The organism is Desulfomonilaceae bacterium, from assembly GCA_041662605.1.
Taxonomy (GTDB): Bacteria; Desulfobacterota; Desulfomonilia; order Desulfomonilales; family Desulfomonilaceae; genus CAJBEZ01.
On the sequence record JBAZSD010000009.1, the window covers coordinates 1 to 115,343 of the forward strand.

At 46.2% G+C, this 115,343-nt stretch carries 115 protein-coding genes and 3 tRNA genes (1 of these 118 running past the window's edge); 51 read left to right on the forward strand and 67 right to left on the reverse strand.

The window, feature by feature from the left end:
* The first annotated feature begins 111 nt into the window (after nucleotides 1-111).
* Entirely contained in the window at nucleotides 112-339 is a 228-nt protein-coding gene (locus tag WC647_08935) for an amino acid--tRNA ligase-related protein (GenBank protein ID MFA6222428.1), read from the forward strand.
* Nucleotides 340-452: 113 nt separating this feature from the next.
* Here WC647_08935 and infC read toward each other — a convergent pair whose 3' ends face one another.
* The 4 genes from infC to WC647_08955 form a co-directional block, all read right to left on the reverse strand.
* Nucleotides 453-989: a translation initiation factor IF-3 gene (gene infC, locus WC647_08940; GenBank protein MFA6222429.1), complete on the reverse strand. Its 537-nt coding sequence runs from the start codon at nucleotides 987-989 to the stop codon at nucleotides 453-455.
* Between the two features lie 54 nt (nucleotides 990-1,043).
* Nucleotides 1,044-2,957, reverse strand: a complete 1,914-nt coding sequence (thrS, locus tag WC647_08945; protein ID MFA6222430.1) for a threonine--tRNA ligase — start codon at nucleotides 2,955-2,957, stop codon at nucleotides 1,044-1,046.
* Between the two features lie 92 nt (nucleotides 2,958-3,049).
* Nucleotides 3,050-3,124 (reverse strand) — tRNA-Val (locus WC647_08950).
* Between the two features lie 72 nt (nucleotides 3,125-3,196).
* Nucleotides 3,197-3,862, reverse strand: a complete 666-nt coding sequence (locus WC647_08955) for a TlpA disulfide reductase family protein (GenBank protein MFA6222431.1) — start codon at nucleotides 3,860-3,862, stop codon at nucleotides 3,197-3,199.
* A gap of 134 nt (nucleotides 3,863-3,996) precedes the next feature.
* Here WC647_08955 and WC647_08960 point away from each other — a divergent pair, with 134 nt between their 5' ends.
* The 7 genes from WC647_08960 to WC647_08990 all read left to right on the forward strand — a co-directional run bounded on the left by WC647_08960 (nucleotide 3,997) and on the right by WC647_08990 (nucleotide 8,123).
* Complete coding sequence (locus WC647_08960) at nucleotides 3,997-4,488, forward strand: hypothetical protein (protein ID MFA6222432.1); 492 nt, start codon at nucleotides 3,997-3,999, stop codon at nucleotides 4,486-4,488.
* Nucleotides 4,470-5,354: an RNase adapter RapZ gene (gene rapZ / locus WC647_08965; protein ID MFA6222433.1), complete on the forward strand. Its 885-nt coding sequence runs from the start codon at nucleotides 4,470-4,472 to the stop codon at nucleotides 5,352-5,354. Before WC647_08960 ends, rapZ begins: the two co-directional genes overlap by 19 nt.
* A gap of 20 nt (nucleotides 5,355-5,374) precedes the next feature.
* The gene (locus WC647_08970) at nucleotides 5,375-5,794 is read left to right on the forward strand and encodes a PTS fructose transporter subunit IIA (GenBank protein MFA6222434.1); all 420 of its coding nucleotides are present in this window, start codon (nucleotides 5,375-5,377) and stop codon (nucleotides 5,792-5,794) included.
* 51 nt (nucleotides 5,795-5,845) lie between these two features.
* Entirely contained in the window at nucleotides 5,846-6,358 is a 513-nt protein-coding gene (locus WC647_08975) for a PTS sugar transporter subunit IIB (protein ID MFA6222435.1), read from the forward strand.
* A 128-nt stretch (nucleotides 6,359-6,486) separates the two neighbouring features.
* Entirely contained in the window at nucleotides 6,487-7,176 is a 690-nt protein-coding gene (locus tag WC647_08980) for a PTS sugar transporter subunit IIC (protein ID MFA6222436.1), read from the forward strand.
* A gap of 49 nt (nucleotides 7,177-7,225) precedes the next feature.
* Complete coding sequence (rimI, locus tag WC647_08985; GenBank protein ID MFA6222437.1) at nucleotides 7,226-7,717, forward strand: ribosomal protein S18-alanine N-acetyltransferase; 492 nt, start codon at nucleotides 7,226-7,228, stop codon at nucleotides 7,715-7,717.
* 151 nt (nucleotides 7,718-7,868) lie between these two features.
* Nucleotides 7,869-8,123: a hypothetical protein gene (locus WC647_08990; GenBank protein MFA6222438.1), complete on the forward strand. Its 255-nt coding sequence runs from the start codon at nucleotides 7,869-7,871 to the stop codon at nucleotides 8,121-8,123.
* Nucleotides 8,124-8,132: 9 nt separating this feature from the next.
* On the opposite strand, the gene menA is transcribed toward WC647_08990, so the two are convergent.
* From menA to WC647_09020, 6 genes are read right to left on the reverse strand one after another with little or no spacing between them, the layout of a single operon-like run.
* The gene (gene menA, locus WC647_08995) at nucleotides 8,133-9,017 is read right to left on the reverse strand and encodes a 1,4-dihydroxy-2-naphthoate octaprenyltransferase (protein ID MFA6222439.1); all 885 of its coding nucleotides are present in this window, start codon (nucleotides 9,015-9,017) and stop codon (nucleotides 8,133-8,135) included.
* Nucleotides 9,014-9,742, reverse strand: coding sequence for a bifunctional demethylmenaquinone methyltransferase/2-methoxy-6-polyprenyl-1,4-benzoquinol methylase UbiE (gene ubiE / locus WC647_09000; GenBank protein MFA6222440.1), 729 nt, complete (start codon nucleotides 9,740-9,742; stop codon nucleotides 9,014-9,016). The genes menA and ubiE overlap by 4 nt, the downstream gene beginning before the upstream one ends.
* Nucleotides 9,739-10,479 (reverse strand): ABC transporter permease, encoded by a 741-nt coding sequence (locus WC647_09005; protein MFA6222441.1) that lies wholly within the window; start codon nucleotides 10,477-10,479, stop codon nucleotides 9,739-9,741. Before WC647_09005 ends, ubiE begins: the two co-directional genes overlap by 4 nt.
* On the reverse strand, nucleotides 10,476-11,234 hold the full coding sequence (locus WC647_09010; GenBank protein ID MFA6222442.1) for an ABC transporter ATP-binding protein: 759 nt from the start codon (nucleotides 11,232-11,234) through the stop codon (nucleotides 10,476-10,478). Before WC647_09010 ends, WC647_09005 begins: the two co-directional genes overlap by 4 nt.
* A complete protein-coding gene (locus WC647_09015) occupies nucleotides 11,218-12,171 on the reverse strand; it encodes a MetQ/NlpA family ABC transporter substrate-binding protein (GenBank protein MFA6222443.1) in 954 nt (317 codons plus the stop codon). Before WC647_09015 ends, WC647_09010 begins: the two co-directional genes overlap by 17 nt.
* Before the next feature lie 6 nt (nucleotides 12,172-12,177).
* Nucleotides 12,178-12,852, reverse strand: coding sequence for a TetR/AcrR family transcriptional regulator (locus tag WC647_09020; protein MFA6222444.1), 675 nt, complete (start codon nucleotides 12,850-12,852; stop codon nucleotides 12,178-12,180).
* A gap of 212 nt (nucleotides 12,853-13,064) precedes the next feature.
* Here WC647_09020 and glgP point away from each other — a divergent pair, with 212 nt between their 5' ends.
* Nucleotides 13,065-15,626, forward strand: a complete 2,562-nt coding sequence (gene glgP / locus WC647_09025) for an alpha-glucan family phosphorylase (GenBank protein MFA6222445.1) — start codon at nucleotides 13,065-13,067, stop codon at nucleotides 15,624-15,626.
* Nucleotides 15,627-15,710: 84 nt separating this feature from the next.
* Nucleotides 15,711-16,865: a CaiB/BaiF CoA-transferase family protein gene (locus WC647_09030; protein MFA6222446.1), complete on the forward strand. Its 1,155-nt coding sequence runs from the start codon at nucleotides 15,711-15,713 to the stop codon at nucleotides 16,863-16,865.
* A gap of 115 nt (nucleotides 16,866-16,980) precedes the next feature.
* Here WC647_09030 and WC647_09035 read toward each other — a convergent pair whose 3' ends face one another.
* The 10 genes from WC647_09035 to WC647_09080 all read right to left on the reverse strand — a co-directional run bounded on the left by WC647_09035 (nucleotide 16,981) and on the right by WC647_09080 (nucleotide 27,767).
* On the reverse strand, nucleotides 16,981-17,373 hold the full coding sequence (locus WC647_09035) for a universal stress protein (protein ID MFA6222447.1): 393 nt from the start codon (nucleotides 17,371-17,373) through the stop codon (nucleotides 16,981-16,983).
* A 26-nt stretch (nucleotides 17,374-17,399) separates the two neighbouring features.
* A complete protein-coding gene (locus WC647_09040; GenBank protein MFA6222448.1) occupies nucleotides 17,400-18,119 on the reverse strand; it encodes an ABC transporter ATP-binding protein in 720 nt (239 codons plus the stop codon).
* Entirely contained in the window at nucleotides 18,082-18,858 is a 777-nt protein-coding gene (locus WC647_09045) for an ABC transporter ATP-binding protein (GenBank protein ID MFA6222449.1), read from the reverse strand. Before WC647_09045 ends, WC647_09040 begins: the two co-directional genes overlap by 38 nt.
* A gap of 94 nt (nucleotides 18,859-18,952) precedes the next feature.
* Nucleotides 18,953-19,906: a branched-chain amino acid ABC transporter permease gene (locus WC647_09050; GenBank protein MFA6222450.1), complete on the reverse strand. Its 954-nt coding sequence runs from the start codon at nucleotides 19,904-19,906 to the stop codon at nucleotides 18,953-18,955.
* A gap of 3 nt (nucleotides 19,907-19,909) precedes the next feature.
* Nucleotides 19,910-20,776: a branched-chain amino acid ABC transporter permease gene (locus WC647_09055; GenBank protein ID MFA6222451.1), complete on the reverse strand. Its 867-nt coding sequence runs from the start codon at nucleotides 20,774-20,776 to the stop codon at nucleotides 19,910-19,912.
* A 96-nt stretch (nucleotides 20,777-20,872) separates the two neighbouring features.
* Nucleotides 20,873-22,162 carry an ABC transporter substrate-binding protein gene (locus WC647_09060; protein MFA6222452.1) on the reverse strand — a complete coding sequence of 430 codons (1,290 nt, stop codon included), beginning with the start codon at nucleotides 22,160-22,162 and terminating at the stop codon, nucleotides 20,873-20,875.
* Nucleotides 22,163-22,271: 109 nt separating this feature from the next.
* Entirely contained in the window at nucleotides 22,272-23,036 is a 765-nt protein-coding gene (locus WC647_09065; GenBank protein MFA6222453.1) for a glucose 1-dehydrogenase, read from the reverse strand.
* 57 nt (nucleotides 23,037-23,093) lie between these two features.
* A complete protein-coding gene (locus tag WC647_09070) occupies nucleotides 23,094-24,644 on the reverse strand; it encodes a 4-hydroxyphenylacetate 3-hydroxylase family protein (protein MFA6222454.1) in 1,551 nt (516 codons plus the stop codon).
* Between the two features lie 15 nt (nucleotides 24,645-24,659).
* Nucleotides 24,660-26,342, reverse strand: coding sequence for an AMP-binding protein (locus WC647_09075; GenBank protein MFA6222455.1), 1,683 nt, complete (start codon nucleotides 26,340-26,342; stop codon nucleotides 24,660-24,662).
* A gap of 48 nt (nucleotides 26,343-26,390) precedes the next feature.
* Nucleotides 26,391-27,767, reverse strand: a complete 1,377-nt coding sequence (locus tag WC647_09080) for an SDR family oxidoreductase (protein MFA6222456.1) — start codon at nucleotides 27,765-27,767, stop codon at nucleotides 26,391-26,393.
* Between the two features lie 250 nt (nucleotides 27,768-28,017).
* On the opposite strand from WC647_09080, the gene WC647_09085 reads away from it, so the two are divergent.
* Nucleotides 28,018-29,472 carry a 4-hydroxyphenylacetate 3-hydroxylase N-terminal domain-containing protein gene (locus tag WC647_09085; protein MFA6222457.1) on the forward strand — a complete coding sequence of 485 codons (1,455 nt, stop codon included), beginning with the start codon at nucleotides 28,018-28,020 and terminating at the stop codon, nucleotides 29,470-29,472.
* A gap of 100 nt (nucleotides 29,473-29,572) precedes the next feature.
* Here WC647_09085 and WC647_09090 read toward each other — a convergent pair whose 3' ends face one another.
* Complete coding sequence (locus tag WC647_09090) at nucleotides 29,573-31,663, reverse strand: DUF2314 domain-containing protein (GenBank protein MFA6222458.1); 2,091 nt, start codon at nucleotides 31,661-31,663, stop codon at nucleotides 29,573-29,575.
* A 167-nt stretch (nucleotides 31,664-31,830) separates the two neighbouring features.
* Between WC647_09090 and asnB the strand changes: the two genes are divergently transcribed.
* The 5 genes from asnB to WC647_09115 all read left to right on the forward strand — a co-directional run bounded on the left by asnB (nucleotide 31,831) and on the right by WC647_09115 (nucleotide 36,733).
* A complete protein-coding gene (gene asnB, locus WC647_09095) occupies nucleotides 31,831-33,684 on the forward strand; it encodes an asparagine synthase (glutamine-hydrolyzing) (protein ID MFA6222459.1) in 1,854 nt (617 codons plus the stop codon).
* 132 nt (nucleotides 33,685-33,816) lie between these two features.
* Nucleotides 33,817-34,176 (forward strand): hypothetical protein, encoded by a 360-nt coding sequence (locus WC647_09100; GenBank protein ID MFA6222460.1) that lies wholly within the window; start codon nucleotides 33,817-33,819, stop codon nucleotides 34,174-34,176.
* 70 nt (nucleotides 34,177-34,246) lie between these two features.
* Complete coding sequence (locus WC647_09105) at nucleotides 34,247-35,221, forward strand: ABC transporter ATP-binding protein (protein MFA6222461.1); 975 nt, start codon at nucleotides 34,247-34,249, stop codon at nucleotides 35,219-35,221.
* A gap of 40 nt (nucleotides 35,222-35,261) precedes the next feature.
* A complete protein-coding gene (locus WC647_09110; GenBank protein ID MFA6222462.1) occupies nucleotides 35,262-35,828 on the forward strand; it encodes an FKBP-type peptidyl-prolyl cis-trans isomerase in 567 nt (188 codons plus the stop codon).
* 11 nt (nucleotides 35,829-35,839) lie between these two features.
* Nucleotides 35,840-36,733 carry a TIGR01777 family oxidoreductase gene (locus tag WC647_09115; protein MFA6222463.1) on the forward strand — a complete coding sequence of 298 codons (894 nt, stop codon included), beginning with the start codon at nucleotides 35,840-35,842 and terminating at the stop codon, nucleotides 36,731-36,733.
* 26 nt (nucleotides 36,734-36,759) lie between these two features.
* On the opposite strand, the gene WC647_09120 is transcribed toward WC647_09115, so the two are convergent.
* Nucleotides 36,760-38,337, reverse strand: a complete 1,578-nt coding sequence (locus WC647_09120) for an ATP-binding protein (GenBank protein ID MFA6222464.1) — start codon at nucleotides 38,335-38,337, stop codon at nucleotides 36,760-36,762.
* A 118-nt stretch (nucleotides 38,338-38,455) separates the two neighbouring features.
* Nucleotides 38,456-39,259, reverse strand: a complete 804-nt coding sequence (locus WC647_09125) for a tetratricopeptide repeat protein (GenBank protein ID MFA6222465.1) — start codon at nucleotides 39,257-39,259, stop codon at nucleotides 38,456-38,458.
* 177 nt (nucleotides 39,260-39,436) lie between these two features.
* On the opposite strand from WC647_09125, the gene WC647_09130 reads away from it, so the two are divergent.
* Entirely contained in the window at nucleotides 39,437-40,372 is a 936-nt protein-coding gene (locus WC647_09130) for a hypothetical protein (protein ID MFA6222466.1), read from the forward strand.
* A 25-nt stretch (nucleotides 40,373-40,397) separates the two neighbouring features.
* Here the strand turns inward: WC647_09130 and WC647_09135 are convergent, their stop codons facing one another.
* Nucleotides 40,398-40,862 (reverse strand): hypothetical protein, encoded by a 465-nt coding sequence (locus tag WC647_09135; protein MFA6222467.1) that lies wholly within the window; start codon nucleotides 40,860-40,862, stop codon nucleotides 40,398-40,400.
* Between the two features lie 232 nt (nucleotides 40,863-41,094).
* Between WC647_09135 and WC647_09140 the strand changes: the two genes are divergently transcribed.
* From WC647_09140 to queA, 5 genes are all read left to right on the forward strand, one after another.
* Nucleotides 41,095-43,764, forward strand: coding sequence for a valine--tRNA ligase (locus WC647_09140; GenBank protein ID MFA6222468.1), 2,670 nt, complete (start codon nucleotides 41,095-41,097; stop codon nucleotides 43,762-43,764).
* A gap of 54 nt (nucleotides 43,765-43,818) precedes the next feature.
* A complete protein-coding gene (locus tag WC647_09145; GenBank protein MFA6222469.1) occupies nucleotides 43,819-44,550 on the forward strand; it encodes a biotin--[acetyl-CoA-carboxylase] ligase in 732 nt (243 codons plus the stop codon).
* A gap of 64 nt (nucleotides 44,551-44,614) precedes the next feature.
* Complete coding sequence (locus tag WC647_09150; GenBank protein ID MFA6222470.1) at nucleotides 44,615-45,403, forward strand: DUF1189 family protein; 789 nt, start codon at nucleotides 44,615-44,617, stop codon at nucleotides 45,401-45,403.
* A 30-nt stretch (nucleotides 45,404-45,433) separates the two neighbouring features.
* A complete protein-coding gene (locus tag WC647_09155) occupies nucleotides 45,434-45,631 on the forward strand; it encodes a DUF2065 domain-containing protein (GenBank protein ID MFA6222471.1) in 198 nt (65 codons plus the stop codon).
* Nucleotides 45,632-45,660: 29 nt separating this feature from the next.
* Nucleotides 45,661-46,791 (forward strand): tRNA preQ1(34) S-adenosylmethionine ribosyltransferase-isomerase QueA, encoded by a 1,131-nt coding sequence (gene queA / locus WC647_09160; protein ID MFA6222472.1) that lies wholly within the window; start codon nucleotides 45,661-45,663, stop codon nucleotides 46,789-46,791.
* A 410-nt stretch (nucleotides 46,792-47,201) separates the two neighbouring features.
* Here queA and WC647_09165 read toward each other — a convergent pair whose 3' ends face one another.
* Both WC647_09165 and WC647_09170 read right to left on the reverse strand, forming a co-directional pair.
* Entirely contained in the window at nucleotides 47,202-47,624 is a 423-nt protein-coding gene (locus WC647_09165; GenBank protein ID MFA6222473.1) for a VOC family protein, read from the reverse strand.
* A gap of 67 nt (nucleotides 47,625-47,691) precedes the next feature.
* Nucleotides 47,692-48,363 (reverse strand): acetate--CoA ligase family protein, encoded by a 672-nt coding sequence (locus WC647_09170; GenBank protein MFA6222474.1) that lies wholly within the window; start codon nucleotides 48,361-48,363, stop codon nucleotides 47,692-47,694.
* A 443-nt stretch (nucleotides 48,364-48,806) separates the two neighbouring features.
* Between WC647_09170 and WC647_09175 the strand changes: the two genes are divergently transcribed.
* The 4 genes from WC647_09175 to WC647_09190 all read left to right on the forward strand — a co-directional run bounded on the left by WC647_09175 (nucleotide 48,807) and on the right by WC647_09190 (nucleotide 52,430).
* Nucleotides 48,807-49,547 (forward strand): hypothetical protein, encoded by a 741-nt coding sequence (locus WC647_09175; protein ID MFA6222475.1) that lies wholly within the window; start codon nucleotides 48,807-48,809, stop codon nucleotides 49,545-49,547.
* Nucleotides 49,548-50,193: 646 nt separating this feature from the next.
* Nucleotides 50,194-51,069, forward strand: a complete 876-nt coding sequence (gene prmC, locus WC647_09180; GenBank protein ID MFA6222476.1) for a peptide chain release factor N(5)-glutamine methyltransferase — start codon at nucleotides 50,194-50,196, stop codon at nucleotides 51,067-51,069.
* A complete protein-coding gene (locus tag WC647_09185; GenBank protein MFA6222477.1) occupies nucleotides 51,070-51,690 on the forward strand; it encodes a hypothetical protein in 621 nt (206 codons plus the stop codon).
* 95 nt (nucleotides 51,691-51,785) lie between these two features.
* A complete protein-coding gene (locus tag WC647_09190; protein MFA6222478.1) occupies nucleotides 51,786-52,430 on the forward strand; it encodes a tetratricopeptide repeat protein in 645 nt (214 codons plus the stop codon).
* 211 nt (nucleotides 52,431-52,641) lie between these two features.
* Here WC647_09190 and WC647_09195 read toward each other — a convergent pair whose 3' ends face one another.
* From WC647_09195 to WC647_09275, 17 genes are all read right to left on the reverse strand, one after another.
* Nucleotides 52,642-54,384 (reverse strand): DUF6178 family protein, encoded by a 1,743-nt coding sequence (locus tag WC647_09195; protein ID MFA6222479.1) that lies wholly within the window; start codon nucleotides 54,382-54,384, stop codon nucleotides 52,642-52,644.
* A gap of 9 nt (nucleotides 54,385-54,393) precedes the next feature.
* Nucleotides 54,394-54,954: an elongation factor P gene (gene efp, locus WC647_09200; GenBank protein ID MFA6222480.1), complete on the reverse strand. Its 561-nt coding sequence runs from the start codon at nucleotides 54,952-54,954 to the stop codon at nucleotides 54,394-54,396.
* Between the two features lie 182 nt (nucleotides 54,955-55,136).
* Nucleotides 55,137-56,228 (reverse strand): Xaa-Pro peptidase family protein, encoded by a 1,092-nt coding sequence (locus WC647_09205; GenBank protein MFA6222481.1) that lies wholly within the window; start codon nucleotides 56,226-56,228, stop codon nucleotides 55,137-55,139.
* Nucleotides 56,229-56,367: 139 nt separating this feature from the next.
* Nucleotides 56,368-56,781, reverse strand: a complete 414-nt coding sequence (gene atpC, locus WC647_09210) for an ATP synthase F1 subunit epsilon (protein MFA6222482.1) — start codon at nucleotides 56,779-56,781, stop codon at nucleotides 56,368-56,370.
* Between the two features lie 13 nt (nucleotides 56,782-56,794).
* Nucleotides 56,795-58,240 carry a F0F1 ATP synthase subunit beta gene (gene atpD / locus WC647_09215; GenBank protein MFA6222483.1) on the reverse strand — a complete coding sequence of 482 codons (1,446 nt, stop codon included), beginning with the start codon at nucleotides 58,238-58,240 and terminating at the stop codon, nucleotides 56,795-56,797.
* A 65-nt stretch (nucleotides 58,241-58,305) separates the two neighbouring features.
* Nucleotides 58,306-59,163, reverse strand: a complete 858-nt coding sequence (atpG, locus tag WC647_09220; protein ID MFA6222484.1) for an ATP synthase F1 subunit gamma — start codon at nucleotides 59,161-59,163, stop codon at nucleotides 58,306-58,308.
* Between the two features lie 62 nt (nucleotides 59,164-59,225).
* The gene (gene atpA, locus WC647_09225; protein ID MFA6222485.1) at nucleotides 59,226-60,752 is read right to left on the reverse strand and encodes a F0F1 ATP synthase subunit alpha; all 1,527 of its coding nucleotides are present in this window, start codon (nucleotides 60,750-60,752) and stop codon (nucleotides 59,226-59,228) included.
* 5 nt (nucleotides 60,753-60,757) lie between these two features.
* Nucleotides 60,758-61,297 (reverse strand): ATP synthase F1 subunit delta, encoded by a 540-nt coding sequence (gene atpH / locus WC647_09230; protein ID MFA6222486.1) that lies wholly within the window; start codon nucleotides 61,295-61,297, stop codon nucleotides 60,758-60,760.
* Nucleotides 61,294-61,878, reverse strand: coding sequence for an ATP synthase F0 subunit B (locus tag WC647_09235; GenBank protein MFA6222487.1), 585 nt, complete (start codon nucleotides 61,876-61,878; stop codon nucleotides 61,294-61,296). The genes atpH and WC647_09235 overlap by 4 nt, the downstream gene beginning before the upstream one ends.
* On the reverse strand, nucleotides 61,878-62,303 hold the full coding sequence (locus WC647_09240; GenBank protein MFA6222488.1) for a hypothetical protein: 426 nt from the start codon (nucleotides 62,301-62,303) through the stop codon (nucleotides 61,878-61,880). The genes WC647_09235 and WC647_09240 overlap by 1 nt, the downstream gene beginning before the upstream one ends.
* A 198-nt stretch (nucleotides 62,304-62,501) precedes the next feature.
* A complete protein-coding gene (locus WC647_09245; protein MFA6222489.1) occupies nucleotides 62,502-63,011 on the reverse strand; it encodes a polymer-forming cytoskeletal protein in 510 nt (169 codons plus the stop codon).
* 181 nt (nucleotides 63,012-63,192) lie between these two features.
* On the reverse strand, nucleotides 63,193-64,335 hold the full coding sequence (gene rodA, locus WC647_09250) for a rod shape-determining protein RodA (protein ID MFA6222490.1): 1,143 nt from the start codon (nucleotides 64,333-64,335) through the stop codon (nucleotides 63,193-63,195).
* A 51-nt stretch (nucleotides 64,336-64,386) separates the two neighbouring features.
* Nucleotides 64,387-65,976 carry a penicillin-binding protein 2 gene (mrdA, locus tag WC647_09255; GenBank protein MFA6222491.1) on the reverse strand — a complete coding sequence of 530 codons (1,590 nt, stop codon included), beginning with the start codon at nucleotides 65,974-65,976 and terminating at the stop codon, nucleotides 64,387-64,389.
* Nucleotides 65,897-66,262, reverse strand: a complete 366-nt coding sequence (locus tag WC647_09260; protein MFA6222492.1) for a hypothetical protein — start codon at nucleotides 66,260-66,262, stop codon at nucleotides 65,897-65,899. The genes mrdA and WC647_09260 overlap by 80 nt, the downstream gene beginning before the upstream one ends.
* Nucleotides 66,226-66,726 (reverse strand): hypothetical protein, encoded by a 501-nt coding sequence (locus WC647_09265; GenBank protein MFA6222493.1) that lies wholly within the window; start codon nucleotides 66,724-66,726, stop codon nucleotides 66,226-66,228. The genes WC647_09260 and WC647_09265 overlap by 37 nt, the downstream gene beginning before the upstream one ends.
* The gene (mreC, locus tag WC647_09270) at nucleotides 66,723-67,568 is read right to left on the reverse strand and encodes a rod shape-determining protein MreC (GenBank protein ID MFA6222494.1); all 846 of its coding nucleotides are present in this window, start codon (nucleotides 67,566-67,568) and stop codon (nucleotides 66,723-66,725) included. The genes WC647_09265 and mreC overlap by 4 nt, the downstream gene beginning before the upstream one ends.
* A 155-nt stretch (nucleotides 67,569-67,723) precedes the next feature.
* On the reverse strand, nucleotides 67,724-68,761 hold the full coding sequence (locus tag WC647_09275) for a rod shape-determining protein (protein MFA6222495.1): 1,038 nt from the start codon (nucleotides 68,759-68,761) through the stop codon (nucleotides 67,724-67,726).
* A 227-nt stretch (nucleotides 68,762-68,988) separates the two neighbouring features.
* Between WC647_09275 and WC647_09280 the strand changes: the two genes are divergently transcribed.
* The 9 genes from WC647_09280 (at nucleotide 68,989) to WC647_09320 (ending at nucleotide 77,982) form a co-directional block, all read left to right on the forward strand.
* On the forward strand, nucleotides 68,989-70,893 hold the full coding sequence (locus WC647_09280) for a SurA N-terminal domain-containing protein (protein MFA6222496.1): 1,905 nt from the start codon (nucleotides 68,989-68,991) through the stop codon (nucleotides 70,891-70,893).
* A gap of 95 nt (nucleotides 70,894-70,988) precedes the next feature.
* Nucleotides 70,989-71,064, forward strand: a tRNA-Gly gene (locus tag WC647_09285).
* A gap of 88 nt (nucleotides 71,065-71,152) precedes the next feature.
* Nucleotides 71,153-71,668 (forward strand): ribosome maturation factor RimP, encoded by a 516-nt coding sequence (rimP, locus tag WC647_09290; protein ID MFA6222497.1) that lies wholly within the window; start codon nucleotides 71,153-71,155, stop codon nucleotides 71,666-71,668.
* Nucleotides 71,669-71,670: 2 nt separating this feature from the next.
* Nucleotides 71,671-73,002 carry a transcription termination factor NusA gene (gene nusA, locus WC647_09295; GenBank protein ID MFA6222498.1) on the forward strand — a complete coding sequence of 444 codons (1,332 nt, stop codon included), beginning with the start codon at nucleotides 71,671-71,673 and terminating at the stop codon, nucleotides 73,000-73,002.
* 54 nt (nucleotides 73,003-73,056) lie between these two features.
* Entirely contained in the window at nucleotides 73,057-73,356 is a 300-nt protein-coding gene (locus WC647_09300; GenBank protein ID MFA6222499.1) for a YlxR family protein, read from the forward strand.
* The gene (infB, locus tag WC647_09305) at nucleotides 73,346-76,246 is read left to right on the forward strand and encodes a translation initiation factor IF-2 (protein ID MFA6222500.1); all 2,901 of its coding nucleotides are present in this window, start codon (nucleotides 73,346-73,348) and stop codon (nucleotides 76,244-76,246) included. Before WC647_09300 ends, infB begins: the two co-directional genes overlap by 11 nt.
* Before the next feature lie 56 nt (nucleotides 76,247-76,302).
* A complete protein-coding gene (locus WC647_09310; GenBank protein MFA6222501.1) occupies nucleotides 76,303-76,602 on the forward strand; it encodes a DUF503 domain-containing protein in 300 nt (99 codons plus the stop codon).
* Between the two features lie 56 nt (nucleotides 76,603-76,658).
* Entirely contained in the window at nucleotides 76,659-77,018 is a 360-nt protein-coding gene (gene rbfA, locus WC647_09315; protein ID MFA6222502.1) for a 30S ribosome-binding factor RbfA, read from the forward strand.
* Nucleotides 77,005-77,982 carry a bifunctional oligoribonuclease/PAP phosphatase NrnA gene (locus WC647_09320; protein MFA6222503.1) on the forward strand — a complete coding sequence of 326 codons (978 nt, stop codon included), beginning with the start codon at nucleotides 77,005-77,007 and terminating at the stop codon, nucleotides 77,980-77,982. Before rbfA ends, WC647_09320 begins: the two co-directional genes overlap by 14 nt.
* Nucleotides 77,983-78,003: 21 nt before the next feature.
* On the opposite strand, the gene lon is transcribed toward WC647_09320, so the two are convergent.
* Nucleotides 78,004-80,421: an endopeptidase La gene (lon, locus tag WC647_09325; protein MFA6222504.1), complete on the reverse strand. Its 2,418-nt coding sequence runs from the start codon at nucleotides 80,419-80,421 to the stop codon at nucleotides 78,004-78,006.
* 298 nt (nucleotides 80,422-80,719) lie between these two features.
* Nucleotides 80,720-81,367, reverse strand: a complete 648-nt coding sequence (locus tag WC647_09330; protein MFA6222505.1) for an HAD family phosphatase — start codon at nucleotides 81,365-81,367, stop codon at nucleotides 80,720-80,722.
* Between the two features lie 258 nt (nucleotides 81,368-81,625).
* Between WC647_09330 and WC647_09335 the strand changes: the two genes are divergently transcribed.
* The gene (locus WC647_09335) at nucleotides 81,626-82,627 is read left to right on the forward strand and encodes a tetratricopeptide repeat protein (GenBank protein MFA6222506.1); all 1,002 of its coding nucleotides are present in this window, start codon (nucleotides 81,626-81,628) and stop codon (nucleotides 82,625-82,627) included.
* A gap of 98 nt (nucleotides 82,628-82,725) precedes the next feature.
* Here the strand turns inward: WC647_09335 and WC647_09340 are convergent, their stop codons facing one another.
* From WC647_09340 to WC647_09350, 3 genes are all read right to left on the reverse strand, one after another.
* Nucleotides 82,726-82,992: a hypothetical protein gene (locus WC647_09340; protein MFA6222507.1), complete on the reverse strand. Its 267-nt coding sequence runs from the start codon at nucleotides 82,990-82,992 to the stop codon at nucleotides 82,726-82,728.
* Between the two features lie 218 nt (nucleotides 82,993-83,210).
* Nucleotides 83,211-84,194, reverse strand: a complete 984-nt coding sequence (locus WC647_09345; GenBank protein MFA6222508.1) for a TonB family protein — start codon at nucleotides 84,192-84,194, stop codon at nucleotides 83,211-83,213.
* Between the two features lie 241 nt (nucleotides 84,195-84,435).
* A complete protein-coding gene (locus WC647_09350; protein ID MFA6222509.1) occupies nucleotides 84,436-85,296 on the reverse strand; it encodes a DUF1848 domain-containing protein in 861 nt (286 codons plus the stop codon).
* A 184-nt stretch (nucleotides 85,297-85,480) separates the two neighbouring features.
* Here WC647_09350 and recA point away from each other — a divergent pair, with 184 nt between their 5' ends.
* The 6 genes from recA (at nucleotide 85,481) to WC647_09380 (ending at nucleotide 93,833) form a co-directional block, all read left to right on the forward strand.
* Nucleotides 85,481-86,584 carry a recombinase RecA gene (gene recA / locus WC647_09355; GenBank protein MFA6222510.1) on the forward strand — a complete coding sequence of 368 codons (1,104 nt, stop codon included), beginning with the start codon at nucleotides 85,481-85,483 and terminating at the stop codon, nucleotides 86,582-86,584.
* 111 nt (nucleotides 86,585-86,695) lie between these two features.
* On the forward strand, nucleotides 86,696-87,082 hold the full coding sequence (locus tag WC647_09360; protein ID MFA6222511.1) for a response regulator: 387 nt from the start codon (nucleotides 86,696-86,698) through the stop codon (nucleotides 87,080-87,082).
* A gap of 342 nt (nucleotides 87,083-87,424) precedes the next feature.
* Nucleotides 87,425-88,654, forward strand: a complete 1,230-nt coding sequence (locus WC647_09365) for a sulfite exporter TauE/SafE family protein (GenBank protein MFA6222512.1) — start codon at nucleotides 87,425-87,427, stop codon at nucleotides 88,652-88,654.
* 3 nt (nucleotides 88,655-88,657) lie between these two features.
* Nucleotides 88,658-89,368, forward strand: coding sequence for a hypothetical protein (locus WC647_09370; GenBank protein MFA6222513.1), 711 nt, complete (start codon nucleotides 88,658-88,660; stop codon nucleotides 89,366-89,368).
* A 193-nt stretch (nucleotides 89,369-89,561) separates the two neighbouring features.
* Nucleotides 89,562-92,174: a PEP/pyruvate-binding domain-containing protein gene (locus WC647_09375; protein MFA6222514.1), complete on the forward strand. Its 2,613-nt coding sequence runs from the start codon at nucleotides 89,562-89,564 to the stop codon at nucleotides 92,172-92,174.
* Nucleotides 92,175-92,303: 129 nt separating this feature from the next.
* Nucleotides 92,304-93,833, forward strand: coding sequence for a YifB family Mg chelatase-like AAA ATPase (locus tag WC647_09380; GenBank protein ID MFA6222515.1), 1,530 nt, complete (start codon nucleotides 92,304-92,306; stop codon nucleotides 93,831-93,833).
* A gap of 132 nt (nucleotides 93,834-93,965) precedes the next feature.
* Here WC647_09380 and WC647_09385 read toward each other — a convergent pair whose 3' ends face one another.
* The 4 genes from WC647_09385 to meaB form a co-directional block, all read right to left on the reverse strand.
* Complete coding sequence (locus WC647_09385) at nucleotides 93,966-95,495, reverse strand: 5'-nucleotidase C-terminal domain-containing protein (protein ID MFA6222516.1); 1,530 nt, start codon at nucleotides 95,493-95,495, stop codon at nucleotides 93,966-93,968.
* 99 nt (nucleotides 95,496-95,594) lie between these two features.
* A tRNA-Pro gene (locus WC647_09390) sits at nucleotides 95,595-95,672 on the reverse strand.
* Between the two features lie 95 nt (nucleotides 95,673-95,767).
* Nucleotides 95,768-96,385, reverse strand: coding sequence for an XTP/dITP diphosphatase (locus WC647_09395; GenBank protein ID MFA6222517.1), 618 nt, complete (start codon nucleotides 96,383-96,385; stop codon nucleotides 95,768-95,770).
* A 44-nt stretch (nucleotides 96,386-96,429) separates the two neighbouring features.
* The gene (gene meaB, locus WC647_09400) at nucleotides 96,430-97,434 is read right to left on the reverse strand and encodes a methylmalonyl Co-A mutase-associated GTPase MeaB (protein ID MFA6222518.1); all 1,005 of its coding nucleotides are present in this window, start codon (nucleotides 97,432-97,434) and stop codon (nucleotides 96,430-96,432) included.
* 294 nt (nucleotides 97,435-97,728) lie between these two features.
* Here meaB and WC647_09405 point away from each other — a divergent pair, with 294 nt between their 5' ends.
* Nucleotides 97,729-98,694, forward strand: a complete 966-nt coding sequence (locus WC647_09405; GenBank protein MFA6222519.1) for a hypothetical protein — start codon at nucleotides 97,729-97,731, stop codon at nucleotides 98,692-98,694.
* A gap of 124 nt (nucleotides 98,695-98,818) precedes the next feature.
* Nucleotides 98,819-99,331, forward strand: a complete 513-nt coding sequence (locus WC647_09410) for a ferritin family protein (protein MFA6222520.1) — start codon at nucleotides 98,819-98,821, stop codon at nucleotides 99,329-99,331.
* A 121-nt stretch (nucleotides 99,332-99,452) separates the two neighbouring features.
* On the opposite strand, the gene WC647_09415 is transcribed toward WC647_09410, so the two are convergent.
* From WC647_09415 to WC647_09430, 4 genes are all read right to left on the reverse strand, one after another.
* On the reverse strand, nucleotides 99,453-99,680 hold the full coding sequence (locus WC647_09415) for a hypothetical protein (protein MFA6222521.1): 228 nt from the start codon (nucleotides 99,678-99,680) through the stop codon (nucleotides 99,453-99,455).
* 82 nt (nucleotides 99,681-99,762) lie between these two features.
* The gene (gene ybeY, locus WC647_09420; protein MFA6222522.1) at nucleotides 99,763-100,134 is read right to left on the reverse strand and encodes an rRNA maturation RNase YbeY; all 372 of its coding nucleotides are present in this window, start codon (nucleotides 100,132-100,134) and stop codon (nucleotides 99,763-99,765) included.
* A complete protein-coding gene (locus WC647_09425) occupies nucleotides 100,121-102,616 on the reverse strand; it encodes an HDIG domain-containing metalloprotein (GenBank protein MFA6222523.1) in 2,496 nt (831 codons plus the stop codon). Before WC647_09425 ends, ybeY begins: the two co-directional genes overlap by 14 nt.
* Nucleotides 102,617-102,622: 6 nt before the next feature.
* A complete protein-coding gene (locus tag WC647_09430) occupies nucleotides 102,623-103,621 on the reverse strand; it encodes a PhoH family protein (GenBank protein MFA6222524.1) in 999 nt (332 codons plus the stop codon).
* 115 nt (nucleotides 103,622-103,736) lie between these two features.
* Here WC647_09430 and mazG point away from each other — a divergent pair, with 115 nt between their 5' ends.
* The gene (gene mazG / locus WC647_09435; protein MFA6222525.1) at nucleotides 103,737-104,555 is read left to right on the forward strand and encodes a nucleoside triphosphate pyrophosphohydrolase; all 819 of its coding nucleotides are present in this window, start codon (nucleotides 103,737-103,739) and stop codon (nucleotides 104,553-104,555) included.
* 39 nt (nucleotides 104,556-104,594) lie between these two features.
* On the opposite strand, the gene WC647_09440 is transcribed toward mazG, so the two are convergent.
* The 6 genes from WC647_09440 to WC647_09465 form a co-directional block, all read right to left on the reverse strand.
* Nucleotides 104,595-105,029 (reverse strand): hypothetical protein, encoded by a 435-nt coding sequence (locus WC647_09440; protein ID MFA6222526.1) that lies wholly within the window; start codon nucleotides 105,027-105,029, stop codon nucleotides 104,595-104,597.
* Nucleotides 105,030-105,065: 36 nt separating this feature from the next.
* Nucleotides 105,066-105,284: a zinc ribbon domain-containing protein gene (locus WC647_09445; GenBank protein MFA6222527.1), complete on the reverse strand. Its 219-nt coding sequence runs from the start codon at nucleotides 105,282-105,284 to the stop codon at nucleotides 105,066-105,068.
* A 119-nt stretch (nucleotides 105,285-105,403) separates the two neighbouring features.
* Nucleotides 105,404-105,721: a hypothetical protein gene (locus WC647_09450; protein MFA6222528.1), complete on the reverse strand. Its 318-nt coding sequence runs from the start codon at nucleotides 105,719-105,721 to the stop codon at nucleotides 105,404-105,406.
* A gap of 218 nt (nucleotides 105,722-105,939) precedes the next feature.
* On the reverse strand, nucleotides 105,940-106,353 hold the full coding sequence (locus WC647_09455; protein ID MFA6222529.1) for a hypothetical protein: 414 nt from the start codon (nucleotides 106,351-106,353) through the stop codon (nucleotides 105,940-105,942).
* Between the two features lie 249 nt (nucleotides 106,354-106,602).
* On the reverse strand, nucleotides 106,603-107,364 hold the full coding sequence (locus WC647_09460) for a CoA-transferase (protein ID MFA6222530.1): 762 nt from the start codon (nucleotides 107,362-107,364) through the stop codon (nucleotides 106,603-106,605).
* A gap of 12 nt (nucleotides 107,365-107,376) precedes the next feature.
* Nucleotides 107,377-108,351, reverse strand: coding sequence for a CoA-transferase (locus WC647_09465; GenBank protein MFA6222531.1), 975 nt, complete (start codon nucleotides 108,349-108,351; stop codon nucleotides 107,377-107,379).
* A gap of 408 nt (nucleotides 108,352-108,759) precedes the next feature.
* Between WC647_09465 and WC647_09470 the strand changes: the two genes are divergently transcribed.
* The 4 genes from WC647_09470 to WC647_09485 all read left to right on the forward strand — a co-directional run bounded on the left by WC647_09470 (nucleotide 108,760) and on the right by WC647_09485 (nucleotide 111,642).
* The gene (locus WC647_09470) at nucleotides 108,760-109,479 is read left to right on the forward strand and encodes an N-acyl homoserine lactonase family protein (GenBank protein ID MFA6222532.1); all 720 of its coding nucleotides are present in this window, start codon (nucleotides 108,760-108,762) and stop codon (nucleotides 109,477-109,479) included.
* A gap of 829 nt (nucleotides 109,480-110,308) precedes the next feature.
* Nucleotides 110,309-110,839 carry a hypothetical protein gene (locus WC647_09475; GenBank protein ID MFA6222533.1) on the forward strand — a complete coding sequence of 177 codons (531 nt, stop codon included), beginning with the start codon at nucleotides 110,309-110,311 and terminating at the stop codon, nucleotides 110,837-110,839.
* Nucleotides 110,840-110,968: 129 nt separating this feature from the next.
* Entirely contained in the window at nucleotides 110,969-111,250 is a 282-nt protein-coding gene (locus WC647_09480) for a type II toxin-antitoxin system HigB family toxin (protein ID MFA6222534.1), read from the forward strand.
* A gap of 2 nt (nucleotides 111,251-111,252) precedes the next feature.
* Complete coding sequence (locus WC647_09485) at nucleotides 111,253-111,642, forward strand: helix-turn-helix domain-containing protein (protein ID MFA6222535.1); 390 nt, start codon at nucleotides 111,253-111,255, stop codon at nucleotides 111,640-111,642.
* 93 nt (nucleotides 111,643-111,735) lie between these two features.
* On the opposite strand, the gene WC647_09490 is transcribed toward WC647_09485, so the two are convergent.
* The 5 genes from WC647_09490 to WC647_09510 all read right to left on the reverse strand — a co-directional run bounded on the left by WC647_09490 (nucleotide 111,736) and on the right by WC647_09510 (nucleotide 114,361).
* On the reverse strand, nucleotides 111,736-112,167 hold the full coding sequence (locus WC647_09490; protein ID MFA6222536.1) for a type II toxin-antitoxin system death-on-curing family toxin: 432 nt from the start codon (nucleotides 112,165-112,167) through the stop codon (nucleotides 111,736-111,738).
* Nucleotides 112,143-112,340, reverse strand: a complete 198-nt coding sequence (locus tag WC647_09495) for a hypothetical protein (protein MFA6222537.1) — start codon at nucleotides 112,338-112,340, stop codon at nucleotides 112,143-112,145. Before WC647_09495 ends, WC647_09490 begins: the two co-directional genes overlap by 25 nt.
* Nucleotides 112,341-112,520: 180 nt before the next feature.
* On the reverse strand, nucleotides 112,521-113,360 hold the full coding sequence (locus tag WC647_09500; protein MFA6222538.1) for a type IV toxin-antitoxin system AbiEi family antitoxin domain-containing protein: 840 nt from the start codon (nucleotides 113,358-113,360) through the stop codon (nucleotides 112,521-112,523).
* A 345-nt stretch (nucleotides 113,361-113,705) separates the two neighbouring features.
* A complete protein-coding gene (nadS, locus tag WC647_09505) occupies nucleotides 113,706-114,020 on the reverse strand; it encodes a NadS family protein (GenBank protein ID MFA6222539.1) in 315 nt (104 codons plus the stop codon).
* Nucleotides 114,017-114,361 carry a hypothetical protein gene (locus WC647_09510; protein MFA6222540.1) on the reverse strand — a complete coding sequence of 115 codons (345 nt, stop codon included), beginning with the start codon at nucleotides 114,359-114,361 and terminating at the stop codon, nucleotides 114,017-114,019. Before WC647_09510 ends, nadS begins: the two co-directional genes overlap by 4 nt.
* Before the next feature lie 128 nt (nucleotides 114,362-114,489).
* Between WC647_09510 and WC647_09515 the strand changes: the two genes are divergently transcribed.
* Nucleotides 114,490-114,732: a hypothetical protein gene (locus WC647_09515; GenBank protein MFA6222541.1), complete on the forward strand. Its 243-nt coding sequence runs from the start codon at nucleotides 114,490-114,492 to the stop codon at nucleotides 114,730-114,732.
* Nucleotides 114,733-114,780: 48 nt separating this feature from the next.
* Nucleotides 114,781-115,343, forward strand: partial view of a restriction endonuclease gene (locus tag WC647_09520; protein MFA6222542.1) — the 5' portion only. It continues 349 nt past the right edge of the window; 563 of the gene's 912 nt are visible here — the first part of the coding sequence; the start codon lies at nucleotides 114,781-114,783; the stop codon falls past the right edge of the window.

Here is a 115,343-nt window from a genome sequence, read left to right on the forward strand (position 1 = left end):
AACAGATTGGATTGAGCCTGTCAAGTCAAACAACACTATGGGGCACTACATATCAAAAACCCAATCCACCCCCAAATATTTCAACCACTTATGGGAAAGTTAATCGAAAAAGTGTCAAAGTCAGGAGAAGATTCTCTTGAGGCTCTTGAAAGACGAATTGAACGTCATGGATTGGACAAACAACCACTTGAATGGTATCTGGACCTCAGGAGATATGGGTCAGTACCCCACGCCGGCTTTGGAATGGGTATCGAGCGGGCTCTAGCATGGATATCAGGAATCCACCATGTCAGAGAGACAATTGCCTTTCCTCGGCTTCTGGATAGATTGTACCCCTGATCTTTAGGGCTACCGCCTCAAAAAAGGATGGCGAACATCCTGAGACATACGACATCCTTACGCGTCTCAGCGAGCGAACGATTTTTATTCCACAAAGAGAATGACTTACGGTATCACTTGGGAGCCAGGACCATGGTCATGTTGCGGCCTTCTAATTTCGGATGCTGTTCAATTTCAACAAATTCAATTATCATTTCTTTGAGCTTGTTCATGAGCGCGTTGGCCAATTCAGGATGCGTGATCTCCCTGCCGCGAAACATTATGGTCACTTTGACCTTACACGACTCGGATATAAACCGTCTGATCTGTTTGACTTTGTGATCGAGATCATGCTCCTCGGTCTTAGGTCGTAGCTTGACCTCTTTTAGAACCACTGTCGCCTGTTTCTTCTTGCGCTCGTGTTCTTTCTTGGTCTCTTCGAACCTAAATTTCCCATAGTCCATGATCTTACACACTGGGGGGTCAACATTCGGCGCGACCTCGACGAGGTCAAGCCCGACTTCTTCCGCCCTGCGTAGCGCTTCGGCCACATCCAGGATGCCCAGTTGTTCCCCTTCCGCTGATATCGCTCGCACCTGTGCGGAGCGAATCTTTTGGTTCACCCTGACCTTGGGTTCCGCTACGACGGAGCCTCTTGGTCTTCCTTTCATGCGCAATGCCCCCTTGCAATTAAAAGAGACGTAATTACCTTACTCATTCTGGATTCAGAAAGAGCGCGATTTAATTTCATTTTTCAAGAGATCAATGAAGTTTGATAGGGTTAATGATTCTGTTGAATCCTGTCCTCGTTTTCTCACGGAAATAACCTGATTTTCTAACTCCTTATCACCAAGAATAATCATGTAAGGAATTTTCAGATTACGGGCTTCCCTGACTTTAAAACCGATCTTCTCGTTTCTGAGATCAAGTTCCAGACGGATTTCCTCTTCTCTAAGTTTCTCGGCGACCTCTTGAGCATAACCGTCTGTCCGATCCGTTATGGTCAATATGATGATCTGCACCGGAGCCAACCAGAGGGGAAAAGCTCCGGAATAATGTTCGATCAATACACCCAAAAAGCGCTCAATGGCTCCGAGCACCACCCTATGTATCATTACCGGTCTCTTGCGTGATCCGTCTGAATCCACATAAGTGAGCCCAAATCTTTCGGGCAAAGTAAAATCGCATTGAATGGTGGCGCACTGCCACGATCTGGACAAAGCGTCCCTCAGCTTGATGTCGATCTTTGGACCATAGAAGGCGCCATCTCCTTCATTGACTTCGTAGGGGAGATCCAAGGTCTGCAGGGCCTTTTCCAATGCGTTTGTGGCGCGTTCCCAGTCTTCATCGGAACCAATGGATTTTTCAGGACGAGTGCTCAATTCCATTGTGTATTCGAAACCGAATATGCTCATCACATCTTTGACAAAGTTGATGATCCCGAGAATCTCATCATTTAGCTGGTCGGGAGCGCACAGAATATGGGCGTCATCTTGCGTAAACTGCCTGACTCTGAGCAAACCATGCAGGACGCCGCTTTTTTCGTGGCGATGAACTGTTCCCAATTCAAAATATCGAATAGGAAGGTCCCGATATGACCTGATTCTAGATTTGTAAATGATCATGTGAGCAAGACAGTTCATCGGTTTGATGCCATAGTCGACGTCATCAACTGTCGTAAAATACATGTTTTCCCGATAATGGTCGAAATGTCCTGACTTCTCCCACAACTCCCTTTTAAGGATCTGTGGTCCTACGACCATTTGGTAGCCACGCTTGAGATGCTCTTTTCGTTCAAAGTCCTCAATGAGATATCTCAACATCGCGCCCTTGGGATGCCAGATAATCATACCTGGCCCCGCTTCCTCAGATATGGAAAACAGGTCCAGCTCTTTACCGAGTTTCCTGTGGTCCCTGCGCTTGGCTTCCTCAATAAGCTGCAGGTACCTTTTCAGTTCATCCTTTGAAGGAAATGAGGCGCCATATATTCGCTGGAGCATAGGGTTCCGTTCATCCCCTCTCCAATAAGCGCCTGCGACCTTGGTAAGCTTGAAGGCCTTTACGGCGCCTGAACTGGGAATATGAGGACCTCTGCATAGATCGGTAAAGTTCCCCTGAGAATAAAGACTGACCTCTTCAGCGTCAATCGAGTATATGATTTCAACCTTGTAGGTTTCGCCAAGCTCGCGGAAATACTGGATCGCTTCTTCCCTGGGAAGGACGACACGCTTAAATGGAAGCTTGCTCTTGATAATTTCTTTCATCCTGGTTTCTATCTTTTCCAAATCTTCAGGCGTAAAAGGACGGGGGGAATCGAAGTCATAATAGAAACCATCTTCGATAGCGGGACCAATGGTCACCTTAACTTCCGGGAACAACTCCTTGACAGCCTGCGCCATTATATGCGCGGTGGAGTGCCTCAGGATTTCAAGACCCTTGGGAGAATTTACTGAAATAAAATCAATCCGACCTGATTCCGTTATGGGAGTGTAAAGATCGATCTGCCTGCGGTTTAACTCCGCTGCGATAATCTCATGACTGTTCTTCAAAGAAAGATCTTTTAGGATCTCACTGGGGGTGATTCCAGGCGGATATGACTTCGCAGTTTCTTGTACGAGGATTTCTATGGAGAGATTCATGCTTGGGAATGCTCTAGCGCTATAATGGTCCATTCCCGAGGATTTGATAACATCTACCGAGCTTGCCTCCTGTTGATCCGGCTAAATCTTGTTGGTAGGCGCGTGGGGATTTGAACCCCAGACCCTCACCGCGTCAAGGTGATGCTCTCCCCCTGAGCTACGCGCCTAGATGTAACATTAACGATTAACAATCGTGACACAGCTTGTCAAGACAAAAGTCGTCCGACCACAAACGCGTCTTATCGCATCGAATATTTGCCTTCAGTTCCCTGACTCGTCTGTGAAACACACGTGCGACCTTCTACTATCAATTTCTGAAGCATCGCCTGCGCCGAAGAGTCGTCCCATCTGGCCGGTCCGACACTGTATCCTACAGCGGAACCCCTACAGTCAACAATGTAGGTCGTCGGGAAACCTGGAACCTCCAAAATCGCTTCCTGCTTAGGATTTACGAGAAATGAGGTTCTCTTGCCCGCCATATCAACCACACGAAGATTGAAACCTCGCCCTCCATCATAAACAATAGAAAACGGCGCTCGAGTGGTCGCAGCGTATTTCTGAATAGCCGCAGGCGGGTCAACTAGATTTATGCCCAATATTTCAAGGCCGGATCCGTTGTAAACTCTTTTCAGATTATCCAATTGAGGTTCTTCCATCTTGCACGCGGGACATGTAATAGACCAGAAATGCAGCAGAACCACTTTACCCTTGTAATCATTGAGGGACACGGTTTGACCCGTGGCGGTCCTAAACACCAGATCCGATACCTTGTGGGGTTTTGGATACATATAAATGTTTGCCTGGGTAAGTGGATCGGCGGCGTTTGACAACGCTATTGGGGCTGACAAGGCTATTAGTGATAATGACAGTATTATTAGGATTGAGCGTCGAAGCGAGTTAGTCATTGGGCCTCCCGTTTCTTAATTAACATTTGAATATTCAATTTATAATATAGGGTCTGCCGTGTCAATCTTTTTTTAGATTGCGCCTATTAATCTTCTCCTGTTTCTTCATACATCATATCATGATATATTTCACTATGCTCGAAAGAACCGTGATCCGTGGAACATTGGTAAACGTATTTAGCTTGGGAGTACTTATCCAGGGGATTTCCGGAAGTGGAAAATCCATGGCGGCATTAAGTCTTATGAGACACGGACATCGATTTGTCGCTGACGACCTGGTGCTGATCACCAAACAAGGAACAGAAGGGTTAATGGGACAGCCTGTCGAAAATAAATCCAGAATTGAGGTCCGTGGTTTGGGCATTTTTGACTCCTGCGACCTCTTCAAGGATTCTGTCCTGAAAATGGGGCCTGTTGACATGGTGGCGGAGTTAACTTCTTTTATAGATGATCGTGACATAGGCCGTACTGAGCCCTTCATTAGCAAAGTTACCATACTGGGATGCGAATTGGACAAAGTCCTCGCTCCAGTTCCGGAGGGAATGGATCCTGGCTTTCTGGTTGAACTTATTGTTCGGGCGCATTCTCATCGAATTGTGGAGAAAAGTTGGGAAGACGTAAAATAGTCATTGTGACAGGGCTTTCAGGTTCCGGAAAATCTACGGTGGCCCGCACCCTTGAGGATCTCGGATATTTTTGTGTGGATAATTTGCCGGTCGATCTGGCTCCAAAATTGATAGAGCTAATGGACGCGGGAGGAACGGAACTCGAAAAAGTAGCTCTTATCATAGACCTTCGTCAGCGTAAGTTCTTTCCAAGGTATTCCTCTATACTGGATTCCTTGCAACTCAAGGACACATCTCTGGAAATTTTGTTCCTGGACGCCAGAGATGAGGTTCTGCTCCGACGTTACAGCGAGACGAGGCGGCAGCACCCGCTGGCTCCAGACGGGTCCGTAATTGAGGGTATAAACAGGGAACGGGCCGAGTTGAAAGAAATTAGGGATCGGGCCGACAGAGTTATAAATACTTCGGATGTGACTGTCCACCAATTGAGAGATGAGATTAGGAAGATTTACGCTGAAGAGCGCACTGGCGAATTGCAAATAGAAGTAAACGCCTTCAGTTTTGGCAAAGGTATCCCCCTGGAGTCTGATCTTGTCTTCGATGTCCGGTTTCTACCCAACCCCTTTTTTGTCGAGCAACTTAAGGAAAAGGATGGAAGGAACGAAGAAGTCAAGGCTTGGATCTTAGGCAAACCACTAACCACTGCGTTCCTGGAAAAGATTTACGATTTGTTGAATTTTCTTTTACCCCTTTACATAAAAGAGGGAAAACAGTACCTTACCATTTCAGTTGGCTGTACCGGCGGGCGTCACAGATCCGTAGTAATAGCGACGCTTCTTGCCCAAAAGCTTGTAGAGCTTGGGTATCGCAATGTTCACCTCAAGTTCCGCGAGCTTGGGATGGAAATGCATGCCGGTATTGATTGACCTGAAGGAAGATCGAAAAGATGATCGGAATTCTGATATTGACTCATGGAGAACTCGGGGTTAAGTTCCTGGACACTGCCCGTCTGATAGGACTAACATCTGATGAGGCGGTTATCGCTTTATCCATAGATCCTAACAGTCCGTCGGATTCGCTTCGGGACTTGGTGTCTAAAGCCATCAGTAAAGTCAATTCCGGGTCGGGAGTTCTTATTATGACGGATCTTTTCGGAGGAACCCCTACAAACGTTTCATTGTCTTTTTTAGAAGAAGGTCGCGTGGAAGTGGTAACAGGATTGAATCTGCCAATGCTGATCAAGTCTGTAAACTCCAGGGATGATTTCGATTTGATCGGTCTGGCTCAACTTGCAGCGGACGCTGGCAAGGAAAACATCTACAGGGCTTCCGAGGTTCTCCGAAACCGAAGATCTCGTGGGGCCTGATCTTGCGGGATACTGGGTTTAAAGAAGGATCACGGGTCTGGTTAACGTGTCATGTCAATAGTCCTTTTAAGAGTCGATGACAGGTTTGTTCACGGTCAGATTTTACAAGGCTGGCTACCGTCGACTCGCGCACAGGAACTTTTCATTGCTAATGACGCCCTCGCCCAGGACGATGTCCAGAAAATGATAATGGAATGCGCTATCCCCTACACTGTGAAAATAGTTATCGACACGGTGGATAAGGTGGCGGACCTGTTGTTGGACGACGATTCCAGCGGAATGAGGCGTATGGTTCTGGTGGATACCCCTATGGACGCGTTAAGGCTTATCAAGGCTGGGGTAAGATTTGATCACCTCAATTTGGGAAACATGTCAGCCAACGGAAAGAAATTAGCGCTTACCAGGTCAGTAGCTTTGGGGGAAGATTCAATGTCGGCCCTGAGAGAGATACTTGAAAAAGGGATTGATGTAACAGTTCAGAGTGTTCCTTTTGAAAAACCTCTGAATTTCTGCGACCTGTGTGATTTCTCTAATCTGTGCGTTTCGTCCGTAGATACTGTTTGACACTCTTCTATTGCGGTGACCATTTGTATTGATTTTTCAAGAACTTCTGCTTTTCAGTAATTTTTTGACGTGGACCACGTTTGACGCTACAAAATAGTATTCTGGAATTATAGGGCCTTGAAATCCATATGATCAAAGAGGCTTTTTGCGCCGGAACACTTGGAGCGCTCCTTTGGCTCGACCGATATCAGATCGGTCAAATTATGATTTCCAGACCAATCGTGGTCGGTCCAATCATAGGAGGCGCGCTGGGCGATATCCCCTTGGGACTAGCTGTCGGGGTTTTATTTGAAGTTCTGTGGCTTCGCCGTCCTCCAATAGGGGGTTTCATAGCGCCTGACGTTACTTTCTCGTGCGCAATAGCTTCAGCCGTAGCAGTTATCGTCAAGAACCAATTCTACTTTGACACGGCGGCCTTGGCGCTTCTCAGTTTCATGCTTTTCATGCCCATGTCTTTTGTGGGGAGCAAACTTGATCTGCTACTGCGGATGGGTTTAGGTAAACTTGCTCCTCCGACTGAACAGGCAATACTCAAACGAGATAATCTAACAATAGCCCTTTTTTTTGCGGCCTCGGCAATTCTTGGCTTCACAATCTGCCTGACTGCTCAAGTGCCTATCATAATCCTGGGAACAGTTGTGCTCAAGCGCATAGTCGAAGTCTGTCCGGAAAGCTTAATTGCAGCGCTGAAATTCGCTTACTTCGCAGTACCTGCAATTGGAGCATTAGACATGCTTGCCGGGAATTTTGAAAGAGTCTCTTTTGCGCTTTTCCTGATTGGATTCATCTCCACACTGCTCTTTTATTCGTCTCTTTGACTTTTTAGTTCAATCTTCCAACGCAAAACTTATGAGTGTGGCACGAGCGATGAAATCTGAATCCACCAGAAATATCGATTGGAGTGTCGTTCTGGAAGTCTCCGGAATGTCCAGAACCGACATCAAGGATGCGGTTGAAATTGAAAGGACCACCATCTACAGCCCTTGGTCTGAGGATATGTTTCGTTTGGAAATTGATAGACAAAACGATGGATTAACGGTTTTCCGACTCGAGGGAAAATTAGTAGGATACTATTGTTTCTGGAAAATCCTTGATGAAGCTCATTTACTTAATTTGAGCGTGCACCAAGAATTTCGTGGAAAAGGCCTCGGGACATTCCTGATGGATCATCTTCAACAGGTGTGCAAAAGCATGAACATATCCATAATATTGCTTGAAGTGGCCGAGACCAACTATTCCGCGATGAAGCTTTACAGAAAATCAGGATTTGTAAGAGTCGGGAGGAGAAAAAGGTTTTACCGGGATACTGGAGATGACGCCATTCTTATGGAGAAGAGACTAAAGCAAATCTATACCTAATATTATTTACAATTATACTACTCAACCTACCATTATATATTATTTTTTATTAATCACATTAATTAATGTTGATATTTCAAATAATAGGCTGTATAAGCTCCGCTTTAAGAGGTTTGAGCGTATCAACCTATTGTCAGAGCGGGTGATTTATATGAGGATTATTTCTTGGATTGTCTTGGGGGTCGTATTATCTATGTTTCTCTTGTCTTCCTGTTCTTCGACCTTAAGTTCAGTCTCTGCAGTAAAGGCCGGTTACGAAAATGAAAAAGGTGGATGGATTTCAAGAAATATACCGAGCCTCGAGAAGCTGTCAAACATGATCCCGCCACCTACCGAGGCCCGTATGAAATGGGACGAGACGCAAAAAAAGCAAAAGGAAGGCAATAGGACAGAAGATGGATATTGACCTTGGGGATCAGAACGAGCCCAGGATAACAATCATTCCATTAATGAGATAAAACGAACGCACCGCAGACCCCTGGTCGTGAAGTTCTTTCCAGTCTTCCGTTGAACGTATCATCTTGTCTATCTTGATGCCCTGCAGGACCGTCAACACCGATGCGATTGCTATTGGGCCCAATATGCCGAACTTTACAAGCGCGACAATAGACATCACAGACGCAAACGTGAAGGCCCTAACCCCCCATATAGCGGCAGGCTTGCCAAGCCTTACGGCCAATGTCATCTTGCCGACAGCCCTATCTTCGGGAATATCTGAGAGAGATTGATAATATAGAATCATCGCGACCATGATCCCGACAGGAATCGATACCCAGAGCGCCTTTGCGGTAAAATGGCCGGCAAGGGCCGCATTTGTCCCTACAACCATTATGGGTCCCATGTTTATCCCGACAAATAGTTCACCCAAACCGTAATACCCGTATCTAATAGGTGGAGCCGTATAGAACAAGCTCGAAGCAAAGGCTACAATGATCAGAATTGCGAGTTCCCAGACCTTGGAAAGCCACAGGATCCACACTCCGCAAAAGAAAGAGATCACATATAGGCATATTATGGCGGTTTTTATTTGTTGGGGATTTATCTTTCCTTCCTGGATTACACGACTACCGCCTATGGAAGCTCCGTCATCAACTCCTTCGAAAAAATCGAAGTAATCATTCGAAAGATTTGTGGCGAGATGCACCATGAATGACGCCAAAAGGACAAGCAACCATCTCCCGAAATTCCATTCACCCATACTATAGGAAACTGAAGCCCCTAGTCCCAGCGGTATTAAGGTCGCTACAAAAAATGGCGCGCGGCTAGCCTGAACCCACGCTTTGAAAGAACCTCCGTTCATTCGACTGTACCTTCGTGTAAATATGTTAATCCAAATGTCAGGGGAAATTTATTGATTGACGTAAAACCAGCGGATTCAAATAGATCGCTCAACTCGTCGGGAGTCAGGAAATCCTGAATAGAGTCCGGTAAGTATCTGTACGCGGCCCTGTTTCCAGATATTATTCCACCAAGGATTGGTATCATGTTGTTGAGATACCACTTAAAAAAATTTTTCAGGCGTAGATTTTTGGGGAACGTCATTTCAAGGGCTATGACCTTCCCACCCTTTTTCACAACGCGTCCCATCTCCTTCAAGGCTGACAATCGATCCGGGATGTTGCGAAGTCCGAAAGCTATAGTCGCGCTGTCGAACTCATTTGAGTTAAATGGCAACCTTGTCGCGTCTGCGGCTGAGTAGTCTATTTTTTGGTCAAGCCTTTTGGCTTTTGTCTTTTTTTGCGCCAGCCTCATCATTTTTTCTACAAAGTCCACTCCGACCACCTCAATGTCGAGACTGCTTTCTGCGATTGCGATCGCAAGGTCCCCTGTGCCCGTGGCCACATCCAGTATTTTCCGCGCGTTGTCGGGGATCCTTTCCACCGCGAATTTTCTCCAGGCTACGTCTCTGCGTCCGGACATGATCCTGTTGAGCAGGTCATAGTGGGGTGTAATCGTGTTAAATATGCTCTTGACGGCTGATATTCGTTCATCCGGTGTCCACCTTTTGAGTGGCTTAGATTTCATAGTCGGCTCCATCGACAGTAAACTTTTTCAAGGATATCAAAGGTCTCGTACAAGATGACCCCCATCAATGCCAGGACAACTATCCCAACATAGATTTGGGGAATGTCCGCCCTTCCCCAGGCGTCAAGAATGTAGAAACCCATCCCATACCGAGTACCCAGTGATTCGACAAAAAATAGAACGGCAACAACTGTTCCGGTCGCTATTCTCAATGCGGTAAACACTGCCGGCAGGGTTGCGGGCCATATCACGTGCGCAAAAAGATCAAAGCGATTCCCACCCAGGCTTCGCAGAGCATGCTTGGCGGACCGACTCACGTTTTTTGCCGCGTCCCTGGTTGTAATAAGAAGTTGAAAAAACAGAATTAGAGAAAGCATCATTATCTTGCTCAAGTCCCCCAGACCGAATATAAGCAGAGCGAGAGGCAAGAACACAATTTTGGGAACGGGATAAGTTAAATAAATTAAAGGCTTGGCTATCCTGTCGGCCTTGCTGTTCGAACCCAGGTACAGCCCCAGTGGAACTCCGACAAAGAATGATATAACGAGAGCCGCTATAATCCTGAACGTAGACGCTCCAATATGTCCCCAAAACCTGGTGGCGCCAGCCTCATAAAACAGGGTCCTGAACGTTACCCAAGGGGATGACATAGCGTTTTCTCCACCAATCCAGGCTCCCAACTGCCAAAGGCCAAGTAATACCAGCACACCCCAAAGGTAATCCCTTGGACGACTCAAGCCACGCCCTCCAGTTTACGCCTCACATTGTCACACACGTGGTAAAACTGCTCGGACCCGTGATAGTCCTTGTCGCATGCTCCTGGATTGACGATGATGTTGCTGATAGCGCCAGGGGAATCCCTCATGACTATGATCCTTTTCCCCAACCGGGCGGCTTCTTCGATGTTGTGTGTTACCAGGATCATGCTGAAACCTCTCCTACGCCACGCTTGAGCCAAAAGTCCCTGGAGGCGCTCCCGATTCAGTGTATCCAGCGCAGCGAATGGTTCATCCAGGAGCAGCAAGGCAGGGTTCAAAATGAATGCCCTGGCTAATGCGACTCGCTGTTTTTGACCACCTGAGAGTCGTTGAGGGTAGTCATCTATCTTTGAACTAATGTCCAATTCGTTGAGGAGTTCGTGCAGGCGACGCTCATTGACAGGCTCTTTGCGGATTTTCAAACCAAGTTCAATGTTTTGTCGGACAGTTTTCCATGGAAACAAACCATAATCCTGAAGCACCAAAGCGGCCTCCCTCGGGGGACCATCCAACTTCCTCCCTTTGAAAAAGACTGAACCGCCTGTAGGTTTTTCCAACCCGGCCAGAACTAATAGCAGCGTCGATTTTCCACACCCTGAAGGTCCAACGATAGCTACAGTCTCCGAGGTTCCAAGAGTGAAACTGATTTCGGAAAGCGCTTCTGTAGGACCTATGTCCGTATCGTACGTCTTGCTTACCCGGTCTAGAAAAGCAAGTTCAGGGTAGAAATTCACCGTTCACTACCTGTTCGTATTTTATTCCAGTATGAATGACTCCCTTTTGATTAAGCCAAGCGCCGATATTCTCAAGGCAATCCCGATCCGGCGGGGCCAACTTGGGAAACTTTGGGACAGGGTATTTCATTTTGAGGGCTTCAGGTAGCCTGACTTTTTCCACCATTATATCCCTTACAGAGTCTGGATTACTGTTTATAAGTGTGTTGGCGTCACTGATCACCTTCAGAAAGACCTTGACCAATTCGGGATTCTTCTTGATAAATTCCTGTGAAAAAACCAATACGGTCTGACTCTCTCCCAGGCCGGAATCATCCGCTAAAAGTTTAGCGCCCTTTGATATCGCGACCGACACAAGAGGTTCAGGCAAAACCGCCGCATCGAGACGTCCCGTAAGAAGCGCCTGGAACCGTAAGCCAATATTCTTAAATTCGATAGTGTTAATATTGTCTTTTGTTATCCCTGCTTGCATCTGCAATTTGTCGTTGACCAAGTCAATCACCGAATTTGAAGAGATAGCTACCGAAGCGCCGGCCAAGCCCTTCAATTCATTGATGGCGCTCCCTGGTTTGACCATTATCCCGAACATCCTCCGGTCGTATCTGGTGTCATAGTTCTTGGCGACCACAACGATGTCGCGACCATTGGCCTTTAGAACAAGGGGAGTAACCAGATCAGCAAAACAGCCGTCCAGGCTTCCTGAGGCTAATGCGACGTCCTTTTCACCCGCCGTATTAAATAGTATCAAGTCAACGTTCAAGCCGTTTTTTGAGAAAAGCCCTTTGGATTCGGCGACAAAAAACGGCAGAGCCTGGAGCGCGGGTAAGACTCCAAACCTTATTAGAGGTTTCTCCTGGGCTGCGATGTTGGTCGAGGAAACAGCAATCAAAACAAATGTGATCAAGGAACGTAATACTATCCGAAACTTGGATCCCATTTATCGTTACTCCTTTGCATGATCCTGGTTCGAGACTCCATTTTTGACAAAATCCACTACGCTGTTTATCCACAGGTCCCGCCGTGCGGCATCCGCCTTATAGAGTCCGGAAGACTGACCAATGAAGTCGGAATAATATGCGCGCATCAACGTTTCGAGTAGGCTGTTCATGATGAATGAGAGCTTTTCAAGACGAATATCGGACCTTAGTTCACCCTTTTTCTGGGCCTCGTACAATAACTCTCCCAAGAAACGTTCAGCGCGTTCTCTCAGCTCAAGAACCTGCTCCGTTCCAGAGGGCGCTTCTCCCGATTGTAAGAGATGAAAATAGATTCTTGCCATTTGAGGGTGCTTATCTATGAAAAGAAATCCGGATCGGATAAGCGTCTCCAATCGATCAAAAAATGATTTACCTTCCGTTTCATCGCGGACGTTTTTCAAATAATCCTTTACCAGCAAAGACGATGCGCTGACAGTGGCTGTGAACAAGAGAGGCTTGGATGCAAAGTATTGGAAAAGGCTTCCTTTGCTGATACCGGCGATTTTCACAATTTTGTTTACTGACGCCTTCCGATATCCATTTTCAGCAAACTCGGATATGGCAGAATCTATTATCTTCTCTCTTTTCTGCGGTTGCAGTTTCTGAAAAATTTCAGTTCCGATTTCCAGGAGATATTTCATAAGTATCGTATCGATTAAACGGAAAGTTGAAATTAAGCGCTCGGAATGACCGCATGGTCATTCTAGCGTCTCGAACCTATTCCTGCAACTATTTTGAATCTTCCCCATTGAGCTTGACACATTCAAAGCCTTCTTGATAAAAACTTCAAAATACTATCATTCCGAAATTCTCTTCCGATCCAGTTTTTACCCGATTTGCATGAGGTGAGATGATGAAACTCCGCCACCTGATCGTTAAACCCGATCTGCCGGACGAGTTACAACCCCTTAGAATTATTGCCATGAACACGTGGTTCACATGGAACCCTGAAGCCAACCGACTTTTTCAGTCTCTCGATCCGGACCTGTGGGAAAAACACGGTCACAATCCAATAATGCTATTGTCACAACTCAAGGAAACCAGGATACGCGAGATTCTCGCGGACAACGTTTTAATAGACAGGGTGAGGGACTTAGAACGGTCATTTGATAACTATGTGAGTAATATAGAAAATTATTCTTTCAACCTTGAGCGCCCGATTGACTATCGTATCGCCTATTTCAGCATGGAATACGGGATTGCGGAATGTTTGCCGATTTATTCAGGAGGATTGGGCATTTTAGCCGGAGATCACCTCAAGAGCGCATCAAACTTGTGTTTCCCACTAATAGGGTTGGGACTTTTGTATCAAAAGGGCTATTTCAGGCAATACCTAAACATCGATGGCTGGCAGCAGGAGTCCTATCTTGATAATGACTTCTACAACATGCCTCTGGCGCCCGTAAGTGATGGGGCAGGCGGGCAACTCTCTTTCGATCTGGAAGTGGATGGATCTATAGTAAAGATTCTTATATGGAAGGTTCAGGTGGGCAGGATTCCGTTATATCTCCTGGATTCCTCCCATTCGTCGAATTCCGAAGCGGCAAGGCGCATAACCGCTGAATTGTACGGCGGAGACCTCGAAATGCGCATGAAACAGGAAATAGTCTTGGGCATAGGAGGAGCCCGTGCGCTTCACATACTGGGTCTCTGGCCATTCGTTTATCATTTGAATGAGGGCCACGCTGCTTTCGCTGCGCTAGAACGCATAAGACAATCGATGGTTACTTACAAGACATCATTTGAAATCGCAATGGAGGCTGTCACCGCGTCTACCGTATTCACCACGCATACTCCCGTGCCAGCGGGGATAGATCTTTTCCCCCAGGAGCTAATCCACAAATACTTCCGAAAATACATGGACTCACTGGGCATGACCGTCAAGGACCTCCTTGATCTCGGATGCGCCAATCCGGAAGACAGAACTTCTCCGTTTTCCATGGCTGTTTTGGCTCTTCGACTTTCACGAGGCGTGAACGCGGTCAGCAAACTTCATGGAGATGTCTCGAAGAAAATGTGGCGATCACTTTGGCCACATATAGAAGAAGACGATGTGCCCATAGGCTATGTAACCAATGGTGTCCACATACCATCGTATCTTTCCAAAGAAATGTCGGATCTGTTTGACAGGTATCTGGGTGAGGGATGGATTGAAGAACCCGACAATACCAAAATATGGTCGAGGGTATACAACATACCACATGAACAGCTTTGGACAGTGCACGAGACTCGCAGGGAGAGGCTCGTAAATTTCTGTCGCCGTAGGTTCATGAAACAGATGACTTCCGGTGGAGGTTCTACGTTGGACAAGAAAAGGGCCCGGGAATATTTGAATCCAGAGGCTCTTACCATCGGTTTTGCCAGGAGATTCGCTCCATACAAAAGAGCCGGCTTGATTTTATCGGACCCTGACCGACTTCTGAAAATCATGTCTGACAAGAGACGGCCTGTGCAGTTTATTTTTGCCGGCAAAGCGCATCCAAAGGATATGCTCGGTAAGGAGATAATCAAGAAAGTAGTTCATCAGTCTAGATCCGAAGGTTTCTGCAGAAACCTGGTTTTTGTCGAAGACTATGACATAAATGTCGCTCGCTATCTTGTCCAGGGCTGTGATTTGTGGCTGAACACTCCGAAAAGACCTAAGGAAGCGTGTGGAACTTCGGGTATGAAGGCTGCGGCCAATGGAGTCTTGAACTTCAGCATCCTGGATGGATGGTGGCCCGAAGCTTACGATGGAACAAACGGTTGGATCATCGGGACGGACGAAGAATCCCCCGATTCTGAAGATCAGGACAGAATAGACGCAGAACAGATATACGACCTGTTGGAATATGAAATTGTTCCGCTGTTTTTTGACCGTGGTCCGGATGGGTTGCCTCATGCGTGGATTGAGAAAATGAAAAACAGCATGGCAAAGATTTGTGGGTATTTTAATTCTCACCGCATGATTGAACAATATATGGAAGAGTATTACCTCCAGGCAGGGCTGGCTCACCAAATTCTCGGAGAAAATCGTCTAACTCGAGGAGCTGAGTTGAGTGAATGGAAAAAACGGGTTCGATCTTTGTGGAAGGATGTAAGAGTCCTCGATGTCTCAGCGCCCACCGGGGATAGAGTTTCCCTAGGGCAAACCCTAGAAGTTACAGCCTCTATTCAGCTTGGAAAGCTGCGAGATGAAGAGGTGATTGTAGACTTATGTCACGGAACCGTCGGTAAGGATGACAATTCTGAACGTTTGACACACCGCAATATCACGGCAATGTCGAGTGAAGCACAGCTTTCCGACGGGGTTTGGCGTTTCAAAGGAACTATTCATTGTGAAGAAACCGGGGTTTTCGCTTACTACCTTAGGGTTCTGCCTTTTCATCCATACCTCTTTAGCCCTCTATCAATGAACCTGGTATCCTGGGGATAGTGTTCGAAAATATAAATTGGAAATCGCTTTTTTGTTTGCTCGTACAAGAGCCGAAAAAGTAAGGTGATTTTGGAGTTCTAACTAGTGGGCGCTCTCGACGGAACTAAGGTAATTGATGTCAGCAGGCTCTTGCCTGGGGCTTTTTGTTCAACAATGCTGGCAGATCACGGCGCTGATGTCACCGTAGTTGAAGCGCCTCGCTTCAGAGAAAACCAGGTGATCGGGGTTGTTCCGATGGTTCGCAGGAACAAGCGTCATATTGCGCTCGACCTTTCCGGAGAGTCAGGCAAAAATATTTTCTACGAACTAGTGGCGCAAGCTGATGTATTGATCGAGGGATTCAGGCCCGGTATAGCGACAAAGCTGGGTTTAGATTACGAGTCCATTTGTAGGGTAAACCCTCGGGTAATTTATTGCTCGATTACAGGGTACGGTCAGGATGGGCCCTTACGACAAAAGGCCGGTCACGATATGAATTACATGGCATTAGCCGGCATACTGGACCTACTGAGAGACAATCATGGAGAACCCACCCAGCCCAATTTCCAAATGGCTAATCTTTCCGGGAGCCTCTACGCGGTCGTAGGCATACTTCTCGCTTTGTTTTCTCGAACCGTCACAGGTAAAGGCCAGTACATTGACGTTTCAATTACCGATGGATTGATCTCTCTGCTGGCGATTCCTCTTTCTTCTGTTTTTTCAGGATCTTTAATTCCTGGCCGCCCTGACAACAAGTCTCAAGAGACTTACGCTTGTTATCGTCTGTATAGGACAAAGGATAACCGACATATTTTTGTTGGCCCTTTGGAAGCCCATCTTTGGAAGATTTTGTGCGAGAAACTTGGAAAACCGGAATATACCGAGAAACAGTTTGACAGTTCATCCATCCCGGAGGTCAGTCGCGGGCTGCAAGAGATCTTCTCCAGGCGAGACCTTAAAGACTGGATTGAATTCCTGGGTGGGCCTGACTATTGTGTTTCTCCTTTGAACCGTGTCGAGGACCTTCCTTTCGAGCCCCAATTAATTGAGCGCCAAATGATCCAAAGAAATGATCAGGGTGTGCCAGTTCCGGGAGTAGCGCCCCGACTTTCGGAAACCCCTGGGTCAATACGAAAAGATTCTTATACCTTTGGGGGTGAGACAATAGAGATACTTACAGAACTTGGCTATTCGAAAGATTCCATCCTGAAATTGAAAAAGGAAGGCGTTATATGGGCGGCTGACTCAGCAACACTTTAGAGCCGGCAAGGCTAACATCCAAGATTTTAATCGGGGGATTGGCGCTCGGCGGTCCTCACCATATCAAGAACATTAACGATAATCACACAATTGCAATTGATGTTAAGAATCAGAGTTATTTCACAGTGACTACGGGGCAGTCTGCATTGAGAATTACGTGCCTGGCATTGGAACCAAAAACGATCTTGCCTACCGGTGAGGTTTTCTTGATCCCTACTATGATCTCATCGACGTCATGTTCCTGGGCGAATTGAACGAGGTCTTCCCCGGGAGTGACTCCGCGAACAAGAAGATGTGTCTCTACTGGAATCCCGCTCGCTGAAAAAAACTGCTTCGTATATTCGAGCCATTCCTTCGCTTGATCAATCTCACCGGCGGTCGTCTGCGATCCCTTTTTCAAGGAGTAAACCACGTAAACATAAGCGTTAAACGCCTGAGCATGCTTTTTGGCTAAGTTTAAGGCCTCCTTAGCTTGATTGGAGCCGTCATAACCTACAAGAATTTTCATGAGCCCACCTCCCTTAGGATCAAGGTTTAGAGAATAAGATAACGCTTTACAACATCTTCGTTGGACCAGATAGCCTCCATACTTGCTCCATGCACTATGGTCCCTTTCTCAAGAACGTAACCTCGATCACAGACCTCAATACAAAATCGCAAATTCTGATCCGCCAAAAGGATCGTAACACCATGTCGTTTTATGTCTTGTATAGTTTCGAGGAGTTTTCGAACAATCATGGGCGCAAGACCTTCCGATGGTTCATCGAGTAGAATCAGCGTTGGGTTCATCATGAGTGACCGGCCTAAGCTAAGTACCTTTTTTTCTCCGCCTGAAAAACTCGAGCCCTTTTGCTTCCGACGATCCGCTAACAAAGGGAATAGGGCCTCAACTCGTTCTTTGGTCCAGTATCCTGACCGTTTGGAGACTCTTCCAGCGATTTCCAGGTTTTCTTCGCATGTGAGGTCCGGAAAGATTCGTAAATCGTCTGGGATGTAGCTAACGCCGCGTTTTGCGATGACGTTCGGAGGTAATTTGGAGATTTCTTCGCCCTCGAAACGAATTGAACCGTTCGTAGGGGGGTTCAGGCCCATGATGGAACGCAGGGTCGTGGTCTTTCCCATTCCGTTTCGTCCCAGCAGGGCTACTGTCTCACCTTGTTTCACTTCAAAAGATACGTTTTGAAGCACATGCGCCGTACCGTAGTGGACATCTATTTCATCTACCTGCAACACCATGCGCAACCTCTTCCCCAAGATATACCTCCCTAACTTGAGGATTCATCTTGATTTGTTCGGGTGAACCATCCCCAATGATTTGCCCTCGATGCAAGGCCATAACTCTATCCGATAAAGAAAAAACTATATCCATGTCATGCTCAACGATGGCAAAGGTAACTTCACCCGTTTTCGAAAGTTGCCGGATCCTTTCGAGGATCCTTGACCTCTCCACCGGATTCATCCCTGCCGTAGGCTCATCAAGGAAGAGAAGACGTGGTTTCGCTGCAAGAGCAATCGCAACTTCAAGAAGGCGTTGGTCCCCGTGTGAAAGCGACCTAGCTGCCATGTAAGCCTGGTCTGAAAGACCGACTTGATCCAGGACGCTTTCCACCTCTTTTCGAACTTCTTTGAGGCTTGTTACTGGCCTCATCATACCCCTCGCCTTTCCCTTGAGCGCAAGGACCGGAATGGCGAGGTTTTCGAACAGAGTGAGATTACCGAACACGTTAACAACTTGAAACGAACGACACAGTCCTTGCCTTACCCGTCGATGAATCGGCTCACTTGTGACTTCACGGCCTTGAAACCAGATCTCTCCAGAATCCGGGGCCTGCAGTCCGGTTAACAAGTTGATCAACGTCGATTTACCTGCGCCGTTGGGACCTATGATAGAAGTAATAAATCCGCTGTAAAGGCAGAAATTGAGGTCCTTGGCGGTGACAACCGCCCCAAAAGCCTTGTTCAGCCTTCGAACATCTAACAAAATCTCACCCATGATTTCTTTTCCCTATCAGCGCAGTCAACACGAATTTGGTATAATCCTTCCGCAGTAGACCGCTGGTTCAGCCAACCGATCATCGGTCCTCGTTTTACACTCTAAAATGTCGTTTGAGGATGTCTGCTGTCGATCCAACGATGCCTCCTCGGAATCCGATGATAATTGCCAGCAATAGTACTCCGAACCATAGCATCCAGTTGTAAGTGAACCGTTGGAGAATCTCACGAAGCGCGACAAAAACGACACTACCTACCAGAGGGCCTGAAAAAGTGTGCAGACCTCCGATAAGACTTACCAGTACCGGCTCGGCTGAATGACTCCAATGAGCGGAGAACGGGGCAACATTGCTCTCGAGTAGCACTGAGAGCGTTCCGGCCAGTCCCGCAAACGCGCCGGATACGGTAAACACTCCAAGCCGGTAGCCCTTAACCGATAGGCCGGCGAATTCGGCTCTAATGTGGTTCTCTCGAATTCCGGCAAGTATCAGCCCGAACGGCGACATGTAAATACGATGGATAAGAAAAACGCTAATAACAAAGAAAAAGAGCACGAAAAAGTAAAATTGATAGCCCTTCCTGATGGGGATGTTCACAATGCCAAGAGAAATGGCTGTACGTGGAATTCCGTAAAGGCCATCGTCTCCACCTGTAATACTTCTGAGGTTCCATATAAGGGCAAAGACCATCATCCCGAAGGCCAGAGTTAGCATGGCAAAGTATATTTCAGTATGCCGAACACAAAAAAAACCGATGCAAAGAGACAAAACTGCCGCTACGGCTACACCGACAAGAATTCCCAAAAGTGGATTAGAGGTGAGGTGGATTGATGTTATAGCCAGCCCATAAGAACCAGTCGCAAAGAAAGCGGCGTGTCCGAATGACAACAGTCCGGTTCGCCCCAGCAGCAGATTGTATCCAAGGGCAAAAATCGCGAGTATCATTATCCTCGTCACCACATATAGGACAAATGGGCCGCTAAAAAAACCAATTATGACCAAAACAACCAAACAAGCCAATGATAGTAAGTGTTTCCAGTATTGATTCATAGGTCAGCCTTCTGCAAAGAAACCTTGAGGTCGCCATAGTAAAACAGCGGCCATGAGTCCGAAGGTGAGAAACATATCGAGCATTGGCATAAATCTTGTCCCGAAAGAACTGAGAAGGCCGACCAATAGAGACCCCAAAAAAGCACCTTTTAAGCTCCCTAATCCGCCAATGACTACAACAATGAAGGCTGAGATAATGATAGCCTCACCCATACCAGTCGTCAGGAGTCCGACGTAAGGGACCGCCAATGCTCCACCCACGGCTGAAAGCCAAGCCCCGAAAACAAACACGCCAGTGTAAAGTTGAGGCACGTTGACGCCTATAGATAGGGCCATTTCACGATCTGACGCCGCGGCCCGGACTATCCGTCCCCACCAGGTCTTTTCCAGCAGGCCATAAAGGCCAAGCGCAACTAGAGGGCCAACGACAATGATGAAAAGGCTGTATACCGGAAAATCGCGGCCCACTATAGAAATTGACTCGGCAAGGCCGGGAACTGCCGGTGAGCCTATGGATCCAGCCCCCCAGATCATTTTAACCAGGTCGTCAAAAATTAGGACCATCGCAAATGTAAGCAGGAGCTGGTAGGGCAGTTCCAGGTGATAAACACTACGTAGAAGAAACCGCTCCATGAAATATCCCACAGCGCCTACAACCAGTGGCCCAAGCAGAAGTCCAAGCCAGAAATTCCCACCCATGGCATGCAGTACAGCGAAACATAAATAGGCCCCCAACATATAGAAACTGCCGTGCGCAAAGTTCAATACTCGAAGGACACCAAAAACCAGAGTTAAACCACAGGCTACCAGCCATATAAACATACCGGTTGAAATTCCGGCAAGGCAAACGTGGACGAGCGATTGCAACATGAGCGCCTACTCCCTGACTTGAACTTCACAACAAATGTGTCTAAAGAAAGCAAAGCGGAGTGACATGCGTATCACTCCGCCTCCTGAGATTTAATTTCAGTCTTTAAATGGAGGATGCGTCCCCGGTCCCTCGAATGGCGGACGATTGAAAAATTCTTTCGCCGGAATGACTATCTCCTTGCCCATGATCTTAAACGGATATTTCGGATCAGCTTTTGTTAGACCCCACGGAACCTCGTACATAGCCTGATGATCTTCCTTCCGGAAGACGCGATTGCCGGCGGGAGAATCAAGTTCCATACCTTCCAGGGCCTGAATGACTTTGGCTGTATCCTTTGATCCAGCCGCCTCGACCGCCTTCTTGAACGCAAACATCGTGGAATAAGCGGTTTCTGAAACATAAGCGGGATAGTGATTCCATCGTTTGTGGAAACGGGCGACAAACTCCTTGTTCCGTTCAGTAGTCGGATAAAGGAAAAAATACCTGCCGGAAATCCAGATGTTATCAGGCATCTCGGGACCCAGTCCTTCCAGGACATCCATCGCCGCACCCACTGGAAGCATGACATGCTTGATTTTGTCGAATAAACCGGCCTGCTTGGCCTGCTTTATGAGAGTAATCAGCTCACCTGCCCAGACTACAGAGTATAGCCCCTCCGGTTTGGCGTCCAAAATTGTGTTTATGTGCGGTCTAAAGTCTGTGGTACCGAATGGCGCCCACGATTCGGCGGTAAACTTGACCCCTGGTTTCAGCTTTCCAAGAGTGTCTTTGAACATGTTCCATGTCGTGTATCCATATTCATACTTGGGGTTTATTGTAGCCCATGTCGTGACCGGCAAATCTTTCGCCACGAATGCCGCCGCATTCCCGTCTTGATATGTCGGCGTGCAGATGCGGAAGACTTGCTTGATACCTTTTTTGAAGACTTCATCTTCTGTCAGTTTTTCGGTCGCAGCGTGAGTGACCATTAGCACCCGATCAAGCTCAGCGACTACAGGGGCCATTGCCAATGCCTGACCTGATGAATCAACTCCGGCGAGAAAATCGGCCCCCCAACTATCAACAAAATATCGCGCGCCCTGGATACATGCAGGAGCTGCTAATGTGGAGTCGCGAATCTCAAGCTCCACCTTATTTCCTGCGATGCCGCCAGCGGCGTTAATTTCCTCCACACCCATCAATGCGCCCATTTTGTGAAATTCGCCGTATCCGGCAAGCGTCCCGGAGAGGACTGTCAAATAACCAACCTTGATTGGACCCTTGATTTTCGGCGTGGTCGCCCACAAACCCACAGGTTTCACAATCCCGGTCCCCAGAGCCGATGCGGCTGCGGTTACCAAGCCCGCCTTCAGAAAATTCCTACGCGATGTTCCCTGCTCATCCATATCCTCACTCCTTTCTTTTCGGCCAAATTCAGGCCGTATGAAATTCAGCCTTCCGGCCATTAGCTAAGGACCCTTTGCGAAGACACATTCTCGACGTCAAGACACTGTCTTACCAGATTGTCCAGCCTCCATCGATAAAGATGGTTTGACCGGTTATGAAATCCGAGGCTCGAGAGGCGAGGAAAATAGCGATTCCAGCAAGTTCGTCCGGCTGTCCCCAACGCCCCATTGGGGTCCGTTCTACAATAAATCCATATCGTTCAGGATCATTTCTCAATTGCGCTACTAAGGGAGTTTCAAAATAGGTGGGACCAATAGCGTTCACGTGAACACCCTGTTTTGCCCATTCCAGAGCCATTACTTTTGTCATCTGCACTACGCCTCCCTTGCTGGATGCGTAAGCCAATTGTGAGGGAAGGCCAACTGCGCCCAAAATAGAGGCCATATTGATTACTTTGCCGTATGATCGGGAAAGCATGTCCGGGACCACTGCTTGGGCCATCAGGAAATAGCCTTTCAGGTTGGTATCCATCACGAGGTCCCACTCTTCAGAACTCAATTCGAGGACCGGCTTTCGTACGTTTACGCCCGCGTTGTTTACTAGTATGTCTATCTTCCCAAACACTCCTAACGTGGATTTCACGGTATCGTTCACGCCCTGTTTATCCAGAATATCAACGCAGAATATTTCGGCTCTTCGACCCAGGGACTCAATAGACGTCTTGACCGTCATCAGATCATCCCGGTTGCGCGCATAAAGGGCCACATTAGCGCCGGCCCCCGCCAGAGCGATTGCAATCGCCTTTCCAAGGCCCTTCGACGCTCCTGTGACAACAGCCACTCTATTCGTTAGATCAAACAAATCTCTAAACATACGAATTCATCCTTATGGTATTGCCGGTTGCCCATCTACAAAAAATAGAAGAGAAAACTATTGAGTAACGCGACGGCAAATTTGCACGTTTTGCCCTCGCAGTTTTTCGGCCATCTCGTCCATATAATCCTTCTCGGGTTTTCCTACTATGTTTTCAAAAGTTTCGTCGCGCCGTATGCCAAGAATCGTCTCGGCCAGAGAGTCTTTGTCCTCTAAGCCTCCACGACGGGCTATAATTATTTTCTGAGCGGCCGGCGAACCGGCCCCGTGCATGGCTTCCGGCAGTCCTGCCCCCACGGACATGCTTTCAACGAGCCTTAGCATCTTCAGTATGTTACGTACGTCCACCCCTTCTTTACCGGCAAAGTAACCGGTAATTACCTCACCTAATTCCTGATTGTTCAAATCATCTTCTGACGGAAGAGTGATTATTTTTCCTCCCGCAATGTCTTGAGCGATCCGCATCCACTCGTAGACCATTTTGGTAATATTCAGTTTAGTAACGCTTGCCAGCAATGGATTGATGTTATAGGCCCCAGAGGGGGTTTTTCGCCCCTCATACGAACATGCTAGCGAACATGACCAGCAAGTCTCCGCCATAGCCATCATATCGGTAAGTTTATCGACAATATGTGACGATTTGGCTACACCGTGGGCATCCGCCAACCAGTGGGAAGCGCCGGCTACAACGTCCGCCAACCCAACCTTGCATCCGCCGTAGTTGGCGCGATGATGGCCAGCGAATATTTCTACTAATTGACCTGCGAATTGGTATTCGCCCGCCATAAAAACTCTTCCCCAAGGCACAAATACATCTTTGAAAATTATGAGGGCTTCTCCACCCACATTGGCGTACTTGGGGTTCCCCGAGTCCAGGCTACCATCAAGTCGACGAGTGTCGTTGGTCTGGCGGGCAAAAACTAACTTGATTCCTTTTGTATTAACCGGCGTCGCGAAAGCAACCGCAAAATCCTTATCTTCCTCACCCATCGCTCTAGTGGGCATAACAATGATCTCATGCGAATTAACGACACCGGTGATATGGAGTTTGGCGCCGTTAACTATTATTCCCTCATTATTTCTTTCAGTTATGTGCAGGTAAAGATCGGGATTTTTTTGTTGATGTGGCCTGAGACTTCTGTCACCACGAGCGTCGGTCATGGCGCCTGCGGACATCAGATCATGTTCCTGAACATATCCTAGAAATTCTTTGAACCGTTGGTGGTAAGAAGTCTCAAGTTTGGCGTCCATTGCATATGTGATAGCATACAGCGCATTAAGACCATCCAGACCTACACAGCGCTGGAAACACGTCCCAGTCTTCTGACCCAGCAACCGCATCATTCGAACTTTTTTGACCAGATCATCGATACTATGGTGAATGTGAGTGAATCGATTGATCTTCTTGCCGGTAAGATGAGAGGTCGCCGTCATGATCTCAGCGTGTTGAGGATCATGAGCAAGTTCATATGTCATGGCTGCAGTATTTATGTGAGGAGCGAACATAGGCTCGTCGACCACATTGGTGATCCTTTCGGCCATGAAATAGACCTCGGGTCTCAATTCCCGCAAAGATTCTATGTAATCTCTCCCAGTCATCATTGTCATATCAGTATTCTCCTTTTAGGCTTTCTTATCTTCACGGAGATCTTTTCTCAAGAACTTACCTGTCAGGGTTTTTGGGATCGCAGTGACAAACTCAACCTGTCTCGGGTACTTGTACGCCGCCATCCGACTCTTGCAGAACGATATGATTTCATCAGCGGTTACTGTTCCTTCCGATCCCTCTTTCAATGCCACAAAGGCTTTAACAGTTTCTCCCCGATATGAATCAGAAACGCCGATTACAGCGGCTTCCCGCACGGCGTGATGCTGATAGAGAACGTCCTCCACGTCTCTAGGCCAAACTTTATACCCCGAAGCGATGATCAGGTCCTTTTTGCGATCCACGACATAAAACCATCCCTGTTCGTCCATCTTGCCGACATCCCCGGTAAAAAGCCACCCGTCTTCGATGGCGTACGCTGTTTCCTCGGGTTTGTTCCAGTATCCGGGAATAATCATTGGCCCACGATTCGCTATTTCCCCTACTTCGCCCGGCGCCATTTCACGAGATCGATCTTCAAGGTCCACAATCTTTGAAACACTGTTGGGAACAGGAAGCCCGACCGAAAGAGCCCCACTCTCTGGATCCACGGGCGCCTTCTCTCCTAACGGGACGATGTGAGATGGAGAATTTGTTTCCGTCATCCCATATACATTGTGAAGGCGAAGACCCGTCAAGCTCTCAAACTGATCAACCAGGGCTTTGGAAACCGGCGCCCCACCGCTGTAAGCTTTTACAAAACTTTCAAGACGTCTTTTTTTTATGTCCGGATGATTCATCATAGCGATGTACACGGTGATCGAAGCAACCGTCATGGTCACCTTCCATCGCTCTATCAACCTAAGGGCCTCACCTGGATCAAAGCGGTAGAAGAGCGTCAGCGGGATCCCGGCTAAAGCTGCGATGGCCGAGTGAGCCACTTCACCAGTGACGTGGAAAAGTGGGGCGACTCCAAGGACTACATCGTCGGAGCCTATGCGCATAACGGCCCGGTAGACTCTAGCGTTAAACGCTATGTTTCCATGAGTGTTCATGGCCCCTTTGGGTTGGCCCGTAGTCCCGGATGTATATGTAAGGTACGCGACAGTATCGGGAGTAACTTCACAATAATCGAGGGCCTTCCCTGCATAATTCTTTAAAATATCGAGAAATTTAAGGCACCCCATAACTTCAGGTCGTTTTACGTTTTTGAGCGTCTCCACAGGAGACGAATCAGGAGGCAGCAAATCAAGGGCCGAAGTCGTGATCACCAGTTTGACCTTTGTCTGTTTTAAAAAGGAAAGGTCCAGAGCGTTTGCAATTTCGTCATGGGTAAGGAACAGTTTAGCGCCGGAATCCTGACAAAAATAAGAAAGTTCCTGTTCCTTGTACATAGGATTCAGCGGGACCACTATAAGGCCTAGTTTCCATGCGGCATAGGTTGCGATTAGGAATTGAGGGATGTTCTGAAGATGTACAATGATTCGATCGCCAGTCTCAAGACCAAAGTCCAGGAACGCCGCGGCCAAAACCTCCGAGAGCGCATTGATCTCACCGTATGAGATCACATGGTCAAAGTAATAAACCGCTGGAGCGTCTGGTCGGGAACACGCGGTTTTAATGAAATCATCTATGGCTGTCGCAGACGTTATTTCAAAATCATGAGAAATCCAATCAGGATAAGAACTCAACCAAGGCCGTTTTTCGTAAATAGATCCCATAGTTCCCTCTGACTACAATAAAAGACATACCCTTTGATCTTTGGTGGTCTAATCGGCGCCTCCGTTGCATTTCAGCACCTGCCCTGTAATATATTTAGATGAATCTCCCACCAGAAATAACAACGCATTGGTCACGTCCGACAATTCTCCCATACGCGCCGCTGGGATCTCTTTAATTAACTGAGCCGCAAGATCTTTCTGAATCCGAGAGGGACGAATGGTCCTTATGAACCCCGGCGCAATGCAGTTCACATTTACCTGGGACCCAGCCACATCTTTGGCGCAGACCAAGGTCAACGCAATGGCCGAAGCCTTCGCTGTTTCGTAGCTCAAGGCGTCGGCATACCTGTCCCAAGCCCAGGGCGCCAAATAAATGACACGCCCCGAGGAACGTTTCCGCATACTCTCGAGAACCGAAGTAATCAAATTCCGGGCGCAGGTTACATTTTCCTGGAGTCGACCGGCGGCGACAAGATTGTCCCGCGACGCCTCAGATATTTTGAGGCTGCCTATTCCTATGTCGTGAATATAAATGTCGGGTGTCCCAATTTCGTTTTCAATTTTCTTGTACAGTTCCGGAGACATCGGTCCATTTTCAGAGTTGAAATAGCATTTGAGCTTGTTGGACCCACCAAGGTTGATAATCGCATATTCCCGGCCCCTGCTTACAGTGTCCATGTGGGCCGTCACCGTAACCCCATGCGATAGCATAAAGGAAATCAGGGCGGTACTAAGAGGCGTCCCGCCATTTACGACAAGCGCCGACTTGCCTTCCAAAGAGTTACCGCTTGATTCACACTGCGCAGGTGAGGAACCTGGCTCAACTAATCCTTGAAAGAGTAATTCGAGGATGGCCTTCTCCACATCGAGAGCGCTAGCATAGCCACGGAGATCCCACCGCTTCAGGACCCATGCGTCAACCATAGATTTGATAAGGTTGGCGACTACCCGAACGTTACATGGCCGAAGTATCCCTCTTTCCACACATTCTTCGAGTATTGACTCGATAACTTCGAGATGGGCCCGTTCCTTCCTCAAGAGACTTTGCAAAAGGGGTTTCGTAAGAATGTGGCCCTCTTGGTAGATTAACATGATGGCGTCCGCCAGTTTATCCATGGTGCTGAATTCGGCCCGGATCATCCGACGCAGTTTCTCAAGCGGGGCCGAAACATGTTCGAGGGACTTTGTCATGGCCTCCATGGCCGAGCTGGCGGCCAACTCGTGAATCAGGAAGAATATGTCCTCCTTGGACCCGACATAATCGTAGATGCTGGCTTGGCTTAAGCCAGTTTGTTCTGCGAGATTTCTGAGTGTGGTTTTGTGGAATCCCTTTTGGGCGAAGAGGTTAATTGCCGCAAGAACGATTTGTTCGCGACGTTTCTGAACGAGATTTGGGTTTTTGACGGTGGTGTGAATCGTACTCACGTTCGGGCCCCAAGAAGAATTATTGCCGATCGTTCACTCACCTTCCGAGCGCCCGCTTACATTAATGTAGATATCGACAGATTGTCAACTCCTAAAAATAAAAAACGCGACAACAAAATCAAAACCGGGCGATTTTATCTCTTTGGATTAGACCATCGCTGACGTATATAAATGCTTTTGTTGTTTCGGAAATTCGATACACGGGGGAAGCATTAATCAACAATCTGATCGAGAGAATGCGAGGAAGGAAATGGCGCTAAAAACTGGAGATCAGTACCTTAGGTCTCTGAAGTCGCTCAAAATTGAAGCTCACATAATGGGCAAAAAGACCAAAAAGCCAGAGAAGCACGGACTTATAGGCCCTTCTCGGCAGGCGGTGGCTTTTACCTATGACTCCGCTCACAGACCCGAGAGCCGAGAAATGTTTACGGCGGTTTCACACTTATGCAACGGTGAGGTTAACCGATTCACTCATCTGCATCAGAGCGTCGAAGACCTGGTCAACAAAATAAAAATGCAACGTTACTGCGGGGCAATGACCGGCTGCTGCTTTCAGCGCTGTGTAGGCCTTGATGCGGCTAATGCCATCTACAGCACGACATTCGATTGTGACCGCAAACATGACACCCACTTTCATGATCGTTTCCGTGATTATTGGGGTTGGATCCAGAGGGAAGACCTTGTAGTAGACGGAGCTATGACCGACCCGAAAGGTGATCGAAGTCGTCGGCCCAAGGACCAGATAGACCCTGATCTTTTCCTGCGGGTGAAAGACCGAAAAGCCGGTGGGGTAGTCATCAGCGGAGCCAAGCTCCACCAGACAGGCATGCTTAATTCCCATGAGATCCTGATCATGCCCACTATGAGCATGCGCCTGGGCGAAGAGCCTTGGGCAATATGCTGCGCCGTTCCAATAGACGCCAATGGCGTGCGCTATATTTATGGCAGACAAGCCAGTGACACTCGAAAACTGGAACAGGACAAGCTTGACGTTGGCAACCCCATTTTCGGCGGTCAAGAGGTCATGACGGTTTTCGAGGATGTATTCGTTCCAGAAGAACGTATATTCCTGGATGGCCAGATTGACTTCACAGGCACGTTGGTGGAGCGTTTCGCATCTTACCACCGCCAGAGTTATGGAGGGTGTAAAGTTGGCGTTGGAGACGTTCTGATCGGGGCCACCGAACTGATCGCTCGCATGAATGGGGTAGAGAAAGCCGGTCATGTGAGGGAAAAAATTGTGGAAATGATCCACCTGAATGAAACTCTTTACTGCTGCGGGCTGGCCTGCTCAAGCCAGGGGCGCCCTACTCCCGCCGGTAACTATCAAGTAGATCTACTGCTGGCAAATGTGTGCAAGCTCAACGTCACCCGCTTTCCATATGAGATTGCTCGACTGGCTACCGACATTGCCGGAGGTTTGCTGGGAACTATGCCTTCAGCCGCGGATCTAAACGATCCCGAGGTTGGCCCCTACATCGAGAAGTATCTGGCGGCCAATCCGGATTACCGGGTGCTCGATCGTATGAAAGTTCTTAGGCTGATTGAGAACCTTACTATTGGGGCGGGCGCTGTAGGTTATCTTGTGGAGTCCATGCATGGCGCCGGGCCACCGGCTGCTCAGAGAATCATGATAGGTAGGCAGGCTGGGCTTGATGAAAAGGCGGAGCAAGTAATGAGGCTCCTCAAAATATCGGGGAAATAGCCTTTGCCGAAAAAATTCCAGTAATAAGGCCTCCATGGATCGAGGTCTTTTATTTAATGCCAGAAAACATTCTCAGAGACGAATGATTTTCCACCTAAAATTAGTTGTCGTGTACAACTTGCTCGGTAAAGCCTCCGTCAACAATGTTATTGTCGTTGGCTATAACCCAATCGAATATCTCGGCTTCGTTTATTCGGACTTTAGCGCCTTTTTGGAGATCTTTACGTAAGACTGGGGCATTCTCGAGGAAACCGACCAAGGATTTGCCGCGCCACGCGTTCAGAGATACCCACATCCATTCATATTGACCGCCATGAGCCGGAAATCCCACTTTTACGGCATGTACCCGGTCTTGCGTAAGATTGGATTCCTGAAAGCTTTTTCTAAAAATGTCCAAGGCTCCGCGCGCCTTGCGGTGAGCATCCAATATCCTTTTCCTTAAAATTATCAAGTCTGGGCTTATTACGTCGGTTTTGGCCGCAGGCGCCTCGGATTTCAAAGCCATCTTCTCGACTGGGACTCGGGCAGGACCGGAGGCTCGATTGAAAACTATCAATGCGTCACTGAGGCTGGTCCCGCTTGTTGAAGAGTCATAGCCCGTATAAGGCGATATTAGGAAACTGCCTGCAGGGAAATGTCCTTCAGCGTCCGGTCTGCGGTATTCGAAACCACACGAGACCGAGGAATCTGCCAAGCGCAGCGGCTGAGAGATAACTGAAGATTTACTTCTAAGGTCCACTATGGTTTCGCACGCGCGCATTATAAGTTTGGCCGCTGCGACTCCAAAATCCTTTGGAACTCCCTCCAGCTCAATGTCAGGCAATCCGAATTTTCTCATGCCGTGGCTGTGAGCCCATAAAGCCCCATCTTCATCCAGTAAATCTATCAGGACGTTGGATTGAACCACTTGCGATCTTTCATCATATAGACTTCTCTCCCAAGCCCTCTGCCCCCATAGAACATGCGAGACTGCGTCCTGTATTACTCCTCCGGAGACGTTTCTAACCGCTTCTACAAATCTTGTAAGAAATATCACATTTTCGAGGGCGGCATCCGCAGAATCAGAGAATCTTATCCTTATTATCATCTGTGAATGTCTGAAGGTTTTGAAATCAGAGGCCTCCAGTTCGCGAGAGTTAAATTCCAATAGCTCCACGGGGTATTCGAACAAATCCCCCGCTTCTTCCCGGAGTATATAATCAATGGTGAGCTTCTGTTTGGCGATGAGATTCTCGAGATTCTGAAGTTCCCGGGATCTGTTTTGTCTGTTGGCTGGCTGCTGCAAGAAACTTCTCTTTAAGTCTTCCCAACTGGGGATCGTTGATGTTGGAGTATATACCCAATATTCACAATGGTTTGTCCACAATGAGGATTCGAGCGTAGCTGCTCCGCCTGCATCACCTCCAGTAATTGGTTTTTCTTCGCCAGTCCGTCGAAGACTGCCGAACAATTGTGCTCCAGGCGAGGACACCAGCGACCTGGCTCTACTGCTTATGGCTTTTAGGCTCTCTTTCCCAGATATTGAAAAAAGCTTGTTGAATGGAACTTTCCCACTAAATATTGCTCCTATTCCGATAGGCGATCCGGCATGTAACTCTTTTTTGGCCTTACGTATCTCCAGATTTCTGTTATCCATGCAGGGGCGTGACTCCAAAAGCCGGCCGGCCTCCTCTTGCCTTCCTATCCTAATCAGCGCCAATCCGAGCCTGCCTATATCGTCATCTTCGGCCTCTGAAGCCTGTACCAAGCTCATGCCGATTTCCACCGCTTCCTGATATTTGGAAAGTGACAAATATATCTTGAGAAGAGATTGACAAACCTCCTTGTCTGTAGAATCCAAATCATGGACTTGAATTAAGAACTCTTCCGCCTTTTTCGCTTCTCCAACAGACGCGTATCCCAAACCGAGCGCTCTTACAGTGTTTTCTAGGGGCCCGTACTTTCTGAAGAGCGACTCCAGCGCATTCACGACCTCTTTTGTGATATCACCCCCGTTGAGAATGCGACTTGAGAAAGCGAGCATCTTGTGTCGAACGTCTTCGGGGATGGAATCCACCTGAGCAGGTTTCCACGTTTTTGGAATTCTGGCGTGGCAATGTGGACAATTCAGAAAGTCTTCGGATATGTTTAAGAATCTTTCATCTGAGAGACTTTGAAGGTAACCGCAGTCGGCGCAACGGACTTGGACCATGTTATAACTCCTAGAATGATAAGAGCTTAACGGGCATGGCCTGTTTAGGACCAAAGTAAAAGCTTAACGAAAACTTTCATAATTATATTCAAATGTCAAATATTATATACTAATTAGTATTATTAATGGTATTGCAATACTGACATACAGAGCTATGAGGCCAACAAATGTGTGGAATCGCAGGGATAGTAGATTTCAACAATCAACCATCTGAGACAACTCTTAACAGAATGACTGAGGCTTTGAGGCATAGAGGCCCTGACGCTGAAGGAACGTGCCGGTTCGAAAAATGTGCGCTCGGCCATCGAAGGCTATCAATTATTGACCTTACAGAGGCGGCCAATCAGCCCATGTTCTCTGACGACGGGCTCCAGGCTATCGTTTTTAATGGAGAAATCTACAATTTCAGGGAGTTGCGGGAATTTCTGGAATCCAAAGGGCACAGATTCAGGACTCAATCAGACACAGAAGTCCTGCTAAGGCTTTATATCGAAAAAAAGGACGAGCTATTGCCCTATTTGAATGGGATGTTCAGTTTTGCGATCTGGGATGACAAAGAACAGCGTCTTTTTTTGGCCCGGGACAGAATGGGTAAAAAACCACTGTACTATTCGATTCACGGCAAGAGGTTGTCTTTCTCATCAGAACTCAGATCATTGGTTCAGGATTCCACAATACCGAAATCAATATATCACCAGGCTTTGTCGGAATATTTTCTTTATGATTTCATCCCCGCGCCGCACACAATTTTTTCGGGCGTCAACAAGTTAGAGGCCGGCCGTATGGCTATTTTTGACGAAACCGGGATGAGAATCTCCAAATACTGGGTTCCACCGATTCCGGAATCTGGATTGGACTACAACTCTTGCAGAAATTCACTGCTAAATGTTCTTCTCGACTCTACAAACAAGAGAATGGTGGCCGACGTGCCTCTAGGGGCTTTTCTGAGCGGGGGAATTGATTCCACTCTGATTGCTTCACTGATGACAAAGACCGGAGCATCAGAGGTCAGGACCTTCAGCATATCGTTTCCGGGAACCACTCATGATGAGGCGAAATGGTCCCGCATCGCTGCTGGATATATTGGTTCTCAACATACAGAACACCGGGTCGACTTTGACATAGAAAATGTTTTCACCAAGTTGGTCACACACTTTGGCGAACCGTTCGGAGATTCCTCGGCCATACCAACGTGGAGACTTTGTCAGGAAACCAGAAAAGATGTTACGGTAGCTCTCTCCGGAGACGGAGGAGACGAACTCTTCGGTGGATATGAGCGTTATATCGCTAGAAGGCTACAAAATATATATGATTGTTTGCCTAGGACCTTGCGAGAAAAATTTATTGAACCTCTGGTAATGAGAACCAAGGCATCCACCGATTACTACGGGTTTAGCGCTACAAAAAAAATAAAACTCTTTATTGACGCGTCAAATAGGATCAGAAGAAATCCGTCCGCCTTGACTCCTCAAACTTTTTCCATTGATGATGTAAGGGCGTTGACAGGTTTGACTTATGATCCCGGGCTCGATCCTGCAATCGCCAATGCTGACCAGTGGCCCGCTCTCGACCCCGTTAGTAGAATGATGTTCACGGATATACAAACATATCTCGCAGATGACATTCTTACCAAAGTTGACCGCATGAGTATGGCTCACGCTTTGGAAGTCAGAAGCCCCTTGTTGGACCATAGAATTGTAGAATTTGCATGTAGGCTCCCTTTACGTTTTAAGATCAGAGGAACAACTACCAAACGAATACTAAGAGATGTGGCTCAAGGTGTGGTTCCCGACGAAATAATTGGACGTTCCAAACAGGGGTTCCAAACACCGATTGGTGAGTGGTTCAAGACATCGTTGAAAAAGTGGTGTGAACATAGATTGTTCGATTATGATCACGGTTTTATGGAAAAACGCCTCGTTGAGAAAATCTGGAAAGACCATCAGGAAGCACGATCAGACAATGCTTCCAGGATATGGCTAATCTTATTTTTTAATGAGTGGGTTGAACAGTTCGGCTGATAACGTGCAATCAGCCCTAAATGGAGACCTATTAGTTGAACTGTTTGTTCCTGCAGCAGCCAGGCGCGGATTGACTTCGCTCGGCCTAAAGATTATACCGATGCAAACTTGCGTTTAACCGAGGAGATGAACGTGAAAACCACGGAAAATGAGCAAAACCAACAAAAAGGGCGATCAAACATTTCGTACTCTATCATGTCTCTGATCTTTCCTGGGATGGGTCAAATTGTGCGAGGACGAGTTCTGGCTGGTCTGCTCTTCCTGTTGAATGTGATTTTGTACCTCGCCCCGCTTGCCTTGGCGCCTCAGAATACAGAATATGACATCAAGACACCCGCTCTCTTGATAGCAATCATAGTTTGGGCAGGTTCGGCTTTGGATGCGTTCCTTTATCGTAGTTCATTCCTAATTATGGCTCTTCTCGTTTCTCTCTTGAGTTTTGGGGCGGGGTTCTTCGGATCTTTCCTTATACTACCCAGCTTGGATATTTAACAGGTTTGAGTATTGAAGACTTAGCTGCTAGAATTCTGAACATTTTTCGGTATCCAAAAAGTAAGTTACAATGGCCGGTTTGCTGCTCGAAATAAAAAAGCTGAAAGTCATTTTTAACTCTGACCGGGGAACGGCATTGGCTGTCAATGATGTCAGCCTGAACCTGGAGAGGGGAGAAACTCTCGGATTGGTGGGAGAATCAGGATGTGGAAAGAGTGTCACTGCACTGTCAATAATGCGTTTGATTCCAACTCCACCCGGTTTAATCGCCAGCGGTGAAATTATTTTCCAGGGTTCTGATTTGCTGAAGTTTTCTCCCGCGAAGATGCGCGCCACTCGAGGGAAAGACATTTCAATGATTTTCCAAGAACCCATGACGAGCCTTAACCCGGTTTTCAAAATTGGTGATCAGGTTTCCGAGGTGTACCGCACGCATCTGAAAATGACCAAGAAAGAAGCTCTCGAAGCGGCTCTGGAAATGCTCAGGACAGTTGGCATTCCTGAACCCAGTGAACGTATTAGGGATTATCCTCATCAGATGAGCGGCGGGATGCGTCAGAGAGTGATGATCGCCATGGCGTTAGCATGCGATCCTAAACTCATGATTGCCGACGAGCCTACAACAGCGCTTGACGTAACGATTCAGGCTCAAATACTTGACCTCATGAATGACATCAAACATAAAAAAGATACCGGAATTATTTTAATTACCCACGATTTGGGAGTTGTGGCGGAAATGGCGGACAAAGTAGCGGTGATGTACGCCGGTCAAATTGTCGAGGAAGCGAATGTGAAGGCGCTGTTCTCAAATCCACTCCACCCCTATACCATCGGTTTACTTAAATCGGTTCCTCGTATAGATCAGGGCGCCAAAACAAAACGGCTGAGACTTTACATGATTCCAGGAATGGTTCCGGATCTGGTCAATCTTCCCAAGGGTTGCGTTTTTCGTGACAGATGTCCGGAAGCAGATGCCATATGTGTGAACCCGCCAGCGCTGGAACTTAAAAAATCTGGCTCTATTGCCCGGTGCTGGATGCGATAACTACGTTTTCCTTATCATAAAGAGCAAAAAGGAGTTTTTTATGGATTGTTCTGTTGACAACCAGCCCTATGAAATAGCCGCTTCGGGAGCCTACGTAAAAATCAGATATAAAGTGAAAATAGTTGGCGGGCCTGTGCTCAAAGGCTCGGACCAAATGGAAACAATGGATTTTGTAACCGGTTACAAGCATGTCATCCCTGGTTTAGAAAAAAGACTGATAGGCGCAACGCAAGGCCAGAAAATGGTTTTCGATGTTCCGGCGGAAGAAGCCTTTGGAAAGAGGGACGATAGCCTGGTCTTTGTCAAGGATAAGAAGGAATTCCATTTTCCACCAGGTTACGAGCCGTATCCCGGGATGGAGATCTCCGTCATATTTAACGACGATGAAGGACCCGATAGTGTGCGAATCAAGGACGTCAGGGAAGATGGGATTGTGATCGATTTTAATCACAATCTGGCCGGATTCGATTTGAGCTATGAACTCGAAATCATTGAAGCCCGCCCGTCCCGTTCCAGTGACGTCTGCGCCGAATGGGATCGAAAACCTGAAGATGACTCCCCGTGTAGCTGCGCTCCTCACGAGATAGTACTAGGGAAGGATGCATAGAGACTAGCCCAATGAAAGTTTTTCTAACTGGCGGAAACGGATTTGTTGGGACCAATTTGGCTCGGTTTTTAACCGATAACGGGCATGAAGTAAGCCTACTGGTCCGGAACCCGTCAAAGGTCAAGGATCTTCCTGGACGCGTCTCCGTTGTGATCGGAGAATCCACAAAACAGGGAACATGGCAAGAGAATCTTGAAAAATATGATCTCTTCATTAACCTTGCGGGAGCTAACATTTTTCGGCGGTGGGACGACGTTTACAAGAAACTCCTGAGAGAAAGCCGAATAAAAACTACGAGAAATCTAGTGGAAGCTCTCCCTTCTTCAGGAGTGTTTCTAAGCGCATCGGCCGTTGGATATTATGGATTCACCGGAGACGAAGAATTGGATGAAACATCTCCTCCGGGGAAGGATTTCTTGGCTCAACTCGCTGTTGACTGGGAAAATGAAGCCCTTAACGCGTCGCAAAGAGGGATTCGAGTCGTCTTGACGCGTTTTGGAGTTGTCCTGGGAAATGACGGGGGCGCACTCGATCAGATGGTTAGACCGTTTAAATTTTTTGTGGGTGGACCAATCGGCAATGGTCGCCAATGGATGTCCTGGATACATCTTCAGGATTTGTGTCGGGCCGCATTGTTCGTCGCTGAAAATCCGGCGGTGGAAGGGCCTGTTAATTTTTGTTCACCTGAACCGGTGACCAATAAGAATCTAGCTGAGGAAATCGGCAAAATCCTCCACCGACCTTCCTTCATTCCAGCTCCAGGACTCGTTATCAGGCTAGCGCTTGGAGAGTTTGGATCCGTCATACTTAAAGGCCAGAGGATTCTTCCTAGAAAACTTATTAACCACGGATTCCAGTTCAGCTTTTCAAGCGTGAGATCCGCCTTGACTGATTTGCTGAAATAAGACTCAGTCATTAAGTCAGACAAGAATTAAGCTGGAGCCTGAAAAAGACAAAAGTCATTCCTGCTCTTAGACATTTCCTTTAGAGGTAGCCAGATTGTAAAAGTAGTCCCGTCTTCATCAGATTTCACAGATATTGACCCGCCGTGGTCCTCAACAATTTTTTTACTTACTGTCAGCCCCAATCCCGTTCCATGCTCTTTTGTGGTGAAAAACGGATTGAACACGTTTTGGATTATTTCAGGGGGAATAACAGGTCCGTTGTTGCGTATCTTCATTTCAAAAAATGTTTCGGAGGCTAAAGCTCCTATCTTCATAGCCCGGTCACTCGGAATGGACACGCCCGTTTCCAGATCTATGACTCCACCGACAGGTGAAGCGTCAACCGCATTTGAAAGCAAATTCAAAGCCAGTTGCTGAAAGCGGCCCGGATCAAGTGGTATCTCGCCAATCTCTGAACCAAGGTTAACATTTAGCAAAATGTTTTTTTGGATCACACGGGCTTCAGTAATAGCTATTATATATTTGATGAGGTCATTCGGGTTAATTTTCTGAACCGTGATATTGCCACGTTTTGTAAATTCAATCAGGCGGTCGAGTATTTTCTCTAGCCTTTGTATCTCCGATATTATGATACTCACATACTGTTTTTGACGATCGAGATCTATTGCGTCAAGTCCGTCGAGAGCTTTTGAAAGCCTCCTAGCGAATCCCCCTATAATTGCCAGCGGTTGCCGCAACTCATGAGCCACTTCGGCAGTGTGGTCTTCTATTGCCTTGCATTTTCCGGATTCAACGATGTGCTCATAAAGCTCATCTATTATTTTGATCTTTTCAACCAGCGCAGCTCGGGAAGCCCGTAAATCCTCTTCCAGCTTCCTACGAACGGTTCTATCTCGCATGACTCCCTCAAAACCGAGAGTCTCTTCAACCTCATCAAACGAAACCTTGATCCTTATCCTCGCAAATTTGCGTGCGCCATTTGCGTCGATCACGGCGACTTCCTCGTCCCAGATTGATTCTGGTTCCAGTTCAGAAAGATTCTCAAGCCTTGATCTATCCTCAGGAGCTATATAATCCTTCAGAGGGGTTTCCAGAACATGGTGCACCCTGAAACCAAGAAATTTCTCTACCTGTGTATTCACAAATGTGAAGTGCCCCTGAGCGTCCAAAGAAAAGATCACGTCTGGAGATTGTTCCACAAGGTTTCGGTACAATCTTTCGGAATCCTTTTTCCAAACTAGGTCTTTTTTCCTTTGGGTCATATCTACTGACAATTGACCGGCCCCAACAATGGCGCCTTTGTGATCTTTGATGGGAATAGCTGTGCTATCCAGCCAAATTGGCATGTCGTCCTTGTCGTATCGAAACAGTTCAGCTACAGATCTGGTGGCTCCTTTGAGGACTTTGTCCACGGGGCAGCCCGGACAAATATCAGTTGCGTTGGATATAATTTCGTAGCATTTCTTACCAGTTGGATTTCCGAAAACTTCTTTTAGCAAATCATTGGCATAAGTTACCTCTAAATCTTTATTAACTTCGAAGTACATCTGCCCAGCGCTAGTGAGTAACTGTCCGAATCTTTCCTTTTCCGAACTATTTAACACTCCCGCCTCCGAGCGAAGGATCCGATGCTTTGAACCGCTGGGTTTAATTATCTCCACTCACATCATAATTGTCCATAGTTATGTTTTTTCCCGACTGGAAGTCTTTCTCCGGCGCCAACTACATAGAAGGTGATCCATGACGGGCAAGAATATCATTTACACGTTTGTCTCCCTTCAATGTATAAAAGAGATTCTTTTCATCCTTCATGTCATGAAGAAGCTTTGCTCGAAATCTTGGAAGGTCGAGTTTCAGGGCTTCTTCGATATTTGCATACACTTTTTTCTCATCATTCAATCCCGTGTAGATTTCAGCGAGTAGATAGTTGTTGAGCCCACGATCTTCTCCTTTGTCCAAGTCCGAAGGACAGAAGCCCTTAGTATTCAAAGTTGAAAGGACTTTCTTGGCTCGATCGTAGTCCCCAAGAACAACGAACGTTCTGGCGATCAAAATCATGTACATCGGATTCTTATCAAATTCTGAGGCGGCTTCTTTGTAAAATCCTAGTGCGGCCTGGTACTTGCCGTCGCTATAATACAGGTTCCCGATATTAGCCAGAATTTTGGCGCGTTCTTCCGCAGCGGAAGCAAGATTGAGCGCCTTTTCAAAATTCAGCATGGCCTTAGAGAAATCACCCGTATTCTTGTAGCTGATCGCAAGTGCGTTGAACGCCGAGAAATCGGCAGGTTGATCTTGCGTATATTTTTTTAGAAGATCTATGGCTTGGACAAAATTTCTCTCACGCGCTAGTTGAATTCCTTTATCCTTAAAATTTTCACGGGAATCTTCCGACTTTTCATCAAAGGTCTTGTCCAGATCAAACACAGTGCTCTGGCGGATTATTTTCTTTGAACAACCGGCGACAAAAATAGAAGCGCAAACAAATATACAGAGCGTGCTCAAAATAAATAGAAGTCTCGACATGCGCCCTTTAATCCATTATCGCCGTTGAAATAAGACCGTTAATAAAAATTGATTTGAGACGGAATTCGGACGCTACGATACTCGATCTCAAGGAGCGTTTCAATATTCGATATCAGTTTGTATGCCAGATCTATCATGTGCTATTTTAGGTGGCCATGTTTCTTCCGGGGGCCATAAATGCAAAGACAATTGAATATTTTCCTGATCGTGGACTATTTGGTCTATCTTTTAGTCAAGGTAGTAGAAATCTGCATAAATATCGTTCCTGAATCCTGGGCAAGGGCCTTCGGCAGATTTATCGGGCGAGTCGGTCGGCTTGTTCTAAGTGATCGAAGAGACGCAGTAATTGAAAATCTTACCATCGCTTTTGGCAAAGAAAAGTCAGAGGAATGGATAAATAAAACCGCTACGAAAAGCTTTGAACACGTAGGGCTTCTCTTGGTGGAATTTTTTCTAATTCGGCGGTGGACTCAAGAACAGATGGCTGAAAAGATCATTATTGAAGGCAAACTTGCATACGATCTGGCGACGATGCCGGGAAATCATGGAATTTGCCTCCTCACATCACATTTCGGATGTTTTGAAGTCAGCGCCGCTACAACCAAGTTTCTGGGTTATCGAACAAACCTATTCGCAACAGGTCTAAAAAATCCGTTCCTTTCTCGTTACTTATTTAGCCGAGCGGGAAGCGACGCTGAGATAAGGACTTTCCCACATAAAGGAGTGGTCCAGACATTGATAACGCTTTTGCAGGAAGGCGCTCTGGTAGCCTGCCTGGGTGATCAGAGAGGTGATGTTGAACGAGGTGTTTTCGTCAATTTTTTTGGAACTCCCGCCCCTGCCAACGAGGTGTTCGCCAAACTGGTGATAGAGGGAAAGGCGCGTGTGTTACCAATATGCACCTATCGTTTAGACAATGGGAAGTACCTTTCAACGTTTGGACCCGACATAGAATTTGAAACTACCGGCGATCAAAAAGCTGATCTCATAGCTCTGAGCCAGAAATTTCACGATTTGTTCGAAACGTGGCTCCGAACAAAACCTGAACAGGGGTTCTGGTTACAACGAAAGTGGCGACGAAAGCCATCTTCCAGGCGAAGAAAAAATAAATAGACGTGAGATCGATTTCATCTTCCCATCACAAAGCCTTCAGGGGGGCTTTAATTCTCTTTTTGGGTTTGCCCGACTTGTCGTCAGCCTTCTTGGCTTTCTTTGAATTGGTTTTTGCTGCGCTAACGACAGGTTTTTTCTTTTTCTTCTCAATCTTCCGTATCTTCTCCTTGACTAGAGGAAGGGGTTCATCTTTAAGAACCTTACTTTCTTTAGAAGATGATACTTCGGCTGTCTGACTGGTCGGAGGTTGCCCAAATTGACTTATTACTGCCTTAGCCTCGAGGGTAAGTTTGTCAATCGCCCACGAAATCTGTGGTATCAATAGGGCTTCAGTCAATTTGTTCCAAGTGTCGGGGATTACCCCACGCTGAATTAACGGTGAGCAATCACACTTTTCCTTCCCCGGAATGTAAACTCCAACCGCAGAACTGTTTGAAGAAAATGCGAACAATGCGGCTACCAACAGTAGCGACACAAAAATATATCGCATCTCAATTCTCCTGAATACATGGATTTGATCATATTTTATCAGAAATAGTACAAAAAAATCAACAACTTCTTTATGGAGGCGGCTTGTGATTCGTTCTGGCCTGGCTTTAAGGGCTGTTGATGGATCGAAAGAACTCGCTCTCACGTGACCAATAATTGCGTGCGATGTCGGTTCATGATATTCTGTATTGTTATTACATTTAGCGACTATTAAGCTGTCAGAGGAGTTATGTATGACTCAGGATTTGCTGCCAAAGACATATAGCCCTGCCGAGATTGAATCAAAGTGGTACGATTTTTGGCTCGAAAACGGATATTTTAAGGCAGGCGACGATAAAACCGGTCTTGAATATTCAATTGTTATCCCACCTCCGAATGTCACAGGTTCACTACATATGGGGCATGCCCTTAACAATACTCTCCAGGACATACTTATTCGTTACCATCGAATGAACGGATACAACACGCTCTGGATGCCAGGTATGGACCACGCTGGTATAGCGACTCAGAACGTTGTCGAAAGACGTATTGGAGCGGAAGGCCTGACTCGGGATGATCTTGGAAGAGATAGATTTATCGAAAAAGTTTGGGAATGGAAGGAACAGTCCGGCGGTGTAATAATTAATCAGTTGAAGCGTCTTGGATGTTCATGCGACTGGGATAGACAACGATTCACAATGGATGAAGGCCTCTCTAACGCAGTCCGGGAGGTTTTCGTAAAGTTGTATGATGAAGGCTTAATCTATAAAGGGGATTATATAGTAAATTGGTGCCCGAGGTGTCATACCGCCCTGTCTGATCTTGAAGTAGAGCATGAAGAGACTCCGGGATCTCTCTGGCATATTCGGTACCCAATTGAGAATTCCGATGAGTGTTTGATTGTCGCAACGACCAGACCCGAAACAATGCTTGGAGATACAGCAGTGGCGGTTAACCCGACAGATCCGAGATATTCGAGATATGTCGGGAAATTCGCTATCCTGCCCCTTGTAGGACGAAGGCTCCGGATAATTGCCGATCCGATAGTCGCGATGGATTTCGGAACTGGCGCGCTTAAAGTAACCCCTTCACACGATCTCACGGACTTTGAGCTTTCCATAAGACATGATCTGGAACGAGTTACAATAATGGACTCTGACGCAAGAATAAATGAGAGGGGAATTCATTTTCAAGGTCTGGATCGTTATGAGTGTCGGACCCGGATAGTTCAAGAGCTTCAGGAAAAGGGGTTTCTTGAAGAAGTTACTCCGTACAATGTGGGATTAGGAAAATGCTACAGATGCAAGGATGTAGTGGAGCCCCTTATATCAAAACAGTGGTTCGTTCGTGTCGCTCCATTGGCAAAAGAAGCTCTTGAGGCTGTGCAGCTTGGTCGAACTCGCATAATTCCGGAACATTGGGCCAAAACCTACTACGACTGGATGAACAACATCCGCGATTGGTGCATATCCAGACAGATATGGTGGGGACACCGAATTCCTGCATGGACGTGCGCCGAGTGCGGCCAGATAATTGTTGCTGGAAAAACCCCTCCAGAATGCCCAGCATGCGGGAGCGGCAAGCTGGACCAGGAGACAGATGTTCTGGATACCTGGTTTTCATCTGCGCTCTGGCCATTTTCAACCATGGGGTGGCCTGAACAAAAGCCACTCTTGAAGACTTTTTACCCTACCTCCTGTCTGGTCACAGGTTTTGACATCCTTTTCTTTTGGGTAGCCAGAATGATGATGATGGGTCTAAAATTTATGGGTGAAGTGCCTTTCAGAGATGTCTATATTCATGCCCTCGTTCGAGATGAACATGGGAAAAAGATGAGTAAATCATTGGGCAATGTCATCGACCCCCTTATGGTAATGGACAAATATGGGACGGACGCTTTTCGTTTCACTCTGGCAGCTTTGGCTGCTCAAGGACGCGACATCCGATTATCCGAAAACCGGATTGAGGGGTACAGGAATTTCATGAACAAGTTATGGAATTCTGCCAGATTTACCCTTCCCTACTCTTCAACGGACGTTTCTGAAACTGATCTAAACGATTTCTCGGGCTTCACATTGCCCGAGAAATGGTTGCTTTCGCGACTGAACAGAACCGTCGGCGTAGTCCGTGAGGCGCTGGAAACTTACTCTTTTAACGACGCCGCCCATGCCTTGTATGAGTTTTCCTGGCATGAATTCTGCGATTGGGGATTGGAAGTATCAAAGATTCCTCTCGCTGACTCTGACCCAGTGGTGTCGTCGAGAGCGGTCAGAGTTCTGACCCATACATTGGACTCATTGCTGCGACTTCTGCACCCGTTCATTCCTTTCATCACTGAAGAGATAGCGTCAAAACTGGGTTCAAGTTCCGAGCCGATCATAAAAGGACCTTACCCCGCGGTCGACTGCCAATGGATAGATGAAAGAGCCGAAAATGATATGCAGTTTCTGATGGCTCTAATTTACGCCGTGCGTAATCTTAGAGCCGAGATGAACGTCTCATCAGGTAAAACTCTTCCTGTAATCATAGCTTGCGCGAGCGTGGAACAGATCGATCTTGTCAGGGTTAACACCGCTATGGTGATGAGTCTGGCGCGCATATTGAGTCTGGATCTGAGAGAATTGACCTCGGATTTTACGGCTCCCAAAAATAGCGCTACAGCCGTCGTAAGTGGAGCGAGAGTCTACATCCCTCTGCATGGAATAGTTGACCTGGACGCTGAAATATCCCGGTTGAACAAGGAAATTAGCAAAAACACCGTTGAGCATGAAGCTGTGGACAAGAAACTGAGCAACCCTGATTTTATTTCCAAAGCAAAACCGGAAGCAATTGAAAAGCAGAGAAAACGTCAGGCTGAATTATTTACCAAACTAAGCGGACTCAGAGACGCCTTAGCAAAAACACTTGCTATGAAAGAGGCATGAGAGTCTCCTCTTTGAGTCGGCTGTTCCAATTTCTGGTCCGTGGGAAGAAAGTTTATGTTCAGGCCTGAGCTAATTGTACTTGAGGAAACAACTTCTACCCAAGAGGTAGCCGTAAGGATGGCGCTTGATGGAGGAGTTTCCGGCGCCACGGTAATGGCCTTGAATCAGACAAAGGGGCGAGGCAGGTCCGGCTCGCAATGGATATCACCTCCGGGTAAGAACCTTGCCTTTTCTGTGATAGTGCGACCAAATATTGAAATTCTTAAAGCTCCACTGATAGGCATGCTATCGGCCATCTGCGCAGCGGAAACGGTTGACGATTTCTGCAGACCATTTAGAGCCCAACTTAAATGGCCGAATGACGTTTTGGTTGAAGGGAAAAAAATCGCCGGTATAATCTCTGAGGCTCGATTCCTCGGAAAAATAGTAGATTTCATAGTTGTAGGAGTCGGGTTGAATGTCAATTCAAGAGCTGAAGATTTTCCGGACCAATTAAGAGAATCTCTGACGTCTTTTTTTAGCTTGACAGGCAAGATAGTCGACCTCAGGACAATTGCGACTACTTTTCTGCAAAGAATGAGCGAACTCTTGAACCGAGTTGAAAACGTAGGCCCAGATTTTATTCCTCTTCAGTGGGAGCGGAGATGGGTTCATAAAGGTATGAAGCTAGTCAGGGACGGGATCACTGGTACGGCCACCGCCTTGGATTCCGACGGATCGCTGCTTCTGAAGTTATCGGATGGTAAGATTTTGAAGATATCTTCGGGTACTACTTCATGCGCATGATCATTTTATTTAAGCTGAATTCTAAAACAGTGGCTTCTGACTTAATTCGTGGAAAGGCTCTCGGATGAAACTTAATTCCGGAATCGACTCATCTGATGATGGTTCGTTATCCCAGTCGCTTTCTTCAGCCACCCTTAGAATAGTGATCCTGACGTTATTGGTATGCATAGCGTCAAGCTCCATCGTCTTCACTTTAACCTCTGGCTTGCAATTCTTGACTTTTTTGGAAAAAGTGGCCTCGAAATTCGACCTGTACTGTCCGGAAATCTCTATTGTAGATGGTGAGGCTACTATCAAGGAAAAGCAACCGTATTTCGTGGAAACGCCTCAAGATCTCAACCTTACAGCCATTATCGACACTAGGAAAAATCCTGACCCTAACCCCCTGTCTCACTTGAAAAAAGACAATACCGGCATGTTGTTGTTGCGCCATTCTCTGGTCATCAAGAACCGTGAGGAGATTTCTACAATCAAATTGAATAATTTTCCCGATATGATACTCAATTCTCAGACAATATCGTCAGAAATTGGAGAATATCGTTCGAGCATCATACTGTCCATCTTTTTAGGATCCCTAATATATTTTGGAATCGGGAAAATAGTTCAAACACTCATTTCCGCCCTATCAATACAGTTGGTGACTCGTTATCTTGCGATCCCGTTCAGTTTTGGTAAAGGATTCAAATTAGCTAGTTTTGTTTTGGTCCCATGTACTTTATTGGATATTATACTAATATCTTTAAACCTTTTAGGTGACTCCCAACTTTACATATATTTGGGATGTTATGCCGCAGTTCTGTTTGTGTTGGTTAAAGACCTTACTGCCTCATCAATCCAGCAAAAAGTCTCCTAAACAACACAGGTGTCCTACGAAAGGCGTTTCATGGATTTTTTCTTAAGTGTCATCGGAATGGTCATGATCATAGAGGGGATTCCCTACTTCGCTTCCCCTGACAGGATGAAGACCGTTATGAAGATAGTGCAAGCGCAGCCGGATAATACCCTTAGGATTTTTGGAGCAATATTGATGGCCCTGGGGCTCATGTTCGTTTTTGTCGCGAGAAATAGCTCCTCTTTTTAGGAGCATTTCCGGACAAACTGGATCTAATTATGAGCTGCGCTACTATTTCCATCCCAACGGACGAGGGCATCAATCCATTCGAAGATGTGCCTCTAGAATTTCGCCTCTCCACATATTCATACGACTTGCCTCCAGAGGCTGTGGCCCAAGAACCCGTATCCAAAAGGGATCACTCTAGATTACTCTACATAGACAGAAAAACAGGAACCCTGGAACATCGCAACTTTTTTGAGTTAAGCCAATTGCTAAATGGTTCTGATGCCCTGGTAATAAATGAAACTAAGGTGATTCCGGCCTCCCTGGAGGCAAGAAAGAGGACCGGAGGCATAGTGCGGCTTCTGGTTCTGGACCCGGCGGAGCCGCAGGAACCGTACGATCCTACGGACTTAGCGTATCGTAATTGCATGTTCAAGACCAGTGGACATCTTCGCAACGGAACCATAATAGAGATTTCTGACGGAATAGAATTAATGGTGGAAAATATTGTATCCCCCGGAAGAGCGTGGATCAAATTTCCTGTCAAGGAAACAGGCTTTTTGGCATTTCTGGACAGGTTTGGAGTTCCCCCTCTTCCTCCATACATTAGACAAAAAGAGACTCCCCTGGTAAACAACAGGGAGCGTTATCAGACCATCTATTCACAAAACCCTGGCTCAATCGCGGCCCCTACAGCCGGTCTGCACTTTACTGAAGACATTTTTGCTAAACTTGCTTCCAAGGGTATAAAAATACTTAAAATCACGCTGCATGTCGGCCCCGGAACCTTCGTTCCGATTAAGACACCGGACATTCGGCTCCATAAAATGGAACCCGAAAACTACATAATTACTGACTCGACAGCGAAGGCGCTTCAGGAATGCATTGAAGAGGGGAGAAGGATAATCGCTGTTGGATCGACGTGCGTTAGGGCCCTGGAAGCCTCTTATGAACCTACTATCGGTTTTTGTAGTGGAACACATACCACTAGGCTATTTATAACCCCAGGGTACAAATTTAAGGTTGTGGGGGGCATGATCACCAACTTTCATCTCCCGCAATCTACTCTTTTCGCATTGGTCTGCGCATTCGCGGGCATCGAAGTGATGATCAAGTCTTACAGAATTGCAATTTCCAACAATTACAGATTCTATAGTTACGGGGATGCATGCCTAATTATTTGATATAGTTAGGCTTTGTTGTCCCCAAAAAAGGCGGGACCCCCTACGGGGCATCGGGTAGGACGCTTGGCGAGAGGCTACGGAAGGTATATTTGGTAGGACTGATGCAGGTGCGCAACTTCTAGTAAGATATGAATTATTTGTCAAGCACTTTTTATAAAAAATAGTCATCTTACTGTTAAAACAGAGAATAAGATCTCAACATATAAAGTCCATGACATCTTATGTTAGTATAATTGTTTGTGAATCTCTTTCGTGAATTTAAATCTGTTGACATATTCAACGGATACAATACGTTAAAATGATATTAGGCTTTAATATAACCTAATATCATATCAATATAATTTGAGTATGATATTAGAAATAAACTTATTAATCAGGAATTAATCTAAATTTGAGAAGTACTTTTTCAATTATGGAAGATTAAAAGTCCCGTCAATTATTTCGACTAGCACTCCGTGCGCTTGGGCTGGTGGCTGAAGAAACGCGTACCTGTAATTACTACCCATAAAGTTCCTTGGCTCAATGTCGATGATTTTTTGATCTTTACTCCTCAGTTCTTTCAGGGAAGCCTCTACATCGTCAACCCTATAAGAAATAAGGAAAAAACCCTCTCCACGTTTTTTCAGAAACCTCGCAACCTCGCATTCCTGATTCAGGGGCTCCAGTAATTCCACTGCCACCGGTCCCACGTAATAACGGATTACTTTGATTGATTCTTCTTCTGAAACATATTCAGCCGCGGGGCTCAACCCAAAAACGCCTTCGTAAGTCTGTCGAGCCTTCTCAAGGCTATGGACAGCAAAGCAAATGTGATCAATTTCTTTAAGAGTCATTTATCCTCCGATTGAGCATATAAAGACAATTATATAACATAATTGGATACTTCTAGTTATTTTATCTCTAATTGAGCGCTATAAGGGCGTCCACCGCAACTAGAGAGCCTTCATCGATTATGAGTGGATTTACGTCTACCTCCTGGACTCTATCATTTTCCATACCTAACCTGCCTAGATTTACTAGAATACTGCCCAACCGTTCCGTATCTACCGGAGGCATTCCGCGGAAGGCCCCAAGTAGCTTCCGTGCCCTAATCTCGTTCATCATCTCCAAGGCGTCTTTGTTCTCCAATGGCGCTACACGAAAAGAGACGTCTTCAAGGGCTTCAGCAAAAATTCCTCCCAAGCCAAACATCACACATGGTCCAAATTGAGGATCACGCGTCATGCCAACCATCAACTCTCTCTGTCCCCTGGCCATTTTCTGAACTAAAACGGCTCCCCCACCTAATTTAGCTAATTCAAGCGTCATAAATCTAAATGCGTCCAGGGCTTCTTGTTTAGTCTGCAGATTTAATTTTAACAGGTTCAAATCCGTCTTGTGGGTAATGTTAGGCGCGCACGCCTTGATTGCCAATGGAAACCCCAAAGCGTTGATTGCGGATTCCAGTTCTGATTCACTTCCAGCTAATAATTCCTGGACAATAGGTATTCCGTAATATGAGAGAACGAGCTTCGACTCGTATTCCGAAAGGGTTCTCCGTCCTTCAGATAAAGCTGATTCTATCAAATCCATTTGCTACTCCTTTTCTGGTATCACTATATTTTGATTTAGAAATCTATTCAACCCTATTGAGAGTGAAAAAAGTTCTTGATTCCTTCGTATTAAACGTTTAGAGGTAATTTTGAGGAACAGCGAAAAGGGGAGTGGATCAATCAAAATCCCTTGTAATTCCATAAATCGGCGTTTAGAATCAGTTTCGTTCTTGAACCCTTGAAAGACAATTAGCCTTGTAATAGATGAAATTGACTGGGAGGCGTTTTCATAGTTCATGAAAAACGTGTCTGATTGTCGCAACTGTTTATTTGGCTGCTCTCTGCTGGATATGCAGCCAAGCGCTATCAGAATTGTTTTTGCGCTGCCTAGACAAATTGCTGAGCTGTTGGGGTTAGAAACCAATAAATCTGGGCGCTAGTTTAGCGAAAACCAAAAAGCCGACTCGGCATGAGGAGAGAAAGATGCCTAAGAAACCTCCCAGAAGGGATCCTATAATCGTATACAAAAGAGAGGAAAAAGGACTCAAGCCTTTCTTGCAGGGAGCTAGAGGCCTTAGGTTTGGACCAGCTCCTCAAAAACCTAGAAAAATAAAAGAACCCAAAGTTGTAATTCCAGAGAAAGTACGCCAACACCAGGCAAATCTTGACGAAATCAACTCATTTCCTTCTCCTGACAAAGAAATTGCCAAGGCATGCTATTATATGTGTTTTCTGGTTCACGAAACGAAAACTACTTCAGATCTTTTTCCATTGAAGCACAATGTCTTGGAAAAGATTTTCAAGAGTGGACACGGCTGTTTGACTGTGAACTATATTCGCCGTGGAGACAGAGAAATATACACACTTTCTCCGGAAGCCAAAAAGAGATGGGAAAATGAGACCAATTCGAACAAGCATCACATCAGGATGTATCTCACCCCAAAATGTAAAATAGATTATGAAGAAGGTTATTTCGACCTATATCATTTTCAAATAGTAATGGAGCCTTTTAGATTTTCTTTCTACCTGCCCATTCATCAAGCCCCATGGATGGATAAGAGACGAATTTCAAAGAGAAAATTTCACTATCCTCAAACAGTCGAGTATGGATTGGCCCGAGGAAAAGTAATTACTACTTCGCGAAAGGCCACGATGGTTCCGCTTGAGGAAATAAGGACGGAATTCCAGAAACTCATAGACCTGGAGATTGCTAAAAAGAAATGATACTAGCGTTTCAGGCCAGTATTTAGAAAACCCCTTTGTCACTAGACAATAATCGTTTGTAATATTTTGGACGTACCACCTCCGAAAAGAAGAAAACGGCATTCGCGATAGAATCTTTTAGGTTCGTATTCCATCAAGTGGCTATACGCGCCAAAGATTCTAGTCGCCTTGTCGGTAGCCTTGAACGCCCCTTCAAAGGCGAGATATTTCGCCATAGACGCTTTTGCTTAACGGCATTCTCTCCGCGAATCTATCATTCCCGCAGCCTTATACATCATCAAATGAGTCGCCCAAATGTCAGTGGCCAGTTTGCTATCTTTTGTTAAATCAGTTGAAAAGATGTAATTCTTTCCTTGAATTGGGTTCGTCCGGCAGAATATTTATTGAAATCTCAAATGTGGCCCTGATGTTTGACGCCTTAGGAAGGAGGGGAGACCTCGATGCGCGCATCGAAGTCTCTCGGGAGGGGTAGAATGCGGCTAATATTAGCGACAATTCTTTTTTTGAAGGGTTCCATTTTTTGCGCGCCAATCTTACGTTTGAACGTGTGATTTGAATGCCGAGTTTGTTATAAAGTGAATGTAAACCAATTGCGATTTCCTCATCCGACTTATAAGAGAATGTTACAGAAAGAGCTGCAGGTCTCATGACGGAACCCTCCGACAGTAAAACGGTATGGACTATCCGCGACGTCTTGACGTGGACTACGAACTACCTCAAACGAAAGGGTTGCGAAACCCCTCGGCTGGATGCTGAATTGCTTCTAGCGCACAATCTGGGAATCGAGCGGATCAGATTATACTTAGATTTTGACCGTCCTTTGAGCGACGGGGAACGCCTTGGCTTCCGGGATCTTGTACGGCGCCGAGCGCTCCGGGAACCCGTAGCGTTGATAATCGGGAAAAAGGAATTCTGGTCTCTAGACATCGTAGTCACCCCAGGTGTTCTCATTCCCCGTCCCGAAACTGAAATACTGGTACAAGTAGTCCTAGAGGACTGCCAGGGCCTTTTGAACCTTGCCATCCTTGAGGTAGGTTGCGGTTCCGGAGCGCCACTGATTGCTGTATCAAGCGTAAGGCCTGACATTCAATTATTCGCTTGCGACATTTCTATAAATTCCCTGAATTGTGCTTCCGCTAATGCGTCAAATCATGGCTTCGCGGCCCAAATTTTTTTCTTTGCGTCGGATCTGCTCGAGTCCGTTCGTGCCGAGCACATGTTTGACGTAATTTATTCTAATCCGCCTTACATACCCTCAAACAATATAGATTCACTGGCTCCAGAAATTCGTGATTTCGAGTTCAGAAAAGCTCTTGATGGTGGTTTAGACGGTCTTGACCTTATTAGAAGATTGATTCCAACTTCTCGAGATAGACTTAAGCCTGGCGGTAGATTAATTCTTGAAATTGGGGAGGAGCAATTCGACTCGGTGAAGAAGTTGCTGGAGACAAACGGGTTTTCTATGGTTCGAGTCTTCAAGGATTTGAGTGGAAAAAATCGAGTCGTAAAGGCGGTAACCTAATTGAGATTTGTGATTGTAGGATTTGGGAAGTTTGGAAGAATAGCATTTGATAGGCTGAAGAACCAGGCGCCGTCCGCTACGTTCATTATAGTGGACCCTAACATTTCGATCGGTGATTTCCCCTCGGATAAACAAACCCGGTGCATCCAACAAAGCGGGCCTGAATTTCTTTTAGAGCAAGATCAATTGCTCGAAACGGATGTCGTCATTCCTGTAGCTCCGTTCAATGTGGCGGCCGCTTTCATAGTCGCGTCCAACTTGGGGATTAGAAGTGTAGAAATCCCAAATGGGCTCTGCGATCAATTTCAGAATCCCTTGTTGGTTGACAAGTCTAATCTTTGCGTCAGTCATGCGGATTTTCTTTGTCCTGATGACTGCGAGGAAGGAGAAACTTGCTCGGTTACGGGCAGGATTCGGGAACCCATGTTTCAATTGATTGAACGATTATTAGTGCCTGATTTCAGAGTTCTGACCCTAAGAAGTTTTCAACTGGCGCCCGGTGTTGGCGGTTACACCCTTCTTGGTTTACGGTCGACGCTGGATGCGATTAGGCCTGGAAAGAACTTTTTGATAGCGACTTCTTGCAGATGTCACGGTATTATTACCGCCATCCACGCCTGAACCGGAGATGATCACAAGCCATCCTTGACTAATCAGCCGCCTGCGTTTAGTTTTATCCTAACATTTAGAACCACAGCTTTTATTAAGGTGATAAAATGACTTCAGATTGCACAAATAATATTTCTGAAAATAAGGAATTCGTCCTAGACTCCGTGGAAGATCTCGAAAACAAACTGTCCGAAAATCCTGACTCCGCCAACCTGCGATACAACCTGGCTTTGGCCCTGGTTCGTTCAAAACAGTGGGATAGGGCGGAATCAGAGTTCAGAGCTGCTTTAAAGCTAAAACCAGGAATGCTTGAAGCTAGGGTCAATATCGCAGGGATGTTGCTCCAAAAAGGTAATTATGACGGTTGTATCGAAGAAAGCCTTAAGGCGCTGGAATTCCGGCCTGATCTTGTAGAAGCCTGTGTAAATATCGGAATTGCTTTCAGTCAGAAAGGTATGCTCGACCAAGCGGAGAAAAGTTTTGAAAAAGCTCTAGCTATTGATCCGAACTCGGTAATCTCCCATCTCAATCTGGGTAATATCTACCTCGTTTCCGGAGACCTGGAAAAAGCAATTGAGCATAATCTTCGCGCTGTTCAATTGAAACCTGAATTTGGCATGGCTCACAACAACCTGGCGGTAGCCTATTTCCAAAGCAATCAAATCGAAGAGGCCAAGCGTCATGCCCAGGAAGCTCAGAAGCGAGGCTATCCGGTAAATCCGGAATTTCTGAAAAAGCTTGAACAACAGTAACAAATCCAGGTTTTTTCGAACGCCTAATGTCGCTCCTCGCTCATGGGCAAAAAGATAAATGTAATCCGATCATTTCGCGAAGGACTGTGGCTGCCTTCGCGAATTTCCCTTTGGACAAGAGCGACCATTGGATCTTCAATCGGCGCACACTGCCATTTCTTTGGTCTTGAGGCCTTGGTATACTTAATTTCGACCGGTGTTACCAAACGCTTTAGAATTCCGCCAATTTCTTCGGGTGAGTAAAATATCTTAGCGCAGCTCTTCTTTTCGTTAGCGGCAGGCTATTATAGAAACTGGTTAATTCACCAACCCCAAATCGAAGGACAAATTCATTATTCTCATTTTTGCTCACTGTTGGAGGTGTTCCACCAGCTATAGACTTAAGAAATGGTCCAATTTCTTCGGTCGCTAGAGTTTTCACCTCTCTTTTTACAAACTGAGGGTCGATATTCCAGGCTTCAACGAACAGATCTGGAAAGAAATCAGCCCTTATACAGGAATTAAACAAAATTTGCCGCATTTTGTGACTTCCATCGCGAAACTCTACCAGAGCGTGTCCTTTGTCCAGGTGTGGAGGGCCTGCGACCCTCATCAAGCGGATTGAATCAGTCTCGTGCAATGACGCCAATATTTCAAGGTCTTCCAGCTCAAGCGAAAGATTTCCAATGCATTCTTTAATCTTGGGAAACATTAGGTCAATCGTCGTTCCATCCATAGATTCCAACAAGTCAATCAGTTCCGGCCCCGTGAATTCTTTCAGTGAAACATGCATCCCCAATTCTTTCTGGTGGGATCGCAAGTCTTGAAAAAGCCTGATAACTTGATTTGGAGACAGCGTTTCCCATGGCAACCGCTCTATCACGATTGAAACATCAGCCCCTGGAGATTTAGAGAGCATATCCATGAGTGACTCGAATTCAAACTCATCAAGGGATCCAGAAGTGGAGAAAAGATGATCCAGTTCGTCCATTTTGTCTGACAGTATAGTAATGCGGGCCCATCTCTTGAAAAAGACCTGTGTAGATAAAGAATTGACTGAGTTCCAATCATTGATAATTGTATTCACAAGCTTTTGAATAGTATTGATAATTTCTTTTGCCAAAAAAGACGCGTCTTCCTCTTTCATTCCATGACCAAGCTCATGAATCACATCAATGACAGTAGGCTCGAGTTCTACGGGAAACGGATCTTCAGTGGAATTCCAATCTATCGATTCGAGAAACTCTCTAATATCGTTACTGCTTATAACTACCGGGCTGTCTGTTTCAAGATGAGCTGATATCACAAGGGTGTTTATAAGAGCCTCCCGGATTGAATCAACCTCTGATAGGTTCTCGGCTCTAACAATACTTGAACGGTTTAGCATACTGAAAGGAAGAGCGTCTTTAAGTTCGAGAATAAATTTGTATCTTCTTAATTCAGATTCATAATACTCGAGCACCGAAAGTGATGTGAACAGATCATCTTCAAGCGTCATGGTCTTGATGACATAAAGTTCTCCCTCAGTGAAGACGCTCATTTTTGAGAGTAACTGGCAGGCTATTTCGCTTAGACACTCATATTCTTTCCGGTTCACAAGGATTTGTACTCGATCGTGAAGAAGAAGCTTCTTCCATTCGGTTCTTAGGCTCTCTGTTCTAGTGTACGCGAGCCTAAATAAATCGACGGGAGAGCGTTCTCTAAGATGATACACTCCTTCATCCGCATCACCTTCGCTCTTGATTTCAAGCCCAACACCAACAAGTTTGAGCACCGTCTGCTGCACCTTCGCCAATTGTTCAACAGAACGGAAATCAATCTCCTTTTGCAATACATACTTGTTGGCCATAGCAACAGACATGCGGACGATTTCATCAGCGCGATCCCGACTTAGTTCCCCTCTCTGGATTCCAAGTTGAACAACTTTCGCTAAAAATGATTGATCATCGTGGGTTACAAGACCGTAATTTTCCATGTGGTTCCTTTAGCGAACGCGTTCCATGTATTTGCCGGTACGAGTGTCTATTTTCAAGACATCACCCTCATTTACAAAAAGTGGAACCTGAACCGTCATGCCAGTTTCCAGAACTGCAGGCTTAGTCGCCCCAGCAGCGGTGTCACCCTTAAGTCCCGGTTCAGCCGAGGTTACGGTCAGTTCGACAAAAATCGGCACTTCAACACCAATAGGCTTACCGTTGTGAAAAAGGACCGTAACACCGACGTTCTCCTGCAGGTAGTTGCGCACATCACCAAGGTGCTCCTCTGTTAGGAATGATTGCTCATATGTCTCGCTGTCCATAAAATGGAATTCCCCGTCACTTTCGTACAGGAACTGCATCTGCCTTTCTTCCAAGTCCGGTTTGTCGATTTTTTCACCTGATCTAAACGTCCTATCGACAACATTTCCTGAAATCAGGCTCTTCAGAGTTGTTCGAACGAAAGCGCCACCTTTTCCCGGTTTTACATGGAGAAAATCCACCATGGTAAACGGCTCACCATTAATCTCAATCTTGAGTCCTTTTCTAAAATCTGAGGTCGAGTACATTGTAGTTTGGAAATAATCCTTTCTTTCTTATGAATTACAGTTTAGATCTCAATTACCTTAAATACTTAATTTAACCACTTTTGGGCAAAGGAAAAGTTTATTATCCGCAACCCCTTGAACCTTTGCAAAAACTTCCCCCTGGTCCCGCGTAATTAGCAATTGCTAAAAACCCGTTCGCTGTTTCAATCTACGTGAATGAGTGTTTTGGGGGCTTTTGAAAGAACCTCCGGACCAGACGATGACATGTGAACCAGGCTTTCAAGACGAACTCCCCCTAATCCTTGGATGTATACACCCGGTTCGATAGTAAAAACCATGCCCTCTTCCAGAACAACATTTGACTTCGGGGAAAGGAATGGCGCTTCATGAACCTCGAGGCCAATCCCATGACCAAGACTGTGCAGGAAATATTTTCCCCACCCTGCGTCCGAAATAGTTTGTCGCGCGACTAGGTCCACCTGATTAGCTCTCATCCCGGGGCTCAGGCAATCAATTGCTTTATCATGCGCGTCGGACACAACCTGGTATATTTTAAGTTGCTCCGGATCTGGAGAGCCTACGATGCAGGTCACGGTTTCATCGCTGCAATAACCGGACACCATACATCCATAATCTATTATTACGAGTTCGTTAGGCTCCACCTTTTTGCCCGTCGGCCTACCATGGGGCAATGCGCTTCTGGGTCCTGAAGCCACAATGGTACTGAATGATTCGCCGGATGCCCCTAGTTCGGTAAAATTTAGTTCCAAACGCCCAGCCAATTCTATCTCGCTTTTACCTGAAACACGTGAGTCCAGAAGCTTCAAGCATGCTGCCGAAGCGATCCCGGCCGCCTTACGAATTGCTTCAACCTCAGTGGGGTCCTTGATTATTCTGAGGCTTTCCAGACCTTGCCGCCCAAGGGACACTATCTCAACTTCCGTAATTTTTTTCTGTAAGAAATTCATGAAATCATAGCTGACTCTGGAGCCTTCTATTCCGAGCCTCTTTATCCCAAGACTCCTGATGACCTTTCCTATTGAAGCAATTTTGTCACGACTAACATGAATCCTGAAATTTTCACACTCATCCCGGGACTGAACTTTATATCGTCCATCTGTGAACAATCGTAACTGGTCAGAGGTAATCAGTATTGTAGCGTCCGAACCTGAGAATCCGGAAAGGTATCTCAAATTCACCGAGCGAGTGATCTCTGAGGTATTCAATAATGCAGCGTCAAGGTCATTCTTGCTCAGCTTCTCTCGAATTAAAGCTATGGGATCTCGTGATATCATGGGAAGCAGTCCAACAAAATCGACGAAAATTGCGGAATACGCGGTTGAATGATGGAAATACAATTAAAAAAGCCCTGACATATAGCTAACCCTCTTTGAACATGCCAAGGCTTTTACTTCTAATTTATAAGCTTAACCGTCAATTTCCTCCGGCGAGAGCAATCTTTGCCTTAGCTACTTTTATTCTGTTCAGAGTCCTCTCATATTCCGCAGAATTTTCCAGAGCGTCAATTTCCAAGAGTCGCCTCTCCAACACTAAAAGCTCTTCGGAAGCTGCTGTTTTGTCTATGGACTCGGCCAGATGGGCTTCTTCAACCAATAGGGTAACGGAATCTTTAAGCACTTCACAGAACCCTGCTCCGACAACATATTTCACGAACCGGTCGGATTCCAGATAAGAAAGGACACCTGGCTTGATGAACGTCAACATAGGCGTATGTCCGTTAAGGACACCGAATTCGCCCATCATTCCAGGCGCTATGACTTCCTCCACCATTTTGTCGAGGACGATGCCTCGTGGAGTAACCAATTCAACCTTAAACTTTTCAGCCATGAACTTCTCCTGATCAGGCTGTGGCGGTCGCCAGTTTCTCAGCCTTGGCTCTAACCTCGCTCAAATCACCTACCATGTAGAATGCCTGCTCGGGCAGATCGTCGCACTTTCCTTCGATGATTTCCTTGAATCCGGCCACTGTGTCAGCGATCTTGACATACTTACCTGGGGTGCCTGTAAACTCCTGAGCAACAAAGAAAGGCTGCGACAGGAATCTTTGAATCTTCCTGGCTCGGGCTACGACGCGCTTGTCCTCTTCCGACAGTTCGTCCATACCGAGGATTGCAATAATATCCTGAAGGTCCTTATACCGTTGAAGGACTAACTGAATCTTCCTTGTGACATCGTAATGCTCTTCACCAAGTACTCTGGGGTCCAAAATTCTTGAAGTGGAATCCAGAGGGTCAACAGCCGGGTAAATTCCCAACTCAGCGACCTGACGTGAAAGAACCACTGTTCCGTCCAAGTGAGCAAAAGTAGTTGCCGGCGCCGGGTCGGTCAAATCGTCGGCAGGCACGTAGATACATTCAACCGCCGTAATCGAACCGTTTCTGGTAGAACAAATTCGTTCCTGCAACTCGCCCATGTCGGTTCCGAGAGTCGGCTGATAACCGACGGCGGAGGGCATTCGTCCAAGAAGCGCAGAAACCTCCGACCCAGCCTGAGTGAATCGAAAGATGTTATCAATGAAAAGCATAACATCAATTCCCTGCTCATCACGGAAATATTCGGCGACGGTCAGAGCGGTCAACGCCACTCGTGCTCGAGCGCCCGGTGGCTCATTCATCTGACCGTAAATCAACGCTGCGCGATCAAGGACTCTTTCTCCTTCAGGTTTCTTTTGACCGGGAAGCACTCCCCCCATTTCAAGGTAAAGGTCATTTCCTTCACGAGATCTTTCCCCGACTCCTGCAAACACCGATGTTCCACCAAACTGCTTGGCGATGTTGTTAATAATCTCCATCATAAAGACGGTCTTCCCGACGCCTGCGCCGCCGAAGAATCCGATCTTCCCGCCTCTCATGAACGGAGCAATAAGGTCAACGACCTTGATTCCAGTTTCCTGAATTGAAATCTGTGTAACCTGTTCATCAAATGAAGGGGCGGGACGGTGAATAGGTCTCATGGCCTCTGCGCTTACGGGACCACCCTCATCGACCGGCCGACCAACCACATTTATAATTCTTCCCAGGACCGCTTTGCCCACTGGAACTTGAATCGGAGCCCCTGTGTCCGTGACCGCCATTCCTCGCACAAGACCATCCGTCGTGTCCATAGCAATGGTTCGCACAGTATTGTCGCCTAGATGTTGAGCTACCTCAACAACTAGGTTATCCGGCTCGTTGTTAATCGCAGGATTCGAAATCAGTAAGGCGTTATAAATCGCCGGGAGCTGATTCTCCGGAAATTCGACATCGACGACGGGGCCGATTACTTGAACGATTTTCCCTACACTCATTTTAGGATTTCCTCCTGAAACCGTCTTGCTTATCTTTATCGAAACTTGGCTTTGGAGAGGTCGAACTAACCTTTGAGCGCCTCGGCCCCACCGACGATCTCCATTAATTCTGTTGTAATCGATTCCTGACGTTTTCGGTTAAGCTTCAACGTCAGCTTGTTAATCATCTCGCCTGCGTTGGTAGTCGCAGCCTCCATCGCGGACATCCGTGCTCCGTGCTCACTGGCGACAGAATCCAGAAGCCCCGTGAAGACTTGCACTTGAACATATCTAGGTAGAAGCTCTTGAAGCAACTCCTCCTCTGATGGCTCGTAAAGGTAACCTCGTCTGGGCTTCCAGCCTTCCTCGTCAGGGGCGATAGGTAGAAGCTTACGAAGCGTCAACACTTGTGTAACCGCCGAACGAAAACTATTGTATAGTACGTAGACTTCCTGATATTCGCCGGCCAAAAATTTCTCCGTGACAATGGAAACAATTCGTCCTGCCAAATCATAGCTTATGCTATTCATCACGTTGTTAAATTTCTCGACTATTGTCACCTGACGCCTACGGAAGTAGTCATTTCCTTTACGTCCTACTGTTAACAAATCAACTTGAATGCTTTTGGCCTTCATTTCTTTTTCAAAGGCCTCAGCACGACGCTGCAAATTGGTATTAAATGCTCCGCATAACCCGCGGTCAGCGGTCACTAATATCAGAAGAGCCTTCTGAGCCGGACGAGACTCAAGCATTGGATGAGCTTGGGTCCTCGCGGCCAAAGACATCATCACTTCGCGCATTTTCTCTGAGAAGGGCCTACCCGATTTGATCGCCTCTTCCGCCCTACGTAGCTTGGCCGCGGCCACCATTTTCATGGCTTTTGTGATCTTCTGAGTGTTCTTGACGCTGGCTATGCGTTTACGAATATCTCGTAGACTTGCCATTTCAACCTCATTCCTTGCGGACTATTTCCGGATTTCAAACCACATCGCGCTTCTTCTTAACTCTATACGAGTGAAACAACTGGAGGAATGAAAACCGCCTTAAACTCGTCCAATATCTTCTTCATCTTGGACTCCAGTTCAGCGGATATGATCTTTTTCTCCCTGATCTCAGTCAGAACATCCGGATAGCTACTTTCAAGATGACTCACGTACTGTCGTTCATATTCGGCCAGCACTCTCACGTCGTATTCATCCACATATCCATTTGTCGCTGCGAATATTACGGCAATCTGTATCTCTGCGGCCATCGGTTCATACTGAGGTTGTTTAAGGATTTCGACCAGTCGTGTTCCTCTGGCTAACTGCGCCTGAGTAACCTTATCAAGATCGGACCCAAACTGAGCGAACGCTTCAAGTTCCCTGAATTGGGCCAAATCAAGACGTAGCGTCCCAGCAACCTGTTTCATTGCCTTGATCTGAGCGTTACCACCAACTCGTGATACACTCAAGCCAACGTTAATAGCAGGTCTAACACCGGAGTAGAAAAGGTCAGTGGACAAAAAGATCTGGCCGTCAGTGATTGAGATAACGTTAGTAGGAATATAAGCTGAAACGTCGCCAGCCTGAGTTTCAATAATAGGTAGCGCCGTCAGACTGCCTCCGCCATCAACTTGGTTAAGTTTTGCGGCTCTCTCCAGCAATCGTGAATGCAGGTAAAAAACGTCACCGGGATAGGCCTCACGTCCAGGGGGCCTTCTAAGCAGTAGAGACAACTGACGATAGGCGACGGCCTGTTTAGAAAGGTCATCGTATATTATAAGCGAGTGTTGTCCATGGTCTCGATAGTATTCACCCATGGTTACACCGGAATAAGGCGCTATGTATTGCATAGGCGCCGGGTCCGATGCGGTGGCGGAAACAACCGTGGTGTACTCCATTGCGCCAAAACGTTCAAGGGTAGCCACGACTTGGGCCACAGTGGATCTCTTCTGTCCGATGGCGACATAGATACACTTGACCTCGCTGTCCTTCTGATTGATGATGGTATCGATAGCAATGGCGGTCTTGCCGGTCTGGCGATCGCCGATTATGAGTTCACGTTGACCACGTCCGATTGGAATCATTGCGTCGATCGCTTTGATTCCGGTCTGAAGCGGTTCCTTGACGGGTTCCCTCTTGATTATACCAGGGGCGACGATTTCAACCATTCGGAATTCACTTGTGTCGACTGGCCCCTTGCCGTCGATCGGTTGACCAAGGGAATCGACCACTCTTCCAAGCATAGCGGGCCCCACCGGAACCTGCACGATGCGGTTGGTTCTCTTAACCGTGTCGCCTTCTTTGATGTGAACATCTTCACCAAGAATGGCTGCTCCAACGTTGTCCGCTTCGAGGTTTAGGACCATTCCCATGATCCCATGCGGGAACTCGAGAAGCTCGCCGGCCATTGCGTTCTCTAGTCCGTGCAAACGAGCGATACCGTCACCAACACTTATAACTGTTCCGGTCTCGCTTACCTCAACCTTCTTGTCATAATCCTGGATCTGCTGTTTAATAATTTGACTGATTTCTTCGGCTCTGATTTGCATTGTCCCTATCCCTTCAGGCTTTCCTTGAGCTGGTTTAATTGAGTTCTAATTGTGCCATCAAAAACCATGTCTCCGACCCTGGCAACAAGGCCCCCGATTAGGAAGGGGTCCACCTTGGTAGTTACCAGAACCTTTTTGCCACTTATTTTGGAAAGAGCTTCCGTCACGCGACCGAGGTCTGATTGTTCCAGACTCTCAGCGCTTACCACTTCACCTCTTGTGATTCCGCGTATCTCATCAACACTCGATCTATATGCGGTTTCTACACCATCAAGTTGATTGATGCGTTTCCGATCTATTAACACGTTAACGAAATTAATCACCATTGGATCCGCGCCGATTTTGTTGAGAATATCTCTGGCGATCCTCTTTTTGTCATCTTTCGTAAAAACCGGGCTCTCGAGAACTTCTCTAAAATCCCTGGACTCCGCTATAATTCCCGATAGAGCTGTCAAATCGCTCCCGTACTTGTCCAGTGCGTCATTCGCTTGACCTATTTCGACTAGGGCTTTTGCGTAACGCTTTGCTAAAGTAGTGTCTATCACTTCATACCCCCGACCTTAACGAGGTAATCCTCAACGATTCGTTTGCGGTCTTTTTCCGTAATCTTTTCACGAATCATGGTCTCAGCCAATTGCACGGCCAATTCTACAGCCTCGTTTCGCAATGACTCGCGAGCCTTTCTGACTTCTTGCTCTGCGGTCATTTTGGCCGATTCAACAATGGCCCCGGACATTCTTTCAGCGTTTGCCATAACTTTTTCGCTGTCGGATTCCGCCGCCTTCCTCAACTCGACCTGCATCCGATCAACCTCTTTCTCCATGCCGGCCAGCTTTTCTTTGTACTCCGCCAGCAATTGGAGAGCCTCTTCACGTTGTTCTAGGGCTTCTGCAAGATCTCTTCTTATTTGATCTTTACGTTCAGCAAAAAACGTGACGAGAGGTTTCTTTACAAAATAGATTAGGAGGGCAATAAGCGCCACAGTGTTGATCACTCTCCACGTTAACAACCATGGAGTCCAACTTGACTCCTCCTCCCCACCGGACGAAGCGTTGGCCATGGTGACGGCGCCACACATAACCACTGCGAAAAAGAAAAAATTCTTGAGGATTCTCTTCCAGTCCATCACATGGCCCTCCCTAGAATTTTTTCAGAAATGGATTGCGCCAGGGGAGCCATCTGTTCTTTGATAGCCGTCCGTGCCTTTTCCGACTCCGCCTGTATGGATGATCTCATTTCATCCACGATGCGGGCCGCTTCAACTCGCGCTTTCTCAAGGATGTCAGCCTCACTTTTCTTAGCGGCGGCCAGAAGCTCGGTTTTTTCCCGCCCAGCTACTTGCCTGGCCTCAAACAGCGCTTCCTGGTGTTTTTTCTCTTGCTCCAGAACCTCAGCCTCCAGCTGTGAAGCCTTGTCCCGGTCGGCCTTGATCTTAGATTCTCTCTCCCGGATTTTAGCCAACACCGGTTTAAACAATAGAGAGTTGAGGAGGAGTAAGAGAATCAGGAAATTGATCAACTGAATAAACAGAGTGAAATTTACATTTATCACTGGTTTGATCTCCTGATCCGAGAAGTTTTTCGCCTTCCTAGCATGACTATACCCCGCGTCACACTATAGGGCGCCTTCAAAATGATTTTTTTGGCAAGGATATTTTGGACCCAGACTTTAAATGCCATAATTTCTAACACCCCATGGTTAGGGGTGTCAAGAAATTTTTCTTACTGAAACTGGGCTCGACGGTGAGATTCAGCGATTGTGCTCAGCTACTGGCTCTTCGCCCGATTCCTCAGTTGAGAGATTGTCTGAACCCTCAAAAGTCGGGGGCCAAGGTTGAGCCGAGATCTCTTCAATTGATCTTGCTTCGATTTCCTTTTCGTCGGGACTCGTCGTTAATTCCGGCATATCCGACTGGAACGACGCCATGGAGCACGTGCCCTCAAAAATAACGCCCTCTTCTATAACCAAACTCGGCGTCTTCAAATGCCCAAAAACCTTTGCAGGTGGAAACAATTCTATTTTTTCCGTAGCTGTTATATCGCCATGGACCTCGCCGGAAACTTTTAGAATATTTGAATGAATCTGAGCATGGACGATGGAGTCCGAACCAACCACAAGTGTCCCTCGGCTGATTATTTCTCCTTCAAAGTGTCCATCTAAGTGAACTATCCCAGAGAACGACAGTTTACCGGCGAACTCGGTTTGCGAACCCAAAAAACCTGTTACTGCGTCACTCTTAGTCTTCCTGAATCGGAGCATGTGCCCTCCCTATTTTCCCGGCGCAATTGTCTCTGGTCTAAAGCCCGGTCGACCCTTCCTTAACACAGCCTGAAATCAACTTCAACAAATAATTGAAAATTGTTTCAGTCTTTTGCATAAATTCTAGAAAATTAATTAAATTGCGATAACTCCCGTCGAATTAAATCTCTGGGATTTCCTGTCAAGGTTGCGCCAGATACGAAAATCGTCTAGCGCTTACAGAAGTTAGGATAGCGGTCACCAGAAATGATAGGAGCAGAGAAGAGCCTCCATAGCTAACAAAACTCAAAGGCACTCCAACTACAGGGGCTACTCCCATAACCATAGCCACATTTATTGTCACGTGCCAGAAAATTATTGATACGCATCCGACCGAAAGAAGGGTCCCGAAATCATCTCTAGCCCTACCTGCTACAGTAAGCCCCCTAAGTATGAAAATCACAAACAGTAACAAAATTATTGCGCATCCTACAAAGCCCCATTCTTCGGACAGAACCGCAAAGATAAAATCCGTGTGCTTCACCGGCAAAAACATCAACTGATTTTGCGTGCCTTTTAGATAGCCCTTTCCTAGTAACCCCCCTGACCCAACTGCTATCTGAGATTGAATGATCTGGTAGCCCGCTCCCAAGGGATCATGTTCAGGATTGAGGAAGGTCAGCAGTCTCTTCTTTTGATAATCCAGAAGAAAATACTTGGCCCCTACATAGACTAAAGGAAGGCTAATCAGGGCCAAACCGCCGATTGCGGTCCATATCTTTTTGCTCAATCCAACGAATAAAACCATGCTCAACGCTACCAACAGTAGTACTATGGCGGTACCGAGATCTGGTTGAGTCGCTACGAATATCACCGGAACCAGAACGAGCCCCAAATTCTTTAATATCTCAGTCCAGTCCTTCAACGGCCCGCGAAGCCGTCCACTTAGGCTCTTGGCCATGACTATTACGACCGCCAATTTGGCGAATTCCGAAGGCTGGAAACGCATCATCCCTAAGTCGATCCAGCGTCGAGAACCCGATGTAACTCGCCCGAAAATAGAAACCGTAATCAACGCCAACAGAATAAAGACGTATATCCAGATCCCCCAGCGATCCAGCGCCCGATAATCAACAAAGGAAAACAGTAATAAAAGGGTAAGTCCCAGAAACAACCAGGCGGTTTGTTTTATTACAAAAGACCTGCCCATGACGCCCATCGGAATGGTTGCGCTATATATAAGAGCAATCCCCACAATTGACAGAATGACAGCGTCGACAACCAGGAGCCATTCAAATTTGAGAACAGAATCGATTACATTCGAACTTAGATAGGTTTTTGGCATTTGAAATCAAATCTTTTTGGACAATCTTGAGACAGGTCTAAACGAGAGTGATCACTCTCTGAGGTCGCCCCTGTCAGGTAGGCCATAATACCTACATATGATTTTACGAGCCAGCGGAGCAGCGGTTTTGCCTCCACCACCACCGTGTTCAATAATCACCACGACTGCTATTTTTTTAGGCTGATCATCTACAAACGCCACAAACATGGCGTGAGTTCTCTCGTGATAAGGAACTTCCTCCTCGCTTTTGGATTTATCCTTAACGCTGATAACTTGTGATGTCCCTGTTTTCGCATGGACGTTAAGCCCAGGAATCCTACATTTCTTGCCCGTTCCCGCTCGATCCTGGACAACATCAAGCATAGCCTTCCTGATTTGCTCCCAGTTTCGAGGATCAGGTTTTATACTCCACTTTACAACCGGTGTTTGGTGAAATATTGGGGTTCCGTCATGAGATTTAATTTCATCAACCAAATATGGTCTCATAATGTTTCCACCGTTGGCCAGAGCCGCTGTCATCATGGCAAGCTGGATAGGTGTGGCCAAGGTGTATCCCTGGCCTATACCTATCGTCACATTTTCGCCATCCTTGATGAAAGTCCCATAATTTCTCTCCTTCCAGAAATTTGTCGGGATCAGACCCGGTAATTCCTGGGATAATTCTATCCCCGTAGGTTTTCCCAAGCCGAACAGCGATGCGTACTTAGCCATTCGGTCAGCTCCCAATTTTAATCCAAGCTCGTAAAAATATACGTCACAGGACTCGACTAAAGCCCTATGAAGGTTCACATTCCCGTGGCCATGCTGATTCCAGCATCTGTATACCTGACCTCCCAGTTCAAGCTCACCGGAACAGAATAAATTCTTTTCAGGGCTAATAGCCCCTTCTGCCAAATCCGCAAAAGCCGTGACAATCTTGAATGTGCTGGCAGGGGGATATAATCCCCGGATCGAACGATTTTCCAATGGATGAAGAGGATCGCTGTTTAAGGATTTCCAATTTCTCTCCGAAATAGAAGGTGAAAACAAATTCGGATCAAAACCAGGCTTACTGACCATAGCAAGAATTCGCCCTGTATCCGGATCCACAACCACAACGGAGCCTGCTCGCTCTGTAAAGGATTCTTCGACAAACCTTTGAAAGGAAGAGTCTATTGTTAACACTATATCAGCCCCAGGTTTGGCGGGTTTTCTTCTTAGGCTCGCGAGGTGCCTCCCTTTGGCGTCAATTTCAATCTGTTCCCAACCCTCCTCCCCTCTTAAATAAGGCTCATACTCTTTCTCTATTCCAGTTTTCCCCACATAATCCCCAGGTCTATATCCCGCACGGCCGACTTTTTCCAATTCAGAACTCGAAATTTCGCCCGTAACACCTACCAGGTGGCAAAGCAAATCCCCGAGTGGATAATATCGATAGGGTCGAGCTTCCAGAGTAACACCCTTTATTTCTCGGGAATGAGTCTTGATGAGCGAAATTTCTTCCAGACTAATGTTTTTCTTGATCGGAAAAGACAGAAACATCGGAGCCAAAAGGCTTTTATCAAGTACAGTCCTCATCTTTTCAGGAGAAAAGCCCAATGCGTCCGCATAAACATCGACAATCCCCTGTGAGTCTTTGATTGCTCCCGGAAGAATTGACAAAGTAAAACTGCTTATTTTCGGCCAGCGGATCCCCATTAACGTCAAGAATCGACCCTCTTGGTGGTGGTAGTCGCAACAGTCTGATTCGATTTTCAATCGCCATGTCATCGAAAGATTCTCCCATCATGAGTTGCAGATTCCATAATCGAATCAGCAGGGCTGCCATCACGGCCCAGACAACGATAGAAAAGACTGTGATCCGGTATTTGTAATAATCTTGAGGAACTCGATCGCTGCTAAAATGCGCCACTAAGTCGCTCCCATCAATCTGGAATAGCCTTTCCATGCGCCGTCCAGAACTGGCTTAAAAATTATTAGACTCAGTGATGACAAAATAGTTTTTAGAATCACGATTTTTATGATCTGAGGTTCAAATGAGATCTGGCCAATGAACCACCTGGCAAGAAAAATTAGGCTAAACGACACGGAACACGCTAAAAGCGCTACTGATAAACCCGCTCCCAACTGGTCAACGTCAAAATTCACACTCACATAAACCGAAAACATAAAGACAGTCAGATAAATAACCGGAAACAGCCCCAGTGGAGCCCCGGAAAGCAAGTCTTCGACTACACCCAGCAGGAACACGGCGATAACTCCCGGGATATAAGCTCGTTTCAAGCCAATCCATACTACAATCAGTAGAGTCAGATCAGGCTTGAATTCCATTGGAAAGATGTTGCCCAAAATACTGCTTTCGACAACAAACGACAGCCATCCTACAACCATACAAAAGATAAAATCTTTCAAGGCTTGCCTTCTAACCCCGGTTCCATTGAAAACCCTCCTTGACTACCTAAAATTACCACTACCTCTTCAATTTCAGAGAGTCTAGCAGAGGGAGCCACTGTGGCTTCCAAGAATAAACCATGTTCAGAAGAGCGGACTGATTCGATAGTTCCTACAACAAGACCACGTGGAAAAATTCCATCCAGACCTGAAGTAACAATTAGATCTCCTTGCTCAATCTTGGCTTCCTTGCTCAAATATTGAAGCACACAGCTATACGAGTATGATCCAATCAAAAGCCCCCTGTCACGTGTGCGCTCCACTCTGCAATCTACCGCCACGTTCGGATCCGTGATCATGGCCACTTGTGCCATGGCGTTCGAACATCTTCCAATTTTGCCAACCACTCCTTCAGGCGTTGTAACTGGCATATCAGGCAATACACCCTCATCTGACCCCTTGTTGATTAACACGGTTCTGAATAAGCCAGACGCGTCTTGACCGATGATCTGGGCCACAATAGTAGGGAAATCCAGCTTATCCTTGAGATCCAGTATTTTTTTCAGACGCTTGTTTTCCAGCTCCTTTTCTCTCAACGAGACAATTTCGGTTCTCAACCTGCGAATCTCTTCAGTCAACACCCGGTTTTCCCTATTAACGCCTACTAGCTGGATGTATGAATCAAATACGTTAGAGACTTTCCTCTGGAAAAAAGTAATAGTCTGATCAATTGGTTTAAATGCCGAGTAAATGAAACTTACAAATGTCCCTCTACCGCCTTTCTCAAAAGAAGAAAAAAGCAAAATGAGACCTAGACTCACTAGAATCGCGGCAATGGTTAATTCTTTGATCGATCGGGGCATGGCCTGGAATATAGCCGGCGCGGAAAATTAAAACCATCCGTGAAGTTAAACGAATGGAGTTTCGGATTCTGATAAAGACAAGATAATGGAACTGAATGTTATGAGCATAGCCTCAATTACTGGGTTTGAATGCAGTTGTATACTTCATGGTGTTTTCAAGCTCTAATTAGAATGTCCCTGTACATTTCAAAATTTTCAAAAACAATGCCTGACCCCAGGACTACGCTTGAGAGGGGATCATCAGCTACAACTACTGGCAGCCCTGTTTCGCGTCTAATAACTTCATCAAGATTTTTCAAAAGCGATCCACCCCCCGTCAGGACGATACCTCTGTCCACAATGTCCGACGCGAGTTCCGGCGGTGTCTGTTCTAAGGCTGTTTTTACAGTTTCCAGGATTGCTCTCACAGGTCCGGAAATCGCCTCAGTAACTTCGCTGGATCGAAGTGGAATAACTTTAGGCACCCCGGCTATAAGATCCCGCCCTTTCACCTCAATCACCATTTCATCTTTAGTCTGGCAGGCGCTCCCTATCAACATCTTTACCATTTCACCGGTTCTCTCTCCTATCAGCAAGCTGTATTTATGTTTGACGTATTTTATTATGTCGTTATCAATTTTATCCCCAGCGATTCGCAATGATTTGGCGTAAACAATGTCCGACATCGAGATGACCGCAACTTCAGTCGTTCCCCCTCCAATATCCACAATCATATTGCTGGTAGGTTCTGTGATTGGAAGGTTAGCTCCGATCGCCGCAGCGATGGGTTCCTCGATCAAATAGACATCCCGAGCCCCAGCGCTTTCAGCCGCTTCTCGCACAGCCCGCATCTCCACTTGAGTAACACCGGCGGGAACACATACCACTATCCTGGGCTTAACAAACATCCTGCGCTTGTGAATACGGCGGATGAAGTGTTTCAGCATAGCTTCGGTAACTTCAAAATCTGCAATAACCCCATCTTTCATGGGGCGGATGGCCTTGATGTTGTCTGGTGTCCGTCCGACCATTTTCTTCGCGTCAGTACCCACCGCAACTATTCTAGGGCCTCGTCTAAGGTCCATTTTGACGGCCACAACAGACGGCTCGGACAAGATAATCCCTTTGCCCCGGACGTACACGAGGGTGTTTGCAGTCCCGAGATCTATGGCCATGTCGTTTGAAAAGATGCTCGACAACCAATTAGAGAGCATTTTTGTTTTTACTAAACCAATTTTCCTAAGAATAAGTGTAGGGACAATATCAGACACTCGGACGATGATCAAGCGTACGACTAAGTCTTAGTCATAAACTGGACCGTCTTCTTCTTGTGGCAGACCAGAAAGGCTTTTAACAAAGAGTTTTCAGCGCCTCCATTGACTTAAGGATCATATGATCATAATATTGCCACTCGAATTGCCCCTTCGGAAAGGAGAATCCGGTGCTAGATCTGATGCGACGACACGCCAGTTCATGGTTAATAAAAGTAGCGCTCGGCGGAATAATTATTGTTTTTATTTTCTTTTTTGGGTGGGGCGGGCCACGTGATAAAGAACACGATTATGCGGCTAAAGTCAATGATCAGGTCATTGGTTACGATCACTTCTATAACACATACCAGACTGAGGTTGAAAAAATACGGTTGAGATTCCGTGGCGCTATGCCTCCTGACTTGTTGGAACGGCTCAACCTAAAGAAAAGCGTCCTGGATCGGCTCATAGATGAACAGCTCCTTATCCAGGAAGCTGTCAAACTGGGTTTCTTTGTCAATGACACCGACGTTAGAAACGCCATCTTGTCTGATCAGACTTTTCAAAGAAACGGATCTTTCGATCCCGAAATTTACAAGATGTATCTGAGTTCTATTAAATTGAACCCAGACATGTATGAAAGATACCTGAAACAGGAACTGCTTGCCGACCAAGTAACCAAACTCATAACGGACTCAGTTAAGACCGATCCCAAGGAACTTGAAACGTTGTGGCATTTCCAAAACGACAAAATGACTCTGGCGCTTATGATTATCAAGCCGGAGGAGGCCCACAATAAAGTGGCTATTGACGAAAAGGCCCTTGAAAACTACTTCAAGCGGAATGAGTCTCGATACCAAATTCCAGCATCGGCCAAAATAGAGTACGTCTGGTTTTCGTGGAAAGATCTCCTCAAGGACTCGAATGTCACTGACGATGACGTAAAATCTTACTACAAGCTAAACCAGAAAGAATTTATCGAGCCGGAAAAAGTAAAAATTAGTCAGATTCTTCTGAAGGTTCCGGAAAAAGCCTCTGATCAGGAAAGAGAAACGATCAAAGAGAAGGCTATCAAGCTGGAACAGGACATTAAGGGTGGGGCCGATTTCCATAAAGTGGCCAAAGAGAACTCTCAGGATGAGGCCACGGCTTCAAAGGGAGGAGAACTTGGCTGGATCACCAAAAGCTCCTTGAACCCAGCCATTGAAGAGCAGGCTTTTAAGCTCAACAAGGGTGAAATCTCGTCTCCGATTCTGACGGATCAAGGATATCATCTCATATTGGTTGAAGACAGAGTTGATGAGGCTGAGAAGCCGTTTGAAGAAGTAAAGGGAAAAATTACCCAACTGTTGAAGGATGAACAGGCAAAGAAAAAAATAGCTCAGTTCGCTGACGATTTCTATGAACAGGTGTACAGATCAGAAAACCTTCCTGAACAGGCGAAGAAATTCGGGCTAAAGCTCGAAATGGCCGACAATGTCACCTCCCAGGGCGGAATACCAGGAGTGTTAGACTCAGCAAACGTTTCTCAGGACATATTTGAATTAAAAACAGAAGACGTTTCTAAACTGGTCAGAAATGGCGATAACTATTTCGTGGCTCAACTCCTGGAGAAGAGACCAGAGCGAATCCCCTCTTTAGGACAAGTTCAAAGCCTGGTGGAAAAGGACTACATCAAGAACCAGGCCCTTGAGCAAGCCGTAAAAAAGGCTGAATCGCTCATAGAGCAGATTTCCAAAAATCCATCGGAAGCCGACAACATTGCAAAAGCCAGTGGCTTAACCTGGGATACGCTCGAACCGGTATCTAGAACAGCCGGCTTTGTTCCTCAGCTTGGTAAATCCAACCAGGTGTCTGAAATGCTCACTTCCATCTCTGAGGCCGCCCCCGTTTTTAATACACCCATAAACACCACCACTGGGGTTGGTATCGTCCGGTTAATAAAAACAGATCCAGCTAGCAGGGAAGAATATACAAAGGGCGCATCCGAATTTAGGAATTGGGTGTTGGAAGTGCGTCGGACCGAATTTCTCAAAGGATGGTTAAGGATGCTTCGCGATAAATCATCCATTGACATTAATCAAAAGGCCCTGTGAACAAAGAGGAAATACCTGTTCCATAAGGCGACATTATTTGTTTATTCGCTCTATTACCTTGACATTGGTAGGACCCGCTGTTAATCTTTAGCTACGCGGGCATAGCTCAGTTGGTAGAGTGCAAGCTTCCCAAGCTTGATGTCGCGGGTTCGAGCCCCGTTGCCCGCTCCAGAGAGTGGTTTTTTGCCACCCGGGTTTTTTTAAATCCCGGGTTTTTTATTATAGATGATATGCGACAACACGGGCGCACATAACGGAAATGGTAACAGATCGTAAGCTTCTTTCCTATCTGTGGGACTTGATTGAACCACTGCTTGAACCTGATGGTATAGAACTGGTGGAAGTGGAATACCTGCTCTTGGGCGGCTCATGGACTTTGAGGCTGTACATCGACTCGCCTCAAGGAATAACCCTCGATGACTGCGCAATGGTTAGCAGACAGGTTGGAGCTTTACTCGACATAGAAGATCCTATTGATCACCATTATAGCCTGGAGGTATCTTCCCCGGGGATCAACAGAGTCCTGAGGAAACTTAGAGATTTCGACAGATTTTCAGGCCGTCAGGCACGTATCAGGACGATTCACAAGATTGAGGGACGCAGGAACTTCTTGGGTGTAATTAGGGGCGCACGAGATACAACAGTGATTATGGAAGTAGATAATAAAATGATAGAGATTAACGCGGAAAATATTGAGAAAGCTCATTTGGAAACTCCGCCGGATGAAATTTTGCAGCAAGGCCTTAACAAAAAGGCGTTTAGCGTGGGAGGGTGACCATGGGAAGTTTGGACCGAATGATTGATCAGGTGGCCAAAGAAAAGGGAATTTCAAGAGATACCTTGGTAGAGGCCCTTGAGGCTGCGCTGGTTTCGGCGGCGAGGAAGAGGTTCGGTCCGAAGGTCGAACTGGAAGCCCAGTACAGCGATTCAACAGGCGAAATTGAAGTTTTTAGATTCAGGGACGTTGTGGCCGAAGTCGAGGATCCCAGTGTGGAGATTGATCTGGAAACCGCCAGAAAAGAGTTGGATCCGGAGGCTGAAGTTGGTGACCAACTTGGAGAAAAGATCGAGGCTGAGACCTTTGGGAGAATCGCCGCCCAAACAGCGAAACAGGTAATTATCCAAAAGGTCAAAGATGCTGAGCGTGAAAATATATACGCTGAATATAAAGACAGAAAAGGTGACGTAGTTACTGGAGTTGTTCAGCGATTTGAAAAGAAAAACACGGTGGTGAATTTAGGCAGAGCCGAAGCCATTCTGCCATTGACCGAACAAATTCCGAAGGAAGCCTATCGACAGGGAGACAGAATTCGGGCGTTGATCGTTGATGTTAAAAGAACGCAGAAAGATCCCCAGATCATTTTGTCAAGGTCTGATCCGGCTTTTTTGGTAAAATTATTTGATCAGGAAGTTCCCGAGATAGCCGAGGGAATTGTAAAGATTATGTGCGCAGCTCGCGAACCGGGGCAACGGGCCAAGATTGGGGTTAGGTCCACCGACGCGGACGTCGATCCTGTGGGCGCATGTGTAGGAATGAAGGGGTCAAGAGTGCAAGCCGTTGTTCAGGAACTCCGAGGAGAAAAAATTGATATTATCCCATGGAATGACGAGCCTGCAAGATTCGTTTGCAATGCTCTTCAACCTGCTCAGATATCCAAGGTCATCATTGATCAGATTACCGGCGCCATGGAAGTAATCGTCGATGATGAACAACTTTCCTTAGCTATTGGCAAGAAAGGCCAGAATGTGAGACTGGCCGCACGGCTCACGGGTTGGAAAATCGACGTGAGAGGTGAATCCAAAGAGGAAAAGATTACCGGTGAATCTTTCGAACGCTTACTGGCGGTTGAAGGCATGGATGAAGAGACCGCTACCATTCTCTTTGACAACGGGTATCGAAATCCTGAAGACATAGATCGAGCGTCGATAGAGGAACTTACCAGTTTCATGGGAATAACAAACGAGAAGGCTCTCATGTTGCAAGAGGGGGCCAAATATTATTTAACCAAGTCTCAGGAAACAGCGCCGGACACTGAGACTGTTGAAGAGAATTCGGAATCGTCCTCGGCCAACGACGGGGAAGAAGACGTCGTTCAGGCTACAGCGTAAAGACTGTAACATGAATTCGGAACCCGGTCTCTGACCATTGGCGAATTTAGTTCAATGAACCGCGGCCATACTCCGATACGAACATGTATAGGATGTCGTAGGAAAAGGCCCGCAAAAGAAATGATAAAACTGAAAGCTTCAGACGGATTACTGGTTGTTACAGAACATAAAGAAACGCTTAGCGGAAGGGGTTGCTATGTTTGCCCAACCCCTGAATGCGTTGAAAATGCAAGAAGAAAAAGAAAACTGGAGAAAGCTCTGAGGAGTGAATTCCAGTCAATGCCGTCAGTAGAGAGCATTTTGAACAAAGGCCTAGAAAAAAAGGGGTGTGCGGATGACCATCATGACCGTTGATGACCTGGCGAGAGACCTAAAGGTCAAAAACGAAGACTTGCTTAAGGAATTAGTTGTTATGGGCTATGAGGTCGACGGGCCGGAAAGTTCTTTGGTCACTGATGATCCAACGGCTTTAAGGGCTCATCTTGTATCTGCCCTTCCCCAACGAGAAGTTGTTGAAAAGCGCATAAGACCTACAGTTATCCGGAGGCGAGCGAAGAACGCTCCCCCTCTGGATTTTCATGAAGAGGCTCTTTCATCTGAAGAAAGCGCCATGTCCGATGTAGATGTTACTTATGAGAATGTTCCGAAGAACCAGGAACCGGCTAAATCTTCTATCTCGGCTGGAACTCCGGACGCGAAAAAAACCCAGAGAAAAATGAAACGTCATGAACCGGCAAGAATAATCGAAATGGCTCCACCCAAACCATCGATTACGCTCTCTACCGCTACAGAAGAAACTTTGGATCACTTCGGGCAACCGTCCATTTCAGTCGCTTCTGGAGAAGGGGGCGTTGTTCCTGAGTCGGGAAAATCATCCAGTCATGCGCTTTCTCAAGTAGCGACAGCGGATAAAACAGAAGACGGCGCCCAGGCGGACCACCCCTCTCGAACGGAGAGACCAAAGGAAACCGAGTTGGGGGCCAGAACTTCTACTACCGAAGAGCAAAGAGAAGCTGAAGAACGCAATGCAAAGAAAAAGAAAAAGAAGGACAAACGCATTCAACCAGCTCAAATCATAGGTAAAGTAGAACTGAAAAAAGAACCGGTCCGTTCCGCTGAAAGACCAGCGCCAAAGATCCATTATGTTCATGCGCCTGCGCCCAGACCGGCAGGCCCGTCGGCTCCTGGACCCAGCAGGCCACGAGTTGTTGATACGGCTCCACGCCCAAGTGTACGCCCTGAACCTTCTACTCGCCCGTTCGTTCCTGAACTACCGGTGGATGACAAAGGTAGAATCAAAAAGCGCAAGGACAAGAAGGGTAGAACCGTTGAAGAGCGCGTCGAGGAGGATAAGGGTCTCGTCCGCAGACGGAAAGAAGTGATAAATGTAGCGGATCTTTATGATGACAGACATCGCGGTCGGCTTCGTGGAAGAACCAAGAAAGTCAAGCTCAGAAAAACTGAAATTACTGTGCCTAAAGCCATCAAGCGAAGGCTCAAGCTGCCTGAGACGGTAACCGTCGCCAATTTGGCCCACAAGATGAGTGTCAAGGCGTCTGAGGTTATTCAACATCTTTTGCCTCTAGGTGTCGCAGCAGGGATGAATGAAATCATAGACTTCGATACAGCGGCTATAGTTGCCGGAGAATTCGGCTTTGAAACAGAAACGAGCCGCCCCTCAGAACAGACTCTTCTGCCAAAGAAAATTCAGGACACTGAGGAGAATTTGGTCGCCCGCCCGCCGGTAATTACTGTCATGGGACATGTTGATCATGGCAAGACGTCTCTTCTTGATCGAATTCGATCTACTCACGTTACTGATCAAGAAGCAGGGGGAATCACCCAGCACATAGGGGCCTACAAGGTTAAGGTGCCAAGGGGTGAACTTGTCTTTTTGGATACTCCTGGCCATGAGGCGTTCACAGCCATGAGGGCACGAGGAGCGCAGGTCACCGATTTTGTTATACTAGTGGTGGCTGCGGATGATGGAGTTATGGATCAGACCAAAGAGGCGATAAACCATTCCAGGGCTGCAGGTGTTCCTATTCTTGTCGCTATAAACAAGATTGACAAACCTGAAGCCGACAAGGATCGCGTCATTCGTGAACTGAGTGAATACAATCTCATCCCCGAAGCATGGGGTGGAGATACACTGTTCGCTGACGTGAGCGCTAAGACTGGGAAGGGCGTTGATGAGCTTCTTGACCTCATATTGCTTCAGGCTGAAATTATGGAATTGCGATCAAATCCTAATAAAAGAGCCACAGGAACAATTGTCGAAGCCCGACTAGACAAAGGAAAGGGACCAATTGCAACAGTACTTGTAAAAGAGGGTACTTTAAGATTGGGCGATCCTTTTGTCGCCGGTGTCCACTACGGCAAAGTAAGAGCTATGCTGGATCATGAAGGACGAAATGTTGAGGAAGCGGGACCTTCAACTCCGGTAGAAATTCAGGGATTTGCAAGTGTTCCAGACGCGGGAGAAATTCTTATGGTTGTCGAGGAAGAAAAACTTGCTCGACAAATCGGCGCGCAAAGGATGATCAAACATCGTGAAGACGAAGCCGCTTCGACCAGCCCCGCATCATTGGAAGAACTCATAGCCCGTATGCAAACTGAAGAAGTTAAAGAACTCAATTTAATTGTCAAAGGCGACGTTCAGGGTTCGGTTGAGGCTGTAAAAGAAGCATTGTTGGGGATTCCCTCACAGGAAATCAAACTCAAGGTAATTCACGGTGGAGTAGGAGCTATAAATGAAACGGATGTGATGCTGGCCAGCGCATCCAACGCCATTATTATCGGGTTCAATGTTCGTCCGACACCAAAAACAACCCACCTGGCTGAAGAGGAAAAAGTTGATGTCCGGATGTACACTATAATCTATGACGCTATTGAGGATGTCCGTCGAGCAATCGAGGGCATGCTGTCTCCCATAGAAAAAGAAACTGTTGTTGGTCGAGCCGAGGTCAGGCAAACCTTCTCGGTCGGCAAAGTTGTTATGATAGCTGGATGTCATGTTGTTTCCGGCAAAATCGAGAGATCCAATCAAATCAGGCTTCTTAGAGACAATGTTGTCGTTCATCAGGGCAAGATATCTTCAATGAAACGTTTCAAGGAAGATGTTAAGGAAGCGCTTGAAGGTTATGAATGTGGAATTGGAATCGAGAATTACCGTGATGTCAAGGTTGGAGATGTTATCGAAGCTTTCGTCGTGGAACGTGAATCGGCAAAACTAGCGCAGTAGTTTTCATTTACTTCCGCCTAACAAAAGAGGATCAAACGGCTGGCGCGGTAGAGGCTATGTTCGTGGGTGTGGGATTTATTAGAATAATGATTCATCAGTCGTCTTCTTTGAAAGACAAACGGAAAGTAATCAAAAGTATATTGGGCAAGGTTCGTTCCAAATTCGATGTTTCCATTGCGGAAGTCGATGATAACGATAAATGGCAGATATCCTCTTTGGGAATGGCTGTAGTTTCCAACGACTCCAGTCATGCTCATAAGATGCTTGAGACAGTCAACGATTACATTGAGAATTTATACCTGGCTGAAGTAACAAGCTTTAACATCGAGATTCTGCCATTTGGGGAATTCCTTTAGTATTTGTTCCACCCTTATTTCAACCCCACAAGAGCATTAAGGATAAATCCATTCTCATGCCACATTTCAGAAAAGAAAGAGTTTCAGAACTTTTGAAACAGACCATATGTGAAATTTTGAGCCATGACGTCAAAGATCCTCGGGTTGAAGACGTTACTATAACAGAGGTGCGCCTGAGCCCTGACCTTAAATCCGCAAGGATTTTCTTTTCGTGTCTTGCCGATAAAGAAATTGACTCTCATACCAAGGGCCTGATAAAAGCCGAGGGCTTTATACGACATCGTCTGAAAGAAGAATTAGACCTCAAATATATACCTATGTTGACATTTTGTTATGACTCTTCCTTCGATCACTCCTTAAAGATTTCAAAGATTCTCAAAGAAATCGAGACAACCACAGTCAATGAAAATGATTGATCAAGTAGCGGGTATTATTAGGGACTTCCATGATTTTTATATAATGACTCATGTTAATCCTGATGGTGACGCTATCGGTTCTCTTTTAGGAATGTATTTGGCTCTTAAGGAAAATGGCAAAATCGCCATTCCCGTTGTAGGCGCAGAATTTCCTCAACTTTTTAAATTTCTGCCCGGATCCGGAAATACAGTAATCGGATTTGACTCAGTTGGCTTCAGGCCATCTCATATTATCGCTCTTGACGTCGCCGCGGAAAACAGAATTTCCCCTGAAATTGGCGATCTTAGAAAATCAGCAAAGCTTGTCAACGTAGACCATCATCCTACAAATCCTCGATATGGAGATTACAACTACGTTCTCCCATCTGCGAATTCGACTACCCAACTAGTTTATCAAATACTTAAACGGGCGGAATACCGTGTGAGCCCAGATGTGGCGAAATGTTTGTATACCGGATTGGTTACAGACACTGGCTGTTTCAAGTTTGCCGGAGTTACAAGTGAAACTTTTGAACTCGCCGCAAGACTATTGGAACTCGGTGTGGACAATTATGAGATTACCAGGAAGCTTTTCGAAGAATTTCCAGAGTCGAGACTCTCTCTGGAGAGATTGATTATTGAAAGGCTGGAAGTACTTTTGAATGGGAAGTTGGTCCTGAGTTACATTGATTTTGAAGATTATCAAAAATTAGGCGCGTCGATGTCTGAGGGGGAAAGCTTAGTGAACAGACTTCGCGAGACGCGTGGAGTTGAAGTCGGTGGTCTGATTACAAAATTATCAGAAAACCTCTATAAGGTCAGTCTCCGTTCGAAGGGATTCGTCAACGTAGCTACTGTAGCTTCAGTCTTGGGTGGAGGAGGACATTCTCGGGCTGCCGGACTCAAAGTTTCTATGTCACGTGAAGAGATTCGGGAAAGATTGATAAAGTTAATAGATTCATCCCTAAATTCTTCAGCCACATAAAACATCACAGCATTTTAATTCTCAACAAACATCCGGTTGACAATCTGAAAAGAGCGGTAAAATATTCTGAGTTCCCATTTGAAAACCGGATAGTTCAGGGATTGTTTTAAGCGCGGCCCTAATGGCCTCTCCCACATCACTTACGAAATGTAAAACAAGGCCGTCTGTCACGTTATCCTTGAAGGACCTCACCTGAGGAAAGTTTCTTGAGGGTAGAATGACTTCTTTTACTCCAGCCCTCTTGGCTGCAAGAAGTTTCTCTTTTATTCCGCCTACCGGTAAAATTCTACCGTGCAAAGTAATCTCCCCGGTCATAGCAACATCCCTTCTCACTGCGGCCCCGGTAAAAAAAGAGGCAAGGGCTACTGCTATTGTGACTCCCGCTGATGGACCGTCTTTGGGGATTGCCCCAGAAGGAACATGAACATGAAGATCTGTATTTGTAAGGCGCTTCTGATCTAATCCGAAAAACTCGCCGAGGTGTCTAAGGCAGCTCAAGGCCGCCCTTGCGGACTCTTGCATCACATCACCCAAACTACCCGTGAGAATTAGTCCCTGATGCCCGCTGAATCCCGTAACTTCAACAAATATAATCTCTCCCCCGTTCTCGGTCCAAGCCAAACCTGTGGACACCCCTACCCTATCTATGTCTTCACAAAGCTCCAAATAATATTTTGGAGCCCCGAGGAAATCTTCCACCTTCGACGGGTCTATAATTTTGTTAAGAGGTTGTCCCTGAGTTATTTGGAGAGCAATTTTCCTGTACACGGAGTTTATTTCTCGCTCTAGGCTTCTGACTCCAGCCTCTTTTGTGTACCCACTTATTAATTTTCTTATGGCCGGCTCATCGAATTCTATTCTATAGTCCTTTACACCGGTTTGTTCCTGAGCTTTTGGAATCAGAAACAATTCCGCTATCTTCTTTTTCTCTTCGTCTGTATATCCTGATATCGTGATAATTTCCATTCTATCCCTAAGAGCTCTGGGAATAGAATCAACCTGATTGGCCGTAGCTACGAACATGACTTTACTGAGATCAAAAGGAAGGTCAATGTAATGATCCATGAAACTCGAATTTTGTTCAGGGTCCAACACTTCTAACAACGCACTCGCTGGATCTCCTCGATAGTCCTGCCCCAGCTTGTCAATTTCATCAAGCATAAAGACAGGGTTGCTCGTCCCGGCCCTTTTTATTTCCTGAATAATCCGTCCAGGCATAGCTCCGATATACGTTCTCCTGTGCCCCCGGATTTCGGCTTCATCTCTAATCCCTCCTAATGACACACGGATGAATTTACGTCCCATTGAGCGAGCTATCGAACGACCGAGGGATGTCTTCCCAACTCCCGGAGGACCGACAAGGCACAATATAGGTCCTTTATTGTCTACATTGAGTTTTCTTACGGCAAGAAACTCGAGTATTCGTTCTTTGACAACCTTCAGGTCGTGATGGTCCTCGTCGAGGATCTTTCTGGCGCGAACAACATCTAGGTGATCTTTAGTCAATTTATCCCAGGGCAAACTTGTCAGGACTTCCACATAAGTCCTTGCAACAATGTGCTCTGGCGAGTGAGGAGGTATCCTTTCAAGACGTTGGATCTCCTTGGTAACTGCTTCAGCTACGTCCGCCGGCATACCGGTTTCTCTTACCTTGAGTTGAAATCCGCGGATTTCAGCCAAGTGCGGGTCCTCATCCACGCTGAAATCTTTCTGGAACGTCTTGAAAGCCTGTCTGGGGTCCGGTTCGAATGATTTCCTAAGACCAGATGGGGACCCTGCCGTTTCCGAGGTAACCACAGTATTGCAGACAAAATTGTCTATGTCGGCTTTCAGATATGCTATGGATTTCCGTAGCCTAGTCGATGGATTCAAAATTTCTAGAAGATCCTGCTTGGAGTCAGACTTGATTGATAGTTGGGCAGAGATTAGATCGGACAGTTCTCCAATGTCACCGGCTCGTTCTATCGCCTTTAATACTTGAGAGCTAACGGTTTTACCAAGCGCCTCAGCCATTTTGTATAAACTCAATACACTCGTGACTAAAGCGTCATGGACATCATTGTCACCATTCTTTTCTTCTATGAGGCCTACCTCGGCCGTGAAGTAGGGTTCATTTCTCACCTTGCTTATCAAACGTACCCTACATAGGCCTTCAGCCACCGCTCTTACACCGCCGGTCTCGACGGAAACTATATTGTCTACCCGGGCGAGCGCCCCAACAGGCGCCAGTTCCTCACTCCATATCCCAATTCGGCTCCGAGATTTCTGATAAAAAAGCCCTACTAGATTTGAACCGCCCTGCAGCGATTCAACTAGTTTGACGACTTTAGCGCCCTTCAGAAATAGAGGAATCTCGGTATTCGGAAATATGACCATATCCCGGAGAGGCAAAATCGGAACAACCGCGGGGAATTTGCCCACGGACTTCAAAGATTTCATGATTTAGGCGCACCCATCCCTTTGGAACTTTAGTAAGATTCACAAATTATTAAAATGGTTTTACAGGCTGTAACATACCAGATTTTCTGGAAAAAGTCAATGTAGCCCGTTCGACATCGGAAAGAAGAGCCGTGAGGACTCGCAACTTTATTATAAAAAAGTCTAATAAATTGCTAAAACGTGCTAAAAGAATTGCAGAAATTGGATGCCTAAATTCCAGACGGGTCAAAGCGAAATAAAACGGGAGGAGTTGACGCGGAATTCGGCCAGCGTTTTTATTACACAACAAGTGAAATAGCTACATCACTAGATCTAGCCCAGGGATTAGTCGCAGTAGCGAGAACTCTTCTGCAAAAGATTCGGGTGTCTTATACAGAATGGTTTGGTATCCTACAGAAGAAGCGCGAGAAATGTTCCCCGGATTGTCGTCAACGAACAAACACGATTGGGGATCTACCCCTAAAAGAGACGCCACATCGGTGAAAATAGAAGCGTCTTTTTTGCCTTTCCCAAGATGGTAGGAATTAAAAACAGCGTCAAACCGCCCGCTAAAATGGCCTGTTGCGTCAAGTTCATCAAGCCAGTTGGTTTGATCACTCAGTAGCGCGACAAAATAGCCTTGTTGACGAAGTTTGTCGATAATCCTGAGCATCCACGGACGCAAATTGAAACGCCTTAAAATCTCCAGGCGCATTTCAAGATTAGACATAGAAACGCCAGTCCTAAGCCTTAATACATCCCAGTAGGAACATTCAGACGCTTTACCGATTATATACCCGGTATCATAAATGGCGTCCGAGGCTATCTTAAAAAATTCCGCGGGATCAAGCTTGGTATTAGAGGATATAGCAAACAATCCCTCCCTGAATCCTTCTTCAGCGATCACGCCTCCAAAATCAAATAAAACGGCTTCCGTTTGCCTGTTAAATACTTCTTTTCGATTCAAGGTTTATTTCTCAAATAAAAGACTACTCTAGTCAATCCATAAGAAATTGACGTTGATTAAATTGAAAGATTGTTTATAATTTAATCTATATGTCTGAGTCAACATCCGTGTCTTCTCCGGTGTGGCAGCTCTGGAAAGACTCGTTAAAATGTAAAAACATGCGGATGATTTCTTATTTAAGAGGTTAGTGGATATTTTACTAGGGGGAGAGCCGGAAGTAGTTCTTCTCAAGAAACTTGAAAAGAAGGAGAGCAAAGTATGATGGATCGTGAAGGCATGGTGAAGCCGAATTTGAGTCTTCGGAAAGAAAATGGATCGTCGGTCTATAGTTTCTTAGGGTTTTTGATATTAGGTATAATCGTTGTAGTGATAGTATTTTTCTTCCCGTGGGGGGAAATGCTAAAAGGAGGCCCGAATCCGGAACTGGCAGCAGCTAACCAGGCGATGTCCAAGAAGGAATTTGATAAGGCCCTTAAACTTTTTGATAAGTACATCACAGCCAATCCTGGAGATGCGGCCGGATACATTGGCAGATCTAGGGTATACGTGCAACTTGGGGATCTTGGTCGAGCCGCTGAAGACGCCAAGGCGGCCGTAGCTAAGGATCCAAACAGCGCGCCGGCTTATGGCCAGGAGGCTATTGTTCTGAAGCTCAAGGGGCAGATGCCTGAAGCTCTCAAGGTTTTTACAAAGGCCATCCAGTTGGATCCCAAATACGCGTGGGCATATGCCCAAAGGGCTGATCTTTATTCCAGGGCTCAGGAAAATGATAAAGCCCTCAAAGATGTCAACAAGGCACTGGAATACAAACCTGGTTTTGTTGAAGGATACCGGATGCGGGCCTGGATTTTGAGTAGGATGGGAAAATGCAAGGACGCTTTTGATGATTTCCAGAAAGTGGCCAAAATGGGTCCCAATGACGCGTGGACGCTTCAAGACACAGCATGGTTTCTGCTTACATGCCCTGATGAAAATCTCCAGGATCCCACAAAGGCTATGGATCTAGCTAAAAAAGCCTTGGACATGATGGGAGCGCAGGACGGAGTATTCCAGGAGACTATAGCTGAAGCGTATTTCAAACAGGGTGACCCTCTGAAAGCTGCTGAACATCAGAAAAAAGCGTTGGAAATGGGTTCAAAAAAATGCCCGGACGAATCTTGTATAAAAGAGATGAAGGAACGGCTAAAGAAATATGAATTGGCTGGGAGGCAGGAAGTAAGGACCTCTTACGAAATTTTGCCTCTTGACAGTAATCAATAGTCGTATTGCAATCAACCTATAAGTAGTAGAGCAATGTCCAGTAGGTAGGTATTAAAAAGGGACGCTTTTTTTACAAAGCGTCCCTTTTTTTGAGTTAATCATTTCAACGCTTCAAAACTGACGGCCCACTCCTCACCTTTTTGGTTCTTGAAATTCACTTTTACTGATTTTCCCAGCAATTTGGCGGCCTGGACCCTCTGTTCCTGGGCGACTCTACCAATTTTCTTGTCGCAGTCCTTTCCCAATAGGGTGACTGTGTTAAAATCCAGTCGTTCCAGTTTTCCGGAAAATTCGTAGGCGGTGGCGGCGCCTGCCCATGACAATAACAACGCTGTCAACAGCGCTCCTAAACCATATACTGACATGTGTCCTCCATTTGTACCCAAATCACAGTTCCGCGAGGTAATCACCTCACGAGAAAAAAGAAAGCTTGTAAGCTCTTCTCACAATATTAGCTCATTAACCGCTATCTTTCAACAGATTAGCCTTATTCTCGAGAAAAAGTCGAGAATAAACATGAATCAGACAGCCTTGGACTGAATCTCGTAGTGGCCCTCTTAATGAACTCGTCAAGCAGGCTTAATCACATTATGTTTCGGAGAAAACTGCTCGTTATGTAGATAAAGTTGGCTCGAATTCGCAGCCTCTTGGCGTGAAGCCTTGCAGGAAATGGGTAATATGGCGCAGCCGATTTTATAGCCTTAATAGCGGAATCGTCTAAAATGCTGTGCCCGGAAGAATCGAGCAGATTCACGTAAAGTAGTTCACCATTTTTCGCTATAGAAAATTCGACGGCCAAACTTCCGCCTACGCCGGAGTGAGCCGCTGATGTTGGGTAAACCCACACCCCCTGGATCTTTCTCTTGAGGTGAAGCATGTATGAGAAGAACTTATCTTCTCTTGTATTTATATCTACTACCGCCTCTTCGACATCTCCTTGAGGGAAAAAATCATTTGGGCCGGCGAATGAACTGGAAAGGCCTTTGGCTATTTCACCTGGAGTCGGCCTAAGATCTATATTCTTCTTATGATTCTTCTGCGGAGAATTCTGAGAACTCGATTCTTTCTCATGAACTCTAGCTTTTTTTTGAACTCGTTCTTGTTGCAAGGCCTTCTTGGCGTCTTCCTCCGGGGCCTCGGATCTCTTCTTTATAAGGTCCTCTGGGGCCATAGGCGGCGAGAGTGAGGCCATTCGTCTCGGGGGTTCCTGCATAGATCCAATCGGAGGTTTTGGGGGAACAGGCATCTTCGGTAACCGCTGTTTCAATGCTGTATGATCCCTGTCAGAAATTGCTGCGGCATCTTTTGGGGGCGGCTCCTTGCTGTTCCAGGATTCCTGAGGTTCTACCAATCTCACCTGCGTAATCTTCTCTCCGGGTTTGAGAAGCTCATTCTGGGGCTGGGCTCCAACAATCCTGGTCACTACGAAAAAAAGAAGCGCATGAATAAGAAAAGCAGTCAGTATACAATATTTAAGGATCCTCTCTGTTTCAGACTCGTCAATAGCTAAAGTTGACGGGAGAGCCAGACGTTCCGGCTCTAGGCCGTCCGCCAAATCCAAATCCATGTCGTTTTCCGGAAGAGTTTCCTCAAGCCTCATATTAAACAGTCATTTGTAAAACATACTGGGATGGGGCTCCTATTTCTAAAGCCCGGTACTTTATAGTCTAATAATTGTATCAAAAAGATGTAACTATAATAAACAGTTTTCGGGTTTTAGCAATCCAAAATAACAAGTTTTATCCGATTCAAATCCATGGTGTCAATATCTGAGTATAATGCCACATATTAACTACCTAAACTTGATTTCAGGATTCTTGGACTCTGCTGTCATCCTTGATCCTGTGTTCATTACTAGCGTAGCAATACACACAATTGTGATCGCATGTATTGTATTCCCCTATATCAATAGAATAGTCGCATCGGCAACCTTTCCTTGTGGGTCGACTCTTGACGTTCGCCAAGCGCTCCAACTTGTTGGAAGCAGTAACGACTCGCTTCAGGAATTGTCTGTCAATACATCTGGCGGAACCGATCGGTCCTTGAGAAAGGAAGTCATGTGCGCAGGACAACATCCTGATCCCATGTTCAGACGCGACATCAGCCAACTCTAAAGCAAGTTTTACGGCTTCCTCCTGTGTTGGTTCATGATGATCAGGTAAGTGATTTCGCATTTTAGCTTTCGTTTTTTTATAGTAATCGCAAAAACTGAATATACATTCGTCAACCAGTGGTCCCATTATACCGCATAATTTCCTAAAGTTGTTGATATGCCATGACCTATTCAGGGTCTCAGTCAATATAATGGTATCGTAACGCCATCGAAGCGCGCTTGAACCGTAACGGTCAAACAGATGTTCCAGAGTTCTCATAGTAAGACCAATTTCAGGAACATTAGGTTCCACAAGTTTAGGATAATTGTTCACCGTATATAGAAATGTGAAATCATAACCTCTAGTTGAGATTTCATCCAAATAACGCGTAAGAGGCGCTGAGTTTTTTGTCCAAAAAATGATGGCGATAACATTTTCTGGCGCCAATGACACTGATCTAAGCTTATTGTTGAAAGGAGAACCGACATGCGCCACCCCTTCCCGCAATCGATTTATGAGCCAATCGGAGTGAAAAGCTGGAATGTCCGTCCTGCGACTTGCTGAAATAATTTTCATGAAAATATAGGAACCATTTGTAGGATCGGTGTATTATAGTGATCTAAGATTATATTCTCAGTAGACCGTTAATCCTGGAAGCTAAAAAATCACCAGGGGTTGTAACGCTTTCGAATCGTCTTTTCACAAAGTAGCGAGGGCGCTATATTGTTACTGTTTGTCGAAAAGTTTGAAAGGATCGTAAATGGCCAAGAGCAAGAAATCAACTGAATCTATTGAAGGAGCTAAGCCCGAAACTGAACGTTCAAGGGCCGTCGAACTTGCTGTGACCCAGATAGAGAAACAATTTGGACGCGGTTCAATAATGAAACTCGGACACGCTGGGGTGATACCGGATGTTAAGGCTATTTCTACGGGTTCACTAGGACTAGACCTGGCCATAGGGATTGGAGGAATTCCTCAGGGAAGGATTGTAGAAGTTTTTGGCCCTGAATCCTCTGGGAAGACTACTCTCTGCCTTCACGTGATAGCGGAAGCCCAGAAAACAGGTGGGTTTGCCGCGTTTGTAGACGCTGAACACGCGCTGGATGTGCATTACGCCAAGCGGCTGGGTGTGAAGACTGACGAGTTACTTGTTTCACAGCCGGACACGGGAGAACAGGCCCTGGAGATTACGGAAATACTTGTCCGTTCAGGAGCCATGGACGTTATCGTGATAGACTCCGTAGCGGCTTTGGTTCCAAAAGCTGAAATCGAAGGGGAAATGGGTGACTCTCATATGGGGCTGCAAGCGAGGCTAATGTCTCAAGCCTTGCGGAAGCTCACAGCGGCCATTTCAAGATCCAACACCTCAGTAATATTTACGAACCAGATCCGTCAAAAAATTGGGGTCATGTTTGGTAACCCCGAAACAACCACTGGTGGGAACGCCCTGAAATTTTATGCTTCTGTAAGGCTGGACATTCGCAGGATAGGCCAAATCAAGGAAGGTGAGAATATCACCGGTTCCAGAACAAGAGTGAAAGTCGTGAAGAACAAGATGGCCCCGCCCTTTAGGCAGGTCGAATTCGACATCATGTACAATGAAGGAATCTCCGCTGCTGGAGAAATATTGGATCTTGCTGTAGAAAGCGGAATCGTAGAAAAGTCCGGAGCGTGGTATTCTTACGGTGACGATAGAATTGGGCAAGGCAGGGAAAATGTTAAGGGATTCCTGAGAGAAAATCCTGAAATATTGGCGGATGTCAGGAAGAAAATTCTAGAATCCCACCGAACTGTATCCAATTCGCATGAACTACCCGAAGTTGAAACGTCAGTGTCAGAGGCTCAACCATCCGAAGAATTCTGATTTTCCGGCAAGAAGGAGAACGTCTTTTTCGATCAATGTTTTTGAGGTTCTGGATGTCTCAGGTATCTAGGGCCGGCATAAATCAGTCCAGGCAACTGGGAGGAAAGATCAGTGAACGAATTCAAAGTTTTGTTGGTGGATGACGAAACAGACTTTGTAGAGACTCTTGTTAAGAGATTGAGAAAACGAAAACTTGACGTAAGGTCGGCGTCCAGCGGCCAAAAGGCCCTGGAACTTCTTGGAGAATCACCATCCGACGTGGTAGTTCTAGATGTAAAGATGCCGGACATGGACGGAATCGAAACACTTAGGAGAATCAAAAAGATTGCGCCTTCCGTTGAAGTTATCATGTTGACAGGCCACGCTAATGTTGAAGTAGCAATACAGGGAATGGAATTAGGGGCCTTCGACTATTTAATGAAACCGATAGACATTGATGACCTGCTGTACAAGCTTCAGGACGCATATAAGAAAAAGTGCTACGGTACGGGTAACTAACCCGACGAGCGCTCACATATTGATATAATTATTAGTAGAGAGCGCTTTAGCCCGTCCTGGAAAAGCCTAAAGGTCTTGATTTACTCAAATCCGATACCTGATTGTACTTTTCCATTCTGTAAAAATTATTGACACCAACGGTTTTGTCCTAACGACAACTCGTCTGACCGACCATCTAAATCTCCCCATCATTCTAATAAGTTAAACCTCACGAAAACTCCTTGTTCGGGGCATGACTATTGCACACCTGTTCTAGAATCAAAGGATAAGTAATCCAGAAGATGGAGGATCAAACTAATGAAGTGGGGCAGACAACTTTATAGGATGTTAATGGAGGCCTCCATGGCCCACGCAAAGTGGGATTATGAGATGTCCATGAATATCCTGAAGGACAAAAAAAGGCTTCGGATTCTTGCGCTAATGTTGATTCCAGCGGCGTTGACAGGCTTGGCGCTCGCTAGTGATCAGTATCTCGGGGGTGAAAAAGCATACCAGCCATCCTATTACAACCCTACAATCTTTCTAGTTTCAATGGCGGTAGGTTTATGCGCCGGCTTGATCACAGGATGCATCGGCGCCGGCGGAGGCTTTGTCATTACTCCTGCTCTTATGAGTATAGGGGTTAAAGGAATATTGGCAGTGGGAACCGACCTTTTCCACATTTTCGCCAAGGCCATCATGGGTACAGTCGTGCACAAGAAACTCGGAAACGTTTCGGTTTCGCTTGCCATAGCCTTTCTTGTGGGCTCAGGACTTGGGGTTACCGGCGGGGGCTATATAAATAGAGCTATCTATGAATACAATCCGGTGCTGAGCGACTTGTTCATCAGCATCGTTTATGTAGTACTACTGGGTTTTTTAGGATTTTATGCGCTCATAGACTTTCTGAAATTGAGAAAATCTGAAGGTGATGTTGGGGCTCACGGGGGAGAAAGCGCGCATGGAGAAGCCGCAGCTTCAGGTAAAGTTGGTCTCCCGGCAAAGCTGCAAGCAGCTAAAATCCCTCCTTTGATCACATTTGACGAAGATCTCACCCCTGGAGGCAAAAAGATCCCCGCTCTTTTTGTAGCAATCTGCGGAGGAATTGTTGGTTTTGCCGCCGCTATAATGGGCGTAGGCGGAGGGTTTCTCACTTTTCCCATATTCGTTTACGTTTTGGGTGTTTCCTCTTTCACTACAGTTGGAACTGACATTCTCCAGATTATCTTCACTGCCGGCTATGCAGCCATTTTTCAATATGCTGTGTATGGATTCATTTTTTACACACTTGCCATGGGTATGCTTCTCGGATCCCTGATAGGGATTCAAGTTGGAGCCTTAACTACCAAAGTGGTTAAAGGAATTCATATAAGGGGATTTTACGCCATCACAATTCTGGCGGGTTTTATAAACAGATTCTTCGCCATGCCCGAAAAACTGAAAAAAATGGAAATTATCGATATTTCCGGATCGTTAGCCCTGGGGATAGAATTCGTTGGAGCAATTATATTCTGGATCGTTATCGGCGTCTTTGGAGTGTGGGTTATAAGCAAGTTCATAGCGGGAACCAAGACGCTTAGAGGGGAGGTTTAGATCATGCTGGTACGTGATAAGAAACACTTTGTAAAAGGGCTCGTATTGGCGATAAGTTTTCTCGTGGTCCTAGGGATCATGTTTACGCCAAATTTTGGGAACAATAAGAACGCTCTTGAAGCCTCAGATCAGCTATTTAACACGATAGCCAAGGGTTCGACATATTTCATACCAGATCTGCAAAAAAAGAATCAGGAATTTATGGGAAGGACATTCAAGGTCGACATAAAGCTCAAGACATCGGAATTGGGTCAGCGTACGGCGAAGGTTTTCAAAACTGCAGGGGCGAAAATAACTGGAGAAGGGGCTCAACTAGAGGTTTCAGGTGATTTAGGAGAAGTCCTTGGCGCTGCTATTAGTGACTCCGGCGCCATGTTCCACAACCGTGACTCTGAACTCTCAGCCAAGTATGGTTTGCAGGGACTCGATGTCATGGCCGCATGGTGGAATGGGCTCAAAGATGTAAACAAGGATCTGACCCGTCAGAAGCGATTCAAGGAAGCGGCCTTTGTTGATACGGTAATAAAAAGGGGTGTAGAAGTCGGTTACAACTTCTTTGGCATTGAGGCTGGAAGCGCTGTGTCAAAGGCTGGTATGCTGTCGTTTTCTCTTGTTTTTTACGTAATCTACACATTATGGTGGGGCATTGCCATTTTGTTTCTGTTTGAAGGCATAGGCCTGGAAATGAAGGCAGGAGGGAAAAAAGAGCATTAGAATTTGCAAACAGGCCCCTCGAAAAACGAGGAGTCGCTCAACACTTTGGGGCGACTCCTTTCCTTCTGCAAATTATATCCGCGAATTTCCGGAAAAATTTCGACCTGACCATTGCAGCGCAGTTCGATTTTAATCGAGACTCACGGCAATATATTTTTTGTTCCCTTGAGAGCGAATTGAGGCCGCTAATATTATGAGCAAGTTTCCTGCATTTCTAAGGAAATTCTTTTTTAGGAACCGTAGCGTCGGTTCCGCTTCTCATAGTGTTGACGATCTTCGGGCGGCTTTTGCTCACCGCTATCACAACTTCAAACTGCTACTTACTGCCAATAACAAAGCTCTTGAGATAATGACCGATCTTGAGAAAGCTCTCCAGGGTATTCGACCATTCGGAATGTCCTTTGTTCGCTCGAACTGTACAGGGGTATCAGTAAATGTTTTCAGAATGATTAAACACCTGGATGAATTGGCTCCAGGCAAGTATAGGGAACTTTATGACTCCTTTAAACACATTAGAGATCATATTAACTTGACATTGGCCTATAAGAAAGTCTTTCAAACCGAAAGGCTGGTATTACCTTTGTCTGAAGTTACCCGAGACAGCCTCGATGAAGCTGGGGCTAAGATGGCCAATGTAGGGACAATCCGAAATGAGATCGGCCTACCTACTCCTGATGGATTCGTGGTCACAGCGGGAGGCTACGAAAGGTTCGTCTCCCACAATGATCTACAAGCTGAGATAGATCGGAGAGTTCAGGCCACAAATACCGAAAGAATTGACCTTCTGTATCGGTTAAGCACGGATCTGCAGAATCTCATTATCAGCGCTTCCCTGCCTTCTGATCTGGAAAACGAAATACTCCTGGCCTATCAATTTCTCGAGAAAAATCAGGGCAAGGGCGTACGTGTCTCGATGCGCAGCAGCGCTCTTGGAGAAGATTCATCAGGAACTACATTTGCCGGTCAGTTTCGATCTACTCTCAATGTCAGCGCTGAAAGCATCATTTATTCGTATAAAGATATCGTGGCAAGTAAGTACAGCCTTCCAGCCATAACCTACCGGTTGAATCGTGGAATTCCCGACGAAGATGTGGCCATGTGCGTGGGTTGCATGGCAATGGTTAACGCTGCGGCTGGAGGAGTAATGTACTCCTGCAATCCGCTGAACGTCAGAGATCGCTCAATTCTAATCAACTCGGTGTGGGGGCTTCCAAAAGCTGTTGTTGACGGATCCATAGACCCTGATTTATTTATAGTCTCTCGCAACGAGACTTTCCAAATTCATCAGAAATCTCTCAGAGACAAGAAACTCGAATTTGTTTGTTTTCCAGAAGAAGGTGTTTGTAGACAAGAATTGACTGGAGAGAAAAGCAAGACCCAGTCGATATCTGACGGCCAGGCTTTAGATCTCGCAAAAATGGCTGACACACTTGAAGATTTTTACGGGAGCCCTCAAGACATTGAATGGGCCATTGACTCAAATGGATCTATTTTTATCTTGCAGTGCAGACCCCTCCAGGAAATCGAACTCCGAAACATTGATGAAAATATTCTGAACGCCGAACTGGAAAATCAATCCCTAACAGTTGCGGCGGGTGGCCAGACTGCCTCTCCTGGGGTTGCGTTCGGGCCGGTATATATAGTCAAAAATGATGTCGACAAGCTCAAATTCCCGGCCGGATCAGTATTAGTGACAGCCCAGGCTCTACCTCGTTGGGCCCCCATGCTTGGCAGCGCTTCGGCTGTGATTACTGAGATAGGAGGAATAACAGGGCATCTTGCTAACGTGTCTCGGGAATTTGGGATTCCTGCAATATTTGGCCTAGCAGGCGCTACTGAAATCTTTCAAAACGCTCAGGAAATTACTGTGGACGCTGATGGACATCGCGTATATACAGGCAAAATTGATAGTTTGCTTAACAGTAACGCAACAAAGAAAAACCTCATGGCCGGAAGCCCGATATTCGAAATACTTGAAAAGGTGTCTCAACAAATTGTTCCTTTAAACCTGCTTGATCCGGATAATCCCGATTTTCATCCTCGAAAGTGCACAACACTTCACGATATTACACGGTTCTGTCATGAAAAATCGGTCCACGAAATGTTTAACTTCGGGAAGGAACACCGTTTCTCCGAAAGGTCAAGCAAACAGTTGGTTTGTGATGTCCCGATGCAATGGTGGATCATTAACCTGGACGACGGGTTCAAAGAGAATATCGATGGGAAATTCGTGCATATCGACAACATCGTTTCGATTCCTATGCTCGCTATGTGGGAGGGCATAATAGCGGTTCCGTGGGAGGGGCCACCACCTGTCGACGCAAAGGGATTCATGTCTGTGCTAATGCAGGCTACGACAAATCCTGCCTTGGATCCTTCAATGCGCTCCGCTTATTCGGCCAGAAACTATTTCATGCTTTCCAGGAATTTCTGTAGCCTGTCATCAAGGTTTGGCTTTCACTTTTCGACAATAGAAGCGCTTGTCAGTGAAAGATCCTCAGAAAATTATGTGAGATTCACATTCAAAGGAGGCGCGGCTGATTTTCCAAGGCGCAGACGTCGAGCAATTTTCGTAGGAGAGATTCTCGAAAGATTCGAATTCAGATCAGAGATAAGAGAGGATAGCGCGTTCGCGCGTGTCGAAGGACTCGATCAAGCCGTCATGGAGGACAAACTCAGAATCCTTGGGTACCTAATCATTCATACTCGACAACTTGATATGGTGATGTCCAACGGAGCTTCGATAAATCAGTATAGAAACAAAATACTGGCCGACTTGAATACAAAAGTCTTAAAGATAGCCTAACTAAGAATTATAAGTTACTTGCGCCTTCAAACATAGTCTGCTATTATAATTAATGTTTATTGGTTAAACATACCATATTTATAGCTAACTACCATATTGTAGAATGACTTTGAAGGGGGGATCCTTAATTTGTTAGCTCAAGTTCATTCCGGAGCATTGGTTGGGATTGACGCCTATCCGGTAGAGGTTGAAATCGATGTCTACAATGGACTGCCTGCGATAACCGTTGTTGGATTGCCTGACAGCGCAGTAAAGGAAAGCGCCGCACGGGTAAAATCGGCAATCGTAAATAGTGGCTTCCCTTTTCCGGCCCGTCGCATAACAGTCAACCTTGCGCCGGCGGGTCTGCGAAAAGAAGGTTCAGGATTTGATTTGCCAATTGCGCTTGGCGTTCTTGTTGGCCTGAATTTCCTTGTACCTGAAAAAATGGACAGATACATGATAGTGGGGGAACTCTCGTTGGACGGAACCGTCAAGGAAGTCCGTGGAGTTCTCTCCCTCGCGATAGCGGCTCGTGACAGGGGATTCATGGGTATCATGGTTCCTGAATCAAATTTGGCTGAGGCTGCTGTAGTTGAAGGGATCGATACTTTGGGTATTTCAAATCTGGTCAGCGCTGTAGGTTTTCTTATGGACAAAATATCTATTGAACCGGCAAGACCAAGTGGAAATCATGAGGTAAAAACAAGAGGAGATTATCAAGTCGACTTCTGCGATATAAAAGGACAGGAATACGCCAAGAGAGCTGTGGAAGTCGCCGCTGCTGGAGGTCACAACGTACTCATGGTGGGGCCACCGGGCTCTGGAAAGACCATGCTTTCCCAAAGAATTCCCACGATTCTTCCCGAACCGGTTTTTGAGGAAGCTCTCCAGACCACACGGATATACTCCGCCGCGGGCTTGTTGGGTAAGGACAAATCCATAGTGACCCGAAGGCCTTTTCGATCGCCTCATCATACGGTGTCTGACGCAGGACTCATAGGAGGTGGAGCTATACCACACCCAGGAGAGGTTTCCTTGGCTCATAACGGGGTGTTGTTTCTCGATGAAATGCCCGAGTTTAGAAAAAACGTGCTTGAAGTCTTGAGACAACCGCTGGAAGATGGTGAGGTAACCATATCCAGGGCTCATGTGGCCATTACTTTTCCAGCCCGTTTCATGCTTGTGGCGGCCATGAACCCCTGCCCTTGCGGTTACCGGGGAGACGCGAAACACGAGTGCCTGTGTTCACGTCAAACAATTGAGCGTTATTGGGCGAAAATATCCGGACCATTGCTGGACCGGATTGACATCCACGTGGAGGTTCCATCGGTCGAATGGAGGGACCTTACTGGAACTGAAATGAGCGAATCATCGGAGATAATTCGGAACAGAGTTAACCAAGCCAGATCCGCTCAGTTAGAACGGCTGGGCAAGCATAACATTTTCTCGAACGCTCATATGAAATCATCATTAATTCGCAAATACTGCGCTCTAGACAAACAATCACTCGACTTTCTTGAAAAGGTTGTGGATCGACTTGGATTGTCGGCTCGAGCATATCACCGGGTTTTGAAAATCGCTAGAACTATAGCCGATCTCGATGGTAGCGAAAATATCGGGTCTGGACATGTGTCTGAAGCGATTCAATACCGATCGCTGGACCGTCGTTACGACTAGCTGTGGCAAGTTATCCGTGAACTCGGAAAAAGAAACGCTCGTTCCAATAGATAGACAAGCGCTCTTTTCTAACGGCCCTTAAACTACATGTGCCATCGGGTAACTGTTTTGGTTAGTCCGGACATTGTAAAATCAATCTATAGATTCCAGCAAACTTTCTGAGATCACCTTATTTTGTTTTATAAAGTCGCAGAAAATCTGATTAACCGATAGACCATAGGGGTAAACAGACTTTGCTTTTGATGCGAATTGCCGGTAGCCATCCCCACCAGCAAGGAGAAAATCACTTATAGCTACTGAATAATAATCATTCGGGTTGAACTTTTTGGAGCCGACTTCCTTAACGGATAACAAGTCATTGTTAACTTCATATTTGAGGCCGTACACCTGAAGTTTCCCTCCGCTCCGTTCCGGCAAGTTCAGGCTGCGGCGCAAAACCGACTCAAGATCTGATCCCTTCATCACTACTTTCATGACCAGATTTTGAAAAGGTAGGACGCTGTAAACAGAACTATTTGTAATGGCCCCAATCTTAATACCGTCACGAATCGCTCCCCCATTGATTATACCTGCTTCGGCTCCAACAGCCCGGGCCATCACATACGCTACGAGCGTGGCCAATCGGTTGGAGGACGAAGACCGAACAGCGCTGAGGCTGGCGTCCAGCGAGACATCTGAGGATCCAATTACTTCATTGAAAAATGGGGACATCTTTGCTTTGTACTTCTCCACGACAGAAGTAATACGGGGATCATCCGGAACATTTTCATCAAGTCTTATCAATTGGCCCTCATATTTTTCTATTTGGCCATTCAGGACATTCACATCCAGTCGCCCGAGATAATTGGAATAGGCGCCAGCCTGACACACAAGCGTCCCGTTAAGTTTGATAGGGTCAAAAACAGACGTATGTGAATGTCCTCCAATTATTACATCAATACCGGGACACAGTATCCCGAGTTTTTTGTCTTTTTCCAGACCCAGATGAGTCAATGCTATGACAAATTTGTCCTGACCCTGTTCTTGAATAATTTTTTGCGCTACCTTGACGGGATCCTCAAAAATCAGTCTCTTCACGTTTTTGGGGTGGGTGAGTTCAGGAGTTTTCTCAGTTGTGAGACCCAAAATCAATATTTTGGCCTTTTGGCCTCGAAATCTCTTGATCATGTACGGTCTGAACACCTGCTTACCATCCTTGTACAGTGTGTTGGCGCTCAACAGAGGGAATTTCATCGCCGGTTTCAGACGTTTCAAGAGATTGGGAAGTCCAAAATCGAATTCATGATTGCCAACTACCATGGCGGAAAATCCCATCATGTTCATGAGTCGGACACCGAGTTCACCCTTGAAAACAGCGCTGTAAGCCGTGCCTGTTAGGAGATCCCCAGCCATGAGTGTCAATGTGTCCCTACCCTCTCGCTCATTGGATTCTCTGATTTTTTCAATGAGGGTCATGGCCTTGGCAAATCCACCTACTTTTTGTCCATTGGCTTGCTTTTCGGACAGATAGTGGCCATGCGCGTCATTCATATAAAGTATGGTAAGGTTGAATGAAGCTGAGAAATCCTTGGATTCCCCAACTGTTGGATACACCATTCCGAGAATGAAAATAACAAGAAAAACCGTAAAATATTTGAAGGACTTTTTTAGGAACCGGCTCACCGTAACCCCCTCTCCCAATTTGGCAGAAAAGATACAACTACCTCATCGCATATGGCGATTCAAAAATCGAAATTGAGACTAGAGATATAGGAAGGCGACTGGTCGGGGTGGCCGGATTCGAACCGGCGGCCTCGTGCTCCCAAGGCACGCGCGCTAACCAGGCTGCGCTACACCCCGAACATGCTGTTTATAAATCTTTACATAAGAAATGGCAAGCGCCGAGAAGGTAAACTGATGAAGCCCGCAATCACAAATTGCCAGACCCTGTCCAATTATTCACTCGATCTCCTCATTGATTTCACAAAATCGGCAAAAAGTCTCAAAGCCTTACCACGGTGGCTTACAAGATTTTTTGTTTCCAGATCCATTTCCCCAAAAGACATCCCAAACTCTTCAAAATAAAAAATAGGGTCATAGCCAAAACCTCCAGTTCCGCGAGGTTCCTTCAAAATCCTTCCTTCACATACTCCGTGAAACAGCTTTTCCTCGCCATTTGGTGGTACCAGCGTCAGCACACAGACGAATCTTGCCGTCCTGAAAGGGTCCTCGATGTTTGTCATTTCATCCAGGACTTTCAAATATCTATGTCTATCATCCGAATTGGGCCCGGAATATCTAGCGGACAATACTCCCGGTCTTCCAGACAATGCGTCAACGCAAAGACCCGAATCATCCGCCAACGCAGCAAGATCCAGTGTTGATGCAACGAAACGAGCTTTTTTCAAGGCATTAGCCTCAAAGGTGTTGCCGTCCTCGACAACTTCCGGAATTTCGGCAAAATCATTCAGAGACTGTATTATGACGCCACACCCATGCAATAGGTTGGTCATCTCGACAATCTTCCCTTTATTTCGTGTGGCTAGAACCAGATTCTCTAGTTGAGCTAACATACCCGTTTATATGATCCGTTTCCCACGTCGTGTAGGTCGTTAAATTATGGTCCTTCCAAATCGTTTCTTGCGCCGCTGTTGTCATGGTTCATCACAATATCAAGCAATTCTGAACTCGATCGATATGGATTGGTGTTTCGACAGAGTATGTCTTCGACTACCTTGTCGATGGTTTTCTTCCCGCCAATTTTTTTCATTGCCCTTTCAAGGAGCCCTTCTTTGAAAAGGTCCATAACTTGGTTCAAGGCTCTGTGACGTTCTAGCTCCCGGAGGCGGTCTTTGCCAAGGTTTTCCAAGTGTTTTTTGTGATTGAGAATCGCGTTATAGACATCGTCTACCCCTTTTTCCTGAGTAGCTACGCATTCAACCACTGTTGGCTCCCAACCGTAAGAACGAATACGATCCTCATTCATCTGAAGCATAAACAGGATCTCTCTCACTGTCTTGGCGGACCCATCTCTGTCAGCTTTGTTGACTACAAACAGATCGCCAATTTCCATTAACCCTGCTTTTATTGCCTGAATATCGTCACCCATGCCGGGCACGGTCACTACGATAGAGGTGTGGGCGCTGTTCACTATATCAACCTCATCCTGGCCCACGCCTACAGTTTCAACAATTATCACATCCTTTCCCATTGCATCCAAAATCACTATGGCGTCGGATGTGGATCTTGTCAGGCCTCCAAATTTTCCTCTGGTGGCCAGAGACCTAATGAAAACTCCATCATCAAGGAAATGACGTTGCATTCGAATTCTGTCACCAAGAATCGCTCCACCTGAAAAGGGACTAGTGGGGTCAATAGCCAAGACCCCAACAGCCTTCCCGTCCTCTCGAAAACGTGTAATGATCCGATCCACAAGTGTGGACTTCCCAACCCCGGGTGATCCGGTAAAACCTATCACATAAGCCCGTCCAGCATGGCCATAGAGGGTAGCCAAATCTGAAAAGACCCGTTTGTCTCCATCATCTATCTTCCTTATGAGCTGGGCGGTAGCCCGAACATCTCCTTGAAGTACTTTCTCCGCAAGGGAGTCAATATTTCCCAAATTTCCCGGCTCCTTTGGCCCGTATCTGAAGATCTTTCGACCTAGTAGGTTGATACTAGAGGCTTGTCTATTGGTAAATACCAATACCATGAAAGTCAACAACAATCGCCGGCGTCTTGGATGTTGCGTCAACGACATGGACTCTTGACAAAAAAGGGCGTTAGATTCTCAACATCAGGCTGTGTTTCGTGATTATCAGGAATTATTTTCTGCCTATGAATTTGGTTCAGACTGGACCTTATCCATGCTGTAATATATAAGATATGACCCGAAGCGTGTTGACAAGGAGTTTATATGCCCAAGAAACGCCAGCAATTCCTAGGTTCGAAACCGGGCTCTTCAGTCGAACTGGTTGATGAGGAAAAGTCCCCCTTCAGGGTAAGGACAGAAGAAGGTTTCGAGTTCCTGGTAAGTTCCGAGGATTTCCGAAATTATTACGAAGAGGAAGGATCACCAACTCCAGCTAAATGGAAACTTTTTGTGACGGACAAGAATAGGGGCTTAATCGAAACACGACTGGCCGGAGAGGCCGTCAACCTTATAAATAGTTTTAAGGAAGCTTTTCAGGATTTCACCAAAGCTCGACGCTTTCTGGGAGAGTTATTGAGCAATGAAAATCCCTCCAAAGAAATGAGTATTTTCTCAATCAGACAATTGCTTCAAGCATCTGCAAGATTTCCTGAACTGGTTTCTGATCAGGATTTACAGCGCGTTCTCTCGTTAGATCCAAAAGTCAGGGACCTGTTGGCGGGAAATGATTTCGGTGTATTAGAGTGGCCTCTAGGTCATTCAAGCCTAATTGATTTAAAAGATGAAAACATAATGGAGCCCAAAAAAGCTGGACCTCCCAAGACCCCGCGCAGCGCTCCACAGAAAATGAAAAACATTGATTTGAAAGTTCAGGGTGATCAACTGACAATTGACATCGATCTTTCAAAGGAGTTCGGGCCGTCAAAATCGGGTAAGACCATTATTGTAGCCTCCACGGAAGGAAACAAGACGGTACCGGGCAGAAACGAAAAGATAGGCCTAAATGTGTACAAGGAGATGGGGCTGAGCAAACGGTCAGGTAACAAAAAATCCTTCAGGAACCTAGAAATGAGCGTAACAGCCGATAATCTTAGCATCGTCGTAGACCTTTCTCAGGAATTGGGACCGTCCAAGTCAGGAAAAACTGTTATTGTAGCCTCTTCAGGAGGAAATCAACTCGTTTACGGCAGGACTGAAAAAATAGGTCTAAACGTGTACAAGACAATATAGGCGCCTTATTTCTAGTTGCGGGCGGGAAATTAGGGCGTTGCTCTTGGAGTGATGAAAAACTAAAATCTGTTATACTTGGTTTTCGCAGTTTAATTTTCAGGAACCCGCAAATCGGAGGTTTGTTATGTTTGTTTTTGGCACCGCTGAAGATGTTTTCACGATGGCTGTCCGGATTGAAGAAAATGGACACGCCTTTTATTCGGGGGCTGCAGCAAAAGCGAAAGATTCAGAGACAAAGAAACTGTTCCAGGAACTGGCCGACATGGAGGCCCATCATATTGAGTCGTTCAAGATACTCAGAGGCTCATTACCGGAAAAAGGCTTGTCTCCGAGCGTCTGGGATCCAGAAGGCCTTGCGGAAAGCTATCTGCAGGCATCGGCTGACACTCATATCTTCACCGTGGAAGCGGCTGTCTCCAGACTCAATAGTGTCGATTCGTCGGAGGAAGCGCTGAACATGGCGATTCAATTCGAAAAGGACTCTGTGACTTTTTTTATCGGCATGAAAGAACTATTGCCGGATCCGGAAGGCAAATCAGAAATCGATCAGCTAATAAGGGCTGAAATGGAACACGTTAGAATGTTGACTGCTGCGTTCAGATCTCTGAATGGGTCTGGAGTGGCTGGGATAGCATAACCGTATTGAGATCCAGGGGCCATCTGAAAACACTTCAAAACGTAGATAACTGGTCTTCACAACTGGACTTTTTCCAATAAATCCGGAGAGGCTTGAGACTAGGCGCCGGGCATTAAGAAAATTAACTGACTTTTTGCTCCTTGGCGACTAGGGAAGTCTCAAGCCTTTTTCCTTTTTTGGGTCCCTCAATAAATTCCACGCTGGCTACACATGAACCGTTGTTCGCTCCAAGACATGACAAGATCTTGCACCTGGTCGGAGTACCCTCGTCCATCAATGTTATGATGTCACCACGACATAGGAGCTGATCTCCTCTCAGGACAACATCTTTTTCTTTAGGTCTTCGCATTTACTATCCTCGTCTAGCGTATAATTCTTGAACTGCCCACAATGTACATTACCAGGCCGCTTCCCGTTTTCTTCTGAAAACACTATCTGACTATTTCGGAGTTGTCGGGGAAAAACCCCTGAAAAATATTAGAAACCATCGCTTCCATGGCTTGGGCATCGAGTTCGGAGTCATGATCAAATCCAACTATATGCAGGATACCGTGAATTAACAAATAGGTCAGCATCTCATCCTCTGAATACCCCAAGCTTCCGGCGTCTGAAACCACCCTGTCCCAACAAATGACGACGTCGCCAAGAAGATTGGGATCACACGAGGCAATTCCGGATTCCTTTTGAATGAAAGAAAGTACGTTGGTTGGGCCTTCTTTGCCTCTATATTTATAGTTGATTTCCGACATTATCGACGAATCAACTATTGTGATTGATAGTATCGAATCCTCAGCGCAACCCAAGCCGCGTAATATTTGTTCCACCCTCTGCTGGTACTGGGTCAAGTCCGTTTGAGGTTCTATCTGACGCCAATCTAAGATGATCTCCATCATTCATGTCCTGGGAATTTGATTCTTCCGGATAATCAATCCGAGAATGAAGCACTCCTTGCAAAGCCCTTACATAAGATTTCGTTATGGATTGTATATCCTTCAAGGTGAGATTGGATTGATCGAGTTGGCCCTCTCCAAAAAGGTTCATGATTAACCCGTGAACTTTTTTCTGGATACGGGCTGGAGTCGGATCAGGTAAGGTTCTGCAGGCAGCTTCGGCTACATCCGCCAGCATAACCAAAGCAGCTTCCTTACTGTTCGGCAATGGGCCAGGATAACGATATTTTTCTTCCGCCACAGGAAGCCTCGACTTGTCAGTCTTTTCTACTGCCTTATAGTAAAAAAACTTAATCAGGCCGGTCCCATGATGCTGTTGAATTATATCTATAATAGTAGCGCCCAATCCGTATTCCTTCGCTTTCTCAACACCATTCTTCACATGCGACACCAATATCAGCGCGCTCATGCTTGGTTCCAGCCGATCATGCGGATTGATACCACGCATCTGATTTTCTACGAAATATGTAGGTTTGGACGTCTTGGCGATCTTTCCGATATCATGGTAAAGAGCCCCCACCCTAGCTAATAGAGGATTTGCTCCGATAGCTTCAGCCGCTGCTTCCGCCAGATTACCGACCAGCATGGAATGATGATAGGTTCCAGGCGCTTCTATAGCCATTTGTTTCAGCAAAGGGTGATTGAGGTTGGCAATTTCTAGGAGCTTGATGTTCGTCGTGTATCCCAATCTTTCGAGAAGAGGCGCCAGACCGAGAGTTATAGGACCACAAATGACTCCCCCGAGAAAACCCAAACCGATCTCATATACGTCCTGACTTCTCTGCAACTGCCCCAGAGCCAACTTGACTCCGAGAACGGCAATCATGTTCACCAGCCCTACCACCAGACCGGCTCGGAGGATAGCTGTTCGATCAGAAACCTTGCTGACTCCATGCAGGCCCACTACGCACGCTAGAAAGAAAAAAACAAACAGGTAAACGTCACCTTCCACGGCCAATGAAGCCACCAGGGAAGTTAGGACCGCAAAGAGGAAGGCTAGCCGAGGATCAATCATGAGCGACGCTAGCATGGCTGAAGTCGCTACGGGAGCAGCGAAAAAAGAAGATTGAGGATTCACATTGTTGAAAGAGGCTGATACTGACGTAGAAATGTGAACGAAAATCTTCATAATGATGATGGTTCCAACAAGAAGCACCGATAGCAATACCAAATCTTCAGAGGCCCTTTTGGTTCTATCCAGATAGCTTTCTGAAAAGTATAGACTGAGACGAATCAATAATATCAAGAGTAGTCCGAGGCCGGCTACGATTCCATATCGGCTGTACGCCGGGTTGGCCTTGTTCAGGCCGTCAAGCTTCCTTATATGGGCTTCATTTACCGGTTCTCCCTCACGTATTATGGGTTCTCCTTTTACCACCTGAAAATACACTGGCTTTACTGAAGCAAGAGCTTCCTGTCTCAGAGCTGCAGTTTTCTCCCGATTGAAAGTAAGATTTACGTTTATCAGGTCCGTGGCGATCTTATTTATCGCTTCGGTCAATGACGTGTCATCAGATGTGTCTCGTTCCTCTTCATTGATCTTTTCCATTGCTTCTTTGAGATCGTAGAGGGAGGATACATCTTTCAGCGGTTCAAGTTTCTCCTTTGACTTGGATCGAATCAAAATGCCCTGTTTTCCGTCTCGCAAGAGCAGCTCTCTGCTCAATACAACACCCTTGAGAAGCAGTGGAATTACCAATGATTGCAAGTCTCTTTGCACTCTAGCGTTAAAACCCGCCGCTTTGAGCGCTGCGAAACTAGCCGGAGAAACATCGGCGCCAAGTAAGGTTTCAAATCTGGAACGAAGGGCATTGTCATCCATTGGCTGAAACACCTTCGCCGGAGAACTCTTGTTTTCCTGGCTCGGTTTATTTTCCTTGGCCTTATCTTCTTCTCTAGCCTTGTTTTCCGCCTCGGCGGCCAGATAGTTCTTCATGAAATTGAAGGCGTTAGCTATCCTAGCCTGAACATCATCTACCATTTCTTCATCAAGGTCATAAACAGGTAAGACCGACCTTAGAACTTCTTCCTGGTTCTTGTTCGTGGCCGCTTCGTCAATAACTTGGAATGTGATTGGGGAAAGAATAGTTTCAGGAGAGGGCTCACCAATTGTCAGGGAATAGACCTGGAAAGATCTTGGGGCAAGCAGGAATGCGCAAAACAAGGACACCCCTATCAACAGAGCCCACAATTTTGCTTTGGGATCAAGCAACCTCTGCGCCCATTCCGGAAGAATACGGCTTAATAAGCTTTTCCTCTTGATCAGCGAATCCTTGGTCTTCTCCTTGGAGGAATGCTTCGAGGAATTTTTATTTTTTGACGATGGCTCATGCATCGCAGATTATCTCCGATTCCTTATGTCAGTCACACGGTTTTCATACGCCTTTATTATCTCTTGAACAAGAGGGTGCCTTACAACATCCTGTTCCGAGAATGTCACAAATGATATTCCTTCAATATTCTGGAGTATCGCTCTAGCCTCTACCAACCCTGATCTAATCCCTGCGGGAAGATCGATCTGGGTCACATCTCCCGTAATAACAGCCTTCGATGAATATCCAAGTCTTGTCAAAAACATCTTCATTTGTTCTGAGGTCGTGTTCTGGGCCTCATCCAAAATAACGAAAGAATCATTCAAGGTTCGGCCCCTCATAAAAGCTAGAGGGGCTATCTCAATATCTTCGCGCTCCACCATACGAGTTACTTTCTCTGGGTCGATCATGTCATGGAGAGCATCATAAAGTGGCCTGAGATAAGGGTTAACTTTCTCGTGCATGTCTCCAGGCAAAAATCCCAGCTTTTCTCCTGCCTCAACAGCAGGGCGAGCTAAAATAATTCTCCTGAGCTGTTTTTTCGAAAACGAAGCCATCGCCATCGCCATCGCCAGAAAGGTTTTTCCGGTGCCGGCCGGACCTATCCCAAATACAATGTCGAAAGTCCTAATGGCCTGAATGTATTGTTTCTGGTTCCATGTCTTGGGCGTAATCGGTCTCTTGTTATGCGATGTGAAAATGACTTCCTTGAGGACATCCCTGATCTTAGCGGCCGGATCGTCCGTGAGCATCTTCACACCCTGATCAATATCTGCAGGATGGATAGGATAAGACTCTCGGGAAAGTGAATAAAGCTGCTTTATCAAACGTTCGGCAATTTCAACAGGGGATTGATCGCCGTCAATACTTAGACTGTTCCCCTTGACGGAAATTTTTACACTAAGAAGCTTCTCTATACGTTTTAAGTTATTATTGAATTCCCCAACTAATGCTTGAAAGGCCCCAATATTATCAAAGCTTATTCGGCGCAACGAGCCGGGATTTTCGACGGTCGAGTAGGGATTCAAATCTCCTCCGTCAGTAGAAAGTGTTCCAAGATCCAAACTTTGTTGGAAATACGTCTCATAAAGGTATTATATAAAATTAGTAAATTTATGGATAGATCGAAAAGGATAAGAATTAATGAATTTATTGAAAACAGGTGATGACGTTGATGGAATATTTACACAGTTGACACAACTCATAAAAACTCTTCGATCCGAAAGCGGTTGCCCGTGGGATCGAAAACAAACCTTGCGAAGTTTTCATCCCTATGTCCTTGAAGAATACCATGAACTCGTTCAAGCCATTGATGGCGTAGACCCCGATGAAATGGTTGAAGAAGCCGGTGATTTGATTTTTCTCGTGATTTTTCTGGGCCTCATGATTGAAGAATGCGGCTATGGGACCCTTCCGGACATGTTATCTGGGGTGATAGAAAAGATGACACGGCGACACCCCCATGTTTTCGGAAATGTGTCTGTGGCAAATGACAAAGAGGTTGTTGAAAATTGGTCCAAAATCAAGGCCTCAGAAGAAAAGATCAAATCAAGAAAATCTATCTTAGACGGTATTCCGAGGTCCTTGCCCGCTCTGAGCAGGGCATACCAACTTTCTTCTAGGGCAGCGAAAGTCGGTTTCGATTGGTCTGGCATGAAAGAATTATTGCCCAAAATTGACGAAGAAATCGGCGAATTCAAAAAGGCGCTCGAATATAATAATCCTGACACAGTACGTCAGGAATTCGGTGACCTGCTTTTCACCCTTGTAAATGTCGCCAGACGGCTGGGCATTGATCCCGAAGCTGGCCTAAATGAGACTTCTGACAAGTTTGAAAAACGGTTCAAATTTATAGAGACTCGCCTGGAATCCCAGGGAAAGACCTGGCCACAAACCAGCATGACTGAATTGGACGGATACTGGGATGAAGCCAAGGCCATAGAAGAAAAAGATCCGGATTAGTCGAGATTTACTTACTAATGCCTACAGGGGCGAGTCAGCTTAGACAGGGCTCACTCCTGGTATGTTTATAATGTGAAGACCGGCCTCTTTTTGAATAATCAGATCCAGGCTGTCATTCCTAATGCCTAGAGCTATTCTCCCCTGGGCGTTTCCACCTTCCATACCCGCAATGTCCCTGAGAATCTCCAAGCCTCTTGCGATGTATGCAGCAGGAGCCTTGGGCAAAACATACGTGGAATCACCAAGAATTGTTACGCCTTTGTCTTTGTCTATAGAAAGTCTCACAGACCTGCTCTCTATAGCTTCCAGCAGCACAAGGGCAAGATATTTTAGTGGGGCTTCATCCGCATCGGTTCCGGGATCTTCGGCCCAATCCGCTTTTTCCCATTCGATCAGGGGATCCTTAGTTTTCGCTTCAATTTGACAATCGATTTGTCTTTGAAGTCTCAACTGTGGGCTTTCGACATTACTCATGGCTAATACCTCCCTTTTCGCGTCATTTACTCCGGGCTAGTGACAGGAAGCGCAAGATGTGGACGTGCAGGACCCGCAACTTGATTTTCCTCCTCCAGAGGTCTTGAAGTCTCCGCCAGCGCTCTTAAAGCTACAACAGGACATGATTCTCTGCACAGGACCACCGCACTTTGGACAGCAAACTTCCTGAGATCCATATACCAGAGTTTCGAAATCATTATCACAAGGTTCACATCTGTATTCGTAAATTGGCATTATTTTTGTCCTCCGAAACACCTTCTGGTTAATTAAGATGCTCTCCGATCTTCCGAGATGCAAGCCACCTCGTCAAAAAAGAAAATTTTTGTCTGACTGGAATGGTTTAGAAAACAAGACTATTCGATTGCTTTGTTGTCGTAGTACAAAATGGTTTTGCCATCAGGAAAGGTGAGTGTTCCACCTTTAGGTGTCTCAACGAAACGGGTCGGTTTTAAGCGATTCTGTTGGGCGACTTTGATGTCCTTATTCACGCTGTCCTGATTGAATCTTTTCCACGACTGGGAGCCGTCTGGGTAGGCAAATCTAAATGTTCCGTAATCATTAACATCCATAATTGAACCCACGCCGGTGTTCACCATCTTACCTCCACAGGAGCTTAGCAAACTCATCAACACTAACATGTAAAAGAGATAAGATAGATAACGCGTATCCAAGGAGCCTCCTGATTCAATTAAGCATCCGTGACAAGAATAGCACATTAGAACTAAAATTAACATCATTTTAACATATTGATTAATTTACTTAAACCATTTAGCAAAAATAAAATTGTCAACAATTGCCCTGGGATTTCCAAACCAGAGGTCAAGGAGACGAAACATTGTATTTTAACTGAAAAAACTGTGACCCGTTTCGAGCGATTATGAAGTCTTGACTACCACTTGTCCGAAACCAACTTCAGCCATAACTCTGCGAACAATGCCCATATAAGGTTGGAAAAAATTACAAACACAGGGGTAAACAGACCAAGATCCAATCCTAGCCATCCTTTCGCCAACTTGTAAGGAAACACCACAAATAATTGGCCAATCGTTGGGCCGAGGCTAAAGATCAGAATCCTTATCCACGGCTTGTTTCGCCAGGCCGGGATTAGAAATGTAAACCCCCAGACGCCTCCCCACACTATCCTTGGATAGAGCCACATCGGCATGAATTCCGGGGCCATCTTGACACCCATGGCCTCTGTAACGCCAAAATGGCCAACGAGGAAAACCTCAAGGCTGTTTACAAGCCCCCCAAAACAGCCCGCTGAAAAAACAAAAGATAGAGATCTAAGTACGTTTTTCATAGTCATCTACCTCCAAAAAAACCGAAAAGGTCATGCCTGAGTATTCAATTTGGGAATTCCAAATTCCGTTCATAACCCCCATGTTTTTGGTGGTCAAGACTACTGAATTTGGGCCAACAGTCACATGAGCCGCATCCTCTCAGGATTTATTATTCATTCCGATCATTCCACCCAATTATCTCCTGGATTACAAGTTCACGGAGTTCACACTGTTAACGGTCATATGAACAAGCTCGTTTCAATTTCGAATCAGCTCAGGATTAGTCTTTGTGGGTCCACCTGCTCCCTGAGTGTTTTTAGTTCCAGGTCGGTTGGCGGCATAGCCTGCGTCGCCTTGGACAAATCAACTCCGAATCCCGTGTTCGCAGCTACGTCCTTGGGAGAAACGCCCGGGTAATGTGCAGACAACATCATTTCTCTTGTTGACGGATGAAACGCCATGACCGCCAGATTGGTTACCACAGCCATAGGCCCTCCCCTAAGGAACCCGGCTTTCTCCCTAGAGTCATCACCGTAAAGCCACCCAGGGCTGGTAAAGTAATCCAACTTTTCAACAAACCTTCTCTTTTGGTGTTCCATAAAAACGATAAAACCGGAGGCCAGAGAGGCGGCGTCACAGGCCCCACCACTGCCCGGAAATCTGGTCTTCGGGTGATGATAGTCGCCCAGGCAGGTTGAATTCAGGTTGCCGAAGCGATCAATCTGAGCGGCTCCGAGGAAAGCTATGGTTCTTAGTCTCCTGCTGGAAAGAAAGGAAAATGATTCAATCAGCCCCGAGTTCATTGACGCTCCGGCCATGACTCTCGGATCCGCCACCGCCAATGGTAATTCGTCCAAAGAAGGATCTATGCCTCCAGTCTCGAAAAAAACTACAGAGTTTGGAGCATGTATGCGCTTGGCCACGGTGACTGCCAACATGGAAATTCCTGTTCCAGCGAAAACCACGTCACCGTCATTTATAAGCCTTCCCGCTGTAATAGCCATCATCTCGAGTTCGGAATATCCGCCCATAAAACTTGTCCTTTACCTTCGATCTAGTCCAGGAGCATATCCCAAGGTAGGATCCGCCTTGATCTTTAGCAACTGCGATACCCCTATCTTTTCAAGGTAGGTCTCCTGATCCGGTATGTCATAAACCCACTCCTTGAGATAGCGCTTAAAGTCATTGTCATCATGGGCCATGTTACTGTACAGCCTCAGATGTGATGGGTCATAGTCATAGAAATAGTGGCAAGCGGTCGGATGGGCTGCCATCGGCGCCTTTACCACCGCATCTATCAAGAAAGGAGGAAGAGAGTTCTGGTCTGGGTCACGTCGAATCTCAGATCTGGAAAGAATTTTCTCGCATGTGACTATCACCTTGGACGCGGACTTAGCCTGCTCCAGATCGGCAAAGGTCAATCCCTTTATTCGGACTGTTCCATCTTCGCCGACGTATTGGGCGTGAATGATACATACATCTGGATTTAGGGCCGGCAAGAGGACAACTTTATCATTTTCTTTCCCGAAAGGATTTGGGACAATTTCAAGTTTCTTTGATGGTATTTTCCCCTTACCTCTGTCCTCTTCAGGAAAGCCATCGAGACGCACAATATCGGTTTCGAGACCAGATTTGGTAACCATGAACGGCAGCCCCATCGCGCCGCCCAGGAATCGTAAACTCATCTGATAGTTGGAATAATCTTCTATTTTTATGAGCCCGGAGGTCACGGCCTTTCTAAAACGAATACAGGTTGAAGCGAATCTGCCCAAGCCCCCATAGGCGATTTCCAGGTGGCTGACACATCCGGCGCCGATTAACAGATCAAGGGCCTGTCCATGTGAATGGCAAACAACGTGCAGACGCTGCATACGCTGTTTGATTATCTCTCTGGCGATGAACATTGGATTCCGGTTCACCGTGAAACCACCTAAAGCCAGTTGATCTCCATTTTTAACAAACTTCTCTACCGCTTCCTTGGCGGTCATCAGTTTGGATCCCAGGTTATCTTCAAGCATCTTTGTTCAAACCCATCTTTGTTTTTCGGTTCTCTGCGGTTTCAGACACTATAAAATAATTAACGGCTTTGAAAAAGGGACACGGGCATAAACCGCTCCACACCTATTGCATCAAAAGGACCGATGAAAATGACAATAAATCAAGAAACTGTGTTTCAATATTTTGAATCATCGCTAACCTACACCCGGTTACATATATTGAATTTCGGCTAGCTTTCTATAATTAATTGAAATATAAATACATTTTGCGCCCGTTGTAAACGACAGAGGTTTCATTATAGATTGTCGAGGGCTCCTGCAAAACCCCTGCGCCGTAACGTTAACTTGAGCGCTTATTCCATGAAAAAACTAATGCGTTCTTTCTCCGGAAATGTCTAAAACAGCGCATGATTGAGAGGTAACAAAACAATGCCAACTAATTACACAATTCACCCTTTGGCTGTTGGTTTTAATGAAACCGATCAGGGAATATTGACCTACCAGCGCTTTTATGGAAAACGCATAATATTACCCATTTACACTTTTGCCATAATGGGAGGCGCCAAAAAAATACTTGTTGATACAGGTGTTGAGGAATTTATGGCGCCAGATGATTTGGAGGAAAGAACAGGGTTTCCAGTAAGACCATTCGAAGAAGCCCTGGAGACAATTGGCTGGAAACCTGAAGATATTGAAATAGTTATTCATACGCATTTGCACAATGACCATTGCGAAAATGATTCATTGTGTTCCAACGCTGAATTCTATGTCCAGAAAGCTGAACTCGATTTCTGCATGAATCCGCACCCGATTGATCATCGATATTATCCTGATGTTCTGGATGGGGTAAACCTGAAGGTGATCGAAGGCGATACAGAAATCGTAGATGGCATAGGTGTGATCTTTACTCCGGGTCATACACCCGGTGGGCAGTCTGTTGTCATTCAAACATCAGCCGGCAAAGCGATCATAACAGGTTTGTGCTGCAATTCTGAAAACTTTCCCTCAGGCGGGGGTATAATAGCGCCTGGGGTATTGCTGGACGCGATCCAGGCGTATGAAAGTATGAAACGTATAAAAGAAGAAGCTGATATCTTGATACCGGTTCACGAACTGGCGGTTGGAAGAACGCCAAAAATCCCGGCATAGGGCAAAGGAACTTTTTCACCGGGTATATTTGCAAGCCGAAGCGGGCTGTCAATGGTTAACAGATTGGAAATACTTAGGAAGGTGTGGTCGGGGCGACTGGATTTGAACCAGCGACCACCTGAACCCCATTCTCGCTGATTTAGTAATCATTTCAATGATTTCACCCAATTATCGTGCCGACCGTTGCTTGTTTTTTAGTTATGAGACGTGGTTTCCCGTTGTGATGATCCGCAAATCTCACGCAGCGACCTCTGTCTTCGACACCGCTATAATAACGGTTTACAAGATTTTAATAAAGATTTCTATGGGACAAATGTCGTTCCATATCCCAAAATAAATCATTTCCAGACAATTTTGTCATTCCTTTCTCGGTTTACAGTTAATTCGGGACATCAAGTATTTAAACGTCTCTGAGCGATTTAAGCGCGCAACCAACATCAGCCCGATATATTCTTCATAATGTTGCTTAAAACATCTCACAACGAATTCAAGGGGCCCTCTGATAGAAGAGGCGGTTTTAAATTTTAACCATACAGCAGGTATGTAGAGCGGAAAGACATCCACCGCGTGCGTGTAGAGACGCCAACTGAACTCGAATCAGTGGTTCCAACATAACCGTGACGACATAAACGGAAATGACCAGAGGGGGGGATCAGAAAATCCTGGCTGTTGGATTGAACATTCCACTCCGCAAAGGTCCACTAATTGCCAGGCCTCAATTCCTGTACATTGGCGGTTCGCGAAAAGAATAGCTGGCCCTAAGCTATTAAGGGGTGGTTACTAGCGACCCACGATAATCTTCCTGATTTTGGGAATACGAGATTGTTTCTTGACACCCGAAGCTCATTTATTTGCCCATCACGCCGCTTTCATTTCCCTGGCCCTCAACATGCAGTTGCTCTTTTTAAATTCCCGTTTTGATCCCGCATGTTTCGGCCAGGGCAAGCGTCGCGCCGCCAGACATCTTTTGCTTTTTCCCGTTACATATTGCGGCGTCGTTCCTTGGTTTACGGACTATATCACGCCGCCTGCTAATACTCCGTCACGTCACGTGCTTTCCGATAATATCTGTATTGCACGTTCCTTGCCGGGCAACAGGCGTGCCCGCAGCGGCTTTCTCGGCCATTCCTCGGCCATCTCAGGCGGTCTTACCATCCTGTTTCCCATCGGATTAATTCATGTTTGTCGTCGCGTTCCAGAACCCTGGTTGGTTCCAAGTGGGCGGTCTTACATAAAATGGCGTTTTCCGACCCTGCCGGGTTCCATTCGCTGCCGCTCATCCGAAAACAAATTTTATGTCATCTCTTTTCTCAGTCTACAGGTTTGGGCTCTATGGATTATTTGTTGGTGGCTGTTCTGAACAGATCACAGCTATGTCCGCGCCCACCCGCCTGTGACGGCTCTGGCTACCGCCGCCTACATCCCTCTAAACAGTCTTCTTGATACAACACCTCAAAAACATTATAGTTCACTCGTGCGAGTCATTTCGATGAAAAAGCTGAGGGAATTTTGGCAGCATGGCCACGCAGAGGCTGAAAAGCCGTTGCGGTCCTGGTATGAAGAAACTAAGAAGGCTGTCTGGCAAGGCCCTGCAGATATAAAGGCCCGATATCAACACGCGAGTTTGCTTGCTAAAAACAGAGTTGTCTTTAATATTAGCGGCAATAATTACCGTCTTGTCGTCTGGATTAGATACGACAAGCAAATTGTCTTCATTCGATTCGTGGGTACTCACGCTGAATATGACCGGATTGACGCCCAGGAGATCTAGATATGGAAATTAAACCAATCAAGACTGAAGCTGATTATGAGGCAACACTCAGTGAAATAGAAAAACTCTGGGACTCAGGACCGGACACTCCCGAATCCGACAGGCTCGACATACTCGTTACTCTGGTTGAAGCTTATGAAACCAAGCACTATCCGATCGATCCGCCTGATCCGGTAGACGCTATTAAATTCCGCATGGAACAGATGGGTTTAACTGACAAAGACTTAGGTAAATATATGGGCGGTCGCGGCAGAGTTACCAAAATACTTAACCGTCAACTCCCCTTGAGCCTGGATATGATCAGGAAACTGCACAAAAATCTTGGCATACCGGCCGAAGTTCTTATATCTGAACCGTCTATTTCCGAAGGAACAATCACGCCCAGGGTATAGGGGTAATCGGCTTACCTTGCTGGGGACACCCACCTGTAACGGCTCTGGCCTTCGGCCACCTCCATCCCTCGATCCAGACGTGGCGTGACGGTATCACTTAAACTTATCTGTAAAAATAATCCTCTGGTCTATCCACTGAATTAATTCATCAAAAGCCATTTTGTTCTCGGCTATGGAAAGAGCCACATTCACAATTTCCTTGCTGGTAATATCTCTCAGATCTGCTCCGTTCAGGTTCAAAAACCAAAACATTGCCGTCATTCCAGTTCGTTTGTTTCCATCCACGAATACGTGTCTGGTAATTATGTTGAATGCGTATACCGCCGCTTTTTCCGCCAGTGTTGGATAAGGATCGCTTTGACTTTGTCCAATCGTGACCACATCGAGAAGATATCCCAAGCTGTTGGGGTTATGTAAAACCCCTGCAAAACTGGTCTCTATCCCCTCTGAACTTAAATGTCGACGATGAATCTCTATGAGGTCGGAGAACTCCAGATACTTTATAACTTGGCTAGTTTCTTCCACGCTGACCGATATTTTCTGAGAATGTTTTCCAGCATTTCATCTTTGGAGGCTTTGCCATCGGTAGGACAGGAAACACCCATTTCCTTTAACTGAACATTCCTGTGAGCACGACCATCACTAGTTCGGTCGGTTTCGCTACACGAAGTGTTGATTTTTGATTTTAGAATTGTCATTGGTGTTTCCCAAGCAGTTGCTAATCTTTCTGACAGTCTATCTTAATCCAAAGTTCGACAATGATCCAAATAAATATCAAGAAGATCTCAAAATCATGGCCCTCATCAAAAACAACATTCTGGATTATCCCTCGACCGCTTCTTTGCGCAGGGCCCGCCTAAGACGCACATTAAGGGGTCTCATTTAACTCTCTTTTCCCCCAAGAAGTTATTCTGAATCATCCATCTCTTGTCATAGGGCCCTCGCCGGGGCCGTGTTGGATCCAGTAACCTGAATCCCTTTATCGGTATTTTTTCAAGAGGATCGACAAACTCAGATGGAGCGCCTAATCGTTCCAAGGCCCATCCTAGCCGCTTGATAGCGGAGGCTTTACCATATCGCACGGCATACCCGACCAGTTTTTCCAGGTCCAATTCATGGATGTGTCCTTCGAGAGTTGCCAACGCCTCTCCGATTCCTCCAAATAGCCTTGGCGAAACAAAAGTCTCAAGAATAGTACGCTCCTTATCTGTAATTGGAATCCGGAAACGCTCATCAACCCATACGTCTTCTATTCCAAAAAAATGGTCCGGTATCACGGTTACATACTCATATTTTGCGCCCCAGATATCCCACGCGTGCTTCCCGGCTTTTTTCACCTTAGATTCTCTCATGGTCGGGGTGACTACCTTTTGGGGAGTGAATGCTGTCACGATATGGGGTATCTGATCGGTAAAACCATGATGGCTCATTGCGGACCAGTGGCTTATCGCTGAAGGCTCCACCATTCTAGTGGCGACGGCGAATGGGTGTACTTGGACACCACCTGGCAAGGAGCCGGTCCCGGCGTAAAGGCCGCGCCTCAGTCTGATAATCCACCCGGCCTGTGAAAGATGTGAGAGAACTTGCGACAAGTAATTGTCGGAAATTCCGATCTTCGCAGCAGCGGTTTTAGCCTCCCCGACAGTGAATATGAACAGACCCTGGTCGGCTAATACCTGGAGAAGGTTCAATCCTTTTGTGTTACCGTAATCTATCATCTACCTCACCTTGGGAACTCATTAATAGATATCTTACTGCGTAATTATTATTTAATAAAGTGATTGTAGTAAGGTTTCTAATTAGGGATGATTAAATTGCCCCGTTCGCGAGACAGATAATCAAATTGCTTCAAACGAAATAGGATTGTCACGGAAACAGGGTATTCGGAAAAAAAGTTTCTATAAATAACAAAGACCCTTCCGGGCCTCGATGGCGTTCGTCGCATCATGGATAACCAACTTCGCATTACCCACACGAATTTTCAGTTTCGGAAAGCCCCGCTCTTGGCTGGTTATGTTCCAAGCAGAGAATTATCACTTAATCAAGGTTTTCAGGCGCACAAACTAACACCCTTTTCGGATTTCTCGTCTCTGTTTGACCACGTCCCAAACAATTTCAGGGTGAACTTCAGCTATTTGAAGTAATACTTTGGCTGGGCCCCGGGGCGTTCGACGCTTTTGTTCCCAGTTTTCCAACGTACGGACACTGATCCCAAGCATAGTTGCAAAGTCGGATTGGGTGGCCCCAAGTTTGGTCCTTATGGATCTAACATCCGGCCCTTCTACCTTGAACACTCGCGATGGCTCCATCGCTCCCCGAATTATTGATCCGGCTTGATGTATACTTTCAAGCAGTTCCTGGAACATCTCTTCTTTCATAATAACTCCTCTTGAACAAGTTTTCTGAGGGTCTTCAGTTGCTCTCGGCTAACGTCATTCTGAGCGCTTTTCGAGTAAATGTAGATCATGTAAATGGTTTCGCGATTTACGACCCAGCAGTATATTACCCTTACTCCGCCCCTCTTTCCTTGTTTCTTGAAAACCCATCTTATTTTTCTCAGACCTCCTGAGCCCTGAATGGGCGCGCCGTCGTCAGGATATTCAGTTAGATGGGCTTGCAACGCTCGGTACTGGTCGTCCGGTAATAGATCCAAGATCGCCTTTGTGAAAATAGGGGTTTCGATGAATTCCATAATAGCCTTGACTGAAAGGTACGCCATTGGCGTGAAGCTGTCAACATCGTTAACAAAAATATTTCAATAGCCATGTAATTGTCATATTATCAGTCATCTCTCATCAGCCGCAAACATTAGCCGGGTCAATATCGCCGAGACTATGGGGGTAAGAAATGAAAGTTATTGCCGTTGCTATTATCTTCAGTCTACTTCCAGTAATCAGCTTCTCGTCCGACCGAAGCACGCAGGTTCGGGACCGATACGGTAATCTTGTCGAGACAAAAGAAAGACACGGAGACGATACCACCGTTCGTGATCGCTACGGAAACATCAGTCGAACCGAACAACGTGAAGGCCGACAAAAGATTATCCGCGATCGCAACGGGAATATTATTGGAACAGAAGAAGTTGATTAAGTTTTCCCGTGGAACTGGCAGAATCGTGAAGAATAGAGGTAGGTCAACGTGGCAATTCCAGATTTTCAAACCATAATGTTACCACAATTAAAATTGTTGGGTGATGGTAAAGAGCATTTAGTTCGTGAGCTTACACAAAAATTAGCTGAGGAGTTCGACTTATCCTCCGAAGAACTCAGTGAGTTACAGCCGAGTGGTCAGGGAGTTTTTTATAATCGAGCAGGTTGGGCTCGGACTTATTTATCCATTGCCGGTCTTATAAAACTCTCACGTCGCGGGTGTTATCGAATAACGAATCTGGGCAAAGATGTGTTAGGAAAAAAGCCCAAAGCAATAAACAAGAAATATTTAGAACAATTTCCCGCATATTTGAAACATCAAGAGGAAAAGAAAACTAAGGTCCAAGATTCAGAAGACTTGACTCCTGAAAAAACTGGACTTACGCCTGATGAGATTATTATTAAGGCCCATAGGGAAATCAGTGACGCCCTCGCCCAACAGCTTCTGACTAATATCAAAGGATGTTCTCCAGCTTTTTTTGAAAAGCTAGTGATCGAGTTACTTGTTAGGATGGGTTACGGCGGCTCCAGAGATGACGCAGCTCGGGCAGT

Excerpts from the sequence above, each read along its gene's own strand:
- infC (MFA6222429.1), bottom strand. The coding sequence starts at position 989 with ATGAAAGGAAGACCAAGAGGCTCCGTCGTAGCGGAACCCAAGGTCAGG.
- thrS (MFA6222430.1), bottom strand. The coding sequence starts at position 2,957 with ATGAATCTCTCCATAGAAATCCTCGTACAAGAAACTGCGAAGTCATAT.
- WC647_08955 (MFA6222431.1), bottom strand. The coding sequence starts at position 3,862 with ATGACTAACTCGCTTCGACGCTCAATCCTAATAATACTGTCATTATCA.
- WC647_08960 (MFA6222432.1), top strand. The coding sequence starts at position 3,997 with ATGCTCGAAAGAACCGTGATCCGTGGAACATTGGTAAACGTATTTAGC.
- WC647_08970 (MFA6222434.1), top strand. The coding sequence starts at position 5,375 with ATGATCGGAATTCTGATATTGACTCATGGAGAACTCGGGGTTAAGTTC.
- WC647_08975 (MFA6222435.1), top strand. The coding sequence starts at position 5,846 with ATGTCAATAGTCCTTTTAAGAGTCGATGACAGGTTTGTTCACGGTCAG.
- WC647_08980 (MFA6222436.1), top strand. The coding sequence starts at position 6,487 with ATGATCAAAGAGGCTTTTTGCGCCGGAACACTTGGAGCGCTCCTTTGG.
- rimI (MFA6222437.1), top strand. The coding sequence starts at position 7,226 with ATGAAATCTGAATCCACCAGAAATATCGATTGGAGTGTCGTTCTGGAA.
- WC647_08990 (MFA6222438.1), top strand. The coding sequence starts at position 7,869 with ATGAGGATTATTTCTTGGATTGTCTTGGGGGTCGTATTATCTATGTTT.
- menA (MFA6222439.1), bottom strand. The coding sequence starts at position 9,017 with ATGAACGGAGGTTCTTTCAAAGCGTGGGTTCAGGCTAGCCGCGCGCCA.
- ubiE (MFA6222440.1), bottom strand. The coding sequence starts at position 9,742 with ATGAAATCTAAGCCACTCAAAAGGTGGACACCGGATGAACGAATATCA.
- WC647_09015 (MFA6222443.1), bottom strand. The coding sequence starts at position 12,171 with ATGGGATCCAAGTTTCGGATAGTATTACGTTCCTTGATCACATTTGTT.
- WC647_09020 (MFA6222444.1), bottom strand. The coding sequence starts at position 12,852 with ATGAAATATCTCCTGGAAATCGGAACTGAAATTTTTCAGAAACTGCAA.
- glgP (MFA6222445.1), top strand. The coding sequence starts at position 13,065 with ATGAAACTCCGCCACCTGATCGTTAAACCCGATCTGCCGGACGAGTTA.
- WC647_09035 (MFA6222447.1), bottom strand. The coding sequence starts at position 17,373 with ATGAAAATTCTTGTAGGTTATGACGGCTCCAATCAAGCTAAGGAGGCC.
- WC647_09045 (MFA6222449.1), bottom strand. The coding sequence starts at position 18,858 with ATGGGTGAGATTTTGTTAGATGTTCGAAGGCTGAACAAGGCTTTTGGG.
- WC647_09050 (MFA6222450.1), bottom strand. The coding sequence starts at position 19,906 with ATGAATCAATACTGGAAACACTTACTATCATTGGCTTGTTTGGTTGTT.
- WC647_09055 (MFA6222451.1), bottom strand. The coding sequence starts at position 20,776 with ATGTTGCAATCGCTCGTCCACGTTTGCCTTGCCGGAATTTCAACCGGT.
- WC647_09060 (MFA6222452.1), bottom strand. The coding sequence starts at position 22,162 with ATGGATGAGCAGGGAACATCGCGTAGGAATTTTCTGAAGGCGGGCTTG.
- WC647_09065 (MFA6222453.1), bottom strand. The coding sequence starts at position 23,036 with ATGTTTAGAGATTTGTTTGATCTAACGAATAGAGTGGCTGTTGTCACA.
- WC647_09070 (MFA6222454.1), bottom strand. The coding sequence starts at position 24,644 with ATGACAATGATGACTGGGAGAGATTACATAGAATCTTTGCGGGAATTG.
- WC647_09075 (MFA6222455.1), bottom strand. The coding sequence starts at position 26,342 with ATGGGATCTATTTACGAAAAACGGCCTTGGTTGAGTTCTTATCCTGAT.
- WC647_09085 (MFA6222457.1), top strand. The coding sequence starts at position 28,018 with ATGGCGCTAAAAACTGGAGATCAGTACCTTAGGTCTCTGAAGTCGCTC.
- WC647_09090 (MFA6222458.1), bottom strand. The coding sequence starts at position 31,663 with ATGGTCCAAGTCCGTTGCGCCGACTGCGGTTACCTTCAAAGTCTCTCA.
- asnB (MFA6222459.1), top strand. The coding sequence starts at position 31,831 with ATGTGTGGAATCGCAGGGATAGTAGATTTCAACAATCAACCATCTGAG.
- WC647_09105 (MFA6222461.1), top strand. The coding sequence starts at position 34,247 with ATGGCCGGTTTGCTGCTCGAAATAAAAAAGCTGAAAGTCATTTTTAAC.
- WC647_09110 (MFA6222462.1), top strand. The coding sequence starts at position 35,262 with ATGGATTGTTCTGTTGACAACCAGCCCTATGAAATAGCCGCTTCGGGA.
- WC647_09115 (MFA6222463.1), top strand. The coding sequence starts at position 35,840 with ATGAAAGTTTTTCTAACTGGCGGAAACGGATTTGTTGGGACCAATTTG.
- WC647_09125 (MFA6222465.1), bottom strand. The coding sequence starts at position 39,259 with ATGTCGAGACTTCTATTTATTTTGAGCACGCTCTGTATATTTGTTTGC.
- WC647_09130 (MFA6222466.1), top strand. The coding sequence starts at position 39,437 with ATGCAAAGACAATTGAATATTTTCCTGATCGTGGACTATTTGGTCTAT.
- WC647_09135 (MFA6222467.1), bottom strand. The coding sequence starts at position 40,862 with ATGCGATATATTTTTGTGTCGCTACTGTTGGTAGCCGCATTGTTCGCA.
- WC647_09140 (MFA6222468.1), top strand. The coding sequence starts at position 41,095 with ATGACTCAGGATTTGCTGCCAAAGACATATAGCCCTGCCGAGATTGAA.
- WC647_09145 (MFA6222469.1), top strand. The coding sequence starts at position 43,819 with ATGTTCAGGCCTGAGCTAATTGTACTTGAGGAAACAACTTCTACCCAA.
- WC647_09150 (MFA6222470.1), top strand. The coding sequence starts at position 44,615 with ATGAAACTTAATTCCGGAATCGACTCATCTGATGATGGTTCGTTATCC.
- WC647_09155 (MFA6222471.1), top strand. The coding sequence starts at position 45,434 with ATGGATTTTTTCTTAAGTGTCATCGGAATGGTCATGATCATAGAGGGG.
- queA (MFA6222472.1), top strand. The coding sequence starts at position 45,661 with ATGAGCTGCGCTACTATTTCCATCCCAACGGACGAGGGCATCAATCCA.
- WC647_09165 (MFA6222473.1), bottom strand. The coding sequence starts at position 47,624 with ATGACTCTTAAAGAAATTGATCACATTTGCTTTGCTGTCCATAGCCTT.
- WC647_09170 (MFA6222474.1), bottom strand. The coding sequence starts at position 48,363 with ATGGATTTGATAGAATCAGCTTTATCTGAAGGACGGAGAACCCTTTCG.
- WC647_09175 (MFA6222475.1), top strand. The coding sequence starts at position 48,807 with ATGCCTAAGAAACCTCCCAGAAGGGATCCTATAATCGTATACAAAAGA.
- prmC (MFA6222476.1), top strand. The coding sequence starts at position 50,194 with ATGACGGAACCCTCCGACAGTAAAACGGTATGGACTATCCGCGACGTC.
- WC647_09190 (MFA6222478.1), top strand. The coding sequence starts at position 51,786 with ATGACTTCAGATTGCACAAATAATATTTCTGAAAATAAGGAATTCGTC.
- WC647_09195 (MFA6222479.1), bottom strand. The coding sequence starts at position 54,384 with ATGGAAAATTACGGTCTTGTAACCCACGATGATCAATCATTTTTAGCG.
- efp (MFA6222480.1), bottom strand. The coding sequence starts at position 54,954 with ATGTACTCGACCTCAGATTTTAGAAAAGGACTCAAGATTGAGATTAAT.
- WC647_09205 (MFA6222481.1), bottom strand. The coding sequence starts at position 56,228 with ATGATATCACGAGATCCCATAGCTTTAATTCGAGAGAAGCTGAGCAAG.
- atpC (MFA6222482.1), bottom strand. The coding sequence starts at position 56,781 with ATGGCTGAAAAGTTTAAGGTTGAATTGGTTACTCCACGAGGCATCGTC.
- atpD (MFA6222483.1), bottom strand. The coding sequence starts at position 58,240 with ATGAGTGTAGGGAAAATCGTTCAAGTAATCGGCCCCGTCGTCGATGTC.
- atpG (MFA6222484.1), bottom strand. The coding sequence starts at position 59,163 with ATGGCAAGTCTACGAGATATTCGTAAACGCATAGCCAGCGTCAAGAAC.
- atpA (MFA6222485.1), bottom strand. The coding sequence starts at position 60,752 with ATGCAAATCAGAGCCGAAGAAATCAGTCAAATTATTAAACAGCAGATC.
- WC647_09235 (MFA6222487.1), bottom strand. The coding sequence starts at position 61,878 with ATGGACTGGAAGAGAATCCTCAAGAATTTTTTCTTTTTCGCAGTGGTT.
- WC647_09245 (MFA6222489.1), bottom strand. The coding sequence starts at position 63,011 with ATGCTCCGATTCAGGAAGACTAAGAGTGACGCAGTAACAGGTTTTTTG.
- rodA (MFA6222490.1), bottom strand. The coding sequence starts at position 64,335 with ATGCCAAAAACCTATCTAAGTTCGAATGTAATCGATTCTGTTCTCAAA.
- WC647_09260 (MFA6222492.1), bottom strand. The coding sequence starts at position 66,262 with ATGGAAAGGCTATTCCAGATTGATGGGAGCGACTTAGTGGCGCATTTT.
- mreC (MFA6222494.1), bottom strand. The coding sequence starts at position 67,568 with ATGCCCCGATCGATCAAAGAATTAACCATTGCCGCGATTCTAGTGAGT.
- WC647_09275 (MFA6222495.1), bottom strand. The coding sequence starts at position 68,761 with ATGCTCTCTAATTGGTTGTCGAGCATCTTTTCAAACGACATGGCCATA.
- rimP (MFA6222497.1), top strand. The coding sequence starts at position 71,153 with ATGGTAACAGATCGTAAGCTTCTTTCCTATCTGTGGGACTTGATTGAA.
- nusA (MFA6222498.1), top strand. The coding sequence starts at position 71,671 with ATGGGAAGTTTGGACCGAATGATTGATCAGGTGGCCAAAGAAAAGGGA.
- WC647_09300 (MFA6222499.1), top strand. The coding sequence starts at position 73,057 with ATGAACCGCGGCCATACTCCGATACGAACATGTATAGGATGTCGTAGG.
- infB (MFA6222500.1), top strand. The coding sequence starts at position 73,346 with ATGACCGTTGATGACCTGGCGAGAGACCTAAAGGTCAAAAACGAAGAC.
- WC647_09310 (MFA6222501.1), top strand. The coding sequence starts at position 76,303 with ATGTTCGTGGGTGTGGGATTTATTAGAATAATGATTCATCAGTCGTCT.
- rbfA (MFA6222502.1), top strand. The coding sequence starts at position 76,659 with ATGCCACATTTCAGAAAAGAAAGAGTTTCAGAACTTTTGAAACAGACC.
- WC647_09320 (MFA6222503.1), top strand. The coding sequence starts at position 77,005 with ATGAAAATGATTGATCAAGTAGCGGGTATTATTAGGGACTTCCATGAT.
- lon (MFA6222504.1), bottom strand. The coding sequence starts at position 80,421 with ATGAAATCTTTGAAGTCCGTGGGCAAATTCCCCGCGGTTGTTCCGATT.
- WC647_09335 (MFA6222506.1), top strand. The coding sequence starts at position 81,626 with ATGATGGATCGTGAAGGCATGGTGAAGCCGAATTTGAGTCTTCGGAAA.
- WC647_09340 (MFA6222507.1), bottom strand. The coding sequence starts at position 82,992 with ATGTCAGTATATGGTTTAGGAGCGCTGTTGACAGCGTTGTTATTGTCA.
- WC647_09345 (MFA6222508.1), bottom strand. The coding sequence starts at position 84,194 with ATGGATTTGGATTTGGCGGACGGCCTAGAGCCGGAACGTCTGGCTCTC.
- WC647_09350 (MFA6222509.1), bottom strand. The coding sequence starts at position 85,296 with ATGAAAATTATTTCAGCAAGTCGCAGGACGGACATTCCAGCTTTTCAC.
- recA (MFA6222510.1), top strand. The coding sequence starts at position 85,481 with ATGGCCAAGAGCAAGAAATCAACTGAATCTATTGAAGGAGCTAAGCCC.
- WC647_09365 (MFA6222512.1), top strand. The coding sequence starts at position 87,425 with ATGGCCCACGCAAAGTGGGATTATGAGATGTCCATGAATATCCTGAAG.
- WC647_09370 (MFA6222513.1), top strand. The coding sequence starts at position 88,658 with ATGCTGGTACGTGATAAGAAACACTTTGTAAAAGGGCTCGTATTGGCG.
- WC647_09375 (MFA6222514.1), top strand. The coding sequence starts at position 89,562 with ATGAGCAAGTTTCCTGCATTTCTAAGGAAATTCTTTTTTAGGAACCGT.
- WC647_09395 (MFA6222517.1), bottom strand. The coding sequence starts at position 96,385 with ATGTTAGCTCAACTAGAGAATCTGGTTCTAGCCACACGAAATAAAGGG.
- WC647_09405 (MFA6222519.1), top strand. The coding sequence starts at position 97,729 with ATGCCCAAGAAACGCCAGCAATTCCTAGGTTCGAAACCGGGCTCTTCA.
- WC647_09410 (MFA6222520.1), top strand. The coding sequence starts at position 98,819 with ATGTTTGTTTTTGGCACCGCTGAAGATGTTTTCACGATGGCTGTCCGG.
- WC647_09415 (MFA6222521.1), bottom strand. The coding sequence starts at position 99,680 with ATGCGAAGACCTAAAGAAAAAGATGTTGTCCTGAGAGGAGATCAGCTC.
- WC647_09425 (MFA6222523.1), bottom strand. The coding sequence starts at position 102,616 with ATGCATGAGCCATCGTCAAAAAATAAAAATTCCTCGAAGCATTCCTCC.
- mazG (MFA6222525.1), top strand. The coding sequence starts at position 103,737 with ATGAATTTATTGAAAACAGGTGATGACGTTGATGGAATATTTACACAG.
- WC647_09440 (MFA6222526.1), bottom strand. The coding sequence starts at position 105,029 with ATGAGTAATGTCGAAAGCCCACAGTTGAGACTTCAAAGACAAATCGAT.
- WC647_09445 (MFA6222527.1), bottom strand. The coding sequence starts at position 105,284 with ATGCCAATTTACGAATACAGATGTGAACCTTGTGATAATGATTTCGAA.
- WC647_09455 (MFA6222529.1), bottom strand. The coding sequence starts at position 106,353 with ATGAAAAACGTACTTAGATCTCTATCTTTTGTTTTTTCAGCGGGCTGT.
- WC647_09460 (MFA6222530.1), bottom strand. The coding sequence starts at position 107,364 with ATGGGCGGATATTCCGAACTCGAGATGATGGCTATTACAGCGGGAAGG.
- WC647_09465 (MFA6222531.1), bottom strand. The coding sequence starts at position 108,351 with ATGCTTGAAGATAACCTGGGATCCAAACTGATGACCGCCAAGGAAGCG.
- WC647_09470 (MFA6222532.1), top strand. The coding sequence starts at position 108,760 with ATGCCAACTAATTACACAATTCACCCTTTGGCTGTTGGTTTTAATGAA.
- WC647_09480 (MFA6222534.1), top strand. The coding sequence starts at position 110,969 with ATGAAAAAGCTGAGGGAATTTTGGCAGCATGGCCACGCAGAGGCTGAA.
- WC647_09485 (MFA6222535.1), top strand. The coding sequence starts at position 111,253 with ATGGAAATTAAACCAATCAAGACTGAAGCTGATTATGAGGCAACACTC.
- WC647_09495 (MFA6222537.1), bottom strand. The coding sequence starts at position 112,340 with ATGACAATTCTAAAATCAAAAATCAACACTTCGTGTAGCGAAACCGAC.
- WC647_09500 (MFA6222538.1), bottom strand. The coding sequence starts at position 113,360 with ATGATAGATTACGGTAACACAAAAGGATTGAACCTTCTCCAGGTATTA.
- nadS (MFA6222539.1), bottom strand. The coding sequence starts at position 114,020 with ATGAAAGAAGAGATGTTCCAGGAACTGCTTGAAAGTATACATCAAGCC.
- WC647_09510 (MFA6222540.1), bottom strand. The coding sequence starts at position 114,361 with ATGGCGTACCTTTCAGTCAAGGCTATTATGGAATTCATCGAAACCCCT.
- WC647_09515 (MFA6222541.1), top strand. The coding sequence starts at position 114,490 with ATGAAAGTTATTGCCGTTGCTATTATCTTCAGTCTACTTCCAGTAATC.